This window comes from Bradyrhizobium sp. SPXBL-04 (assembly GCF_051853035.1).
Classification (GTDB): domain Bacteria; phylum Pseudomonadota; class Alphaproteobacteria; order Rhizobiales; family Xanthobacteraceae; genus Bradyrhizobium; species Bradyrhizobium zhanjiangense.
The window spans coordinates 8,512,037-8,626,588 of sequence record NZ_CP182472.1 but is presented as its reverse complement, the minus strand read 5'-3'; the positions used below and the strand labels follow the sequence as shown (position 1 = coordinate 8,626,588).

At 63.4% G+C, this 114,552-nt stretch carries 94 protein-coding genes, 2 tRNA genes and 2 pseudogenes (2 of these 98 only partly in view); 46 read left to right on the top strand and 52 right to left on the bottom strand.

The genetic code is table 11. The annotated features are described in order from the left end of the window. A protein-coding gene (locus ACNJX8_RS41015; RefSeq protein WP_439359163.1) for a LysR substrate-binding domain-containing protein crosses the window boundary here: on the top strand, positions 1-638 show its 3' portion. It extends 253 nt beyond the left edge of the window; the window shows 638 of its 891 coding nt (coding positions 254-891); its start codon lies off the left edge, out of view; it ends in the stop codon at positions 636-638. Between the two features lie 227 nt (positions 639-865). Here ACNJX8_RS41015 and ACNJX8_RS41010 read toward each other — a convergent pair whose 3' ends face one another. After that, complete coding sequence (locus ACNJX8_RS41010) at positions 866-1,105, bottom strand: hypothetical protein (protein WP_439359162.1); 240 nt, start codon at positions 1,103-1,105, stop codon at positions 866-868. A gap of 1,692 nt (positions 1,106-2,797) precedes the next feature. On the opposite strand from ACNJX8_RS41010, the gene ACNJX8_RS41005 reads away from it, so the two are divergent. Beyond that, positions 2,798-4,432, top strand: coding sequence for a recombinase family protein (locus ACNJX8_RS41005; RefSeq protein ID WP_439359161.1), 1,635 nt, complete (start codon positions 2,798-2,800; stop codon positions 4,430-4,432). On the opposite strand, the gene ACNJX8_RS41000 is transcribed toward ACNJX8_RS41005, so the two are convergent. From ACNJX8_RS41000 to ACNJX8_RS40940, 13 genes are all read right to left on the bottom strand, one after another. Beyond that, positions 4,403-4,479: transfer RNA gene (locus ACNJX8_RS41000), tRNA-Arg, on the bottom strand. The two genes, ACNJX8_RS41005 and ACNJX8_RS41000, sit on opposite strands and share 30 nt — an antisense overlap. A 162-nt stretch (positions 4,480-4,641) precedes the next feature. Next, positions 4,642-5,736 carry a sensor domain-containing diguanylate cyclase gene (locus ACNJX8_RS40995; RefSeq protein ID WP_439410307.1) on the bottom strand — a complete coding sequence of 365 codons (1,095 nt, stop codon included), beginning with the start codon at positions 5,734-5,736 and terminating at the stop codon, positions 4,642-4,644. Then, on the bottom strand, positions 5,696-8,785 hold the full coding sequence (locus ACNJX8_RS40990) for a bifunctional diguanylate cyclase/phosphodiesterase (protein WP_439359159.1): 3,090 nt from the start codon (positions 8,783-8,785) through the stop codon (positions 5,696-5,698). Before ACNJX8_RS40990 ends, ACNJX8_RS40995 begins: the two co-directional genes overlap by 41 nt. A 169-nt stretch (positions 8,786-8,954) precedes the next feature. Next, positions 8,955-10,040 (bottom strand): branched-chain amino acid ABC transporter permease, encoded by a 1,086-nt coding sequence (locus tag ACNJX8_RS40985; RefSeq protein WP_206734399.1) that lies wholly within the window; start codon positions 10,038-10,040, stop codon positions 8,955-8,957. Then, complete coding sequence (locus ACNJX8_RS40980) at positions 10,037-11,047, bottom strand: branched-chain amino acid ABC transporter permease (protein WP_128940641.1); 1,011 nt, start codon at positions 11,045-11,047, stop codon at positions 10,037-10,039. Before ACNJX8_RS40980 ends, ACNJX8_RS40985 begins: the two co-directional genes overlap by 4 nt. Beyond that, complete coding sequence (locus ACNJX8_RS40975; RefSeq protein ID WP_438103920.1) at positions 11,044-11,766, bottom strand: branched-chain amino acid ABC transporter ATP-binding protein; 723 nt, start codon at positions 11,764-11,766, stop codon at positions 11,044-11,046. The genes ACNJX8_RS40980 and ACNJX8_RS40975 overlap by 4 nt, the downstream gene beginning before the upstream one ends. Beyond that, positions 11,763-12,539, bottom strand: a complete 777-nt coding sequence (locus tag ACNJX8_RS40970; protein WP_439359158.1) for an ABC transporter ATP-binding protein — start codon at positions 12,537-12,539, stop codon at positions 11,763-11,765. The genes ACNJX8_RS40975 and ACNJX8_RS40970 overlap by 4 nt, the downstream gene beginning before the upstream one ends. Positions 12,540-12,720: 181 nt before the next feature. Beyond that, the gene (locus tag ACNJX8_RS40965) at positions 12,721-13,905 is read right to left on the bottom strand and encodes a substrate-binding domain-containing protein (protein ID WP_128947883.1); all 1,185 of its coding nucleotides are present in this window, start codon (positions 13,903-13,905) and stop codon (positions 12,721-12,723) included. Positions 13,906-14,011: 106 nt separating this feature from the next. Next, complete coding sequence (locus ACNJX8_RS40960; protein WP_439359157.1) at positions 14,012-16,048, bottom strand: acyl CoA:acetate/3-ketoacid CoA transferase; 2,037 nt, start codon at positions 16,046-16,048, stop codon at positions 14,012-14,014. Positions 16,049-16,155: 107 nt separating this feature from the next. Further along, on the bottom strand, positions 16,156-17,466 hold the full coding sequence (locus ACNJX8_RS40955) for an MFS transporter (RefSeq protein ID WP_439359156.1): 1,311 nt from the start codon (positions 17,464-17,466) through the stop codon (positions 16,156-16,158). 195 nt (positions 17,467-17,661) lie between these two features. Next, positions 17,662-19,098: a sigma-54 interaction domain-containing protein gene (locus ACNJX8_RS40950; protein ID WP_439359155.1), complete on the bottom strand. Its 1,437-nt coding sequence runs from the start codon at positions 19,096-19,098 to the stop codon at positions 17,662-17,664. A gap of 255 nt (positions 19,099-19,353) precedes the next feature. Further along, a complete protein-coding gene (locus ACNJX8_RS40945; RefSeq protein ID WP_439362041.1) occupies positions 19,354-21,087 on the bottom strand; it encodes a putative bifunctional diguanylate cyclase/phosphodiesterase in 1,734 nt (577 codons plus the stop codon). A 269-nt stretch (positions 21,088-21,356) separates the two neighbouring features. Then, positions 21,357-22,322 carry a sensor histidine kinase gene (locus tag ACNJX8_RS40940; RefSeq protein WP_128947888.1) on the bottom strand — a complete coding sequence of 322 codons (966 nt, stop codon included), beginning with the start codon at positions 22,320-22,322 and terminating at the stop codon, positions 21,357-21,359. Positions 22,323-22,502: 180 nt separating this feature from the next. Between ACNJX8_RS40940 and ACNJX8_RS40935 the strand changes: the two genes are divergently transcribed. Next, positions 22,503-23,342 (top strand): SDR family NAD(P)-dependent oxidoreductase, encoded by an 840-nt coding sequence (locus ACNJX8_RS40935; protein ID WP_128947889.1) that lies wholly within the window; start codon positions 22,503-22,505, stop codon positions 23,340-23,342. A gap of 287 nt (positions 23,343-23,629) precedes the next feature. Here the strand turns inward: ACNJX8_RS40935 and ACNJX8_RS40930 are convergent, their stop codons facing one another. Both ACNJX8_RS40930 and ACNJX8_RS40925 read right to left on the bottom strand, forming a co-directional pair. Beyond that, complete coding sequence (locus tag ACNJX8_RS40930; RefSeq protein WP_439359154.1) at positions 23,630-25,006, bottom strand: cytochrome P450; 1,377 nt, start codon at positions 25,004-25,006, stop codon at positions 23,630-23,632. A 222-nt stretch (positions 25,007-25,228) separates the two neighbouring features. After that, positions 25,229-26,464, bottom strand: a complete 1,236-nt coding sequence (locus ACNJX8_RS40925) for an LLM class flavin-dependent oxidoreductase (RefSeq protein ID WP_128930323.1) — start codon at positions 26,462-26,464, stop codon at positions 25,229-25,231. 378 nt (positions 26,465-26,842) lie between these two features. Here ACNJX8_RS40925 and ACNJX8_RS40920 point away from each other — a divergent pair, with 378 nt between their 5' ends. Together ACNJX8_RS40920 and ACNJX8_RS40915 are read left to right on the top strand one after the other, a co-directional pair. Further along, positions 26,843-28,255, top strand: a complete 1,413-nt coding sequence (locus ACNJX8_RS40920; RefSeq protein ID WP_439359153.1) for an MFS transporter — start codon at positions 26,843-26,845, stop codon at positions 28,253-28,255. A gap of 141 nt (positions 28,256-28,396) precedes the next feature. After that, the gene (locus tag ACNJX8_RS40915; protein ID WP_439359152.1) at positions 28,397-29,572 is read left to right on the top strand and encodes an extracellular catalytic domain type 1 short-chain-length polyhydroxyalkanoate depolymerase; all 1,176 of its coding nucleotides are present in this window, start codon (positions 28,397-28,399) and stop codon (positions 29,570-29,572) included. Between the two features lie 72 nt (positions 29,573-29,644). On the opposite strand, the gene ACNJX8_RS40910 is transcribed toward ACNJX8_RS40915, so the two are convergent. Beyond that, positions 29,645-29,947 carry a hypothetical protein gene (locus ACNJX8_RS40910; RefSeq protein WP_128940630.1) on the bottom strand — a complete coding sequence of 101 codons (303 nt, stop codon included), beginning with the start codon at positions 29,945-29,947 and terminating at the stop codon, positions 29,645-29,647. A 196-nt stretch (positions 29,948-30,143) separates the two neighbouring features. Here ACNJX8_RS40910 and ACNJX8_RS40905 point away from each other — a divergent pair, with 196 nt between their 5' ends. Continuing rightward, the gene (locus ACNJX8_RS40905; protein WP_439359151.1) at positions 30,144-30,530 is read left to right on the top strand and encodes a winged helix-turn-helix transcriptional regulator; all 387 of its coding nucleotides are present in this window, start codon (positions 30,144-30,146) and stop codon (positions 30,528-30,530) included. A 3-nt stretch (positions 30,531-30,533) separates the two neighbouring features. Here ACNJX8_RS40905 and ACNJX8_RS40900 read toward each other — a convergent pair whose 3' ends face one another. Beyond that, the gene (locus ACNJX8_RS40900) at positions 30,534-31,202 is read right to left on the bottom strand and encodes an MBL fold metallo-hydrolase (protein ID WP_128940629.1); all 669 of its coding nucleotides are present in this window, start codon (positions 31,200-31,202) and stop codon (positions 30,534-30,536) included. 173 nt (positions 31,203-31,375) lie between these two features. Here ACNJX8_RS40900 and ACNJX8_RS40895 point away from each other — a divergent pair, with 173 nt between their 5' ends. Further along, positions 31,376-32,977, top strand: a complete 1,602-nt coding sequence (locus ACNJX8_RS40895) for an alpha-amylase family glycosyl hydrolase (RefSeq protein WP_439359150.1) — start codon at positions 31,376-31,378, stop codon at positions 32,975-32,977. A gap of 35 nt (positions 32,978-33,012) precedes the next feature. Here ACNJX8_RS40895 and ACNJX8_RS40890 read toward each other — a convergent pair whose 3' ends face one another. Next, the gene (locus tag ACNJX8_RS40890; RefSeq protein WP_439359149.1) at positions 33,013-34,713 is read right to left on the bottom strand and encodes an alpha-amylase family protein; all 1,701 of its coding nucleotides are present in this window, start codon (positions 34,711-34,713) and stop codon (positions 33,013-33,015) included. Positions 34,714-34,993: 280 nt separating this feature from the next. Between ACNJX8_RS40890 and ACNJX8_RS40885 the strand changes: the two genes are divergently transcribed. Beyond that, a complete protein-coding gene (locus tag ACNJX8_RS40885; RefSeq protein ID WP_439359148.1) occupies positions 34,994-35,485 on the top strand; it encodes an MmcB family DNA repair protein in 492 nt (163 codons plus the stop codon). A 183-nt stretch (positions 35,486-35,668) separates the two neighbouring features. Here the strand turns inward: ACNJX8_RS40885 and ACNJX8_RS40880 are convergent, their stop codons facing one another. Then, positions 35,669-36,223: an ActR/PrrA/RegA family redox response regulator transcription factor gene (locus ACNJX8_RS40880; RefSeq protein WP_164934823.1), complete on the bottom strand. Its 555-nt coding sequence runs from the start codon at positions 36,221-36,223 to the stop codon at positions 35,669-35,671. 103 nt (positions 36,224-36,326) lie between these two features. Continuing rightward, a complete protein-coding gene (locus ACNJX8_RS40875; RefSeq protein WP_439362040.1) occupies positions 36,327-37,646 on the bottom strand; it encodes an ActS/PrrB/RegB family redox-sensitive histidine kinase in 1,320 nt (439 codons plus the stop codon). 109 nt (positions 37,647-37,755) lie between these two features. Between ACNJX8_RS40875 and ACNJX8_RS40870 the strand changes: the two genes are divergently transcribed. From ACNJX8_RS40870 to ACNJX8_RS40855, 4 genes are all read left to right on the top strand, one after another. Continuing rightward, positions 37,756-38,559, top strand: coding sequence for an ABC transporter ATP-binding protein (locus ACNJX8_RS40870; protein ID WP_249758822.1), 804 nt, complete (start codon positions 37,756-37,758; stop codon positions 38,557-38,559). 124 nt (positions 38,560-38,683) lie between these two features. Continuing rightward, entirely contained in the window at positions 38,684-39,502 is an 819-nt protein-coding gene (locus ACNJX8_RS40865) for an ABC transporter permease (protein ID WP_128930315.1), read from the top strand. A 121-nt stretch (positions 39,503-39,623) separates the two neighbouring features. After that, on the top strand, positions 39,624-40,952 hold the full coding sequence (locus ACNJX8_RS40860) for a polyhydroxyalkanoate depolymerase (protein WP_439359147.1): 1,329 nt from the start codon (positions 39,624-39,626) through the stop codon (positions 40,950-40,952). Positions 40,953-41,264: 312 nt separating this feature from the next. Next, positions 41,265-42,104 carry a M48 family metallopeptidase gene (locus tag ACNJX8_RS40855; protein WP_128930313.1) on the top strand — a complete coding sequence of 280 codons (840 nt, stop codon included), beginning with the start codon at positions 41,265-41,267 and terminating at the stop codon, positions 42,102-42,104. 345 nt (positions 42,105-42,449) lie between these two features. Here ACNJX8_RS40855 and ACNJX8_RS40850 read toward each other — a convergent pair whose 3' ends face one another. Further along, positions 42,450-44,663 (bottom strand): transglycosylase domain-containing protein, encoded by a 2,214-nt coding sequence (locus ACNJX8_RS40850; RefSeq protein ID WP_439359146.1) that lies wholly within the window; start codon positions 44,661-44,663, stop codon positions 42,450-42,452. 168 nt (positions 44,664-44,831) lie between these two features. Here ACNJX8_RS40850 and ACNJX8_RS40845 point away from each other — a divergent pair, with 168 nt between their 5' ends. Then, the gene (locus ACNJX8_RS40845; RefSeq protein ID WP_128930311.1) at positions 44,832-45,257 is read left to right on the top strand and encodes a DUF1330 domain-containing protein; all 426 of its coding nucleotides are present in this window, start codon (positions 44,832-44,834) and stop codon (positions 45,255-45,257) included. A 134-nt stretch (positions 45,258-45,391) separates the two neighbouring features. On the opposite strand, the gene ACNJX8_RS40840 is transcribed toward ACNJX8_RS40845, so the two are convergent. Together ACNJX8_RS40840 and ACNJX8_RS40835 are read right to left on the bottom strand one after the other, a co-directional pair. Beyond that, a complete protein-coding gene (locus tag ACNJX8_RS40840; RefSeq protein ID WP_128930310.1) occupies positions 45,392-46,618 on the bottom strand; it encodes an ABC transporter substrate-binding protein in 1,227 nt (408 codons plus the stop codon). Positions 46,619-46,764: 146 nt separating this feature from the next. Then, positions 46,765-47,181: a DUF1304 domain-containing protein gene (locus ACNJX8_RS40835; RefSeq protein WP_206734833.1), complete on the bottom strand. Its 417-nt coding sequence runs from the start codon at positions 47,179-47,181 to the stop codon at positions 46,765-46,767. A gap of 40 nt (positions 47,182-47,221) precedes the next feature. Here ACNJX8_RS40835 and ACNJX8_RS40830 point away from each other — a divergent pair, with 40 nt between their 5' ends. Then, a complete protein-coding gene (locus ACNJX8_RS40830; protein ID WP_439359145.1) occupies positions 47,222-47,752 on the top strand; it encodes a methylated-DNA--[protein]-cysteine S-methyltransferase in 531 nt (176 codons plus the stop codon). Positions 47,753-47,888: 136 nt separating this feature from the next. Here the strand turns inward: ACNJX8_RS40830 and ACNJX8_RS40825 are convergent, their stop codons facing one another. After that, positions 47,889-50,678, bottom strand: coding sequence for a [protein-PII] uridylyltransferase (locus ACNJX8_RS40825; protein ID WP_439359144.1), 2,790 nt, complete (start codon positions 50,676-50,678; stop codon positions 47,889-47,891). A gap of 208 nt (positions 50,679-50,886) precedes the next feature. Between ACNJX8_RS40825 and ACNJX8_RS40820 the strand changes: the two are divergent. The 4 genes and pseudogenes from ACNJX8_RS40820 (at position 50,887) to ACNJX8_RS40805 (ending at position 53,989) form a co-directional block, all read left to right on the top strand. Then, positions 50,887-51,722, top strand: a pseudogene (locus ACNJX8_RS40820) (aliphatic sulfonate ABC transporter substrate-binding protein). A gap of 306 nt (positions 51,723-52,028) precedes the next feature. Further along, positions 52,029-52,446: pseudogene (locus ACNJX8_RS40815) on the top strand (ATP-binding cassette domain-containing protein). Positions 52,447-52,501: 55 nt separating this feature from the next. Next, entirely contained in the window at positions 52,502-53,011 is a 510-nt protein-coding gene (locus tag ACNJX8_RS40810; RefSeq protein WP_164934821.1) for an OsmC family protein, read from the top strand. Between the two features lie 177 nt (positions 53,012-53,188). After that, positions 53,189-53,989: a hypothetical protein gene (locus tag ACNJX8_RS40805; protein WP_128930306.1), complete on the top strand. Its 801-nt coding sequence runs from the start codon at positions 53,189-53,191 to the stop codon at positions 53,987-53,989. A 112-nt stretch (positions 53,990-54,101) separates the two neighbouring features. Here the strand turns inward: ACNJX8_RS40805 and mutS are convergent, their stop codons facing one another. Next, entirely contained in the window at positions 54,102-56,843 is a 2,742-nt protein-coding gene (mutS, locus tag ACNJX8_RS40800; RefSeq protein ID WP_439359143.1) for a DNA mismatch repair protein MutS, read from the bottom strand. A gap of 215 nt (positions 56,844-57,058) precedes the next feature. On the opposite strand from mutS, the gene pcaF reads away from it, so the two are divergent. Then, complete coding sequence (pcaF, locus tag ACNJX8_RS40795; RefSeq protein ID WP_128940398.1) at positions 57,059-58,267, top strand: 3-oxoadipyl-CoA thiolase; 1,209 nt, start codon at positions 57,059-57,061, stop codon at positions 58,265-58,267. 59 nt (positions 58,268-58,326) lie between these two features. Here the strand turns inward: pcaF and ACNJX8_RS40790 are convergent, their stop codons facing one another. Next, complete coding sequence (locus ACNJX8_RS40790; protein ID WP_128940397.1) at positions 58,327-58,668, bottom strand: hypothetical protein; 342 nt, start codon at positions 58,666-58,668, stop codon at positions 58,327-58,329. Positions 58,669-58,862: 194 nt separating this feature from the next. On the opposite strand from ACNJX8_RS40790, the gene ACNJX8_RS40785 reads away from it, so the two are divergent. Next, positions 58,863-58,952: transfer RNA gene (locus ACNJX8_RS40785), tRNA-Ser, on the top strand. Positions 58,953-58,985: 33 nt separating this feature from the next. Here the strand turns inward: ACNJX8_RS40785 and ACNJX8_RS40780 are convergent. Together ACNJX8_RS40780 and ACNJX8_RS40775 are read right to left on the bottom strand one after the other, a co-directional pair. After that, positions 58,986-59,237 (bottom strand): hypothetical protein, encoded by a 252-nt coding sequence (locus ACNJX8_RS40780; RefSeq protein WP_439359142.1) that lies wholly within the window; start codon positions 59,235-59,237, stop codon positions 58,986-58,988. Positions 59,238-59,373: 136 nt separating this feature from the next. Next, positions 59,374-60,276: a LysR family transcriptional regulator gene (locus tag ACNJX8_RS40775; RefSeq protein WP_164939670.1), complete on the bottom strand. Its 903-nt coding sequence runs from the start codon at positions 60,274-60,276 to the stop codon at positions 59,374-59,376. 106 nt (positions 60,277-60,382) lie between these two features. On the opposite strand from ACNJX8_RS40775, the gene ACNJX8_RS40770 reads away from it, so the two are divergent. From ACNJX8_RS40770 to ACNJX8_RS40755, 4 genes are read left to right on the top strand one after another with little or no spacing between them, the layout of a single operon-like run. Beyond that, positions 60,383-62,005, top strand: a complete 1,623-nt coding sequence (locus ACNJX8_RS40770) for an FAD-dependent monooxygenase (RefSeq protein WP_439359141.1) — start codon at positions 60,383-60,385, stop codon at positions 62,003-62,005. A gap of 17 nt (positions 62,006-62,022) precedes the next feature. Continuing rightward, positions 62,023-62,874, top strand: a complete 852-nt coding sequence (locus tag ACNJX8_RS40765) for an alpha/beta fold hydrolase (protein WP_439359140.1) — start codon at positions 62,023-62,025, stop codon at positions 62,872-62,874. Then, a complete protein-coding gene (locus ACNJX8_RS40760) occupies positions 62,837-64,282 on the top strand; it encodes an MFS transporter (protein ID WP_439359139.1) in 1,446 nt (481 codons plus the stop codon). Before ACNJX8_RS40765 ends, ACNJX8_RS40760 begins: the two co-directional genes overlap by 38 nt. Before the next feature lie 13 nt (positions 64,283-64,295). Beyond that, positions 64,296-65,483: a M24 family metallopeptidase gene (locus ACNJX8_RS40755; protein WP_439359138.1), complete on the top strand. Its 1,188-nt coding sequence runs from the start codon at positions 64,296-64,298 to the stop codon at positions 65,481-65,483. 608 nt (positions 65,484-66,091) lie between these two features. On the opposite strand, the gene ACNJX8_RS40750 is transcribed toward ACNJX8_RS40755, so the two are convergent. After that, entirely contained in the window at positions 66,092-67,057 is a 966-nt protein-coding gene (locus ACNJX8_RS40750) for a LysR family transcriptional regulator (RefSeq protein WP_439359137.1), read from the bottom strand. 57 nt (positions 67,058-67,114) lie between these two features. On the opposite strand from ACNJX8_RS40750, the gene ACNJX8_RS40745 reads away from it, so the two are divergent. The 4 genes from ACNJX8_RS40745 (at position 67,115) to atzF (ending at position 73,181) form a co-directional block, all read left to right on the top strand. Beyond that, positions 67,115-68,785 carry an MFS transporter gene (locus ACNJX8_RS40745; RefSeq protein ID WP_439359136.1) on the top strand — a complete coding sequence of 557 codons (1,671 nt, stop codon included), beginning with the start codon at positions 67,115-67,117 and terminating at the stop codon, positions 68,783-68,785. Between the two features lie 43 nt (positions 68,786-68,828). Then, positions 68,829-69,701, top strand: coding sequence for an MBL fold metallo-hydrolase (locus ACNJX8_RS40740; protein ID WP_439359135.1), 873 nt, complete (start codon positions 68,829-68,831; stop codon positions 69,699-69,701). A gap of 18 nt (positions 69,702-69,719) precedes the next feature. Then, positions 69,720-70,691 carry an alpha/beta hydrolase gene (locus ACNJX8_RS40735; RefSeq protein WP_439359134.1) on the top strand — a complete coding sequence of 324 codons (972 nt, stop codon included), beginning with the start codon at positions 69,720-69,722 and terminating at the stop codon, positions 70,689-70,691. A gap of 1,107 nt (positions 70,692-71,798) precedes the next feature. Further along, entirely contained in the window at positions 71,799-73,181 is a 1,383-nt protein-coding gene (gene atzF / locus ACNJX8_RS40730) for an allophanate hydrolase (RefSeq protein ID WP_439359133.1), read from the top strand. Here the strand turns inward: atzF and ACNJX8_RS40725 are convergent. The 6 genes from ACNJX8_RS40725 to ACNJX8_RS40700 all read right to left on the bottom strand — a co-directional run bounded on the left by ACNJX8_RS40725 (position 73,178) and on the right by ACNJX8_RS40700 (position 79,222). After that, the gene (locus ACNJX8_RS40725) at positions 73,178-73,867 is read right to left on the bottom strand and encodes a Crp/Fnr family transcriptional regulator (RefSeq protein ID WP_244551260.1); all 690 of its coding nucleotides are present in this window, start codon (positions 73,865-73,867) and stop codon (positions 73,178-73,180) included. The genes atzF and ACNJX8_RS40725 overlap by 4 nt on opposite strands. Before the next feature lie 103 nt (positions 73,868-73,970). Then, complete coding sequence (locus ACNJX8_RS40720; protein ID WP_439359132.1) at positions 73,971-74,846, bottom strand: ABC transporter ATP-binding protein; 876 nt, start codon at positions 74,844-74,846, stop codon at positions 73,971-73,973. Next, complete coding sequence (locus ACNJX8_RS40715; protein ID WP_245473570.1) at positions 74,834-75,496, bottom strand: ABC transporter permease; 663 nt, start codon at positions 75,494-75,496, stop codon at positions 74,834-74,836. The genes ACNJX8_RS40720 and ACNJX8_RS40715 overlap by 13 nt, the downstream gene beginning before the upstream one ends. Positions 75,497-75,609: 113 nt before the next feature. Beyond that, on the bottom strand, positions 75,610-76,608 hold the full coding sequence (locus ACNJX8_RS40710) for an NrtA/SsuA/CpmA family ABC transporter substrate-binding protein (protein WP_245473569.1): 999 nt from the start codon (positions 76,606-76,608) through the stop codon (positions 75,610-75,612). 237 nt (positions 76,609-76,845) lie between these two features. Then, positions 76,846-77,805 carry a fatty acid desaturase gene (locus tag ACNJX8_RS40705; protein ID WP_439359131.1) on the bottom strand — a complete coding sequence of 320 codons (960 nt, stop codon included), beginning with the start codon at positions 77,803-77,805 and terminating at the stop codon, positions 76,846-76,848. A 727-nt stretch (positions 77,806-78,532) separates the two neighbouring features. Then, on the bottom strand, positions 78,533-79,222 hold the full coding sequence (locus ACNJX8_RS40700) for a uracil-DNA glycosylase (RefSeq protein WP_439359130.1): 690 nt from the start codon (positions 79,220-79,222) through the stop codon (positions 78,533-78,535). Positions 79,223-79,453: 231 nt separating this feature from the next. Between ACNJX8_RS40700 and ligD the strand changes: the two genes are divergently transcribed. Together ligD and ACNJX8_RS40690 are read left to right on the top strand one after the other, a co-directional pair. Further along, complete coding sequence (gene ligD, locus ACNJX8_RS40695; RefSeq protein ID WP_439359129.1) at positions 79,454-80,347, top strand: non-homologous end-joining DNA ligase; 894 nt, start codon at positions 79,454-79,456, stop codon at positions 80,345-80,347. After that, positions 80,344-80,553: a non-homologous end-joining DNA ligase LigD gene (locus ACNJX8_RS40690; RefSeq protein ID WP_249758798.1), complete on the top strand. Its 210-nt coding sequence runs from the start codon at positions 80,344-80,346 to the stop codon at positions 80,551-80,553. The genes ligD and ACNJX8_RS40690 overlap by 4 nt, the downstream gene beginning before the upstream one ends. Before the next feature lie 29 nt (positions 80,554-80,582). Here ACNJX8_RS40690 and ACNJX8_RS40685 read toward each other — a convergent pair whose 3' ends face one another. From ACNJX8_RS40685 to ACNJX8_RS40670, 4 genes are all read right to left on the bottom strand, one after another. Beyond that, positions 80,583-81,809 (bottom strand): CBS domain-containing protein, encoded by a 1,227-nt coding sequence (locus ACNJX8_RS40685; protein WP_439359128.1) that lies wholly within the window; start codon positions 81,807-81,809, stop codon positions 80,583-80,585. Between the two features lie 101 nt (positions 81,810-81,910). Next, on the bottom strand, positions 81,911-82,279 hold the full coding sequence (locus ACNJX8_RS40680) for an HIT family protein (protein ID WP_439359127.1): 369 nt from the start codon (positions 82,277-82,279) through the stop codon (positions 81,911-81,913). Then, a complete protein-coding gene (locus ACNJX8_RS40675) occupies positions 82,276-82,956 on the bottom strand; it encodes a phosphoribosyltransferase (RefSeq protein WP_439359126.1) in 681 nt (226 codons plus the stop codon). The genes ACNJX8_RS40680 and ACNJX8_RS40675 overlap by 4 nt, the downstream gene beginning before the upstream one ends. A 4-nt stretch (positions 82,957-82,960) precedes the next feature. Beyond that, on the bottom strand, positions 82,961-83,446 hold the full coding sequence (locus tag ACNJX8_RS40670; protein ID WP_439359125.1) for a dienelactone hydrolase family protein: 486 nt from the start codon (positions 83,444-83,446) through the stop codon (positions 82,961-82,963). Between the two features lie 449 nt (positions 83,447-83,895). Here ACNJX8_RS40670 and ACNJX8_RS40665 point away from each other — a divergent pair, with 449 nt between their 5' ends. Continuing rightward, entirely contained in the window at positions 83,896-85,026 is a 1,131-nt protein-coding gene (locus ACNJX8_RS40665; protein ID WP_439359124.1) for a hypothetical protein, read from the top strand. Here the strand turns inward: ACNJX8_RS40665 and ACNJX8_RS40660 are convergent. The 4 genes from ACNJX8_RS40660 to ACNJX8_RS40645 form a co-directional block, all read right to left on the bottom strand. Beyond that, positions 84,938-85,930, bottom strand: coding sequence for a ribose-phosphate diphosphokinase (locus tag ACNJX8_RS40660; protein WP_439359123.1), 993 nt, complete (start codon positions 85,928-85,930; stop codon positions 84,938-84,940). The genes ACNJX8_RS40665 and ACNJX8_RS40660 overlap by 89 nt on opposite strands. A gap of 183 nt (positions 85,931-86,113) precedes the next feature. Further along, entirely contained in the window at positions 86,114-87,622 is a 1,509-nt protein-coding gene (locus ACNJX8_RS40655; protein WP_439359122.1) for an outer membrane protein assembly factor BamB family protein, read from the bottom strand. Between the two features lie 90 nt (positions 87,623-87,712). Then, on the bottom strand, positions 87,713-88,039 hold the full coding sequence (locus ACNJX8_RS40650) for an antibiotic biosynthesis monooxygenase family protein (protein ID WP_128930284.1): 327 nt from the start codon (positions 88,037-88,039) through the stop codon (positions 87,713-87,715). A 20-nt stretch (positions 88,040-88,059) separates the two neighbouring features. Further along, positions 88,060-89,250 carry an NADH-quinone oxidoreductase subunit D gene (locus ACNJX8_RS40645; protein WP_091893905.1) on the bottom strand — a complete coding sequence of 397 codons (1,191 nt, stop codon included), beginning with the start codon at positions 89,248-89,250 and terminating at the stop codon, positions 88,060-88,062. A 214-nt stretch (positions 89,251-89,464) separates the two neighbouring features. On the opposite strand from ACNJX8_RS40645, the gene ACNJX8_RS40640 reads away from it, so the two are divergent. Together ACNJX8_RS40640 and ACNJX8_RS40635 are read left to right on the top strand one after the other, a co-directional pair. Beyond that, complete coding sequence (locus tag ACNJX8_RS40640) at positions 89,465-90,250, top strand: hypothetical protein (protein WP_128940377.1); 786 nt, start codon at positions 89,465-89,467, stop codon at positions 90,248-90,250. 49 nt (positions 90,251-90,299) lie between these two features. After that, a complete protein-coding gene (locus ACNJX8_RS40635) occupies positions 90,300-93,245 on the top strand; it encodes a transketolase (RefSeq protein WP_439359121.1) in 2,946 nt (981 codons plus the stop codon). A gap of 259 nt (positions 93,246-93,504) precedes the next feature. Here the strand turns inward: ACNJX8_RS40635 and ACNJX8_RS40630 are convergent, their stop codons facing one another. From ACNJX8_RS40630 to ACNJX8_RS40620, 3 genes are all read right to left on the bottom strand, one after another. After that, positions 93,505-93,945 (bottom strand): CBS domain-containing protein, encoded by a 441-nt coding sequence (locus ACNJX8_RS40630; RefSeq protein ID WP_128930281.1) that lies wholly within the window; start codon positions 93,943-93,945, stop codon positions 93,505-93,507. A gap of 142 nt (positions 93,946-94,087) precedes the next feature. Then, the gene (locus ACNJX8_RS40625) at positions 94,088-94,546 is read right to left on the bottom strand and encodes a VOC family protein (protein ID WP_439359120.1); all 459 of its coding nucleotides are present in this window, start codon (positions 94,544-94,546) and stop codon (positions 94,088-94,090) included. A 245-nt stretch (positions 94,547-94,791) separates the two neighbouring features. Then, the gene (locus tag ACNJX8_RS40620) at positions 94,792-95,745 is read right to left on the bottom strand and encodes a LysR family transcriptional regulator (RefSeq protein ID WP_128940374.1); all 954 of its coding nucleotides are present in this window, start codon (positions 95,743-95,745) and stop codon (positions 94,792-94,794) included. A 98-nt stretch (positions 95,746-95,843) separates the two neighbouring features. Between ACNJX8_RS40620 and ACNJX8_RS40615 the strand changes: the two genes are divergently transcribed. From ACNJX8_RS40615 to recQ, 6 genes are all read left to right on the top strand, one after another. Continuing rightward, positions 95,844-97,025, top strand: a complete 1,182-nt coding sequence (locus ACNJX8_RS40615; RefSeq protein ID WP_439359119.1) for an MFS transporter — start codon at positions 95,844-95,846, stop codon at positions 97,023-97,025. Positions 97,026-97,144: 119 nt separating this feature from the next. Continuing rightward, a complete protein-coding gene (locus tag ACNJX8_RS40610) occupies positions 97,145-98,710 on the top strand; it encodes an amidase family protein (RefSeq protein ID WP_439359118.1) in 1,566 nt (521 codons plus the stop codon). 269 nt (positions 98,711-98,979) lie between these two features. Continuing rightward, entirely contained in the window at positions 98,980-100,281 is a 1,302-nt protein-coding gene (locus ACNJX8_RS40605; protein ID WP_439359117.1) for an O-acetylhomoserine aminocarboxypropyltransferase/cysteine synthase family protein, read from the top strand. A gap of 13 nt (positions 100,282-100,294) precedes the next feature. Next, positions 100,295-101,296, top strand: a complete 1,002-nt coding sequence (gene metA / locus ACNJX8_RS40600) for a homoserine O-succinyltransferase MetA (protein WP_439359116.1) — start codon at positions 100,295-100,297, stop codon at positions 101,294-101,296. 104 nt (positions 101,297-101,400) lie between these two features. After that, positions 101,401-102,144: a polysaccharide deacetylase family protein gene (locus tag ACNJX8_RS40595; RefSeq protein ID WP_128930274.1), complete on the top strand. Its 744-nt coding sequence runs from the start codon at positions 101,401-101,403 to the stop codon at positions 102,142-102,144. Positions 102,145-102,384: 240 nt separating this feature from the next. Continuing rightward, positions 102,385-104,250, top strand: coding sequence for a DNA helicase RecQ (recQ, locus tag ACNJX8_RS40590; RefSeq protein ID WP_439359115.1), 1,866 nt, complete (start codon positions 102,385-102,387; stop codon positions 104,248-104,250). Between the two features lie 199 nt (positions 104,251-104,449). Here recQ and ACNJX8_RS40585 read toward each other — a convergent pair whose 3' ends face one another. Further along, entirely contained in the window at positions 104,450-105,466 is a 1,017-nt protein-coding gene (locus ACNJX8_RS40585; RefSeq protein WP_439359114.1) for a 1-aminocyclopropane-1-carboxylate deaminase, read from the bottom strand. A 157-nt stretch (positions 105,467-105,623) separates the two neighbouring features. On the opposite strand from ACNJX8_RS40585, the gene ACNJX8_RS40580 reads away from it, so the two are divergent. Further along, positions 105,624-106,088: an Lrp/AsnC family transcriptional regulator gene (locus ACNJX8_RS40580; protein WP_439359113.1), complete on the top strand. Its 465-nt coding sequence runs from the start codon at positions 105,624-105,626 to the stop codon at positions 106,086-106,088. 25 nt (positions 106,089-106,113) lie between these two features. Here the strand turns inward: ACNJX8_RS40580 and ACNJX8_RS40575 are convergent, their stop codons facing one another. After that, positions 106,114-106,689: a hypothetical protein gene (locus tag ACNJX8_RS40575; RefSeq protein WP_439359112.1), complete on the bottom strand. Its 576-nt coding sequence runs from the start codon at positions 106,687-106,689 to the stop codon at positions 106,114-106,116. 154 nt (positions 106,690-106,843) lie between these two features. On the opposite strand from ACNJX8_RS40575, the gene ACNJX8_RS40570 reads away from it, so the two are divergent. Then, positions 106,844-107,404: a carboxymuconolactone decarboxylase family protein gene (locus ACNJX8_RS40570; protein WP_439359111.1), complete on the top strand. Its 561-nt coding sequence runs from the start codon at positions 106,844-106,846 to the stop codon at positions 107,402-107,404. 118 nt (positions 107,405-107,522) lie between these two features. Next, complete coding sequence (locus ACNJX8_RS40565) at positions 107,523-107,771, top strand: hypothetical protein (protein WP_249758781.1); 249 nt, start codon at positions 107,523-107,525, stop codon at positions 107,769-107,771. Between the two features lie 40 nt (positions 107,772-107,811). Here ACNJX8_RS40565 and ACNJX8_RS40560 read toward each other — a convergent pair whose 3' ends face one another. Next, positions 107,812-108,747: an alpha/beta hydrolase gene (locus ACNJX8_RS40560; protein ID WP_128930270.1), complete on the bottom strand. Its 936-nt coding sequence runs from the start codon at positions 108,745-108,747 to the stop codon at positions 107,812-107,814. 120 nt (positions 108,748-108,867) lie between these two features. Here ACNJX8_RS40560 and ACNJX8_RS40555 point away from each other — a divergent pair, with 120 nt between their 5' ends. Together ACNJX8_RS40555 and ACNJX8_RS40550 are read left to right on the top strand one after the other, a co-directional pair. Further along, positions 108,868-109,755: a branched-chain amino acid aminotransferase gene (locus ACNJX8_RS40555; protein ID WP_439359110.1), complete on the top strand. Its 888-nt coding sequence runs from the start codon at positions 108,868-108,870 to the stop codon at positions 109,753-109,755. A 99-nt stretch (positions 109,756-109,854) separates the two neighbouring features. Continuing rightward, positions 109,855-111,029 (top strand): IS3 family transposase gene (locus ACNJX8_RS40550; protein ID WP_439357590.1). Its coding sequence is split into 2 segments (ribosomal slippage): positions 109,855-110,149 and positions 110,149-111,029, totalling 1,176 coding nucleotides; the frame shifts between segments, so codons are not numbered across the junction. A gap of 130 nt (positions 111,030-111,159) precedes the next feature. Here ACNJX8_RS40550 and ACNJX8_RS40545 read toward each other — a convergent pair. Further along, positions 111,160-111,780, bottom strand: a complete 621-nt coding sequence (locus tag ACNJX8_RS40545) for a class I SAM-dependent methyltransferase (protein WP_439359109.1) — start codon at positions 111,778-111,780, stop codon at positions 111,160-111,162. Between the two features lie 40 nt (positions 111,781-111,820). Then, positions 111,821-112,411, bottom strand: coding sequence for a polyhydroxyalkanoate synthesis repressor PhaR (phaR, locus tag ACNJX8_RS40540; protein ID WP_128930267.1), 591 nt, complete (start codon positions 112,409-112,411; stop codon positions 111,821-111,823). A gap of 304 nt (positions 112,412-112,715) precedes the next feature. Between phaR and ACNJX8_RS40535 the strand changes: the two genes are divergently transcribed. Together ACNJX8_RS40535 and phbB are read left to right on the top strand one after the other, a co-directional pair. Next, positions 112,716-113,894, top strand: a complete 1,179-nt coding sequence (locus ACNJX8_RS40535; RefSeq protein WP_249758778.1) for an acetyl-CoA C-acetyltransferase — start codon at positions 112,716-112,718, stop codon at positions 113,892-113,894. A 243-nt stretch (positions 113,895-114,137) separates the two neighbouring features. Further along, positions 114,138-114,552, top strand: the 5' portion of a protein-coding gene (gene phbB, locus ACNJX8_RS40530) for an acetoacetyl-CoA reductase (protein ID WP_091893769.1). 311 nt of this gene lie beyond the right edge of the window; the window shows 415 of its 726 coding nt (coding positions 1-415); its start codon is at positions 114,138-114,140; its stop codon lies off the right edge, out of view.

Here is a 114,552-nt window from a genome sequence, read left to right as displayed (position 1 = left end):
CGCGCCCGCGCGGCGTGTTTCGCCTTGGCGCCATGGATAGTACGGCGGCCGTCAGGCTTCCCGGACCTCTCGCCGAATATCACAGGCTTTATCCCAACGTCGTCTTGGAGTTGCGCACGGGAAACCCGACGCAACTCGGTGCTGCAATCCTTGCTGGCGAGCTCGATGCCGCATTCGTTGCCGAGCCCATCCCCGACGAGCCGTTCGAGAAGATTTTCGCATTCGAGGAAGAGCCGGTCATCGTTGCGGCTGCCGATCATCCACCCATCGGTAAGAAGGGTGCGATCCCACGTACAATCATCGCCTTCGAACATGGTTGCCCGCATCGCAAGCGGCTGGAGGATTGGTACGCCAGGCGCGGCGAGATGCCGGAGCGCACGATCGAGCTTGGCTCATATCCTGCCTTGCTGGGCTGCGTCGTCGCCGGCACGGGCGTGGCACTGTTGCCGCGCAGCGTCCTGAGTACGTTTCCCCTTAGCAAGCGACTTTCGGTCCATGCGCTGCCGCCAGGCGAGAACCGGGCTGAGACCGTTCTCATCTGGCGCAAGGGTGCGGGCTCACCTAACATCCGGGCTTTGCAACTGCTCGTGAGCGGCAACAACCGGACGGGCAGGGCTAAGGCTGAACGTAAAGTCTGAGAGCGCCAATCCCCGCACCCCGACCGACGCGTGCGGGCGAAAGTCGGCAGCGTAGAAGCAGCAAGGCCCGCGCAGGATCGGCGCTTTTTTGTCGGCGATAGCGTGCTTTGGCGTAGCTGGCGCGCCGCGGCCGATGAAGATGGGCACTACTGCTTCGCCGTGGCGCTATGATGCGACGTCGCCCACGCGATTCAATCGCCCAATCCGCGAAGGTTTGCGATCCTGCCCTACGCCTCACGGGCGCCGTCTCCCCCGGTTTCGCCGGTTCGTCCGGCAAAGCGGCCTTCTTGACCAATCCCAAGATCGACGCGATGGGCCAAATGCCGAGATTGCGTAATCGCCGTGAAGTTGCGCGATTCCGCGTTGCCATCTAAATTAAACGGATGCTTCCCAACGCTGAGCCCAATCTCACCGATGAGTTCGATTTGCTTTACGTCCGTGGCGCTCACGGTTGGAGCGATTTGCATGTGGTCACCCGTGGCACTCAAATCGCAGTTAGAATTACACACATTTTTTCTGATCCGATGGACCAGCTATCTGCACTGTGTTGCGAACTCTTGCGAGGTGAACCTCAGTGCGTTGCACGATTGCACGATGAGCCTGGAATGACGGTAGTCACGGCATCAATTTATGCCCAACAGAGACATGTGGCCCACGTTGAGTTCTGGGACTGCCCCGGCTGGGGGGATTACACGCGCTCAGATGGAAGACTGACGTTGAGCGTCGACATCAAGATCCGGCATTTCGTTGGCTTGATATACCGCCAATTTGAAAAGGTGCGGTGGCTATACGAGGAAAAGAGCTATCAAAAGGATCGTAGCTCATTCCCACATGCCTCGTTTGAAGCGCTCCGACAGTCGTGGTTGAACTCAGCGAGTTAGCGGTTCAATGCGTCGAAGTTGCGCAATGGGGCGCAGGCTGACATTAGCCCGCGATGCGCATCGGATGCCTTGGGTTGCGGCGTATGAAGTCATCAACGTCCCGCAATCGTTCTGGCAATGGTTCAGCGTCGGGGTGGCTCCGGTAGCTCCAGAAGCGGAAACCTGCTGACCAGAGGGCTTGCACCTTCTGCCATTGTTCGGCATCGGACCGCTTCGGAGCTTTGAACGAGCGGCCCATCTCATGGAGACAAGAGCCGCACTGCGGACAAGCCGCGCCCGTGTCCGCCCGCACCTTCCATGATTTCCGACACTCGAAGCAGGCATGGGCTATGAGGTAGTCAGGTCCGCGCACCACTTTAGGCGGACGCGCGTCAGCACGCGTGCCTGTGGAGCGCCGCAAATCCATCCGTCGAGCTTTTTCCCAGCCGCCTACCATCCGGAGAGAATGACAGCGGACCCCAATGTCTGCAATGGGGTCATTCGCTCGATATTGCCAAGTCCGCCCGCTCGTCTGCTATCGACAATACCCGACCTTCCCAACCAAGAGTTGGGCGCGAATCTCGACGGATTAGGACGACAAGATAAAAACGACGGTGTCGCTCCGTGCTGTCGGGGGTCGTAAGTGTTTGTCTGCACATTGTTTTGGATGGCACTGCAGCGGCACCGTATGAAGTGGCCTGGTGCCGCTCGAACCGCGAAAGCATTCAAAATCAACGTTCCGAACGCCATCATTCGCAGCCTAGCGTCTTGTTGCGCGTGCTCGGCGTTATGTCCGGCCATGATCGCATGGGACGCCGCTGCCGGACCAACGGTGCGCCGTCAAGGCTCGCGCTGCGCGCGACCGGCTCCGCCGGCTTGCGGCCTTGACCGCGCTCCGCTGGCTCGGCTCTATTGCTTCCACGCGTTCACGGCCTGCTCTGCGCGATCGCGCTCATGCTGCAGAGAAAGTGCGAGTTCGCAGGGCTGCAGCGTGACTTGGCGTAGACATCGGCCGTTCTGTGGATCGGTCAGGCTTGCCACAGTGGCGCCATGGCTCCCCCTCACAAATCGCAGCTACGGCGTCCGCCGGACCGCGCCTCACTTGACGATCTCTACGACTATGCGCGTGCGCCCGCGCGTCCTGGCCGACGACGAGCGAAGCGCGCTTCGGTGACATGGGCGGTGACGGACGACTGGCCGAAGGATGTGCCGGTGACCGAAACGGAGATGGATGTCTTCGAAGCTTGGTTCGGTGATCTGTTCGACGAGTTGCTTGGAAAGGATTGAGGGGACATCAACATGGCTGCAACGGTTCGGGCGGCTCTTTACCTGCGAGTCTCGACGGGGCGGCAGGCCGACAGCGATCTCTCCATCCCAGATCAGCGCCGCCAGGCGAAGGATTATTGCGCATCGCGTGGGTGGGAGATCGTCGCCGACTATGTCGAGCCCGGCGCGTCCGCCACGGACGATCGGCGGCCGGAGTTCCAGCGCATGATCGACGCGGCGACGGTCAAGCCGCCGGCGTTCGACGTGATCCTCGTGCACAGCTTCAGCCGGTTCTTCCGCGACCAGTTCCAGCTTGAGTTTTATGTCCGCCGACTTGCCAAGAGCGGTGTGCGTCTGGTGTCGATCACCCAGGAGCTCGGCGACGATCCGATGAGCAACATGATCCGCCAGATCATGGCGCTGTTCGACGAATACCAGTCCAAGGAGAACGCCAAACACACGCTCCGGGCGATGAAGGAGAACGCACGGCAAGGCTTCTGGAATGGCGCGCTGCCGCCGATCGGCTACCGCGTTGTTGAAGCCGCCGAGCAGCGCGGCCACCGCACCAAGAAGATACTGGAGATCGATCCTATCCAGGCCGAGACCGTGCGGCTGATTTATCGCTTGGCGCGCGAAGGAAACGGCTCATCCGGATCGATGGGCGTCAAATCGATTGCCAAGCATCTGAACGAATCCGGCATCCGAACGCGCGATGGCGGGCGCTGGGGCGTCGATGCCGTGCACAAGGTACTGACGCGCACGACGTATATCGGCCGCCACCGGTTCAACACCAAGCATTGGAAGACCCGCGAGCGCAAACCGGAGGCCGAGGTGGTCGAAATGGCGGTGCCCCCGATCATCGACTTGGCCGAGTTCGAGGCGGTACAGACGCTGCTCAAAGCGCGCAGCCCTGCACTGAGCGCGCCGCGTGTCGTCAGCGGCCCGACCCTCCTTACCGGCATTTGCTTTTGCGCCACCTGCGGCGGCGCGATGACACTGAGGACCGGGAAGAGCGGGAGATACAGGTACTACACCTGCTCGACCAAGGCCCGGCAGGGCGAGACCGGCTGCAAGGGCCGCACCGTTCCGATGGAAAAGCTTGACGGCATCGTGGCCGAGCACATCGAGCAGCGCCTTTTGCAGCCAAAACGCCTCGAGGAAGTTCTGTCGGCCGTCCTGCACCGCCGGAAGGAGCGTGCCGAGCGCCGAACGACGCATATCGCCGAATTGCGCAAGCGTGCGGCCGAAGCAGAGGCCAAACTCAAGCGGCTGTACGACGCGATCGAAAACGGGATCGCTGACGTCTTCGATCGGCTGCTCAAGGAGCGCGTGTCCGAGCTGAAGTCCATCCGCGACCAGGCCCGCGCCGACGCAGAGCGGGCCGAGGGCGCGCTTGATCGAGCCGGACCGAGCATCACACCCCAGGGGCTCAAAACCTTCGCCAGCCAAGCCCGCAAGCGGATGCGGACCGAGTCTGGCGGTTATCGCCGCGACCACCTCCGTGCACTGGCCCAGCGCATCGAGGTGGACGCGAAAGAGGTTCGCATCATGGGATCGAAAAGCGTGCTCTTGCGCACTCTCGTCGCCGCATCCGGCGCAAAATCGGTAGGTTTTGGAGTGCCCAGTTTTGTACCGAAGTGGCGCACCCGACACGATTCGAACGTGTGACCTTTGCCTTCGGAGGGCAACGCTCTATCCAGCTGAGCTACGGGTGCTAGTCGAGGCTTCATGTAGCCGATTGGTGAGGGGCGGGCAACCGGTTCTCACCGGCTCGCGCTGGAAGCGTTTTCGAGCGAAATGGATCCGGTTCGCGTGAAGAAAACGCGCCAAAACAAGAATCTAGAGCCCGTTACGATTCCATCGGAACGGAAATGGCATTAGGCCGATTTGCGTCGGACAGGGGCCGGAACCGCTGCGGCCTCCCGGCCGAGGGCGGCGAACTCGGCCAGCACCCGTTCGGCGCAGATGACGCGGTTGCGGCCGAGGCGTTTGGCGGCATAGAGCGCCTCGTCGGCCGCGCCCAGCAGCCGGTCTGGGCCGCCATCCGCGCCACTGGGAATCTGGCTTGCCACGCCGACGCTGAGGCTGACGTGGTCGCCGGCGCCCGCGGCACCGTGGGCGATCTGCAGGGCCATGACGGCGCGGCGGATCTCCTCGGCGACGGTGCAGGCGGTGTCGCAATCCATGTCCGGCAGGATCAGCGCGAACTCCTCGCCGCCATAGCGGCCGGCGAGGTCGAGCGGGCGCATGGCGTGGCGGCTGACGGCAGCGGCGACCGCGCGCAGGCATTCGTCGCCGCTCTGGTGGCCGTGCCGGTCGTTGAACAGCTTGAAATGGTCGACGTCGACGAACAACAGCGCCAGCGGCTTCTGCGTGCGCTGGGCGCGGGCCCATTCGCTCATCAGCATCTGGTCGAAGGCGCGGCGGTTCGACAGGCCGGTCAACCCGTCCTTGGTGGCGAGCTCCTTCAGCGCCATCTCGGCGCGCTTCTGGTCGGTGAGGTCGCGCAGCGTCTCCACCACGGCGATCAGCTGGCCGGCCTCGTCGTGGATCGGGCCGGCGTCGATGGCGAGATAGAGCTGGCTGCCGAGCTTCGGCATCACGCACCAGTTCTCGGCGCTGAAGCCGAGGCCGTTATGGCCGCGCGCGGCATATTCCGAATAGTACTCCGGAAGCTGCTCTGGGCGGTCCAGTGCAACCAGGTCGGCGAGGCAGGGGCGCTTGGTCTCGTAGAAGGCCTGCCAATGCTTATTGGTGCCGATCACCTCCGAGGCGGTGACGCCGGTCAGCCGCTCGCAGGCTCTGTTCCAGATCACGACGCGGCGCTTCGGGTCGATCACGAAGGTCGGCACCACCAGATGCTGCATCAGCCGCACGGCATAGGAATCGGCGACATCGACGGTCTTGGCCGGCGTCTTCCCTGCTTCGCCATCAGGCCACCGCCGCCACCGGCAAGACTCCGGGCAAGCCATCGCCGGTGCCGAACAGCTTTCGCACTTCGGTGGCCGGCTTCGGCGCGCTGAACAGATAACCCTGCATCTCCGTGCAGCCGAGGTTGCGCAGCATCTCGCGCTGGGCCTCGGTCTCGACGCCCTCGGCGACCGTAGTCATGCTGCTGGCGGCGGCGATGTTGACCACGGCCTGCACGATGACAGGCGCGCCGTCCGCCTCCGCAATGTCGGCGACGAAGCAGCGATCGATCTTGATCTTGTCGAACGGGAAGCGCTTCAGATAGCTGAGCGAGGAGTAGCCGGTGCCGAAATCGTCGAGCGCGATGCGCACGCCGATGGCGCGAAGCTGGTGCAGGATCGAGAGCGCCGCATCGTCGTCGCGGATCAGCACGGCCTCGGTGATCTCGAGCTCGAGCCGGCGCGGGTCGAGCCCGGAGGCGGCGAGCGCGCCGGCGATCCGCAAGGCCAGCGTGTCACATTTGAGCTGCACCGGCGAGACATTGACCGCAACGCGGACATGCGTAGGCCAGGTCGCGGCCTCGTTGCAGGCCATGCGCAGCACCCAGTCGCCAAGCTCGTTGATCAGGCCGGTGTCTTCGGCGACCGGAATGAACTCCGCCGGCGACACCATGCCGCGCTCGGGATGGCGCCAGCGCAGCAACGCCTCGCAGCCGGAGACCTCGCCCGAGCGCAGATCGACCAGCGGTTGGTAGTGAATCTCGAAGCCGCCGTTGACGAGGGCCTGGCGCAGATCCTGCTCCATGGCCAGGCGCGCCTTGGCGCAGGCGTCCATTGCCGGCTCGAAGAAGCGGTGGGTGCGGCGTCCTTCGGCCTTGGCGCCGTACATCGCGAGGTCGGCATTCTTGATGAGCTGATCGAGATCGGAGCCGTCCTGCGGCGCCAGCGCGATCCCGATGCTCGCGTCGGTGGAGAGCTGATGGCCGAGACAGTGATAGGGCTGCCGGATCGCTTCGTAGATCCGCGTCACGAACGACACCACGTCGGCGGAGGACTGGATCCCGGTCTGGATGACCGCGAATTCGTCGCCGCCGAGCCGCGCAATCAGGTCGTCCTGCTTGAGGCAGCCGCGCAGACGGCCCGCGATCGCTTTCAACAGCTCGTCGCCGACATGGTGGCCGAGCGAATCGTTGATGCCCTTGAATTCGTCGACGTCGATGTAAAGCAGCGCGAACTGCCCGCCGCTGGCAACCTTCGCCAGCTCGCGTTCGATCTGCTCGCGGAACAGGGTGCGGTTCGGCAGGTCGGTCAGCGCATCGTAGTGCGCCATATGCGCGATCTTCTCGTGGGCGCGCCGCCGCTCGGTGACGTCATCGACGACGTGGATGAGATAGCGCGGCTCGCCGGCCTTGTCGCGGAGGCCGATCCGGGTCGAGGTGATGTAGCGCAGCCCCATGGCCTGGGTCTGCCAGGGATGCTCGTCCTTGAAGAGCCCCTTGAGAGATTGCAGTGCCTTGTTGTCGTCCTCGGTCACCACCTTCGCTGACGGCGTCGGGAAGATGTCGAAGGCGGTCTTGCCGACGACGTCCTCGCGTGACTGGCCGAATTGCTGCTCGGCGACGCCGTTGATCAGCAGATACTGCCGCGTGCGCGCGTCCTTCACCGTGATCTGCGAGGGGATGTGGTCGATGATCTCGCGCAGGAAAGTGTGGTTGCGGTCGCGCTCCTGCTCCAGGTTGCGGCGCTCGGTGATGTCTTCAATCGTGGCGACCCAGCCGCCCTGCGCGAGCGGGGTGTTGATGACGTGGAAGGCGCGGCCGTTGGCGAGCTGATGAATTCTCGTGGAGACCGTGCCTTCGGCGACGATCCGCATGACGTCGGCGCAAAATTCCTCGACATTGCCGTCGAACGCGCCACGCTCCTTGCGATGATACATCGCCTCGCGGATGTGACAGCCGGGCTTGATGACATCGTGGGAGAGGCCGAACATGTCAGCGTAGCGGCGGTTGCAAATGACGATGTATCCGGCGGCATCGTACAGGATCAGCCCCTGCGACATGTTGTTGAGGGCGGTGTCCAGCCTCTGCCGCTCCAATTCGATTCGCTCCTGGGCCTCGCGGTTCTGCCGGTGGATCTGTCGGATGATCAGATAGAGGATCAGCGCAATCACGGCTGCCGAGAGCGTCGCCGTCGTGACCATGAAGCCGGTCTGCTGCCGCCAGTCCGCGAGCGCAGCCGACATGGTATTGGTCGCGACGATGACCAGGGGAAAATGATTCAGGGACGCGGCCGAGCCGAGCCGCTCCTCGCCGTCGACCGGACTCCTGACGCGGAGCGTGTGCTGACCGCCTTTGGCCAGCACCTTCTGCATCAGCGGCGCATTCTTGAAGCTTCGTCCGATCATCTCTTCGAGATGCGGATAGCGCGCCAGCATCTTGCCTTCGCGATCGAACAGCGAGATCGCCGTGCCCTCGGCAAGCGCGACGGATGCGAAGTACTGCTGGTAGCTGTCCGGATCGATTCGCCGCACCATCGCGCCGAGGAAGGCTCCGTCGGCGCCGTTCAGCCGGCGCGCGACGATCGTGGTCCATTTGTCGATGATGAAGCTGCGGACGGATTCCAGGATGACCGGCTCGGCCGTCGGATCGGATTTGAACGTCTGGAAGTAAGCGCGCGAGGAGACGTTGATCTTGGGCAGCGGCTGGGCGCGCGACCAGTTGATCAGCTCGCCGTCGGCGTCGTAGATCGCGATGTCGCCGAGATAGGACGCCGAACTGATCTTGCTGCGCAGCATCTGGTTCGTCGCGAGCCCGGACATGCGCTCCTGAAACATCGCGGGCGAGGTGATCTCCGGCAGGTTCATCTGCGCGATCACATCGGCGGCGACCACGTCGGAATCTTCAAATTGCTGATCGAAGTGCCGCGCGATCAGCTGCACCGTGTTTTCCAGCTCGCGCTCGCGGTTGGCGAGGGTCCGCTCGCGGAATTCGCCGATGGCCATGGCGGTCACGGTGAAAATGCCCGCGACCAGCAACACGCCGCACAGGGTCAACCACAGCACCGGCCCGCGCCGAAGCGCTGCCTCCCAGCCGTTCTTCGCGGCTAGGGACATTCCGGCTGCGATCCCTGACAAGACGTGGCGCATTCCCCCTCCCTGGAAGGGCAGGAATACACCACACAAATGGCCTAAACCTTAGGAAAGCCAGTTACCTAGGCATTAATCCCATTGCGAGATCGCATCCCCATGCAACGACCCGCCGCGCTGCACCATTAATCTTCGCTTAATGCGAGGCGCCGGCGCTCTTGTCGCCGCCGGCCTTGCGCAGCCGTCCGACCACGCCGGTCGGAAAGAAGTAGACGCTGGCGATGAACAGCAGCCCGAGCCACAGCAGCCAGCGGTCGGGATGCAACAGGCCCGGCAGCAGCGGCAGACCGGCTTCCGACGCCGCCGTGGACGCGACGCCCATCAGCGACTGCAAATAGTTCTGGGCGAGGATGAAGATGGTGGCGCCGATGATCGCGCCGTAGATCGTGCCCATGCCGCCGATCACGACCATCAGCAGGATATCCAGCATGATCGAGAAGCTGAGCGAGGTGTCGGGCCCGGCATAACGCAACCACAGCGCATTCAGGATGCCGGCGCTCGCGGCGACCAGCGCCGCGAGGCAGTTGGCGTAGGTCAAATGGAAGACGGTGCGGAAGCCGAGCGCCTCGGCGCGGAAACGATTCTCGCGGATCGCCTGAAGCACGCGCCCGAACGGCGAGTTCACCACCCGCAGCAGAGCCAGGATCATCAAGGCGGAGATGGCGAGCACCAGGTAGAAGGTCAGGATGCGGCCGTTGATCTCGAAGCCGAACAGGCTCTTGGAGACCAGCACCGTGCCGGGCCGGAGTAGCTCGGGCAGCTGAAAGCTGCGCCCGTCCTCGCCGCCAGTCAGCCAGGAGAGCTGCGAGGCCAGCACCTGGAAGGCGGAGGCGACCGCGAGCGTGATCATGGCAAAGAAGATCGCGGCGACCCGCAGCGAGAACAGCCCGATCGCGAGCGCGAGCAGAGCTGCGAGCGGCAGGCCAATGACGATGCCGGTTGCGACCGCCGCCCAGTTCGGGCCCATCCCATACAGCGCGATCGCGATCGCGTAGCTGCCGATGCCGTAGAACATGGTGTGGGCGAATGACACCGAGCCGGTGTAACCGAGCAACAGGTCGTAGGACGCGACCAGGGCGGCGAAGACGCAGATCTTGGCCGCGACGTTCAGCGCCTTGGCGCCTGGGAACAGGAACGGCGTCGCCGCCAGCGCCAGGATGATGAGCACGAGAACGAGCGTGAGGACACGGCTGCGCGGTGGGTCACCGGAGAGAATCATCATCGGCTGGTCACCGCATAGAGGCCGCGCGGCCGCCACATCAGAATGGCGACCATCAGCAGGATGTTGGAGACGAGAGCGAGCTTCGGCACCAGGAAGCCGCCGTAATTGGCAACCATGGCCACGAGGATGGCGCCGATGAAGCAGCCGCCGATCGACCCGAGCCCGCCGATGATGACGACGATGAAGATCAGCACGGTGAGGTCGTCGCTCATGGAGGCGTGAACCTGCTCGCGATAGAGCGCCCACATCACGCCGCCGAGGCCCGCGAGCGCCGATCCCGTCATGAATACGCCGAGGAACAGGCGGCGGATGCGATAGCCGAGCGCCTCGACCATCTCGCGGTTCTCGACGCCGGCGCGGATCAGGAGGCCAAGCTTGGTGCGATTAAGCACGAGCTGGATCGCGATGAAGACGGCGAGGCCGATCAGCATCGCCAGCACGCGGTACTTTGCAATTGCGACGTCGCCGAGGATGAAGGACCCGCGCAGCGAAGTGGGCAGCGGCATCGGGATGATCTGCGGTCCCCACAGCGCATACAGCGTCTGCTCGGCGACGATCAGGCCGCCCGTCGTCATCAGGATCTGCTTCAGATGCTGGCCGTAAACGGGCAGGATCAGCACGCGCTCGACGATTAGGCCGAGCGCGCCTGATACTGCCATCGACAGCAGCGCTGCCGGTGCCAGCACCGCGAGGTTCACCCACAGCGAATCGGCTTGGATCGAGGCCGCAAACGGCGCCAGCACCAGGGTCGCGACATAGGCCCCGACCGCGATGAAGGCGCCGTGGCCGAAATTGAGCACGTCCATCAGGCCGAACACCAATGTAAGTCCGGATGCCATGATGAAGATCATCATGCCCATGGCGAGGCTCGCGGCCGTCAGCGTCAGCCACGAGCTGGTCGAGCCGATCAGCGGGATCATGAGAAGCGCGAGCGCGACCGGCAGCAGGATCGGCGCGATGTCGCGCTTCGGCTTCGGCAGCGGATCATTTGCGGCGAGTTCAGTCACTGATGCGCCTCCAGGCTCAGGCCGAGCAGTCGCTCTTGCAGCGGCACGTCGGCGGCCAGCGCCGCCATCTCGCCGCGATGGACGATGGTGCCGTTGTCCATCACCAGCACGTTGTCGCCGAGCTCGCGGGCGGCAAAGAAATTCTGCTCGACCAGAAGGATGGTCGCGCCCTTGCGCTTGATCTCCTTCAGGCACTCGATCAGCGCCATCACGATGGCGGGCGCGAGGCCCTTGGTCGGCTCGTCGATCAAAAGCAGCTTGCGCGGCTCGATGATGGCGCGCGCGATGGACAACATCTGCTTCTGCCCGCCCGAGAGGCTTCCCGCCCGCGACAGCCAGAATCGGCGCAGCGCCGGGAAGAAGCCAAAGATCCAGTCGAGCTGGGCATCGTCCAGCGGACCGTCGCGCGCCGCCAGCACCAAATTCTCTTTCACCGTGAGATCGGAGAACACGGCCATGCTCTCCGGCACGTAGCCGACGCCGAGCCGCGCGATGTCGGGCGTGGCGCGACTCTCGATGCGCTCGCCGGCGAGGCTGATCTCGCCGTGCGAGGCCTGCCAGAGGCCCATGATGGTGCGCAGCGTCGTGGTCTTGCCGGCGCCGTTGCGGCCGAGCAGCATCGTGGTCTGCCCCTGCGGAACTGCGAGATCGATGCCCTGGAGAATGTGATAGCGGCCGATATGGGTGTGCACGCCGGAGAGTTTCAAGAGGTCGGTCATGCTGCACTCCCTGCAGCCGTCTTGGGCGCTACGCCGAGATAGGCCTCCTGCACGATTGGCGAGGCGATCACTTCGGCAGGCGGGCCGTCCGCAACCAGCTGGCCGTTATGCAGCACGATGATGCGGTCGGCGAGCGAGCGCACCACGTCCATCTTGTGCTCGACGAGCAGGATGATCTTGCTCCGGTCCTGCTTGAGCTGGGCGATCAGGTTGAGGACGACAGGCACCTCGTCGATGCTCATGCCGGCGGTTGGCTCGTCGAACATGAAGACATCAGGCTCCAGCGCGATCATCAGCGCTACCTCGAGTTTGCGCTGGTCGCCATGCGACAGCGCGGTCGCGGCGACGCCGCGCCGGCTGCCGAGCGCGACCTGGTCGAGGATGGCGTCGGCACGCGCGATCAGGTCGCGGCGGACCATCCAGGGCCGCAGCATGTCGTAATGGGTGCCGTTCGCCGCTTGCACCGCGAGGCGGACGTTCTCCTCCACGGTGAGGTTCGGGAAAAGATTCGTGAGCTGGAATGCGCGCCCGAGGCCTGCGCGCGTGCGCATCGGCGCGGAATGCTGGGTGATGTCGGTGCCGTCGAACAGGATGCTGCCGCTGGATGCGCGCAGCTGACCCGAGATCAAATTGAAATAGGTGGTCTTGCCGGCGCCGTTCGGCCCGACGATGGCCGTGAGCTCGCCCGGGCGGAACGTGCAGGTGACGTTGTTGACCGCGACATGGCCGCCAAAGCGGATGGTGAGGTCGCGGGTTTCGAGGGTTAGCGGCATTGGAGTCCGGCGAATGATGGGAACGGAGATATATCCGCGATCACGCTGCGCTCCCTCCCCCGCTTGCGGGGGAGGGTAGGGGAGAGGGTGTCGCCGCAGGCGAGAACCCCCAAGAGGAGAAAGCCCTCACCCGGCGCTACGCGCCGACCTCTCCCGCAAGCGGGAGAGGTGAGCACCACACTCACCGCTTGTTGCGAACCGGCACGTCCATGTCCTCGATCTTCAGCTCACGCACCGGCTCCAGCACGGCCCAGGCGACGTTCGGATCGACCTTGACCTTGAAGTGATACATGCTTTGCAGCGCCTGATGGTCCTCTTTGCGGAACACCATCTTGCCCTTCGGCGTGTCGAACTCCAGGCCCTCCATGGCCGTGATCAGCTTCTCGGTGTCGGTCGACTTCGCCTTGGTGACGGCGGCGACGACGGACATCGCGGCGGCAAAGCCGCCCGCGGTGAAGAAGTCCGGCGGCGAGTTGAAGCGCTTCTGGTGCTCGGCGACCAACCAGTCGTTCACCGGGTTCTTCGGGATCGCATAGAAATAGTACGTCGCGCCTTCCATGCCGGGCAGGCCCTTATAGGCCGCGAGCGCCGGCAGGATGTTGCCGCCGGTGGATAGCTCGATGCCGTAGCGTTTCGGATCCATGTCCTGGAGCTTGGCCAGCGGATTCCCGGCGCCGGCCCAGATCACCCAGATCACCTTGCGGCCCGGCTTGTCCTTCAGCGCGTCGAACAGGCGTTGGCCGACGGCGGTGAAGTCCGTTGTGTTGGTCGGAGCATATTCCTCGGCGGCGAGGGTCGCGCCGGTCTTGGCAAGCGCCTCCTTGAAGGCGGCGACGCCGTCGCGGCCGAAGGCGTAGTCCTGCGCCAGCGTCGCCACGGTGACGCCCTGCTTGCCGATCGCGACCGCGTTGGAGATCGCGTCCTGCGAGGAGTTGCGCGCCGTGCGGAAGATGTAGCGATTCCACTTCTCGCCGGTAATCTGATCCGCGACCGCGGGCTCGACGATCAGGATCTTCTTGTTCTCCTCGGCGACGGGGAGAATGGCGAGCGCGGCGGCCGACGAGGTCGTGCCGATCGCGATGTCGGCCTTGTCGTCCTGATAGGCTTCCGCGAGCGCCGCCTTCGCAAGGTCCGGCTTGCCCTGGTCGTCCTTGGTGATGACGACGATCTTGCGGCCGTCGAGCGTCATGGTGCCCTTGGTGGCGTATTCAAAGCCCATTTTCAGGCCGGTCTCAGTCTGCTTGGCATAGGCCTCGAGCGGACCGGTCTTGCCGTAGATCAGCGCGATCTTGAGATCGTCGGCCCGTGCGGATGCGCCCGCGGCGAGCGCGAGGATGGTTGTTGTTATGATGAGTGATCGACGCACGATGGTCCCTCCTGATTTAAAGCTTCTGGCAACAGCGATTTGCACAACACTACGAACATTGCAATTGAACCTTCCGGCGAAGCGGATTTGGCTTTGCCAGCATGCATCATTTTTGGGCCTGCTGCATGGCGCGCGCAACGTCGGCGCCTTCGACCTGCCGCCGATCGGACTGCGCTTCGTCCGCACTCTCGAAGATATGCGGCGCAACGCCGCGCTTCTCCAGGGCTTCGCCGAGCTTGATGCGCAGGAAGCCCGACGTGGTGTAGCGCGATACGCCGGAATAGAAGCGATCGACGAGACTGCGGACCATGGCCGAATAATCGTCCATCAGCTCCGGCAGGATGGAAAAATTGTCATAATTGACGATGGCGTAGACGCGGCGCCCGAGCGGGGCGAGCCTCGCCTCGACGATGGAGGCGATGGTGTCGATCTCGGCCTTGCTGCGCAGCGGGTAGCGCTCCAGATTGACGAAGAACAGGTTCTGCTGCTCGTCCAGCGTGAAGCGCTGGTCGAGCGGGATGGTGAGCAGGCGCTCGCGTAGATCCATGAGATCTTCGCGGAAGATGCGGTCGTCCATCAGAACAGGATCGCGCGGGATCAGCGGCTTGAAATCCATCAGGCGCAGGATGTCGCGCTCGATGTCGATGCCGGGCGCAACTTCCGTCAGCTCGAGCCCGTCGGGCCTGAGCTCGAACACGCAGCGCTCGGTGACGTACAGCGTGCGCTGCTTGCGCGCCGCGGCAAACGGGCCGCTGAAGGTGACGTGCTCGACGCTATCGACGAACTTGCGCGACTTGGCCTCGTCGAGGATGACGAGCTTGCCGTCGTTCACCGCGATGCGCTGCTTGCCCGCGCCGAACGTGCCGACGAAGATGACCTCCTTGGCGTTCTGGCTGATGTTGATGAAGCCGCCGGCACCCGCGAGTTTCGGCCCGAACTTGCTGACATTGAGGTTGCCGGCACTGTCGACCTGGGCGAGGCCGAGGAAGGCGGCATCCAAGCCGCCGCCGTCGTAGAAATCGAACTGATAGGGCTGGTCGATCACCGCTTGCGTGTTGATCGCCGCGCCGAAATCGATGCCGCTCGCCGGGATGCCGCCGATCACGCCCGGCTCCGCCGTCAGCGTGATCAGGTCGATGATCCGCTCCTCGTTGGCGACCGAGGCGATCCCCTCGGGCATGCCGATGCCGAGATTGACGACGCTGTTGGCCTTCAATTCGAGAGCGGCGCGGCGGGCGATGATCTTGCGCTCGCTGACCGGCATCACCGGCAGCGAGGCGGCACGGACGCGGATCTCGCTCGAGAACGCCGGATTGTATGGCGTGCCGAAGGTCTGCCAATGGTTCTCCGGCTTTGCCACGACGACGCAGTCAACGAGAATGCCGGGAATCTTCACTTGGCGCGGATTGAGGCTGCCGGCTTCGGCGACGCGCTCGACCTGGGCGATGACGATGCCGCCCGAATTATGCGCGGCCATAGCGATGGCCAGCGCCTCCAGCGTCAGCGCCTCCTTCTCCATCGTGAGGTTGCCGTCGGGATCGCCGGTGGTGGCGCGGATGATTCCGACATTGATCGGAAACGTCCTGTAGAGCAGGCACTCCTCGCCGCGCAGCGTGATCAGCTCCACCATGTCCTCGGTGGTGCGCGCATTCAGCTTGCCGCCGCCGTGCCGGGGATCGACGAAGGTGCCCATGCCGACGCGGGTGATGTGGCCGGGCCGCCGCGCCGCGATGTCGCGGAACAGATGGGTGATGACGCCCTGCGGCAGGTTATAGGCCTCGATCTGGCCCGCGATCGCAAGCTGCTGCAATTTCGGCGCAAGACCCCAATGCCCGCCGATCACGCGGCGGACCAGGCCCTCATGCGCGAAATGATTGAGGCCGCGCTGCTTGCCGTCGCCTTGGCCGGCCGCATAGACCAGCGTCAAATTGCGCGGCTTGCCCTGCGTATAGGGCGCATCGCCCTCGTTGGAGAGATAGAGCTCCTCCAGTGCGATCGCGATCTCCTCGGCAAAGCCGATGCCGACGAAGCCGCCGGTCGCCACCGTATCGCCGTCGCGGATCAGCATGACCGCCTCGGCCGCGGTGACGACCTTGCCCTTCTCGGAATTGCGCAGGTAAGGCAGAGCTGGGTGCTGGCTCACGGCGTTCCTCCCGATCGTTTCGACCGCATGCCGTTGGTGCCTGATCCTATCGCGAGAAGCCGCCCTGGAACAGGCTGCTCCTCGCGCCGGAAGGCCTGATGGGACAATCAGCCCTGAACTATCTTGCGCGTTTCGGTGGCAAAGTAGACCGACACGACAGTGATGAGCGCCAGCGCGATCATGTAGAGCGAGATCGGCCAGGTCGCCGGCGCGTAGGCCGTCATCAATCCCGTCGCGATCAGCGGCGACAGCGCGCCGGCGAAGATCGAGGCGAGGTTGTAGCCGAGCGAGACGCCGCTATAGCGCACCTTGGTGCCGAACAACTCCGACAGGAAGCTTGCCTGCGGGCCGTACATCGCGGCGTGCCCGACGGCGAGGCCCAGCACGATCGCGATCCAGGCATATTGCGGGTTCTTGGTCGCCAGCAGCATGAACAGCGGGAACGACATCAGCGCAGAAAAGATCGCGCCGAAGATGTAGATCGGCCGCCGTCCGACGCGGTCGGAGAGCGCACCGAAGGCCGGAATGGTGACGGTCTCGATCGCCGCGCCGATCAAGGCGCCGTTGAGCATGTCCTGCTTGTTCATGCCGAGCGATTGCGTGGCATAAGCGAGCACGAAAGTCGCGTAGATATAGAAGAAGCCGTTCTCGGCAAAGCGCGCGCCCATCGCGAGCAGGATGTTCTTGGGATACATCCGGATCGCGTCGACGATCGGCATCTTCACTTCTTGCTTGGTATCCTTGACCTTCTGGAACTCCGGCGATTCCGCGATGGTGAAGCGGATCCACAGGCCGACCAGCACCAGCGCGATCGAGAACAGGAACGGGATGCGCCAGCCCCAGGCATAGAGCTGCGCGTCGGTCAGCATCGAAGACACCACCGAGAATACCAGCGTGCCGAGCACGAGGCCGAGCGGTGCGCCGAGTTGCGGCCAGCTGCCGTAGAAGCCCTTTTTGTCGGCGGGCGCATGCTCGACTGCCATCAGCACCGCGCCGCCCCATTCACCCCCTAAGCCAAAGCCCTGGATCAGGCGGCAGGTGACGAGCAGGATCGCAGCCCAGATGCCGGCGGTCTCATAGGTCGGCAGAAAGCCGATCGCCGCGGTGGCGGCGCCCATGATCAACAGCGTCAGATAAAGCATGGTCTTGCGGCCGATCTTGTCGCCGTAATGGCCGAATACGACGCCGCCGAGCGGGCGCGCGATGAAGCCGAGCGCGTAGGTCGCGAACGCCAGCAGCGTTCCCATCATCGGATCGAAGGTCGGAAAGAACAGCTTGTTGAAGATCAGCGCCGCGGCAGTGCCGTAGAGGAAGAAGTCGTACCACTCGATGGCCGTGCCGATCAGGCTCGCGGTGGCGACGGTGACGTGCGAGGGCTGTTTCGCCTGAAGCTGATGGACCGAGATCGCTTCACTCATCTTGCATCCTCCCTGGTTGCGAATGCGCGTGTGCAGCACGCGTCATTGTGCAAGAGCGAAGAGCAAGGTCCGCGCCAGATGGCGTCAATTGGTGCAAATGGGCGAAAACACAGCAATTTCAGTGTGGTCTTCGCGACAGAGCGGCAAGCGGCGCTGTCCGGAATCCGAGACTCCGGACAGTCCGTGTCTCGAAACTCAGACGGAAGCCGGCCCCGCGGCGAGGCCGAACTTGGCGAGCTTCTTGTAGAAGGTGGCGCGTGAGATCCGCAGCATCCTGGCGGCCTCGGAGATCTGGCCGTTGCTGGCGGCGAGCGCCTGTTCGAGCGTGTGCTTCTCGAACTCGGCCTCGGCTTCGGCATAGGGGACGACCGTTCCGGCCGGGCGCTCGGGCGCTGTGGGCCTGACCTCGGCACCGACGGGAAGGATGCGAACGAAATCCTCGCCGGTCAGCCGCCCGGAATCGCTGAGGATCAGCGCTCGCTCCAGGATGTTGCGCAGCTCGCGCACGTTGCCCGGCCAGTCATAGCGCGCCAGTGCGGCGAGCGCGCTCGGCGTGATCCGGGCGCTGACATAGTCGCCGGACGCGCTGATGTCCTCGAGCAGGCGGGTGCAGATATCGGGAAGATCATCCAGGCACCGGCGCAGCGGCGGCAGGTCGATCGAGAGCACGTTGAGGCGATAGTAAAGATCGGGGCGGAACGTGCCCTCGCTGACGCGCTTGCGCAGGTCCACATTGGTCGCGGCGACCACGCGCACGTCGACCCTGGAAATCTTGTCCGAGCCGAGCGGCTCGATCTCGCGCTCCTGCAGCACGCGGAGCAGCTTGGCCTGCAATTGCAGCGGCATCTCCCCGATCTCGTCGAGGAACAGCGTGCCGCCGTCGGCAATCCGGAATTTGCCCTCGCGTCCCCTGCGGTCGGCGCCGGTATAGGCGCCCGGCGCGGTGCCGAAGAATTCCGACTCGATCAGCGTGTCGGGAATCGCGGCGACATTGACGCTGACGAACGGCTTCTCGGCCCGCGACGAGGCGTTGTGAATCGCCTGCGCCAGCATCTCCTTGCCCGTTCCGGTCTCGCCGGTGAGCAGCACCGTGACGCTCTGCCGCGCGGCGCGGCTTGCCAGCTCCTTGGCCTGTGCAATGGCCGGCGTCGTGCCGACGAAGTCGGCGAAGGTGAAGCGCGCCGCGCGGGCGTTGGACAATTGCCGCCGCGCCAGCCGCAGATCGCTCTCGAGCTGGGCGACGCGGGCGAGCAGGGGTTTCAGACTTTCGAGGTGATCATAAAGCACGAAGCCGATCGCGCCGATCACCTTGCCGTTCTCGTCCTCGATCGGCATGCGGGTGACGACCAGTTGCTCGCCGCCGAGCTCCATGATGTCGAGCAGGATCGGCTCGCCGGTCTCGGCCACCTTCCGCATCAGGCTGTTCGGAATGACCTCCTCGATCGGACGGCCGATCGCCTCAGAGGTCCGCTTGAGGCCGAGTGCTGTGAGGTATTTCTCGTTGACGTAGACGACCCGCCCACCCCGGTCGATCGCGATCGCGCCCTCGCAGAGCTTTTCCAGCCGCTCGAACAGCGTCTCCATCGCGCGCGCACGAAGATAGGCGGGGTCGCTGATGGAGGAGGCGGGCATGACGTACCTCGCGGGAAGTCTGGCTGTGTATTATCAAAAGGCCAGTAATTTCAAAGCGGGAATTGGGTTGCTTGCCGGGTCGTCCATCCCCGGCGTCGTCCTGGACAAGCGCAGCGAAGCGGAGTGCAGATCCAGGACCCATTACCCCAAAAGGTGGCTTGGCTTCGTGGTTACCAGCTCGCGCCACAACCCTTCCCGGGGTAATGGGTTCTGGCTTTCGCCAGGACGACATTGAGGGGTGTTGCCGTCGCACCCCTACCGGCGATACCCGCTCGCCCGCGAATAGCCCTGGCGGTTCTGCTGCATCGGGCGGCTTGCCACGTTGACCCGCGCTTCGCTGGCCACCGTCGTTGCGAACTTCAGCTCCTCCAGGAAGATCGGCCGGGAGAAGTAATAGCCCTGCGCGTAGCGGATCTTGGTTGCGGCCTGGAGATAGGCGAGCTCCTCGTAGGATTCGAGGCCCTCGGCAATCACGGTCATGCCGAGCGCTTCGCTCAAGGATTCGATCGCGCGCAGAATGCCCTGGCTGCGCGGACGCTTATGGATGTCGGTGATGAAGGAGCGGTCGATCTTGATCTCGTCGGCGGTGATGTCGGCGAGCGCCGAGAGCGAGGAATAGCCGGTACCGAAATCGTCGATCGAGATGCCGACGCCGAGCTTGCGGAACATCGGCAGGATCTCGTCCTGGAAATGATTCTTGGCGACGAAGGCGTCTTCCGTCAGCTCGATCATGAAACGCTGCGGAAAACCGGTGTCGTCCAGCGCCTGCGCGAAGCTGCGCATGAATTCGGGATTGCCGGCCTGCTTGGCGGCGACGTTGATGCTGATGGTCGCTTCCGCGCCGAACGTCTCGTTGATCAGGTCGATCGACTTGACGATCTCGGCCAGCACGAGATGGGTCAGCTCGTCGATCAGCCCGAGCTCGCTGGCGAGGTTGATGAACGAGCCGGGCGCCTGGATCACGCCTTCGTCGTCGCGCAGGCGCACCAGGGCCTCGATGCCCTTCACCGCTTGCGTTCTGATGTCGACCTTGGATTGGAAGGCGCAGCAGAAGCGCTTCTCGAGGATCGCGAGCCGCAGCGACTGCTCGACCTTCATCCGCGCCAGCGCCTCGCGCTCCATGCTGGAATCGAAGAAGGCCGCCGACCCCTTGCCGTCGTTCTTGATGCGGTACATCGCGATGTCGGCGTTCTGGCGCAGGGTCTCGAAGCTGCTGCCGTGATCGGGGTAGAGGCTGATGCCGACCGAGGTGGAGGCAAAGATTTCCGAATGGTCGATGAAGAACGGCGCGGTCAGCCGCTGCAGCGTCGATTGCATGAATTCGGCGACTTCTTCCTGGCTCTGGATCGGCGACAGCAGCAGCAGGAATTCGTCGCCGGAGATGCGCGAGAGCATGTCGGAATCGCGCAAGTCGCGTCCGAGTCGCTTCGACAGCTCGACCAGCAGCGCATCGCCGACGGCGTGGCCGTAATAGTCGTTGATGTGCTTGAAATTGTCGACGTCGAGAAAGGCCAGCGCGAAACGCTCGCCGCCATCGCGTGCGAGCAGGCCGTTGGCGCGATGCTCGATCACGCGCCGCGAGGGCAGCCCGGTCAGCTCGTCGAAATAAGCCGAGCGGAACAGCTGGTCCTCGAAGTTCTTCTGCTCGGTGATGTCGGAGGATGCCGAGATCAGGAGCTGGCGTCCGGCGAGGCGGACGGGACGATGGGTCGTGAGCAGCACCTGCCGCGCGGCGCCGTTGTGAAGGGCTTCCTCGGTGACGACCGCCTGGCCGGCGCTCAGCGCCTGTCGGCAGGCTTCGCGACGCGGCGCGAGATCGGGCGAGGGACGGCTGCCGTCCATGCCGAGCTGGGAAGCCGCGGCATCGTTAACCAGCAAAAGCTCGCCGTGCGCGTCCTGCACGGTGAGGCCGGCCGGCAGCATTCTAACGATTTCTTTGAGAAATCCGAGCTCGGCTTCGCTCGCGCCAAAATATTCGTTGTCGTTCATAGAAGCCATGAATCTTGTTGTTTCAGCGCGCTTTTGCAATGGGCGCGATCTAGCGCGGTTCCCTCTTAAGTTTGGTTAAGAGGTCCGAAGAAATACGGGGGTGTTTTGGACGAAACTTGCGACGATGCGACGCGCGACGTCGATCGTCATTAACAGAGGGTCAATGCGCCCCGCCAAACTGCGAGCGGAGCGCGCGGTTCTCTTTCGCTTGTATCGAACCTGATCGCGCGATGAGCTTGGGTTGAAACGTGCGAGCCGTTTGCTGTCCGTCAGCCGCCCTTGGGGATACGGCATTGCATGATGCAATGGAGGCCGGTCTTCAAGAATGAGAGCTCGGTCTTGCCGTCGAAGGCGGTTAGCGCCGACTTCAGCAATTTGGTGCCGAAGCCCGGTGCCGACACCTCGCCGATGCTTGGTCCCTCGGTCTCGTCCCAGGTGATGGTCAGGCGATCGCCGGTGACTGTCCATGACACCTGCAACAATCCGCGCGGCGCGGAGAACGCGCCATATTTGCCCGCGTTGGTGGCGAGCTCGTGAAACATCAGTGACAGCGTGACCGCGAGCTTCGGCGGGAGGAACAGCCGGTCGCCATTGAGCGTGAAGCGGACGTGGCCGTAAGGCCCGAGCTCCGCGATCAGGAGATCGCGGATGTCGCAGCCCGCCTTGTCGATCCGCGAGATCAAATCGTCGGTCGTGGCCAGCGACCGCAGCCTCGGATCGATGCGGGCCCAGACTTGCGGCTGGTCGTGCAGCACCTGGTGCAGCACGGCGTGCACCGTCGACAGCTTGTTCTTCAGCCGGTGTTGGAGCTCATCGACCAGCAGCTTGCGATAGTCTTCTTCCTCGATCAGGCGCTTGGAAATCCGGCGCTGCTCGATCAGCAGCGAGCGATAATGCTCGACACCCCAGATCGTCAGCGCGCTCACGGCCCAGTAAAGCGCCAGCAAGGCAAATCGCGCGTGATCGGCAAAGGCATCGCTGAAATTGACGACGACGCCGAGCACGCCGCCGACGAGTGCCGTCACGACGCCGATCCGGAAGCCGCCGAACGCGGCGGCAAAGAACACGGCCGGGAAATACGGGGTGAAGTAGACGTCGGGCCGGACCTGCGCGAGACCCCAGCGCGCCGCCGTCGCAATCAGCAAGCAGGCGGCCGCGAAGGCGATGCTCAGAGCGAGCGATGGCGGTGCCACGCCCTGCCAGCCTTTGCGGAACTCGTCGATCAGCTTCCCCATGCCCCGCCCGGTCGCGATGCCCGTTCGAAAGTCGAGCCATGGTTGCGAATGTTACGCATGTCGGACGCGCAAGCAAAGCTTGCCTTGCCGCGGGCCGGCGGGAATAGTGACCGTCGCGGCGCCGTCATCTGTCAGTGTCCGCCATCTGAAAATCAAATCATTCAAAAACGGGAACATTCCATGGGCAGGCTAGACGGCAAGGTTGCGGTCATCACCGGCGCGACGAGCGGGATCGGATTGCGTACCGCGGAAGTCTTCGTTGCCGAAGGTGCCAAAATTGTGATCGCGGGTCGGCGCGTGCCGGAAGGCGAGGCGCTGGCGAAGCAGCTCGGGGCGACTTGCATCTTCCGCCAGACCGACGTCACCGTCGAAGCGCAGATGCAGGCGCTGATCACGCTCGCGGTCGACAGATTCGGCCGGATCGACTGCCTGTTCAACAATGCGGGCGGCCCGGCGCAGACCGGCGGCATCGAGGGCCTCGAGGCCGAGCGGTTCGATGCGGCGATGGCGACGCTGGTGCGCAGCGTCATGCTCGGCATGAAGCACGCCGCGCCCCACATGAAGAAGCAGGGTTTTGGCAGCATCATCAACAATGGCAGCATCGCCGGCCGTCTCGCCGGGTTCTCGTCCTCGATGGTCTATAGCGCGGCCAAGGCGGCGGTGATCCATCTCACCAAATGCGTAGCGATGGAGCTCGGCGAGTCCAATGTGCGCGTCAACTCGATCTCGCCCGGCGCGATCGCAACCGGCATCTTCGGCAAGGCGCTGGGGCTGTCGACCGACGCGGCCGAGAAGACGCCGGCGGTGATGCGCGAGGTCTACAAGACCGCGCAGCCAATCCCGCGCGCCGGTCTCCCTGATGACATTGCCCACGCCGCGGTGTTCCTGGCGAGCGACGAATCCAGCTTCATCAACGGCCACGACCTCGTCATCGACGGTGCCATGACCGGTGGCCGCAACTGGAGCCAGCAGCAGCAGGGTTATGTGGCCTTGCGCAAGGCGTTCGATCAGGGGGCGTAGTTGCTGAGGGCAACGCTGCCGTAGGGTGGGCAAAGGCGCGCTCTTTCGCGCGCCGTGCCCACCGTCGGTGTTCAAACCGGGAGAGACATGGTGGGCTGTCGTCGTACGCGCGACCCGGTGGCTTTGCCCACCCTAGGATATCTCGCCAGGGAGTTCTCGTGCCCCGGACGCAGCGCAGCGCTCCTTCAGCGGTGCGCTGCAGAGCCGGGGCCCATCTCTCCGCGCTGAACTTATCGCAAGATTCTGGGTCCCGGCTCGCGCTTTTGCGCGTCCGGGACACGGGAGGCTCAAACCGCCTTCACCCGCACCCGCAAACCATCCCGCGGCTTCGGGATCGGCCACATCTGCCAGTCCGGCTTGTAGCCCGGCGCCAGCGATACCTCGACGTTCTGCAGGAAATGCCGCGCGAAGCATTTCGCCTGCATGTAGGCGAAGTGCAGGCCGAGGCACATATGTGCGCCGCCGCCGAAGGGCACAAAGGCGAAGCGGTGGCGGCCACGCTGAGCCTCCTCGGTGAAGCGCATTGGATCAAACCGGTCCGGCTCCGGCCAGATGTCCTTCATGTGATGGGTGTAGAGCGGATTGACACCGACCGCGGTGCCGGCCGGAACCGTAAAGCCCTTGAAGCTGAAATCGCGCATCGCGCGGCGCGGCATCGAGGGCACCGGCGGCTTGATCCGCAGCGCCTCCTTGAACGCCATCTCCGTCAGCGGCATTTTTTCGAGATCGTCGAAGCTGCTCGGCGCATCCGGGGCGAGGCCGAGCGCGAGGACCTCCGCCCGCAGCCTGTTCTGCCAGTCCGGATTTGCGGCGAGTTCGCCAATGAAGGAGGTCAGCGACGAGGTCAGCGTGTCATGCGCCGCCATCATCAGGAAGCTCATATGGTCGATGATGTCCTGCTCCGAGAGCAGCGCGCCGTCCTCATGGGTGGCGCGGCAGAGCTGCGAGAACAGGTCATCGCCGCCGTGATTGCCGCGTCGCAGCGGAATCTGCTCGCGGAAATAGGCGACGATGCGCTTGCGTCCCTTCACCCCTCGCGCCATCTGGGTGCCGGGCAGGGGGCGGCGGACCGGGGCGACGGCGGCCGCGACCATGTCGACGAAGGCACGGTTGATCTCGTCGACCTCGGGGCCGATGTCGGCGCCGAGGAACGAGGCCGCAGCGAGATCGAGCGTGAGCTGCTTCATCGCCGGATAGAGCTGCATCTCGCCGGGCTTGGCCTTCCACTGCGCGACGCGCGCGGAAATGCCGCGATCGAGATCGCTGAGATATGACTTCATCGGCCCGGCCTTGAATGCAACCGACAGCGCCTTGCGATGCAGGCGGTGCTCGTCGAAATCGAGCAGCATCAGCCCGCGCGGAAACAACAGGCCGAGCACCTTGTTCCAGCCGTGCGTGGACGAGAACAGTTTCTGCTGGTCGAACAGCACGAGCTCGTTGGCCTCGGGCCCGAGCAGCACGACATTGGTCTCGCCGAAAATGTGCGTGCGGTAGACCGGACCGTATTTGGCGCCGTTCGCCTCGATGTGCCCCTTGGGGTCGGCGAGCACCTGCAAGGTCTTGCCGATGATCGGCCAGCCTTCGTCGCCGGGGATGTGGGTCAGCTCATTGCGCCTGGGCGGGGTGAAGCCAAGCGCAGGGGCGGCCACATTCTGCATCGACATGACGATTGCTCCGGTTGGCAAGCTCCGCGAGCATAGCACGATCCGGTGGTCTTGCGCGCAAGCACGAACCATCGTCGTCCCGGCCTAGTGCGCAATTGCGCACGGGGGCCGGGACCCATAACCCCAGGAAGTAGTTTGTTGCGAGCTGGCAATTACCAATCATCGCCAAACTCAAATCGGTGGCTATGGGTCCCGGCTTTCGCCGGGACGACGGAGATAGACCTACCGCTTCGCCGCTTCTTTCTGCAAATCCGGGGCGTTGACGGCGGGGATGGCGACGCGGCCGGGGCCGGTCACCTTCAGCGCCTCGGCGGCCTTCTCGTTCTCCATGATCTTGGCCATCACGGCCTGGCCCGCACGCTCGAAGATCGCACGATTCTCGATCACGAATTTTTGCGACTTGCGAAGACCGTCGATGTAGCCGTTGATCTCCGGGACGACGTAGCGCGCCACCATGTCCCAGCTGCGGCGGGTGTTTTCCGGATTGGCCCAGTCGTGCACGAAGCCGATGATGGCGCCGACCCCGCCGGACACCTGCATCACGTTCTTGATGGTTTTGACGAGATCGTCGGGTGTGCCGATGGTGGAGGCTGCGCCCTCGACGAAGGCGGTCTTGTCCACGGCTTCGTCGGGCGAGGAGAAAGCGGTGAGGCCCGGCCGCTGCAGCGTGCCGACATTATATTCGTTGTGCCAGCGCATCAGCCCGGCGCCGGCCTCGCGGCGCGCCTGCTCGCGGGTCTCGGCGATATGCCAGGTCAGGAGCACCCGCCAGTCGGCGCGGCTCACCGTGGTGCCGTGCTTTTTCGCGGCGTCCTCGGCGAATTGCCATTGCTGCTGCAGCGACATCAGCCCCTGCGTCGTCATCGAGCCCAGCGAGATGATGCCGATGCCGTATTTGCCGGCCAGCGTCATGCCGGACGGAGAGATCTGCGAGGCCACCACGAACGGCATCTCCTCCTGCAGCGGCAGGATCTGCAGCGCGGCGTCGTTCATGGTGAACCAGTCGCTCTTCGCGGTGACGCGCTCGCCGTTGAAGAGGCGGCGGATCACACCGATCGCCTCGTCCTGGCGGTCGCGCTGCGTCATCGGGTCGATGCCGAGCGTATGCGCGTCGGAGGCGAGCGCGCCGGGACCGGAGCCGAAGATGGCGCGGCCGCCGGTCATGTGATCGAGCTGCACCATGCGCTGGGCGACGTTGAAAGGGTGGTGGTAGGGCAGCGACACCACGCCGGTGCCGAGCTTGATTCGCTTGGTGCGCTCGCCGGCCGCGGCCAGGAACATCTCGGGCGATGCGATCATCTCCCAGCCGGATGAGTGATGCTCGCCGCACCAGAACTCGTCATAGCCGAGGCTATCGAGCTGCTCGACCAGGTCGAGATCGCGCCGGAACTGGAGCATCGGATGCTCCCCGATCGGGTGATGCGGGGCAAGAAAGGCTCCGAATTTCAGGCGCGCCATGGCGTTCTCTCCGGCTTCGATTTTATGTTTGTTGAGGCGGCGAGGCTACGTGCTCGCGGAAGCGAACGCAATCGCACGATGTCCCGCGCGGCGGAATGCAGGCATGCGCGGAGGCGCGATGAGATGTCTCGTCTCCCTCTCCCCGTTCTTACTGGGAGAGGGCGGGGTGAGGGGCTGCTTCCGCAAATTCAGTGGCAGTGCGACTCGCGGAAGCTCCCCCTCACCCGGAATTCAAACTGCGTTTGAATTCCGGCCTCTCCCCGAACGCGGGGAGAGGCGAAGCAACCGCGGAAGCGCGGGAATCCTACCTGCGAGGTAATCGCGACACCACGCGCGATCTGAAATCATCGGGCAACGATAGTCCGGGGTCATGCGCCGATGCACCAAACCGTCACACGACAGCTCGATTCCTCGCGCCGCTGGTGGGTGCTGGCGATCGTGGTGGCCGCCCAGTTCATGTTCGGCGTCGACGCCTTCGTGGTCAACGTCGCCATTCCCACCATCGCGGTCGATCTGAAAGCGTCGCCGGCGCAGATCGAATCTGTCATTGCGATCTACCTGATCGCCTATGCCACGCTGGTCGTCACCGGTGGCCGGCTCGGCGACATCCACGGCACGAAGAGCGTCTTCCTCGCCGGCGTGCTGGGCTTCACGCTGACCTCGCTGTGGTGCGGGCTCGCGCAATCCGGCGCGGAGCTGATCATCGCTCGGCTGGCGCAGGGCGCGACCGCGGCGCTGATGGTGCCGCAGGTGCTGGCGACGTTGCATCTGCTCTTCACCGACGAGACGCGCAGCCGCGCCTTCGCCATCTATGGCATCGTGCTCGGGCTTGCGGGCGCGGCGGGCTTCCTGCTCGGCGGTCTCCTCGTCACGCTCGATCTCGCCGGCACCGGCTGGCGCTCAGTGTTCTTCGTCAACGTGCCCAGCGGCCTCGCCATCGCCACTGCCGCCTGGCGCATCATGCCGTCGGTGCCGCGGCGATCAGGTACGAAGCTCGACGTCAAGGGCAGCGTGGTGCTGTTCGCAGGCTTGTTGTGCCTGATCGGTCCGCTGCTGTTCGGTCACGATGTCGGCTGGGCGCCGTGGTTGTGGGCGGTGATGGCAATCGGCGGCGCGATCCTCGCCGCGTTCCTGAAGCTGGAGCGCGCGGTCGCGCGCGACGGCGGCATGCCGCTGGTCGATCTCACGCTGCTGTCGGATGCAGCCTTCCTGCGCGGGCTCGGCGCGGCGTTGTTCTTTTTCATCGCCAACCTCTCGTTCTACCTGGTGATGACGCTGTACATGCAGCGCGGCCTGAAAATTCCACCGCTCGCCGCCGGCATCGCCTTCATCCCGCTCGCACTTGCCTTCGTCGTGGCCTCGCGGCACAGCGGCGCGCGGGCGCGGCATCGCGGCACCAAGGTGTTGCTCGAGGGCTGCGCGCTCCAGATCGCAGGCCTCGCCGCGCTCGCGCTCGTCGCGTTCTATGTCGATGCACCGACGCCGCTTGCGCTGGCGCTCACGATGATCGTCTTCGGCTACGGTCAGGGATTGGTGATGGCGCCGTTGTCGGGCGCGGTGCTCGCGAGCGTAAAACCTGTCGCCGCAGGCTCGGCCTCCGGCATGTACGGCACCACGGCGCAGATCGGAAATGCGGCCGGAGTGGCCGCAATCGGCGCATTGTTCTTCGCCGCCGAATCGTTGCAATCAGCGCGCGCAGGATTTCTCGTCTCGCTTGCGCTGTTTGTGACATTAGTCATGATCTGCGCCGCATTTCTGGCCTGGATGCGCCGCGCCTCTGCACCAAGTTGAGGCATTGCGGTTAATAGATGCGGATTCCGCGGGAAATTCCGGCGTTTTTCGCGCGATTGACAGCGCACGGTCTTTTTATTTTGCAACGCAGCAGCTATCTGGTTTGGCTGAACGTTGGAAGTTGCCCACCAGGAAGTTGCCGTGTCACTAGCCCGAAATGTCGATCTGTTGAGACGTCTGCCCAAGCTGGACGGTCTGCGCTTTGCCGAGCTCGGCCGCAGCGCGGATTCATCCAGCCCGTTGCAAGAGGTCACGAATTTCGGTGACAATCCCGGCGCGTTGCGCATGCTCGCCTTCGTGCCAGCGCAGCTGCAGAAGCCGCGCGCGCTCGTCGTCGTGTTGCACGGCTGCGGCCAGACCGCTTCCGGCTACGATCTCGGCGCCGGCTGGTCGACGCTGGCGAAGCATTACGGCTTCGCGCTGCTGATGCCCGAGCAGCAGCGCATCAACAACGGCAACACCTGCTTCAACTGGTTCAATCCGGAAGACACCGCGCGGGACAGCGGCGAGGCGCGGTCGATTCGCGAGATGATCGCTCACATGGTGCAAGCGCACCGCATCGATCAGAGGCGCATCTTCATCACCGGCCTGTCCGCCGGCGGCGGCATGACATCGGTGATGCTCGCGACCTATCCGGAAGTTTTTGCAGCCGGCGCGGTGATCGCGGGCTTGCCCTATGGCATCGCCTCGAATCTGCGCGAGGCGCTGGACGGCATGTTCCATTCACCCGTGCGTCCCGCGCGCGAGCTCGGCGATCTCGTGCGCAACGCCACCCACCATCGTGGTCCCTGGCCGAAGGTGTCGGTGTGGCACGGCAGCGCCGACCGCACCGTCAATCCCGGCAACGCCAATGAGATCGTGAAGCAGTGGCTCGATCTGCATGATCTGCCCGAGGTGCCGATGGCCGAGACCAATGTCGACGGCTATCCGCGCCAGGCCTGGTGGAACCATGACGGCGAGACGCTGGTCGAATCCTACGCCATCACCGACATGGCGCACGGCACGCCGCTCGGCCTTGCCGACAACGACCAGCGTTACGGCATGGAAGGCGCGTTCCTGATCGAGGCCGGCATCTCCTCGTCCTATCACATCGCAAAATTCTTCGGCCTCACCGGCTGGATTGCGGAGGCGGCGCCGAAGGCGGAGGCAAAGCCTGCGACGCCGAAGCCGGCGCTGACGCCCGCGCCGCATCTCGCCCGCTCGATCCGCGCCGCGGTCGCCGCACAGCCGGCCGAGGCGAAACCCGAGCGGACACGCAGCTTCGATCTCGGCCAGATCATCACGCGCGCGCTGACGGCGGCGGGGTTGATGAAGTAAGCGCTGTCGTCCCGGCCTTCGCCGGGACAACAACGGAGTTTGTGGCGACGCCGTTGGTTCAGCTTAGCGAAGCTAGCCCGTCTGATCGATCCACTCGATCGGTGTCACCGTGACCTCGCCGCCGGCCACCTTCCGCGTCATCTCCTGATAGGCCCTAAAGAACTCGCGCGATTGCAGGGTTTTTTGCGCGGCATCGTCGGTGACGCTGGCGAGATGGATATAGCTACCGTCATCGCGGTGCTTCAGGACACGATAGCCGATCCGCCCTTTCAGCTCCGGATCGCCGTCGATCGCCTTGATGAAGCGGCTGATCTCCTGATGCCAGGCCTCCGTCGTGCCGTTCCTGAATTCGTATGTGATCATGAAGTGCTTCATGTGACGCTCCTTACTTCGTCGTGTGCGTCATCATCTGCGGCTTGCGCGCGATCCTGCAAGTATGGACAAAATTGATAGTATGGACTTTTTCGCCGTCGCTTCTATCCTCGGGCCAAAGCGTTTTCGAGCGAAGTGGAGACCGGTTCGCGTAAAGAAAACGCGTCAAAACAGGAACTCCGCGCATGGAGGAGACGACATGGCCAAGGCAATGGCGAAGGCAAGAGCGAACCCCGCGCGCACCTGTCCGGTCGCGGCGTTTCAGAAGATGATCAGCGGCAAGTATAAGCTGCGCATCGTCTGGGACCTCAAGGACGGTCCGCGCCGCTATGGCGAGATCAGGAGCGGCCTGCTGCGCGGCACGGAAGGCAGCGCCGAGATCACCCCGCGCGTGCTCAGCCGCGAATTGAAGGCGCTGACGGCGAGCGGTCTGATCGACCGCAAGGATTTCGGCGAGGTGCCGCCCAAGGTCGAATATCGCCTGACCCGCAAGGGCAGGAGTTTTGTGCCGGTCGTCGCCGCGATCCGCGAATGGGGCGAGCGTAACCTCGGCGAACCCGCGGCGCTGGCGGACGCCGCCGAGTAAAACCTACATTTCGCCGGTGATGAACGGATTGGTCATCCGCTCCTGGCCGATGCTGGAGCCGGCGCCATGGCCGCAGATGAAGCCGACGTCGTCGCCGAGCGGCAGCAGCTTGGTCTTTATCGAGTTGATCAGCGTGGCATGACTGCCGCCGGGCAGGTCGGTGCGTCCGACTGAACCTGCGAACAGCACGTCGCCGACATGGGCAAAACGCAAGTCCTTGTTGAAGAACACCACGCTGCCGGGCGAGTGGCCGGGGCAGTGATAGATGTCAAACTGCAAGCCGCCGATCGAGACGCTGTCGCCTTCGTCGAGCCAGCGGTCCGGTGCAAAGTTGCGCACCCCGGTCATGCCGAAGCGCGCGCCGCTCTCGACCACGTTGTCGAGCAGGAACTTGTCCGCTTCATGCGGGCCCTCGATCGGCACCTTCAGCGCGTCGCGCAAGTCGGCCGCGCCGCCGACATGGTCGATATGACCATGGGTCAGCCAGATCTTTTCCACGCTGACGCCGGTCTGCTTGATCGCGTCCAGAATCTTCGGCACGTCGCCACCGGGATCGATCACCACGGCCTTCTTGGAAGGCTCGTCCCAGATGATGGTGCAGTTCTGCTCGAACAACGTCACGGGAACGATGATCGCGCCGGCTTTGGCTTTGGTGTCATTTTGTTCGGTCATGGCCGCACAATGCCGATTTTTGCCAGGCCGCCAAGCAAAAGATTCGGGCCAAACAGTCGGAACGAGCTCGGGAACAACCGTCACACGGCCGTCCCAATTGACCTGCCAATTTGAACCGGGGCGTCGCTGTCGCGTTCTCCCGCGCGAGGCGCAGATTTGGGTGGTCTTTCGGCATGGCTCAAGGCAACGAGAATTGGTGGCGCGACGGCATCTTCTATCAGATCTATCCGCGCTCCTTTCAGGACTCGGATGGCGATGGCGTCGGCGATCTCGCTGGCATCCTCAGACGGCTGCCTCACGTCAAATCGCTCGGCGTCGACGCGATCTGGCTGTCGCCGATCTTTCCCTCGCCGATGGCGGATTTTGGCTACGACATTTCGGACTATACCGCCATCGAGCCGCTGTTCGGCACGATGGCCGATTTCGATGCTCTGCTCGCCGCCGCCCATGACAACGGCCTGAAGCTGATCCTCGATCTCGTGCCGAACCACACCTCGGACCAGCATCCCTGGTTCATCGAGAGCCGGTCCTCACGCGACAATCCCAAGCGCGATTGGTACATCTGGCGTGATCCGGCGCCCGATGGCGGCGTGCCGAACAACTGGCTGTCCGAGTTCGGTGGCAGCGCCTGGCAATTCGACGAGACCACGGGGCAATATTACTACCACGCCTTCCTCGCGCAGCAGCCGGACCTCAACTGGCGCAATCCTGATGTTCGCGCGGCGATCTATGAGGTGATGCGGTTCTGGCTGGAGAAGGGCGTCGACGGCTTCCGCGTCGACGTGATCTGGCACCTGATCAAGGACGTCGAATTCCGCGACAATCCGCCGAACCCACATTACGTCGAGGGCCGGCCGCCGAACGAGAAGATCCTGACGCAATACTCGACCGATCAGCCGGAGGTGCATGCCGTGATCGCGCAGATGCGGCGTCTCACCGATGGCTTTGGCGCGCGCGTCTTGATCGGCGAGATCTATCTGCCGCTGCATCGCTTGATGGCCTACTATGGCAACGATCTCACCGGCGCGCAGATGCCGTTCAACTTCGCGCTGCTCTCGACCTTCTGGAGCGCGCGCTCGATCGAGAAGATCATCGAGGATTACGAGAAGGCGCTGCCGCGCGGCGCTTGGCCGAACTGGGTGCTCGGCAATCACGACCGTCCGCGCGTGGCAAGCCGGGTCGGTCCCGAACAGGCCCGCGTCGCCGCCATGCTGCTGCTGACGCTACGCGGCACGCCGACGCTCTACTACGGCGACGAGATCGGCATGCATCAGCTCGCGATCGCGCCGGAGGACGTGCGCGATCCCTTCGAGAAGAACGTGCCCGGCATCGGTGTCGGCCGCGATGGCTGCCGCACGCCGATGCAGTGGGATTCCTCGAACTTCGCCGGCTTCTCGGAGGTCCGGCCGTGGCTGCCGTTGCCGGAGGATCACATCCGCGAGAACGTCGTCGATCTCGAAGCCGATCCGCGCTCGATCCTGAACCTGTACAAGCGCCTGATCGCCTTGCGGAAGGCCTCGCCGCCGCTGATGGCAGGCGACTATCATCCGATCTCGGCGCAAGGCGATCTCCTGCTCTATCGCCGCGAGGCTGGCGGCAGAGCGGTGGTCGTGGCGCTCAATCTCGGCCCCGACCCGATCGCCGTGACCACCAGCGCCATCCGCTTCGGCAGCGAGATCCTGCTGTCGACGTTTCTCGATCGGGAAGGTGAGCGGCTGGAGGGCGTGCTGGATTTGCGGGGGAATGAGGGCGTGGTGGTGGCGGCGCCATCCTAGCCTTCGCCGGGACGCCGGCGGAGGGTTTAACGAGGCTACCCCGGATGTTTCCTCCCCCGCACCGTATTCGCGTCGATGTCGCTCCGCTTCAACAGATAATCCAGCCCGCCGACGCGATACCAGCGATAGCCGTAGGGCTCCAGCACGACGCGGTGCTGGCCGCGCTTGTCGGCGTGGCTGTGATCTTCCGCGAGCAGGTTGATGAGGTGCGCGCCGGCCCCATCAGGCAGCCCCGCCGAGAACGCGATCTCGCGTGGCTTCTCGTCGAGATTGTGCATGAACAGCACCGAATTGTTGCGCCAGTCATAGCGCATGATGAACACGGCGGGATCGCGCACAGGAATGATGGTGAAATCGCCCCAACCGACTTCCGGCACCTCCTTGCGCATGCGCACGATGCGTTCGGTCCAGTTCAGCATCGAATTGGGATCGCGTCGCTGTTTTGCGACGTTGACATGCGGATAGCCGGACGGCCCCTTGTCGATGACGGGGCATGCCGGCTTGTCGCTCTTGGTGAAGCCGCCATGCGGCTCGGTCGACCATTGCATCGGCGTGCGCGCGCAATCGCGTTCGGGCAGCGACAGGTCATCACCCATCGCGATCTCGTCGCCATAGCGGATCACGGGCGTTCCCGGCAATGTGCATACCAGGCTGTAGGCGAGCTCGAGCCGCCGGCGGTCGCCGCCCAGCATCGGTGCGAGGCGACGGCGGATGCCGCGATCGTAGAGCTGCATCTCCTTGTGGGGTCCGAAGCATTTGAACACGACCTCGCGCTGCGCCTTGGTCAACCGTCCGAGATCGAGCTCGTCGTGATTGCGCAGGAACAGGCCCCATTGCGCCGTCGCCGGCCGCGGCTTGGTCGCCTTCAGCGCCTTCGCCAGCGGACGCGAATCGGCCGAGGCCAGCGCATAGAACAGATGCTGGTTGACCTGGAAGTTGAACATCATGTGCATGCGGTCGGCGTCGCGGCCGAAATATTCCATGTCCGTCTTCGGCAGCACATTGGCTTCGGCGAGGATGATGGCGTCGCCCTGCCGCCATTGCAGGAATTCGCGGAACGCGCGCAGCATGTCGTACTGTTCGACCGGTTTCTTCACCTTGGCGCCCTTGGTCGCGATCACGAATGGCACCGCATCCATGCGAAAGCCGGAGACGCCGAGCTGGATCCAGAAGCCCATGATCTTCAGGATCTCGGCCTGCACGTGCGGGTTCGAGGTGTTGAGATCGGGCTGGAAATCGTAGAAGCGATGAAAATACCAGGCGCCGGCTTCCTTGTCGCGCGTCCAGGTCGATTTCTGCACGCCGGGAAACACCATGCCCTCGTGGGCGTTGGCCGGCTTCTTGTCGGACCAGACATACCAGTCGCGATAGGGCGAGTTCTTGTCGCGCCGCGCCTCCTTGAACCAGTGATGCTGGTCCGAGGTGTGGTTGACGACGAGATCGATGATGACGCGGATGCCACGTTGCTTGCAGCCATGGGTGAACTCGACGAAATCGCCGAGCGTGCCGTAGCGGGAATCGACGCTGTAATAGTCCGCAATGTCGTAGCCGTCGTCGCGCTGCGGCGAAATCTGGAACGGCATCAGCCAGATCGTGGTGATGCCGAGGCCATGCAGATAATCGAGCCGGCGCAAGAGGCCCTTGAAGTCGCCGACGCCGTCGCCATTGGCATCCATATAGGAGCCGACGGAGAGGCAGTAGATCACGCCGTTCTTGTACCAGAGATCGTCGATCATGCGCGCGCGGCCTCGTGAGCCGCCGAGGTGCGGCGGCTGCGTGATAAGTTTTAAAGGCAAAAGCGGTTCCGCAATGTCGTCCTGGACAAGCGAAGCGCAGATCCAGGGCCCATTACCACAGGAAGTCGTTTGGCGAAGATTGGTGGTTATCAGCTCGCGCTACAACAAACCCTTGGGGTAATGGGTCCTGGCTTTCGCCAGGACGACATTTGAGAATGAGCAACGGCTCGACCATTCTCGGCAGTGTGCATCCCAACGGAATCGGCTATCCTTTCCCCCCATGGACAACACCGCCCGCAATATCGCCCTCGTACCGCCGCCGGACCGCCGCCAGTCGGAGACCGCACTGGCAGTCGCGCGCGGCACCGCGCGACTGCTGCGCTCGCTCGGTTTCTCCTGCATTAGCGAATTGCCGCTGCCCTCGGGCCGCCGTGCCGATCTCGTCGCGTTGAACGAGCGCGGCGAGATCTGGATTATCGAGATCAAATCGTCGGTCGAGGATCTGCGCGCTGATCAGAAATGGCACGAATACCGCGCCCATTGCGACCGGCTGTTCTTCGCCTTCACGCAGGATCTGCCGTGCGAGATCTTTCCTGAAGATACCGGCCTGATCGTCGCCGACGCCTATGGCGCGCACATGCATTGCGAGGCGCCCGAGCACAAGCTTGCTGCCGCCACGCGCAAGCAGATGACGGTGCGCTTTGCGATGGCGGCTGCCCTGCGGATCAACCGTTTGATCGATCCGCAGGGGCATGCGGATTTTTGGGAGTAGCCAAAAGAACGAAACTGTATCCCCGTCATCCTGAGGCGCGAGTGACGGGGGCGCGGAGCGTCCCGTCGGGAGCCTCGAAGGATGCACGGCCGCGATGCAGCCGGGCCGTCGCCCTTCGAGGCTCGCCTTGCTTTGCAAGGCGAGCGCCTCAGGATGACGGGGATAGAGGATTGAGCGTAGTAACTACCGCGGCGCGCGCTTGGCCAGAATGCGCTGCAACGTGCGGCGGTGCATGTTGAGCCGGCGCGCCGTCTCCGAGACGTTGCGGTTGCACATTTCGTAGATACGCTGGATGTGCTCCCAGCGCACACGGTCGGCGGACATCGGGTTGGTCGGCAGCTCGGATTTCTCCGCGCTGGTCGAGAGCAGCGCGGCGACGACGTCGTCGGCGTCGGCCGGCTTCGACAGATAATCGATCGCGCCCATCTTCACTGCGGTCACGGCGGTGGCGATGTTGCCATAGCCGGTCAGCACGATCGCGCGCGCATCGGGGCGCTTCTTCTTCAGCGCCGAGACCACGTCGAGACCGTTGCCGTCGCCGAGCCGCAGATCCACCACCGCAAAGGCCGGTGCCGATTTGCCGATCTGCGCAAGACCGTCGGAGACGGTGTCGCACGATGTTACGGCAAAGCCCCGTGTCTCCATTGCGCGCGACAGCCGCTCCAGAAACGGCTTGTCGTCCTCAACGATGAGAAGCGAGCGGTCGGTCTGTTCGTTCAGTTCGGCGATGGCGTTCAAGGTGTTGTCCTCTCTCCAGCGCATTGACATATGGCGTCGCAATCGATCGGTGCCAAGGCGGCAAATGGTCGATCGGCCCCGTTGTGCGACGCAAGGTCGCGGCCTATCCTATTGTTTCTTCAAGCGTCTCGATAGCCTCAAAACGCTCTCGCGGCCAATTGATCTGAACCACCGCGCCGTGGTCCGGAAAGGTCCGGTTGGTGAACGAGACCTTGGCGCCGGTGCGTTCGAGCAGCGTGCGCGCGATGAACACGCCGAGGCCGAGGCCGCGCCGCTCGCCGCCTTCATCCTGGCTCCGCCGCCGCGACAGATAGGGCTCGCCGATCCGTTTGAGGATGTCGGGCGGGATGCCGGGGCCGTCGTCGGAGATCACGAGCTCGATATCGTCCTTGTTCCACCAGGCATTCACCTCGACGGTGGTGTGGGCGAAATCGACCGCGTTCTCGACGATGTTGCCGATGCCGTAGAGGATCGCCGGATTGCGCGAGCCGACCGGCTCGGCCGCGACCGCCACCGCGATCCGCACCTTGATGTCGACACCGAAATCGCGGTGTGGCGCCACCACCTCCTCGATCAGCTCCGACAGCTTCATGCGGTCAAACGGTGCGCCGGTGGAGGAGAGCTGGGTGATCTTGCTCAGGATGTCGCGGCAGCGCTGGGTCTGCTCGCGCAGGGTTTTCAGATCGGCGGCAAAGCTCGGGTCCTTCACCGTTTTTTCCAGCTCACGCGAGATCAGGAAGATGGTCGCGAGCGGCGTGCCGAGCTCGTGCGCGGCTGCGGCAGCCAATCCGTCGAGTTGGGTCAGATGCTGCTCGCGCGTCAACACCAGCTCGGTTGCGGCCAGCGCGTCCGCGAGCTTGCGCGCCTCCTCGGTGACCTGGAAGGAGTAGAGGCTGGTGACACCGATCGCGAGCGCGATCGAGAGCCAGACACCGACGAGGTAGATCGGTGGCAGCACCAGCGGATCATCGGAATCCCACGGCAGCGGCGAATGGAAGAAGAACAGGATCGAGGCGCAGGCCACAGCGAGGAGGCCGAGGCCGAAGGTGAAGCGGGCCGGCAGCGCCGTGGCCGAGATCAGCACGGGCGCGAGGAACAGGAACGAGAACGGGTTCTGGAGGCCGCCGGTAAAGAATAACAGACCAGCCAATTCCACGATGTTCAGCGCCAGCAGTCCGGCCGCCTGCATCGGCTCCAGCCGCTGCATCGGATTTGCCGCGGTCTGGAGCGCCAGATTGAGCGCCGCGGACAGGGCGATGATGCTGACGCAGGGGACGATCTCGACATTGAACTCCAGCCCCTGCGCCACGATGAAGATCGCGGCGAGCTGCCCCAGCACCGCGAGCCAGCGCAGCCGCAGGATCGTGTCCAGCCGGATATGCCGCTGCGCGTGGCGAAAGTCGGAATCGGCAATTTCGGTCATATCGGCCAATGTGGCGGTGCCTTCTAAGGTCACAAACGCGCGGCTCACGGAACCAGCCAGGAATTACAAGCCTTGCGCTATCGGCTGCAATAGCAGAAGAACGGCCAGCATGACCGAGAATGACAAGGCTTCAAGCTGGCCGACTGTCGCGGATCGCAGCGCACCCGCGGCGATTGCGGTCGATCATCTCGTCAAGGTCTACAAGCAGACCCGCGCCGTCGACGATATCTCCTTTTCGCTTTCGCGCGGCAGCATCACCGGGCTGCTCGGCGGCAACGGCGCCGGCAAAACCACGACCATTGCGATGATCATGGGCCTGGTGCTGCCGACCTCCGGCCGTGTGCAGGTGCTCGGTCATCGCATGCCCGAGGAGAGCGCGTCCGTGCTGGGGCGGATGAATTTCGAGAGCCCCTATGTCGACATGCCGATGCGGCTCACGGTGCGGCAGAACCTCACCGTGTTCGGCAAGCTCTATGCGGTGAAGAACCTCGCTGGCCGCATCGCCGGGCTCACCGACGATCTCGACCTCGGCGATTTCATCGACCGCGCCAACGGCAAGCTCTCCGCCGGGCAGAAGACCCGTGTTGCGCTCGCGAAGGCGCTGATCAACCAGCCCGAGCTGCTCTTGCTGGACGAGCCGACCGCCTCGCTCGATCCTGATACCGCCGATTGGGTGCGGGCGCATCTGGAGCGCTATCGCAAGCAGCACAACGCCACCATCCTGCTGGCGTCGCACAACATGCTCGAGGTCGAGCGGCTCTGCGACCGCGTCATCATCATGAAGCGCGGCCGCATCGAGGACGACGACACGCCGGAAGCCATCATGGCACGCTACAACCGCACCACGCTGGAGGAGGTGTTTTTGGACGTCGCGCGCGGCCGGGTGAACGGCGCGAAGGAGGCGGCACGGTGAGAAGGAGTCGTAGCCCGGATGGAGCGCAGCGTAATCCGGGGTTCTCGTGTCTGGATAGGCTGATCCCGGATTGCGCTGCGCTCCATCCGGGCTACTGGTTGCGGCCGGGCTACCAGAGGCCGCCATGACCGAGCTGTCCCTCCACCGCGGCATCTCCGTCCATCGCATCGGCGCGATGATCCTGCGCTATTGGTATCTCTTGATGTCTTCCTGGCCGCGGCTGCTCGAGCTCTTGTACTGGCCGGCGCTGCAAGTCATCACCTGGGGCTTTCTCCAGCTCTACATCGCCGAAAATGCCAATTTCTTCGCGCGCGCCGGCGGCACGCTGATCGGCGCCGTCATCCTCTGGGACATCCTGTTCCGCGGGCAGCTCGGCTTCTCCATCTCGTTCCTGGAGGAGATGTGGGCGCGCAACATCGGCAATCTCATGATGAGCCCGCTCAAGCCGATCGAGTTTCTGCTGTCGCTGATGGTCATGAGCCTGATCCGGCTCGCCATCGGCATCATCCCGATGACCCTGCTCGCGCTGTTCCTGTTTCACTTCAACGTCTATGCCCTCGGCCTGCCGCTGATCGCCTTCTTCTGCAATTTGATCTTCACGAGCTGGTCAGTCGGCATCTTCGTCTCGGGCCTGGTGCTGCGAAACGGCCTCGGCGCCGAGAGCATCGTCTGGACCTTGATGTTCGCCATCCTGCCGCTGGCCTGCGTCTACTATCCCGTCAGCGTGCTGCCGGCCTGGTTGCAATACGTCGCCTGGGCGTTGCCGCCGACCTACGCCTTCGAGGGCATGCGCGCGCTCCTGATCGAGCAAACCTTTCGGACCGATCTGATGCTGGAGGCATTGGCCATCAACGCAGTACTGCTGGTTGCATCTTTTGGGGCATTCCTTGCCCTGTTGCGAAGCGCCAGGAAGCACGGCTCGCTGCTCTCGGCGGGCGAATAACGTCACTTTCCCGTGGATTCAGGCTAGTTTTGGCTTTCCCAACACGTAGATGTACGGAACCATGCATTGACGCAATATTGCGCATTCGGCAGTATGCTGCGATGCGAAGAGGAATATAGCGATGCCTATTGGTGAGTTTGGCGGCGCGCCGCCCCTGGCGGCTGAAGGCAGTCCGGTCCTGACGACGCCGATGTACTGGATGTACGAGATGGCGCATGCCTCTCTCAATCCGGCCCGCGCGGTCACCGATGCGACCAAGCTCCTGTTTCAGAATCCCCTCAATCCCTTGGCGCGCACCGAGGTCGGCAAGTCGGTCGCCGCGGCCTGCGAATTGTTCGAGCGCACCACGCGCCGCTACGGCAAGCCGGAATGGGGCCTCAACGGCACCGAGGTCAACGGCATCCGCGTGCCCGTCGAGATCCGCTCGGTCTGGGAAAAGCCGTTCTGCCAGCTGCTCTACTTCGATCGCAAGTTCGCTCGTCCCTTGCGCAGCCCGCAGCCGCGCGTGCTGATCGTCGCGCCGATGTCCGGCCATTATGCCACGCTGCTGCGCGGCACGGTGGAAGCCCTCCTGCCCGCGCATGAGGTCTACATCACCGATTGGGCCGATGCCCGCATGGTGCCGCTCAGCGAAGGCCGCTTCGACCTCGACGACTACATCGACTATGTCATCGAGATGCTGCACGTCCTCGGCGGCAACACCCATGTCATGGCGGTGTGCCAGCCCTCCGTGCCCGTCGTCGCGGCCGTCTCGATCATGGAAGCGCGGCGCGATCCCTTCGTGCCCACCTCGATGACGCTGATGGGCGGTCCGATCGATACCCGCCGCAATCCGACCGCGGTGAACAACCTCGCTCAGGAGCGCGGCATCGACTGGTTCCGCAACCATGTCATCACCAAGGTGCCGTTCCCGCATCCGGGCATGATGCGCGACGTCTATCCGGGATTCCTGCAGCTCAACGGCTTCATCAGCATGAATCTCGACCGGCACATGGATGCGCACAAGCAGCTCTTCGCCAATCTGGTGAAGGGCGACGGTGACCTCGTCGACAAGCATCGCGAGTTCTACGATGAATATCTCGCGGTCATGGACCTCTCCGCCGAGTATTATCTGCAAACCGTCGACACCGTGTTCGTGAAGCACGCGCTGCCCAAGGGCGAGATGACCCATCGTGGAACACGCGTCGATCCCTCCAAGATCACGCGTGTGGCGTTGATGACGGTCGAAGGCGAGAAGGACGACATCTCCGGTCTCGGTCAGACCGAAGCAACGCACACATTGTGCAGCTCGATTCCCGATCATCGCCGCGTTCATTACGTCCAGAAGGGCGTCGGACATTACGGCGTCTTCAACGGTTCGCGTTTCAAGTCGGAAATCTTGCCGCGGATTCATGATTTCATGGTCTCGGCGGCGAATCCGAGCTCATTGCAGGCGCTCGCGGCCGAATAGAGCGTTTTTCGAGCGAAGTGGCGACCGGTTCGCGTAGAGAAAACGCGTCAAAACAGGAAACAAGAGCCGCTCCGATTTCATCGGTGCGGCTCTGGTCGCGTATTTCGGCTTTCCCGTCGAAAATTCAGGCCCTGTCGGAGGCTCCGACAGGGGTCGCTTCCCTCCAGATTCGCGGTATTTAGGTAGCCTTATAGGAGTGAGTCGACACTCAGCCCTTGGGGGTGCCGCATGCATCCAGCGGGGGCGAAAAAAACGGGTTCCAACCCCAGTCTGTAGGGTCTCCCGGACGCTTGACCGCTGTATATTGGGCAAATGATTTGTTTTTGCGCCGAGCGCTTTCCATGGCGGCGGTTATGGCAGAATCCGGGCGCCCTCCTGCCCCCCGGACTGACAGACATGGCCACTCGCGCGCTCCTTTATCGGCGGCCCCACGAACCGAAGACCCTCGTCATCACCCACGGATCGCAGTTTTTCGCGATCAGGTTGCGCCGACACAGACGCGCGCGCCGCTACACGCTCAGAATTCATCCGAGCGACCGCGAAGCCATCCTCACCATGCCGCCGCGTGGCACGCTGGTCGAGGCCAAGGACTTCGCGCAGCGTCACGGTGCGTGGATCGCTGCACGTCTCGGTCGCTTGCCGAAGGCCGCTCCGTTCCAGTCGGGAACGGTGATACCGCTACGCGGCGTTCCCCATCGCATCGTTCACCGCGCCGGTGAGCGTGGCACGGTGTGGACCGAGATGCGCGACAGCGGTGAACGCATTCTCTGCGTTGCCGGCGGCTTCGACTATGTCGACCGCCGCGTCAGCGACTTCCTCAAGCGCGAGGCGCGCCGGGACCTTCAGCGCTCGGCGGAAGCCTACGCGGCCGAGCTCGGCGTCAGGGTCAAGCGGCTCTCGATCCGCGACCAGTCCAGCCGTTGGGGTTCCTGCACCTCGGCCGGCTCGCTGTCGTTCTCCTGGCGCCTGATCCTCGCGCCGCCCTTCGTGCTCGACTACCTCGCCGCCCACGAGGTCGCCCATCTCGTCGAGATGAACCACTCGGCGCGGTTCTGGCGTGTGTGCGGAAAAGTCTGCCCGTCAATGGAGCGCGCCAAGAAGTGGCTCGACACGTACGGCAACGACCTGCACCGGTATGGGGCCGAGGATTAGGCCTCGTTGCGGGTTAAGCGCCACTACCAGCACAGCATTCGATGTCGTCGCCCGGCTTGACCGGGCGACGACAGTATTCCAGAGACGGTTGTTGTCGGCCGAGACGCCACGGCGAACGGGATTCCCCGCCCTCGCGGGAATGACAGGGCAGGGTGGAGCAACACCCAAGCCTCTCGCTCGATTTTCGCCACACTTCGCGACGATTGCGCGTCTCGCTCGTTTAGTCCCGCCGCATCAAACGCTTCGCATCATCAGCCGCGCATCGCGCCGGCGATTGCCGTCTACTGTGCATGGGGTTGTTTTCGCAGTTTTTGTTTCAAGGGGCCCAAGGCCCTCGGCCCGAACCTATCGGTTTCCGCCAAACAGGCGGTCCATCAGCCAGCCATCGAGCCCTGCCGCCGCCTCGGGGCGCACATTGGCGCGCGTGGGGGGCGGCGGGCGATAGCCGCCATTGTTCGCCGGTGCCGGCCCAGGCGCTGTCGGCGGAGACACCTGCGAAGCCGCCTGCGCGAGGTTCGACAGGCCCCAGCTGGCTTGTGAATTCGGCAAGGCGGCCACGGGCACGCCCTCGTGCGCCGTGCGCATGAAGCGCGTCCAGACTTCGACCGGCAGGCCGCCGCCGGTCGCCTTCTTGGTCGGCGAGTTGTCGTCATTGCCGAGCCAGACGCCGGTGACGAGGTTGGCGGTGTAGCCGATGAACCAGGCGTCGCGGTAATCCTGGCTGGTGCCGGTCTTGCCGGCCGCCGGCCAGCCGGGGATTTCGGCCTTCTTGGCGGTGCCGTTGATCAGCGTCTCCCGCATCATCGTGTTCATCATGCCGACATAGCGGGGGTCGATCACCTGGTTGCGCTCGTCCGGCTGGCGCATGTAGAGCAGCTTGCCACTGAGCGTCCTGATCCGCGTCACGACATGCGGCGTCACCGCGAGGCCGCCATTGGCGAAGGGGGCATAGGCGCCGACCAGCTCGACCATGGAGACTTCCGAGGTGCCTAGCGCGATCGAGGCATTGGGCTCGAGTTTCGAGGAGATGCCGAGCCGGTGCGCGGTGCGCACCACGTTCTTCGGCCCGACCTCGAGGCCGAGGCGTATGGCAACCGTGTTGAGCGACATCGCCAGCGCCTGCGTCAGCGTCACCGCGCCGAAATATTCGTGGGTGTAGTTCTCAGGCCGCCAACCCTTCACCTCGATCGGGGCGTCCTGGCGGACGGTATCCGGCGTCAGCCCCTGCTCGAGCGCGGTGAGGTACACGAACGGCTTGAACGAGGAGCCCGGCTGGCGTTTTGCCGTGACCGCGCGGTTGTACTGGCTCTCGGAATAGTTCCGCCCGCCCACCATGGCGCGCACGGCGCCATCGGGCGCCATCGCCACCAGTGCGCCCTGGCTGACGTTGAACTTAACGCTCTTGGCCGCGAGCTCGTCGATGATGGCGGCTTCCGCCACGCTCTGGAGCCTTGGATCGATCGTGGTTTCGACCTTGATGCTCTCATCGATCTGGCCGATCAGGTCGTCCAGCACCTCGCCGATCCAATCGGCGACGTAATTGACCGTGCCGGCGCCGACCGGCTTCACCTCGTAGGAGGGATGGCCGATCGAGGCCTTGGCCTGCGCGTCGGTGATGAACTTTGCATCCGCCATCGCCGCCAGCACGATTTGCGCGCGCGCTTCTGCGCCCTCGGGATTGCGGTTCGGCGCAAGGCGCGAGGGCGATTTGACGAGGCCCGCCAGCATGGCCGCTTCAGCGATCGTCACGTTCTTCGCCGACTTGCCGAAATACTTCTGCGCCGCGGCCTCGACGCCATAGGCGCCGGAGCCGAAATAGACGCGGTTCAGATAGAGCTCCAGAATCTCGTTCTTGGAATGCTTGCGCTCCAGCCAGATCGCGAGCTCCGCCTCCTGCAGCTTGCGCTGCATGGTGCGCTCCTGGGTCAGGAACAGGTTTTTCGCGAGCTGCTGGGTTAGCGTCGAGCCGCCCTGCGAGACGCCGCGATGGAGCACATTGGTGACGAGGGCGCGCAGGATGCCGACCGGGTCAATGCCGAAATGCGAATAGAAGCGGCGGTCCTCGATGGCGATGAACGCCTTGGGGAGATAGGGCGGCAAATCCTTCAGCGCGATATTGGCGCCGGCCATCTCGCCGCGCTGCGCCAGCATGCTGCCGTCGATGCCGACGATCTGGATCGTCGGCGGGCGCTTAGGGATCTCCAGCGACTGGATCGGCGGCAGATGGGCGCCGACATAGATCACGATGCCGATCACGGCGATGACGCCCCACAGGCCGAGCACCGCGCCCCAATAGACTAGGCGGCCGAGGCTGAAGCCTCCGCGCGATTTCGATCGGCGTTTGGCGCCGCTGCGACCGGCCGGAGCCTTGCGCTCGCGCGGCGGCGGCTCGTCGCCAGCATCCTCACTCTTGCGCTTGGCGGATGCTTTCGCTGACTTCTTGGGCTTGTCCTCGCCGCCGGGAATGCGGTCCGCAGCCGTCAGGCGCAGATCGGCGAGCGCCGCGGGCAAGCCGAACAACGGCTCCTTCCGCCCACCCTTTTTCTTTCCCCACGCCATACGCAAAACGCCCGGTCAGCCCGCCCCGCCGCACGCTAGCGGTCGCTGTTTAAGGCCCGGTTACACAAAGCTTAACGCGCGATTAGGAGGTGCGGCATTCGCCGGTCGCAGTTCCGCTTCTGAGGCGCCGGAGCTAGGATCGCCCGCATCAAGAAAGAGGGAACTCGCATGGGCCACATCGATCCGACCAAGGAGATCTTTGCGCAATTCCGGGACAACGACCGCCCGGGCCCGATCCACATGCTCAACCTGGTGCGCCTGCGCAAGGAGGCGGCCTACCCGGACGGCCGCAAGGCGAGCGGCGCGGAAGCCTATGCGGCCTATGGTCGCGAGAGCGGCCCAGTGTTCGAGCGCCTCGGCGGCCGCATCATCTGGCAGGGCAGGTTCGAGCTGATGCTGATCGGTCCGCAAGACGAGCGCTGGGACCATTGCTTCATCGCCGAATATCCCAGCGTTGCTGCCTTCGTCGAGATGATCCGCGATCCCGTCTATCGCGAAGCGGTCAAGCATAGGCAGGCAGCGGTGGAGGATTCGCGGCTGATTCGGCATGCAGTGCTGCCGGTGGGGAAGAACTTTGGCGAGATACCGACGTAGTCCGTAGCGTGGGCAAAGCGCCGGAGTGCGCGAATGCGCATTCCGGCGCGTGCCCACCACGTCTCATGCGATCGTGGAGAGATGGTGGGCACGGCGCTGCGCGCCTATGCCCACCCCACCCTACGAGGCCAACACTAACCCGACGGCCCGGTGTCTGCGATGATCGGTCCGAACAGCTCCCAGCGCTCGCCGTTGAACTTCATCATCTGCATCTGCTTGTTGATGCGATAGTCGTTCGGGCCCGTGGTGATCTTGATGCCGGGCAGCGCCAGGCTCGGCGTATAGCCCTTGATGCCGGCGACCTGCTTCATGACGTTCTCACGCGTCAGGTTGTCGCCGCATTGCTTCAGAACCTGCACCAGCAGCTCGGCCACCGAATAGGCGTAGGTGTTGACGGTGTTGAGCTTGTCGCCTTCCGGAAAATACTTGTCCATGAAGGCGAAGAAGGCCTTCACGCCCGGATCGTCCTTCCACTGGGGATCGCCGGGGTCCTTGCCGTAATTGGTGGAGATGATGCCCTTGGAGATGTCGAGGCCTGCTGGCTTCAACGTCGCCGACACCGGGCTCGCATTGATGTCGAGGATATGCACCGGGCTCCAGCCGAGGTCGGCAAGCTTCTTGATCGCCTGAGCCGCGAATTTCGGCGTCGACGCGTCATAGAACAGGTCGGCGCCCATCGATTTCAGCTTGACCACCTGCGAGTCGACGGTCGGGTCGGTGACCTCATAGGAGACCTCGCCGACGATCATGCTGGCGGCCTTGTCGCCGAGACCGCTCTTGAGGCCCGCGAGATAGTCGCGGCCCATATCGTCGTTCTGATAGAGCACGCCGATCTTGGCGTTGGGATGATTGGCGAGGATGTATTTTGCGTAGATGCGCCCCTCGGACACGTAGTTCGGATTATAGGCGATGGTCCAGGGATAGTTCTGCGGGTCGTTGAACCGCGCCGCGCCGGTCGAGGCGAGGAGCTGCGGGATCTTCTTGCCGTTGAGATATTTCTGCACGGCGGCGTTCGCAGCGGTGCCGATCAGCTGGAAAGTGAACAGCACCTCGTCGCCTTCGACCAGCTTGCGCACCTGCTCGACAGTCTTCGGCGGCGAATAGGCGTCGTCATACTGGATCAAATTGATCTTGCGACCGTTGATGCCGCCCTGATCGTTGATCATCTTGAAATAGGCGGCCTGGGTCTTGCCGATATTGGCGTAGACGGAATAGGCGCCGGAGAACGGGACGGTCTGGCCGATCTTGATCTCGGTGTCGCTCGCGCCGGTGTCGTATTTCTTCTGGGCGAGGGCTTGGCTCGCGGAGAACGCGAAGGCGAGCGCCGTCGTGGCAGCTAGGAAGGCTCTGCGATTGGTCATATTGGGTCGTTCCTCCTGACGGAATTTTCGATCGATGGTCTTTGTCCGTTGATTGCAACGGTCGCCATCGCTGCCGAAGATTGTGGAGGAACGTTCGCCGCCGCGCAAGGATCACGGCGCTGCGCCGTAGCGCCTCAGGCCAAAAGCTAGGCCAGGAACAATGCCACCAGCGCAATCGCCGCCGGCAGCGCCTGCACCATCAGGATGCGTGAGCTGACGGTCGCGGCGCCATAAGCGCCAGCCACGATCACGCAAAGCAGGAAGAACGCCTTGATCTGGAACGCGAAGGCAGGATTGCCGTGAACGAGACCCCAGATCAGGCCGGCGGCGAGGAAGCCGTTATAGAGGCCCTGATTGGCGGCCAGCACCTTCGTCATCTCGGCCTTGTCAGGCGTGTTGCGAAACACCTTCAAGCCCAGCGGCTTGTCCCAGAGAAACATCTCCAGGATCAGGAAGAAGACATGCAGGATGGCGACCAGCGCCACCAGAAGATTGGCGATCAAAATCAAGTTGAGCTCCCCCAAAAGCGTCAGCTTTCGGGTGGACGTTAGCACGGCCGGCATGGCAAGTGCGACGGACGTATTTCGATGCAACGGTGCCGCAATGCCCGCTCGATCAACCAAAACGCCTGAACGCTTCGGTCTCGATCGCCTGGCAACGCCGATCGGCATCGCGCTGCTCGTCACCGACGCCGAGGGCGTGTTGCGCGCACTCGATTGGGAAGACTACGAGCACCGTATGCGGGAGCTGTTGCGGCTGCATTATGGTGCGGTGGACCTCCGCGATCAGCCTGCACCGACGCAGATGCGGACTGCGCTGTCGGGCTATTTTGAAGGCGACCTCGGCCAGCTCTCGGCCATCGCATGGCGCATCGCCGGCACGTCGTTCCAGCAAAAGGTCTGGACCGCGCTCGCACAAATCCCCACTGGGACCACGATGAGCTATGGCGCGCTCGCCGCAAGGATCGACATGCCCAAAGCGATTCGCGCCGTCGGCCACGCCAACGGCTCCAATCCGATCAGCGTGGTGCTGCCCTGCCACCGCCTGATCGGCGCGGATGGCTCACTGGTGAAATACGGCGGTGGCCTCGAGCGCAAGCGCTGGCTGCTGCGGCATGAAGGGGTGGAGGTGTAGTCCGGCCGTCATTCCGGGGCGCCGCGGAGCGGCGAGCTATGGTGCGCAATTGCGCACCTGAGAATCTATGGCGACACCGAGTCTGCGGATGAATGGATTCCGGGCTCGCGCTACGCGCGCCCCGGAACGACGAGGGTCACGCCGCCGGCTGCACCGCCTTGTCGCCGGCCATCACATGGGTTAGCGCGCTCTTGATTGCGGCCTGCCGTGTCGGCGCGTTGATCTGCGCGCCCAGGAGGTCGGTGACGTAGAACACGTCGCGCGCGCGCTCGCCGAAGGTCGCGACATGGGCCGAGGCGATGTTGAGGTTGAGCTTCGAGATCGCGGTGGTCAGCTCGTAGAGCAGGCCGGGGCGGTCGAGGCCGGAGACCTCGATCACGGTGTAACGGTCGGACCATTGGTTGTTGATGGTCACTTCCGGCTCGATCACGAAGGGCTTCGCCTTGCTGCGCACGGTGCGCCGCGCCACCACTTCCGGCAGGCGCAGCTTGCCTTCCAGCACGTCCTCGATCATCTCGCCGATCCGCGTGGCGCGCCGTCCCTCGTCCTCGTCGCGGTCGTATTCTCGGGAGATCGAGATCGTGTCGAGGGCGCGGCCGTCGGTGGTGGTGTAGATCTGGGCGTCGACGATGTTGGCGCCGGCCGAGGCGCAGGCGCCGGCGATGATCGAGAGCAGCCAGGGATGGTCGGCCGCGAAGATCGTGAGCTCGGTGACGCCGCGCACCTCGTCGAAGCCGACATTGATCGCGAGCTTGTGGCCGGCCTGCTCGCTGGAGCGGACGAAGCGGGCATGGCGAATTTTGCGCGGCAGCTCGACCTTGAGCCAATAGGCCGGATAGTGCCGGCCGATATAGGCATCGAGCTCATCCTCCGGCCATTCGGCGAAGGCCATGCGGAATTCGGCGTAGGCGGCCGCGAGGCGCTTGCCGCGATCGACTTCCGAGAAGCCGCCGGTCAGCACCGGCTCGGTCTCGTAATAGAGCGAGCGCAGCAGCTGCGCCTTCCAGCCGTTCCACACGCCCGGGCCGACGCCGCGGATATCGGCGGTGGTGAGAATCGTCAGCAGCTTCATCTGCTCGACCGACTGCACCACGGCGGCGAAATTCTCGATGGTCTTGCGATCCGACAGGTCGCGCGACTGTGCGACCGTCGACATCGTCAGGTGTTCCTCGATCAGCCAGGCCACAAGCTCGGTATCGGCCGGACTGAAGCCGAGCCGCGGGCACAGCCGCCGCGCCACCTTGGCGCCGGCGATGGAGTGATCCTCCAGCCGGCCCTTGGCGACGTCGTGCAGCAGCGTCGCGATGTAGATCACCGCGCGGTGCTCGGGCCTCGTCTTGCGCATGAGGTCGCTGGCGAGCGCGAACTCCTCGATGCCGCCGCGCTCGATGTCCTGGAGGAAGCCGATGCAGCGGATCAGATGCTCGTCAACGGTGTAGTGATGATACATGTTGAACTGCATCATCGAGACGATCTTGCCGAAGGCGCGGATGAAGTGACCGAGCACGCCGGTCTCGTTCATCCGTCGCAGCACGGTCTCGGCGTCGTTGGAGGTCAGGATCTCCATGAACAGCCGATTGGCCTCGGGATTCTCGCGAAGCTGCCCGTTGATCAGGCCGAGCGAGCGCGTCACGTCGCGCATCGCATCCGGATGAAAGGCGAGGTTGTTCTTCTGCGCCAGGCGGAAGATCCGGATCAAATTGACCGGATCGTGCTTGAAGACATCGGGCGCAGCGATGTTGATGCGGTTGTTGTCGACGATGAAGTCGTCGCTATCAGGCACGCGCCGCTTCACGGTGCTGGGCCGCAGCCGCGCCATCATCCGGCTCAGCACCGGCGCCGGCTTGGCCTGCTGGTCCTCGAGCTTGGCGCAGAGGATGGCGGTGAGGTTGCCGACTTCCTTGGCGACCAGAAAGTAGTGCTTCATGAAGCGCTCGACGTCCTGCATGCCGGGATGCGAGGTGTAGCCGAGCCGGACCGCGATCTCGCGCTGCAGGTCGAAGGAGAGGCGCTCCTCGGCGCGATTGCAGTAGAAATGCAGATTGCAGCGCACCGACCAGAGGAAATCGGCGCAGCGGCGGAAGCTGCGATATTCCTGCGCGTCGAACACGCCGCGCTCGACCAGTTCATCGGTGTCGCGGACGCGATAGACGTACTTGGCGATCCAGAACAGCGTGTGCAGGTCGCGCAGGGCGCCCTTGCCGTCCTTGACGTTGGGTTCGACCAGATAGCGCGACTGGCCGCCGCGGCGATGCCGCTCCTCGCGCTCGGCGAGTTTTGCGGTAACGAATTCGGACGCGGTGCCCTGCACCACCTCCTTGTCGAAGCGCTCGACCAATTCGTCATAGAGTGGCTTGTCGCCGGTCAGGAAGCGCGTCTCCAGGATCGCGGTGCGGATCGTCATGTCGCCGCGCGCCTGGCGGATCGATTCGTCGACCGAGCGGGTGGCGTGGCCGACCTTCAGCCCCATGTCCCACAGGCAGTAGAGGATGGCTTCGGCGACCTGCTCGCCCCAGGCGGTCTGCTTGTAGGGCAGGATAAACAAGAGATCGATGTCGGATTCGGGCGCCATCAGGCCGCGGCCATAGCCGCCGGTCGCCACCACCGCCATGCGCTCGGCGCCGCTCGGGATCGGCGAGCGGTAGAGATGCCGCGTTGCCGCTGAATAGAGGATGCGGATGATCTCGTCCTGGACATGGCACAGCCGCTCGGCGCAGCGCCTTCCGTGACGGTCCTTCAAAAGGATCGCCTGTGCCGCGGCGCGCGAGGCGATCAGCTCAGCCTTGAGCAATTGCGCCATGGCCGTGCGGAACGTGTCCTCTCGGCCCTCGTGCTTTTCGGCGAGCGCATCGACCGCGGCGGTGATCCGCGCGGTGTCGAAGCGGTCATCCGTCTCTGGCTTCTTTTCAATCGCGACGCTGTCCATATCTCACCGGATATAAGAGGCGGCAGGCGCTGTCACCCGCCATTCTCTGGCAATAGCCGTTCCATGCTGGAAAGCTGCGGCTTTGGGCAAATCTCTTCTCGGGCCGCGCGCTCGCAAGGGACGGATTTTCTCGTTGACCTCTAGATGTAACTCATTGAAAAACAATGGAGTTTTTCAGGAGACCGAGCATGGCTGGGATCGTATTCTTCTGGCGGGAGCTGTGACGCTCGCATTGACCCCCGCGGCCTAGGCGGCGGACCCGCTCAAGGAAATCCGCATCGACTGGGCGACCTACAATCCGGTGTCGCTGGTGCTGAAGCTCCTGGAGAAAGAGTTCGCCAAGGACGGTATCACGGTCACCTGGGTGCAGTCGGCCGGCTCCAACAAGTCGCTTGAATCCCTCAACGCCGGCTCGATCGACTTCGGCTCGACCGCGGGCTCGGCCGCGCTGGTCGCCCACATCAACGGCAACCCGATCAAGTCGATCTATGTCTACTCGCGTCCTTCTTCCTGATCCGCGCGCTGTTAGGTGCGGGCCTGACGGAAAAAGACATCACCCCGGTGCTGCTCCAGCATGCCGACGGCAAGACTGCGCTGATCCGCGGCGACGTCGATGCCTGGGCCGGACTCGATCCGATGATGGCGCAGGCCGAGGTCGAGGAGGGCGCAAAGCTGTTCTATCGCAAGGCCGATGCCAACACCTGGGGCATCCTCAATGTGCGCGAGCAGTTCTTGACGGACTATCCCGACATTGCGCGCCGCGTCCTCGCGGTCTAGGAGGAGGCGCGCAAATATTCGCTGACGAATTACGACGAGCTGAAGAAGATCTTCATCGCGGTCACGAAACTGCCTGAGGCTGTCGTCGACAAGCAGCTCAAGGAGCGCACCGAGCTCACCCACAGCCGCATCGGCGCGCCGCAACGCGAATCGCTTCTCGCCGCCGGCCTTGCCCTGCAACAGGCCGGTGTCGTCGATGCCAAGATCGACGTGAAGGCGACGCTGGACGCCCTGATCGACGACCAGGTCCCGCTGCCGACGAATTAGTTCGCAGGGAAGAGGCACGCGCGCAGCAAATTCCGCCGTCGTCCCGGGCAAGCGTAAGCGCAGACCTGGGACCCATAATCACAGGGAGTGGTTGTGGCGTGAAGACGGTCACTCCGAGTCCTCGCAACCACGTCTTCCTGTGGCTAGGGTCCCGGATCGGCGCGCGCTGGAGGCGCGCTTGTCCGGGACGACAATGGAGATTGCCTCGCGCCCTTGCATTCCCCGACCAGACGCGGTCCTACCGGCCATGATCTCCCACGCGCCAGTGCTGCAACGATCATCGGAACCAACCGAGAGCGCGGCCGCCTGGCGCTCGACCGGATCAGCAAGACCTATCCCAACGGCGTCGAGGCGCTGGCGCGTTTCTCCGCCGAGATCAGGCAGGGCGAGATCATCGCCATCATCGGCGGCTGCGGCTGCGGCAAGTCAGCATTGCTCCGCGCCATCGCCGGCCTCGATCGGGCCAGCTCGGGCACGGTGACGCTCGACGACGAGGCGATCAGTTCGCCGCATGCCAATGCTCGACGAGCCGTTCTCCGCGCTCGATGCCTTCACCCGCAGGGATCTGGAGGATCATCTGTTCGACCTCTGGGCCGACACGCAGCCGACCTTGATCCTCGTCACGCATGTGCTGACGTTGCTGACGTCACTCGATCGTTCCCTCGACCGTAGCGTACCCGACCGTGACGCAACCCAGGGTCCCGGTCAGGCCCTGTGGTGGTGACAATCCGCCTTCAAGCCGGTACATCGAGGAGCAATCTTTCCGGGAGAGAACGAACATGGACGCTGCCCAATTGCGCCAGATGCAGGCCCCGCTCAAGGAGCGCTACAAGACCGATCCGAAGGCTGCGCTGATCACGCTGAAGGCCAAGGGCTCCACCGACAGCGATGGCATCGCCTGCAAGGTCGAAACCGGCCGCGCCATCGCGATGGCTGGTCTGCATCCCGCCACCGGCGGCTCCGGCCTCGAGCTCTGCTCCGGCGACATGTTGCTGGAAGCGCTGGTCGCCTGTGCCGGCGTCACGCTGAAATCGGTTGCGACCGCGATCGAGGTGCCGCTTAGGACCGGCAATGTCTATGCCGAGGGCGACCTCGACTTCCGCGGCACGCTCGGCGTTGACAAGGAGACCCCGGTCGGCTTCGCCGAGATCCGCCTACGCTTCGAGGTCGACACTGATGCGCCGCAAGACAAGCTCGATCTGTTGCTGAAACTCACCGAGCGCTATTGCGTGGTCTATCAGACCATCAAGAACGGCCCGAAGGTGTCGGTGTCGATGCAGCGGATGTGACTCTCTTACCCTCCCCTGGAGGGGGAGGGTCGATCGCGCGCAGCGCGAGCGGGGTGGGGTGATCTCTCCACTCGGGCACCGTCTCCGTCGAGAGACTGTCACCCCACCCCGCCGCATATTTCGCTGCGCTCAATATGAGCCGACCCTCCCCCTCCAGGGGAGGGTAAGAAGCCAAAAATGTCCCCCGACATCCACTTCATCTTCTTCCTTCTCCTGCGCATGGCGATCGCGGCGGCGTTCGTCGTGACGGCGTCGATCATCACTGAACGCTCGGGGCCGGTGATCGGGGCGCTGGTGGCGACGCTGCCGATCTCGGCGGGACCTTCCTACGTCTTCCTCGCGCTCGACCATGACGCCGCCTTCATCGCGCAAGGCGCGCTGTCGAGCCTTCCGGTGAACGCCGCGACGATCGTGCTTGGCCTCTGCTATGTCGTGCTGGCGCAGCGGAACAATCTGCTGGTGAGTGCAGGCAGCGCGATAGCGGTGTGGATCGTGCTGGCCTCCCTCATCCGCCTGTTCGACTGGACCTTGACGGCCGGGCTCGCCGTGAACCTGATTGCCTTCGGCATCTGCATTCCGCTGCTCGCTAGGTACCGCCACGTGAAGATGCCGTTGGTCACGCGTCGCTGGTACGACATTCCGTTCCGCGCCGCGCTGGTGGCGACACTGGTCGCGATCGTGGTTTCGACGTCGGGCTGGGTCGGCCCGCGGGTGTCCGGCATCATCGCGCTCTACCCGATCGTCTTCACCAGCATGATGGTGATCCTGCACCCGCGCATCGGCGGCCCGCCGACCGCCGCGGTGCTCGCCAACTCCGCCTGGGGCCTGCTCGGGTTTGGTATGGCGATCGCAGTGATGCATCTCGGCGCCGCAAACTTCGGCTCCGCGATCGGCCTCAGCATGGGTCTCGCCACCTGCATCGTGTGGAATCTGACGCTTTGGTGGAACGGGCGAAGGAAGCGGCTGGCGGTGGCGTGAGCTTCGTACCGTAGGGTGGGCAAAGGCGCGCATTTCGCGCGCCGTGCCCACCATCTGCCTGCGGATTCGCCGTTGCATGGTGGGCACGCTTCGCTTTGCCCACCCTACGGCACTATGACTGCTTCGGCAGTTTCGCCTTCAACGCATACAGCGCATCCAGCGCCTCGCGAGGCGACATCTCGTCGGGATGTAACGCCTTCACCGCTTCCATCAAAAGCTCCGCTTCGCTCGGCGGCGCGGCTTCCGCGGCGGCGCGCGAAGGCACGGCGAACAGCGGCAGATCGTCGGCGAGCGCGCGCGCGGTCTGGCCGCGGTCCTGGGCCTCCAGCTTCGCCAACACCGACTTGGCCCGCGTGATCACGGCCGGCGGCAGGCCGGCGAGCTTGGCGACCTGGATGCCGTAGGAGCGGTCGGCCGAGCCCGGCAGCACCTCGTGCAGGAACACGACATTGCCCTGCCACTCCTTCACCCGCACGGTGGCGTTGAACATGCGCGGCAGTTTTGCCGAGAGCGCGGTCAGCTCGTGATAGTGCGTCGCGAACAGCGTGCGGCAGCGATTGCTCTCGTGCAGATGCTCGATCGCGGCCCAGGCGATCGAGAGTCCGTCGAAGGTCGCGGTGCCGCGGCCGATCTCGTCGAGGATCACGAGTGCGCGCTCGCCGGCCTGGTTCAGGATCGCCGCGGTCTCGACCATCTCGACCATGAAGGTGGAGCGGCCGCGGGCGAGATCGTCGGCGGCGCCGACGCGCGAGAACAGGCGATCGACGATACCGATCCGCGCCCGCGTCGCCGGCACGAAGCTGCCGATCTGCGCCATCAGGGCAATCAGCGCGTTCTGGCGCAGAAAAGTCGATTTACCGGCCATGTTGGGACCGGTGAGCAGCCAGAGCTGGCCGGACTTCTGTCCGGGCGCCGGCGACAGATCGCAGGCATTGGCGATGAACGGCTCGCCATTGCGCTTGAGCGCCTGCTCCACCACGGGATGGCGGCCGGCCTCGATGGCGAAGCCGAGCGAGGTATCGACCTCGGGCCGCACATAGCTCTCGTCGACCGCCAGCTTGGCGAGGGACGTCGCGACATCGAGCAGCGCAAAGCCGTGCGCGGCGGCGCGCAAGTCTTCACTGATCTCGAGCGCCTTGGCGGACAGCCGCTCGAAGATTTCGAGCTCGAGCCCGAGCGCGCGGTCGCCGGCATTGGCGATCTTGGCCTCGATTTCCCCGAGTTCGGAGGTCGTGAAGCGCACCTGGCCCGCCAGCGTCTGGCGATGAATGAAAGTCGCATTCAGCGGCGGCGACATCAGCTTGTCGCCGTGCTGCGCGGTCACCTCGACGAAGTAGCCGAGCACGTTGTTGTGCCGGATCTTCAGGGCCTTCACGCCGGTTTGGTCGGCGTAGCGGGCCTGCATCGAGGCCACCACCAGGCGCGAGGCATCGCGCAGATTGCGGGCTTCGTCCAGCGCGGGCTCAAAGCCTTGACGCACGAAGCCACCGTCGCGCTTGATCAATGGCAGTTGCTCGTCGAGCGCGCTGGCAAACTCGGATGCGAGCTGGCGCGACGGCTTTTGCAGCGCCGCCATCACCGCCACGATCTCGTGCGGCGGCTGGTCGAGCTCGCCTAGCCGCGCCAGCGCCTGGTCGGCTGCGATGATGCCGTCGCGGATGCCGGCGAGATCGCGTGGGCCGCCACGTCCGACCGACAGCCGCGCCAAGGCGCGCGACATGTCGGGGGCGCCGCGCAGGATGCTGCGGATGTCTTCGCGCGTTGCCGAATCGGCAACGAAGGTGCTGACGGCGTCGAGCCGCCGCGCGATCGCCGGCGCATCGGTCAGCGGCGCCGCTAGACGCTGCGCCAGCAGGCGCGAGCCGGCCGAGGTCACGGTGCAGTCGATGGCGTCGAGCAGCGAGCCACGGCGTTCGCCGGCGAGCGTGCGCGTCAATTCGAGATTGGCGCGGGTGGCGGGATCGATCGCCATGGTCGCGCCCGAGGCCTCGCGCGCTGGCGGCGACAGCGGCGGATGCTTGCCGACCTGGGTGCGGTCGACATAGGTGACGGCGGCGGCCGCAGCCGTGGCTTCCAGCCGCGTGAGCTGCGCCAGCCCGTCCATGGTCGCGACCGCGAAATAATCGCACAGCCGCTTTTCGGCGGTGGCGCCGTCGAAGACGTCGCGGGTCAGCGGCGTCACCGCCGGCAGCTCGCGCAGGGTCTGTCCGAGCTCGCTGTCGTTGTAGAGTGCGTCGGTGACGATCGCCTCGTTCGGGTTGATGCGCGCCAGCGTCGCGGCGAGCTCGCCGCTAGAGCATTCGGTCACCATGAATTCGGCGGTCGAGATGTCGATCCAGGCAAGGCCAAAGCGGTCGCCGCCGGTGGAGGAGCGGGCGCGCGCGATCGCCAACAGGTAGTTGTTGGCACGCGCGTCGAGCAGCGTGTCCTCGGTCAGCGTGCCCGGCGTGACCAGCCGCACCACGCCGCGGCGCACCACGCTCTTGTTGCCGCGCGCTTTCGCTGCCGCAGGATCCTCGGTCTGCTCGCAGACCGCGACCCGGTGGCCGGCCGAGATCAGGCGGTGCAGGTAATCCTCGGAACGCTCGACCGGCACGCCGCACATCGGGATGTCGTTGCCCTGATGCTTGCCGCGCTTGGTCAAGACGATGCCGAGGGTCTTGGAGGCAATCTCGGCGTCCTCGAAGAACAATTCGTAGAAGTCGCCCATCCGGTAGAACAGCAGCAAGCCCTGATGCGCCGCCTTGATTTCAAGGTACTGTTCCATCATCGGCGTCACGCGCGCGGCGGCTTCCGCTGGCGGAGCGGGCGTGGATTCGGGCTCTGGCGCGGGAATGGGCTGTTGCATTGTCATGGGCGGCGCAACCTACAAAATTTCGCCCCTTGCTCCTATCGCTTTGGCCGGAGAGGCGAGGTTTTCCACGTTGTCCGCACGGCGGCATGCGTGGCGGACGGCAGGCCCTGCAAAACGCACGCGAAACCGTCAATTGACCTGCCGCGGGCGCCCTCCTAAAACTCCGCGGACATTGAAGAATTTGGGCCGGATCGCGGCATTCAGGGAGAACAACGATGCGTGACGTCTTTATCTGCGATGCCGTGCGGACCCCGATCGGCCGTTTCGGCGGCTCACTCGCCAAGGTGCGCGCCGATGACCTCGCCGCTACCCCGATCAAGGCGCTGATGGCCAAGCATCCCAATCTCGACTGGGCCCAGGTCGACGAAGTGTTCTTCGGCTGCGCCAATCAGGCCGGCGAGGACAATCGCAACGTCGCACGCATGGCGCTTCTGCTTGCGGGCTTGCCGGATTCGGTTCCCGGTCAGACCCTGAACAGGCTCTGCGCCTCCGGCCTGGATGCGGTCGGCGCCGCGGGGCGCGCGATCCGCTCCGGCGAGATCGAGCTTGCGATTGCCGGCGGCGTCGAGTCGATGACCCGCGCGCCCTTCGTGATGGGCAAGGCACAGGAGGCGTTCTCGCGCTCTGCCGAGATCTTCGACACCACGATCGGCTGGCGCTTCATCAATCCGCTGCTCAAGGCGCAGTACGGCGTCGATGCGATGCCCGAGACCGGCGAGAACGTCGCCGAGGAATTCCAGGTCTCGCGCGCCGACCAGGATGCCTTCGCCATCCGCTCGCAGCAGCGTGCGGGCGCGGCGATTGCCGCCGGCTATTTTGCGGAAGAGATCACGCCGATCACGATTCCCGGCGGCAAGGCCGGCCCCATCACAGTCGACAAGGACGAGCATCCGCGGCCCGAGACGACGCTGGAGGGCCTCGCCAAGCTGAAGCCGATCGTGCGCAATCCGGGCACGGTCACCGCCGGCAACGCCTCCGGCGTCAATGACGGCGCCGCCGCGATGATCCTCGCATCCGAAGCCGCAGTGAAGAGGCACGGCCTGACGCCCCGCGCACGCATTCTCGGCCTCGCCTCGGCCGGCGTGCCACCGCGCATCATGGGCATTGGACCTGTGCCGGCGACCCGCAAGCTGATGGAGCGGCTCGGCAAGAAGATCAGCGATTTCGATTTGATCGAGCTGAACGAAGCTTTCGCCTCGCAGGGCATCGCCTGCATGCGTCAGCTCGGCGTGCCTGATGATGCCGACTTCGTCAATCCGCATGGTGGCGCCATCGCGCTCGGCCATCCCCTCGGCATGAGCGGCGCCCGTCTCGCGCTCACCGCCGTGCATGGCATGGAAAAGCGCGGCGGCAAGCTCGCGCTGGCCACCATGTGCGTCGGCGTCGGCCAGGGTGTCGCGGTTGCGATCGAGAAGCTGAATTGAGGTCTCCCCCTCTCTCTCCCCGTTCTTACGGGGGGAGAGAGAGAGAGAGAACGACTGCCTCAATAGCAATACGACACGCCGTCCAGAATCGCGCACTGCCGCTTGTTCGGTGCATTGGGATCGTCCAGCGGCACGATGCCCTTGCCCTGGCCGACGAACACGCCGGGCCCGACATGCACCGAGCTCTTGTTGCCGATGATCACGCTCGGATGCGGCGTCGAGCTCGAGCGGGTGCCGTCCGGCCAGATGATGGCATCGCCCGAAAGCACCCCGCGCCGCCCGTCGTCGCAGTTCACGTCAACGCCCTGCCGGGTGCAGACCTGCGCCATCGCCGGCGTGGCGAGGGCGATACCCAGGGCCGAAATCAGGCTCAGCGCAGTGATGGTCTTGCAGACGGTCATGGCATCCCCCTGGCGGTTTGGCGTCCTCACGTGAATCGTCGCCCCAAACCCGCCGCAGGTTCAGCTGACGGGCGGATCGGGCGTCGATCGGCATCAGATATTCTCTCGTAAATACAATATGTTGCGGAAAATTCGCCCGATTTACCCGCGATCCCTTGCAAAATCGTCGGCGCCCCTTCAAGAGAGGGCGCTCCGGAGAGATGGCCGAGTGGCTTAAGGCGCACGCTTGGAAAGCGTGTGTGCGGGAAACCGTACCGTGGGTTCGAATCCCACTCTCTCCGCCATTTGCGCGATTTTTTACGCTAGCTCACGATTTTCTACGATTTCGTACGATCGATGGGGGCGGCTCGCCGGGCGATGTGCGCTATCTCACGGCCAGTCTTTCTCCAACAGATAAAGCGGTCCGTGAAGCCAAACTCGCCCATCATGCTGCGAACGCTCAACAAGGAGCTGCGTCCGCGGTCGTCTCGGCCGATCAGCATCGGCAGCAACACGACGTCTAGGTCGACGATCCCCGGCTCGATCGAGACGCACTGCCAGGTGACGTGACTGGTAGCGGTCACTGTCATGAAGGGCATCAGGTTAGCCGGCAATCATCTACATTGTTCACATCTTGCTTTCGGGTTCGTCATTCGCCTCATTGAAGCTGAGGCCCGAATACGCGTAGGGCGCCTATCCGAACTGGCATGAAGGAATAGGTTTGGTTTAGCGGGATCTCGCGCGCGTCGGCATCGTCAGGATCTTGCCGTCGTCGATAAGATTGCTGCAGACCTCCTTTAAAGCTGCAACGACTTCGCGGGTGGCGCGGCTAACGGGCCGGCCCCGCGGCAGGGCGAGGACGCGGTCGGCGCGCATCCATGGCAAGAGCGCCGCCGACAGGGTGCCGGCCGCCACTTCCTGGTGAATCCCCGAGAACGGCAACAGCCCGTAGCCAAGTCCCGAGCCCACGATCTGTTTCATCGGCGTGGTGCTCTCGACCCGCAAGGAGAACGGCACGTCTGGCGGGAACGGGTTGCGGCTGAGCGGTACGACGGCGGTCGGCAGATCATTGACCTCCTTGCGCGTCAGCCGGCCGCGCTTGAGCCTGGGATCGCGCGGCGGACCGATCAGGAAGACCGGCTCGACCACCAGCGTTTCGTAGTCGAGATGGTCGTTGGGTTGTGGCGTGGTGACGATGGCGAGGTCGAGCTCGGCGCGCAGCAGATGATCGCACATCGTCTCGGTCAGGCCCTCGCTCAACTCCAGCCGGACGCGCGGAAAGCGCGTGGTGAATATCTTTGCCAGCGGCGCGTAGAAGTTGTCGGCGAGGCTCGAGGGCGCTCCCAGCCGCACCGTGCCGCTGGGCTCGCGGTTTTCCGTGCGTACCTCCGCCTTGACGTCATCGATGGCGCCGAGCAGCCAGCGCCCGCGCGCCAACAGCACCTTGCCGGACTCGGTTACCGAGACGCCGCGCGCGCCGCGCTCGAGCAAGGCGCCTCCCAATTCGTGCTCGAGTTCCTTGACGTGGCGGCTGAGCGCCGACTGCGCGACGTTGAGGGCGCTGGCCGCGGCGCCGAAGCCGCCGCGCTCGGCCACCGCCACGAAATAGCGAAGCTGCCGCAGGTCCATTCCATCCTCCATCTCGGTCTGAGATGGAGATCATATCAAACATATTCTTGTGAGATACTAAAAACCGGGCAGTCTGCTGCCAAAAGTAGATCGAGAGGAAACGAGCATGGACATCGCCGCGGAAGCGCCCCGCCGCACGTCGGTACTTATTGTTGGCGGCGGACCGGTTGGCCTCGCCATGGGGCTGTTGCTCGACCGCTTCGGGATCGACGCCGTCATCGTCGAGAAGAGCCCGACCACGACAGATCATCCGAAATCGCGCGGCTGCTGGGTCCGCACCATGGAGATCTTCCGGCAATGGGGGATCGAGCAGGCGATCCGCGACCGCGGGCTGCAGGATGATTCCGACATGTTCGTGCAGGTCGAAAGCATCGCCGGCCGCGAGATCAGCCGGTCGCGCCCGGAGCCCAATCTCGGGCAGACGCCCGCGTGGAAATGCCTGGTGGCGCAGGATGCGGTGGAAGAGGAGATCTACCGGGTCATCGAGCATTCCAACCTGGTGCAGGTGCAATTCTCGACCGAATTCGTCGGCTTCGAGGAAGTCGAGGACGGTGTCATCTGCGAGATCCGCTCGATTGAAACCGGCCGCAGCGAACATTGGCACGCCAGGTATCTGCTGGCCTGCGACGGCGCCGGCAGCCAGACGCGCCGGGCCGCCGGCATCGACATGGTGGGGCCGGCCTGCCTGTCGGTGCTGCAGAACGAATACTGGCGCGCCGATCTTTCGCGCTTTCCATTGGCGCGCGAGGCCGCCGGCTATCAGGTCTACTCAAAAACGCCGGGCGTGCCGCCGCGCGCCGGCATTCTCAACACCAACGGCCGCGACCGCTGGCTGTCCATCATCCAGATCGGCGAGCAGAAGGACGATCGGCCGCGGCCCTGGACCGATGCCGAGATGATCGAGATCATCCGCGCCCATGTCGGCGTTCCCGATCTCGAAGTGACGTTGCTCAACCGCTCGGTCTGGCGCATGAGCAAGCAGGTCGCGGCGAGTTTTCGCAAGAGCCGCGTGTTTCTCGTCGGCGATGCCGCGCATCGCTTTCCGCCGACCGGCGGTTTTGGCCTCAACTCGGGCGTTCAGGACGCGCACAACCTGGCCTGGAAGCTCGTCTATGTGCTGCGCGGCTGGGCGTCGGAGAAGCTGCTCAACAGCTACGACCTCGAACGCCGGCCGGTGGGGCAATCGAACGCGGATTTCAGTTTTGGCAACATGATCCGCTTCCGGCGGATCGACGAAGCCGTCCGCTCCGGCAACGAGGATCACATCCGCTTCTGGGTGAACGACCTCGACAACCATTTGCACAGCATCGGCCAGGCGCTCGGCTTCACCTATGAAGAGGGCGCGGTCATTCCCGACGGCACGCCGCATGGCGGGCATCTGACCCGCGTCTACCGGCCGTCCGACCGGCCGGGCGGACGCTTTCCCCACATGTGGCTCGACATGCCGCGCAAGCGCTCGACGCTCGACTGGTTCGACAAGGAGTTTACAGTCGTTGCCGGTCCGCAAGGCGAGGCGTGGCTCGAGGCCGGCCGCAACGTGTCGGCGAAAACCGGGCTGCGGCTCAATTTGCAGCAACTGCCCCACGCCCATCCCGCCGATGGCATTCAGATGGGACCGCGCGGCGCGGTGCTGGTGCGTCCCGACGGCCACGTCGCCTGGCGCATGCCCTACATCCCCTCCGATCCCGCGCGCGAATTGGCCGGCGCGCTCGAAACCGTGCTGCATTAGTCATGGATACGATAGCCATGGATACAATCGAAGCCAACGGCACCACGATTGCCTTCAAGCGCAGCGGGGAGGGACCGCCGCTATTGCTTCTGCATGGCGCCGAAGCCGACCACTCGATGTTCGATGCCTTCGGCGCACTACTGGCGCCGCATTTCACCGTGATCGCCTACGACCAGCGCGATTCCGGCGCGACCCGTAATCCGCCGCAGTCCTACGGTCTCGAGGAACTCGCCGACGATGCTGCCGCGCTGATCGCAGCGCTTGGCTATCGGTGCGCCCATGTGTTCGGCACCTCGCTCGGCGGGGTCATCGCGCAGGTGCTGGCCGCACGTCACGCCGGGCGCATCGATCGCCTAGTGCTGTCGAGCACCTTCCGGCCCGGTGCGTCGGTGATGTCGATCAATCCGGAAGGCTTCCCGGCGTTTGCGGCGCTGCGCAACCGCATGCCGGAATCGGTCTGCGAGTTCGCCGAGTATTTTGTGCCGCCCGACTACATCGCGGCGCATCCGGAGGTGCTGGCGATCTTCACCAGCAGCACGCGCGATGCCGAACAGAAGCAGCGCCGCGGCGCCATCCTGACGCAGCCGATCGCGTTCGAGCCCGGCGCGATCACGGCGCCAACGCTGGTGCTGGCTGGTGGTGCCGACCGCCTGATCCCGCCGGCGCATACGCTGTCGCTGGCGCGCGAGATCGCGGGCGCGAAGACCGCGACCATCGCCGGCATCGGCCACATCGGGACCATTCAAGATCCTGCCGCTGTCGCGGCGGAGGTACGGGCATTTTTGCGAGGCGACCAGACAAAACAACGACAAAACACGGAGGAGGATGACCATGGAGACCAAAGGGGAGGATCTCGTCACGCTCTATGACGAGGCGCCGCTCAATGCCCGTTACTGGGTCAGCATGGCGCTAGCCGTCACGACAAGCATCTTTGATTTTTTCGACTTCTTCATCGTGGGCTTCCTGGTGGCGGTGCTGGCCCCGCAATGGCACCTGACGTTCGGCCAGACCTCGGTCATGCTGCTCAGCGCCGGCGTCGGCGCGATCGTCGGATCACTGGCCTGGGGCGCGCTGGCGGATCATTTCGGCCGCAAGACGTTGACGGTCGCAGGCGTCGTTCTTTGCGCGCTGGGCGCAGGCTCCATCTCGATCATCCCGGACGGCGCGTGGATCCTGTTCGCGTGCCTGCGCTTCGTCGTCGGCTTCGGCATCGGCGCGGTTGCCGCGGTCGCGCTGCCACTGATCGTCGAATATACGCCGACACGGCACCGCACGATCCTGACCAGCGTCACGGTGATCCCGGTCTCGCTCGGAATCCTCGCGGCGTCGCTCACGGCCGCGACGCTGTTGCAGCTGATCGGTTGGCGCGGCCTCGCGGCGCTGGGCTTCTCGCCGCTGGCGCCGGCGATCCTGATCGCACTCGTTATGCCGGAGTCCGTGCGCTGGCTGGTATCGCGCGGGCGTCACGCCGAGGCGCGCCGCATCGTCGGCCGGGCATTAAACGTGCCGCCGGATAATTTGCCGCAGCCGGCTATCGCGCCGGCAGGCCATGTGCGGTCGCCGGCCTCGAGCTTCGCCGATCTGTTGGCCAAGCCAAAACTGTTCTGGCTCACGGTGATCGTCTGGTTCGGCGCGAGCACGGCCAATTACGGCGTGTTCCTGTGGGGGCCCACGATCGTCGCGCTGCTGATGGGCGTGTCGCCGATGCAGGCCGCCCATCTCTTCGTCTTCGTCAGCCTGACCGGCATGCTCGGCCGTACCGCGTTCTCGTTCCTGCCGCAATGGCTTGGGCGGCGGCGCTGCGGTGAGATCATGGGCTATGGCATCGCGCTTTCGCTCGGCGCGGCGGCGCTGTTCTTCGACCGCATCATCTTTGGCTATCCGGCGTTCGTCGTGCTGTTGATTCCGGCCGCGCTGTTCTTCGATGGCGGCTTTTCCAACATCGCGCCGTATTCCGCCGAGATCTTTCCGGTGCGGCTAAGCGCGCGCGGCGTGGGACTGGCGCAGGCCGCCAACGGTGTCGGAAAGATTTCGGGACCGCTCTGCCTCGCGCTGATCGCCGGCGCGTCGAATCTGATCACGCCCAAGGCCACCATCGAGGCCGTCACTCCGGCGTTTCTGTTCCTGGCCGCCTGCGGCCTCGCGATCGGGCTCGCCTTCAGCCTGCTTGGTATCGAAACCCATGGCAAGCCGCTGGCGCTAGAGAGCGGCGATCCGGCCGTAGCACCGCGCGAAACGGTGCCGGTGCGCGAGCACGCCACGACCCAGCGAGCATAATTGGAGCAAGGGCATGAATGTAGCGGACAGGAAGATCACAGCGCGCGCGCCGTTCGATACCGAAAAGCTCGACCGGCTGATGCACGAGGCGGGGCTCGACGCGCTGGTCGTCACGTCCCGCCACAACGTTCAGTATCTGCTCGGCGGCTATCGCTTTTTCTTCTTCGACGCGATGGAGGCGATTGGCGTCAGCCGCTATTTGCCGGTGTACGTCTATCAGCGCGGGCGTCCGGAGAATGCGCTCTATATCGGCAACCGCATGGAAGGGTTCGAGAAGGAACTCGGCCGCATTGCGGCGCCCGCGGTCAAGACCGCTTCCTGGGGTAGCACGGACGCGATCCGTCTCGCCATCGATCACATCAAGGCGCTGGGCGCCGACGTGAAACGCGTCGGGTTCGAGCCGAGTTTCCTGCCGTCCGATGCCAAGGATCTCCTGAGCAAAGAGCTCGGCGGCGCGTCGCTGGCGGACGCGCAATTCGTGCTGGAACGGCTGCGCGCGGTCAAGACCGCGGCAGAGCTTGACCTGGTGCGTGAAGCTTCCGAGCGCGTGGTGGACGCGATGACGGCGACCTTCGACATCTGCGCGCCGGGCATGAGCAAGCACGATATCGTCGATCGGCTGCGGCGCGAGGAACACGACAGGGACCTTGTGTTCGAGTACTGCCTGATCGCTGCCGGCAACAGCCACAACCGCGCACCCTCCGATCAGCGCCTGAAGGCGGGCGACGTGATCTCGCTCGATTCCGGCGGCAACTATAAAGGCTATATCGGCGACCTCAGCCGCATGGGCGTGGTGGGCGAGCCCGACGCGGAATTGCACGACCTGCTGCACGAGATCGAGGAGATCCAGCAGGTAGCGCGCGGCGCGATCAGCCCCGGTGCGCGTGGCGGCGACATCATCGCCGCCGGCGAAGAGGCGGTGCGCCGGGCGCCGCATGGCAATGTGCTGGACTACACGGCGCACGGCATCGGCCTTGTCAGTCACGAGGCGCCGCGGCTCACCGGACGTGGGCCGGTGCCTTATGCGCCTTACGATGCCGATCGGCCGCTGCAGCCCGGGATGGTGATCTCGGTCGAGACCGCGATGCTCCATCCTTCGCGCGGCTACATCAAGCTTGAGGATACGCTGATCGTCACTGAGGATGGCTGGGAAGCCCCCGGCGACATCGCACGCGGATGGAACATCGCGGGCAAAGCCTGAGTTTTCGAAATGGTGGGCATGGTGCTCAAACGGATGTTGCTGACCAGGGATTTCTGGTCGGGAATGCTGTTTGCCGCGTTCGGGATCGCCGCTCTCGCGTTTCGGCCATGACCTGCGGATCGGTTCTGCGGCACGCACGGGGCTGGGATTTGTGCCCCATGCGCGCGACGGCAATTTGCCTTTCGCTTGTCGCTCGATGGGGTTGTTGTCGATGATGGGCCATCGGCTGAACAGGCTTTTGCCGGCGGCGAAATCCCATTTCGGGCCGTAGCTCGAATGGTGGGTTTTGGTCTATGAAGGTCGAAAATGCTTTATTGTTCAATGGGAGTTGACTGACACTCTCTCCGCCATTTGCGCGATTTCGTGCGCCAAACTACGATTTGGCGCGTTTGAATTCGTTAGCTTGGCCGAATGTACGAAATGGCTGGCCTGACGGAGTCCAATATCATCGTCGCCATCAACAAGGACGAGGGCCTCTCTTCCAGCTCGTCGGCCAGACCGCGACACACAGGCGGCCCGGAGTTGGCTGAAATGTCGAAGAAATCTTGAGTCTTCTTCGGCCGGGGCGCTGCGTCAAATGAGCAAGTGGTTCACTTCAGCTCGCGTTGCTAGCCTGCGGCGCAGTCCTTGAGTTGCTGCCGAAGCCATTGATGCCCGCGATCGTTATCGAATCTGGCGTGCCAGGTGGCGTGCAGCGTGAAGGGCCTCGTATCGAAGGGCAGGGGCAGGGGTTGCAGGACATCACGGTAGCGGTTGAGAAAACGCTGCGGAAGAGTGCAAACGAGGTCGGTCGACTGTAGCAAGAGCGGCACGACGCTGTAGTGCTGAACTGACACGGCGACGCGACGCGTCAGCCCGTCCTTCGCCAGGACATCGTCGATGAAGCCGCGAAAGCCGCCGCCTTCTCCCGAAACGATGACATGCTCCAGGCGCGAATACTCTCTCATCGTGGGCCGCCGCAATCCGCGCGGATGATCCTTGCGCTGGGCCATCATGAACCGTTCTTCGAGCAGCGGCTGGGACGGCATTCCGCTTGGGACCGCATCTTTCGAAACCAGCGCAACGTCGAGATCTCCCGCCTCGAGCTGGCCGGCCAATTTCGTCACATCGATCGAGCGGAAAGCGAACCGGATGCCCGATAAGCCATCCCGTCGCGAGAACGCAACCAGCCGCGATCCAACGATAGCGGTTGCGTTGTCGTTCGCGCCGATCGTGAAAGTTCGATCCGATTTCTTTGGGTCGAAGCCAGATGGTGGGCCGATAACATCTTGCAGATTCTGCAGAGCAAGTCGCAGGGGTTCCTTGAGCTCATTTCCCCGCGGAGTTAGGACCATGCCTTTTCCCGAGGCGGCAGGCGTCAGCAACTGATCCTTGAAGATATCGCGAAGCCTGGCCAGTTGGGCCGAAAGTGCCGGTTGGCTGATGCCAAGCCGTGCGGCCGCGCGGGTGACGTTCCTCTCATCGAGCATCACCTTGAGCGATACGAGTAGAGGCATGTCGTGTGCCCTGACATCCACCTGGATTATACCTCCTATCTCATCTATCGATTTCAAATATCCCACGACGGAGGACATCAACGCAAGCCGGATCGTATGAGCCGCGAACGCGGACAACACAGTTGGGGGTTACAGATGAGGAAGCTGCCAAACGCCGGTCCTGTCGCGGCGGAGCCCACCATCGAGTTGCAGCGAAAGGTCATGATCGCAGCGACTGTCGGTACGGTCATCGAGTGGTACGATTTCTTCATGTACATCTCGGTGGCTTCGGCCATCTCGGTCAATTTCTTCTCGGGCGACAATCCGGTCTGGGCCAATGTCTTCGCGCTTCTCACCTTCGGCACGGGCTATCTCGTTCGTCCGTTCGGAGCGCTGGTGTTCGGTCGCATCGGCGACATGATCGGACGCAAGCAAACATTTCTCACCACGATCCTGATGATGGGATTTTCGACCGTTGCCGTCGGTCTGGTGCCGAGCTATGCGTCGATCGGCCTGTGGGCGCCTTCGATCTTGATCCTGCTGCGAATGATCCAGGGATTGGCTCTTGGCGGCGAGTATGGCGGCGCTGCGACCTACATCGCAGAGCATGCCCCGCAGGGGCGCCGCGGCTGGCTGACGTCCTGGCTGCAAACGTCTGCACCGATCGGCTTCGTTCTTTCGATGCTATCCGTGTATCTCATGCGCGCCAGCATGACGCCCGAGGCATTCAATGACTGGGGCTGGCGCATCCTGTTCATCAGTTCGGTGTTGCCGCTCGCGATCTCGGTCTGGATTCGGTTGAAGCTGCAGGAATCGCCGCTCTTCCTCAAGATGAAGAACGAGGGAACGCTCTCGAAGTCTCCGATCTACGACACCCTCCGGGTGCTGCCGAATCTGAAACGCGTGTTGATCGCGATGTTTGCGATGGTCGTCCCCCAGAGCGTGCTGCTGGTCGGTGCTCAGATCTATTCTCTGGTGTTTCTCACCGGCACGGCCAAGGTCGATCCGCAGATCGCGAGTCTCCTGGTCGGTGCGGCCCTGATGCTGACGCTGCCGGTGATGATCTTCTTCGGTTGGTTGAGCGACCGCTACGGCACCAAGATATTTATCCTGGCCGCCTGCGTCATCGGCACGTTCACCTACCTCCCGCTCTACAAGGCGCTTATCTTCTATGCCAACCCTGCGCTGTATACGGCGCAAGCCGTCGTCCCGGTCACCGTTGCAGCGGATGCATCGGAGTGTTCCTTCCAATTCAATCCGGTCGGAACGGCGAAGTTCGCCACGGGGTGCGACATCGCCAAGAACGCCTTGATACGATTCGGAGCACCTTATTCCACAAGGTCCGAAGCAAAAGGCGCGGTCGCGACGGTTTTCGTCGGAGCCAGGGCAATTCCGGTTGCCACGACAGGGCAGGCTCCGGACGTTGCGGCGTTCACCGGCAAGCTGAAGCATGCGCTGGAGGAGGCTGGATATCCGAGCCGTGCCGATCCAAGTGCGATGAATTTCGCCATGATCATCCTGGTGCTGGCGGCGCTGAGCACGGTTGCCGGCATGATCTTCGGTCCGTTGGCGTCGGCGATGACCGATCTGTTTCCGCCCCAGGTGCGCTACACGTCGGTCTCGTTCAGCTATCATGTGGGTAACGGCTATTTCGGTGGCCTCTTGCCGGCGATCGCCGCGGCACTCCAGATCTCGAGCGGCGACATATACGCCGGTCTTTACTACATGATGGTCGTTTCGGCGATCTCGTTCTTCCTCGGCTTGTTCTGGCTTCAATCGGTGCCGGCAGCGGTCAAGGTCGAGTCAGTCGCGACCGTCACGGCCTAGCGGTCACGCTTCAATCTGCACAAAGCACGAAAGCCTGTTTCAAATGACCGCAGTGCACGCGATCGGCAACGTTGCCATTCGTCAGGTTATCGAAATCCGAGGTCCGGGTTTCACCCCGGACTTCCTCTTCCCGGATTGGGATCAGTCGGTTCTGGAGAAGCACCGAGCATTGATGATCCCGGATTGCTTCGACGAGGCGGAGGGGCGCTTCATCGCGAGCATCCACACCTGGGTTCTGAAGACGCAGCACCACACGATCCTGATCGACAGTTGCGCGGGCAACGACAAGAACCGTCCGATGCTGCCGCGCTTTCATCAGTTGAATCTGCCGTTCCTCGACCGGCTGGCGGAAGCCGGCGTCTCACCCGAACAGGTCGATTATGTCTGCTGTACTCACCTGCACGCGGATCATTGCGGTTGGAACACGCGACTCCTCAACGGCCGCTGGGTGCCGACGTTCCCGAATGCCAAGTACGTCTTCTCCAAGGCCGAGTACGATCATTGGTCCGGCCCGGCTGGCAAGGAAGGCTTCAGCGCCGGCGTATTCGAGGACAGCGTTCTTCCTGTCATCCAGAGCGGACAGGCCGAGATCGTCGATGGCGAGGCTGCGATCGGGGACGGTCTTACGTTCCATCCAACCCCGGGGCATAGCCCTGGTCACGTCGCGATCCAGCTCTGTGACCAGGGGCAGAAGGCACTCTTCAGCGGCGACATCATGCATCAGCCCCTTCAGATCTTTCGTCCGGACTGGAACAGCGCGTTTTGTGAGCACGAGGAGCACGCCCGCGCATCGCGCCGCTGGCTTCTCGAACAGGCAGCGGAAGATCGCTCGACCGTTTTCACGGCTCATTTCGCCAACACGTCAGCCGGACTCGTCACGCGTAGCGGCGACAGGTTCGACTGGCGGTTCGTGTAAACCTGAGAGGACACCGAGATGCACAAATCGATCGCCGACGCCATCATCAGCGAAGAGATGATGATCCCGAGCGATACCGCAGGGATCGAACTTTTCGTTCGCAACAAGCGACGGTCCGACCTGGTCCAGTTCTCGGCCGACAAGACGGTCTTATTCGTCGCGGGATCGACCTATCCGGCGTCGGCTTCGTTCGACCTTCGTTTGGATGGCTTGTCCTGGATGGATCATCTGGCCCAGCAGGGCTATGACGTCTATCTCGTCGATGTCCGCGGCTATGGCAGGTCGACCCGTCCGCCCGAAATGGAAGCACCGGCGTCTGACAATCAGCCGATCGTGCGCACGCCTGTCGCCGTGCGCGACGTCACCAGCGCTGCTGCGTTCATCCGGTCGCGGCGAGGTGTCGACAAGATCAACCTGATCGGGTGGTCGTGGGGTACGACGCTGATGTCACGCTACGCCTCGGAGAACCTGGCGCACGTCAATAAGCTTGTTCTGATCGCTCCGCAGTGGCTACGGACGACCCCGAGCGCGGCTGATTCCGGCGGCCCCCTCGGAGCCTACCGTATCGTCGAACGCTCGGCGACCAAGAGCCGCTGGCTCAACGGTGTTCCCGATGAGAAGAAGGATGCGATACTGCCGGCAGCCTGGTTCGGTGCGTGGGCAGAGGCGACCTTTGCCAAAACCGGGTTAGGGCCGGACAAGCTGCGTGCGCCGAACGGAACGGTTCAGGACAGCCGGGAATATTGGGCGTCCGGCAAGCCGCTCTATGATCCTGCCCTGCTCACGATGCCGGTCTTGATCGTTCACGCCGAATGGGATCACGACTGCCCGATGGATATGGCCCGGACGGTATTCAGCAAACTCTCGGCGGCACCCTATCGTCGATGGATCGAGATCGGCGAGGGCACCCATTCGGTGTTCATGGAGAAGAATCGCTGGCAGGTCTTTGGTGCGGTTGACGGCTTCCTTGGTGAACGGGCGGCAGCCTGAAGAGGGCACGCCGAGCTTGCCGAGCTCCCGAAATGGCAAGACTAACGGCGTGGCCCCTGACGCGAAGCCCGATCTCTTGTTCTCCCCGAGGCGCCGGCGTCACGGCTGCTGGTCTTACCACATTGAATGAAGCTTCGGACACGAACTCCTAAGGTTCGGATCCGGCGCCTGCCACAAGTCCTGGTTACAGAACTGACTGGAAGCGAACCCGTGCTGGCAGTAGCTCAAACGGTAGGTTTCTGGCCCATGAAGGTCAAAACTGCTTTATCTTTCAATGGAGATTGACTGACACTCTCTCCGCCATTCGCGCGGTTCTGTTCGCCAGACTGCGATCTAGGATACTTACGAACCGCGCAATTCCCGACGTGAATGCCGGGTATATTGCGCGACACAAGCTCCTCGAGGACCATCTCCGCAGTCAGCTGCAAGCGATTGGCCGCGCCCTGTTTGCGGCTTTCGGGCCGTCGCTTACCGACAGCACTGCAAGATTACTGGGACGCGGTACATGCCGACGAGCGACTCAGGATATTGCGATGCGGCCGGTCAAATCTGGATGCGGAACAACGGATACGGCAGGCCGCCTAGCATTCCTGCTCTCCAAAGGTGAAGGCCACACGTTCGAATCGTGTCGAGTCCCGACAACATCGATGCGTGATTTCGACTGGCTGCTGACAAAGCGAGGCTTATCAAAGACCTACCAAGATTCGGACAACGCAGCCGCGAGGCCGGCGGTTTAGATCGCCCCCGCGTGGTCTGCGCTCCATGACGAGATCGGCAGTCGAAGGGATCAGCTGCGCAACCCGATCTAATTGGTAGGTTCAATTCGTGGATAGTGTTTTGAACCTATGACCTTCAGGTTAGGTGTCTGAACGTCTCGCCTCATCCGCACCGGTTTCGCACCAGAAACAGCCCGAAACGAACCGTGACGACCGCGATCGAACCCGAACGAAAACGCAGGGAAATCAACAAGGCCGGTCGATAGCATGCCGCTCATAATGGTTTGGTTGCAAGTTCGAGTTCTGCCGGTGCGGCCGAGGCGCTTAGTTGCTTTCATTACAGGGCAGCGGCTTCATATTTATGGGGTCATGCCCCTCAGGAGTTTATTCCGTGCCGCAAGCTATCTTATCCGCGGAGAGTCGACCTCTACGTTCGCATGCCGAGTTAGCCTCCATCATCACAACCGTCTATGAGCGCATCGAACGGGACCGGCGCCGCAACTGCTGGATCTATGTGCGGCCCATAGAAGAAGCGCTGGCCGAGGCTGATGCCCTTGTGCAGCGAGCGGAGGAGGGTGAAGTCCTGCCGCTCCTTGGCGTGCCATTCGGCGTCAAGGACAACATTGATGTTGAGGACATGCCAACGACAGCTGCCTGTCCGTCATTCGAATATGTGGCTGCGCAATCGGCCAGATGCGTCGAGAGATTGACGGCCGCGGGTGCGATCTGTCTTGGCAAAACCAACCTAGATCAATTCGCAACCGGACTGTCCGGCACCCGCTCCCCCTATGGTGCCTGTTCCAGCGCTGCTAACGATCTGTATATTTCCGGCGGTTCGAGCTCCGGTTCGGCTGCTGCCGTAGCATCCGGCCATGTTGCCTTCGCTCTCGGCACAGATACCGGCGGCTCGGGCAGGATTCCCGCAGGCTTCAATGGGATCATCGGGATCAAGCCAACCGTCGGCCTCGTCTCATCCCGGGGGCTTGTGCCGAACTGTCCGACGCTCGATTGCCCCTCGATTTTCTGCAATTCCATTGCCGAGGGTCGAATTCTGCTCGGGTTGATCGAAGGATTCGACGACAGCGATCCTTATAGCCGCCAACGGATTGCCTCGTCCTTTCCATCTCCTCGCAAATTCCGGTTCGGCCAGGTCTCTGCCGGTCATCTGAATTCATTCGGAATGCCGGAATGCAATGATCTTTACAGGCAGGCCTGCACGAGGCTTTCGGGACTGGGAGGCCAAGCCAGGCAAATTGACTTCGCGCCTTTCGCCGAAGCCGGTGAAATGCTCTTTTCAGGGCCTTGGATTGCCGAACGTCATGCGGCGATCAGCGCGCTCCTGGACATCAACCATGGAAACCTGCTTGACGTCATCCGCAACGTGCTGAGCGCAGCTGTCCGGTTTTCCGCAACAGATGCTTTCGCCGCGCAACATCGACTCTTGAAGCTGCGACGCCAGATCCAATCGCTTTTCGAGGAGATCGATGTCTTGGTAGTACCTACCGCGCCACGCCCCTTTACGATCTCGGAGATGATGGAAGATCCGATCACGCTCAATAGTCGCCTCGGTTATTACTCTTATTTTGCCAATCTCGTGGACTTGTGCGCGGTGGCAGTTCCCAACGCAACGCTCGGCAACGGCATGCCGATGGGCATCACTTTGCTAGCGCCTGCGTGGTACGACTATGCTCTTCTCGACCTTGCCGAGCGATGGCTGCCCGATGCGAAGGCTGCACTGTTCGATCCAAGAGTATATCCGAAGGCCGCGTCCTAGACGACTTCGAGATCGAGAGCGCGCGGATTGAGGATTACAATCAGGCCTCGGTGATAACGGATGACACCCCTTGCCTGCATGCGGGAAAGCTGCACCGTAACCCATTGGCGTGTTGAACCGATCAGATTGGCGAGATCACCATGTGTGAACGGGATCCCGATCACGATCTCACGGCCCTGCTGCGAGCCGTAGATCTTCGAGAGGAAGACCAACAGACGATGCAACCGCTCGGTCACCGAGCGGGTCCCCAGCATTTGCGCCATGGCCGAATAGCACCGTGCCTTGAAGGCGAGTGCATCCAGCAGCGCGACCGCGATACTAGCCGATTGAAGCGCGAGCGCGCGGAGGGCTGGGCCGGGCAAGAACGTAACCTGGCTCCGTTCCACCGCGACCGAAGACCATACGTGGGCACCAGTACCGAACAGATCCGGGCCGCCGACGAAATTGCCGGCGAACCAGTAGGCCAGCGTCACCTCGCGTCCGGAAGGAGCCGCGTAGTAGCTGCGAATACGCCCCTCTTCGATCAGATAAATGCCGTTCTGCAGATCGCCCTGGCGCCAGACATGCTTGCCTGCCTGCAGGACCTCCTCGCGGCCGATGGCGAGGACACGACGCCGGTCAGCCTCACACAACGGATCCAACAAGCTGGGCAGCGACCCGACCAGAGCATCCGATCCCGCCAGCATGATGCCGGTCGTATTCCTGAGACTTGCCGCTGACATCTGCTCGCTCCCTTGCCCGCCGCAAGGAAAGCCATTCAAGAGCCATGCCAGAGCTGTCGTCAGGCGCCTACGCCTTGACTTCCATTTGCTCGAAGGCCCGGCGGCCTTCCGAGCGGATCAGGTCAAGGCAATCCCGCTTGAGGGCGAGATAGGCAGCCTCCGCAACGATGGCGCTGGAGCGCGGTCGCGGCAGACTCACCTGAAGATCCTTGAGGATGCGGCCTGGTCCCGCGCTCATGATCAGCACACGGTCAGAGAGAAGGATCGCTTCATCGATGTCGTGTGTGACGAAGACGATTGTTGCGTTGATCCGCTCGCGGAGCTCGAGCAGATTGTCCTGCATGACCGCCCGGGTCTGCGCATCCAGCGCTCCGAACGGCTCGTCCATCAACAGCACGCGCGGCTGGTTGGCGAGGGCACGGGCAATCGCAACCCGCTGCTGCATGCCTCCAGATAGCGTGTGCGGATATGCCGACGCAAATTTGGTCAGCCCGATCATCTCGATGAGGTCGTCGGCAATCCGCAGCGCCTCCGCTTTCGGCTTGCCGAGGGCGCGCGGCCCGTGCGCGATGTTCCGGCGTACCGATTTCCACGGAAACAGATGTGGCTGCTGGAAGACCATCCCGATCTCGGGTCGTGGTGCGCGCATTGCTTTGCCGGCCATGAGCACTTGGCCCTCGAACGGCCGTTCGAGGCCGGCCATCGCATTCAGGAGCGTGGACTTGCCGCAGCCGGATGGACCGACGATCGAGACGAATTCTCCCTGGGCTACCGCCAGGGATACGCGATCGACCGCGATGACCTGTCCGCTCGGCGCATCGAAGACGATGCTCAAATCCTCGACCCGGATGATCACCTGACGCGCCGGGGCGGACGGCGAATACGTATCCACGAGCCTCAGCGACTGGTCTGGACGAAGCAGGCTCGGGGTCATCGCCACCACACGGCACGTTCGGCAAGAGTCGCGAAGGAACGGTCGGCGACGAAGGAAAGCAGCCCGAGAGCCGCCAACCCGCCCATGACCTGACCCGTTTGCATGTTCTGTTGCGCAATTTCGATACGGTAGACGATGCCGGCGAACGCTCCCGCCAATTCGGCGGCGACCAGCGTGTAGAAGGAGATGCTTACCGCGGTCCGAAGACCGACCGTGATATAGGGCAGTGCGCCAAGAAGGACGATCTCCCACAGCATCTGTGGCTGCGGCGTGCCGAGCATCTGGGCGGCACGGATAAGTCCGCGGTCGACTTTCTGCACCCCGATGTGGGTCGCGAGCCATACCGTGAAGAACACTCCCCAAACGACCAGGAAAAGCTTGCCTGTCTCCGAGAGGCCAAACCAAAGGATGACGATCGGCACGAAGGCGACGGGAGGAATTGGACGAAGGATGTGAAACAAGGGTGAAAGCAGGCTGGACACCAGCCGAAACCGGCCAGTCAGGACGCCGAGCACGATCCCGCCCGCGGCCCCGATCGCAAATCCCGCGGCCACGCGCGAGAGGCTCGCCATCAGGTCGGCGAAGAATTGTCCGCTGCGAATCCATTCGAGAATGGCGACAGCGACGGTCGATGGCGGCGGAAACAGCACGGCGTTCACGATGCCGGAGCGCGCAACCAGTTCCCACACGCCTGTGAAGGCGGGCACGGAGAGGACGGCGAACAGTACGCTCAGCCGTGCGGTCGCGCTCGCGCTGCTGCGTCTTCCGACACTCACGGGCGCGCCTCCAACGTGACGCGAGCTGGATCGAGCGTCTTCAGCGGCGCCGTCACCAGGACTTTCGAGAAATCGGGCATGCTCGCTCCAGGGGGATGATTGCCGGTCTCGAGCCGCCAGGCAGCATGGGTTTTCAGAGTCGTGAGAATCCTGTCGTCGAGGCGCACACGGTAGACATAGTCCGGCCAGATCGAAGCCAATTCGTCGCGTTTCATCCCGGTCGCTGTGGCGATGACGTCGATCGCATCATCCGGATGCGCCTTGAGCCAGCCCTCGGCTTCGATAAGGGACGCCAGGAACTTGCTCACGATCGCCGGGTTGGCCGCGAGGTAAGACTGCGTCACGACAATGTTGAAGGTCTCCGAGTAGAGACCTTTGGTCTCAAGCGGGATCGCGCCTTCGCCAAGAGCCTTCTTCGCATTCGCGACGTGCGGCTCCCAGGTATCGAACGCGTCGATGCTGCCGGCCGCCATGGCGGGGAGCATCTCCTGAGGTCGCAGGTTGACGAGCGTCACGTCCTTCGAAGTCAGGCCCGCCGCTTTCAACAGAACCGACGTGTAAACTTCGCTGCCGGTTCCGGCCGTAAAGGCGATTCGCTTTCCACGCAGATCGGCCTTCGTCTTGATCCCGGCAGAAGCCGCGGTCATGGTCTTGAGATCCGAATATTCCATCCCCGCCACGAAGGCGATCGGCTGTTGCGCCATCGCGGCCGCCGTGACCGGCGCCTCGGCGGTTGTCGCGATATCCGCCCCTCCTCCAAGCACCGTATCGAGGCATTGCTTCCCGCTGGTGAAATTGGAGACCGAGATGTCGAGCCCCTGCCTGGCGAAAATGCCCTTCGCATTGGCGACAATCGCCAGTCCCGAGATCGGCCCAAGATTCTGGGCGAGCCGCGCCTTCAGCAATTCTTCGGCGGTCGCGCGCTGAGGCGTCGCAAACAGGAAGGACGCAGTAAGCACGAACACGGCAGAGCGAAGAGCGGTTGTTGATCGCATGCCAAACCCCTGTGATGCCGGCGACCGGAGTGATCGACCGTGACGAGAGGGTCGTCTCAAGACGGGAGACCGTGAAGCAATTAATCGACAAGGCTCGATGCTGTCCAATTTTTGCGCAAGCAGGCCAGCTTCCGACTGTGACTGGTGCAATAAATTCATCAAGCTGCTCACACCTTGGGCGCTTCGTAGCCTGCGACAACGGCACCCTGCTGGCCTTCGCCAAGCCCTAATCCCGATTCAATCAGAACCGATCGAGCTTTCGATGCCGTTGCGTGCGCGGCGAAACCAGGCCCACGTCTGCCGCGTCACTGCGATGTAGCCCGGGCCCCTGTAGACGATCTGATCGGCGACGATCCCGTTCAGTTTCGGCAGCGCATGGAACGGAATCGAAGGATAGGCATGGTGCTCGACATGATAGGGCATGTTCCATGCAAACCAGCGCACGAACATGGCGGTATAGGTGGTGCGGGTATTCTGGAAGGCGCTGCGCGTACGATCGCAACCGGTGTGTTCGGCAAGGAGATACGGACGCAGAAACAATTGACCGACGAGCACGGGGACGACCCAGACCCACAACAGGAACAAGGTGTGCAGCGCGACCGATGCCAGCAGCAGCGCGACGTAGCCTGCCAGATAGAGGCGTGCTTCCCTCACGACAACGCAGCGCTTGCTTTCCGGAATCCAGGGTGACGTGGCGTTGCCGGTCAACGCATGGCGAAGCATCAGCCACGCCCGGAAGGCAACTTGCCGCAGACCGCTGTAGACGATCACCAGTTGCGCGTCCGAGGTCGGGATCGGAACCGACAGCAGTTCTGGGTCCCTCTTTGGATCCTGCGTATACCGATGATGATCCCAGTGGAACAGGCAGTAATATTCGTAAGGCAAGCCGACCGCGAACGAGGAGAGATGACCGAAGGCGAGATTAAGAGCGCGGCTCCGAAACGCCGTCTTGTGGGCGGTCTCGTGTACCACCATGAACAGGAATGCGACAAAGTAACCTTGGACGACGACCAGCGGCAATGTCCAGACGATTCCGTATCGCGACGAGACCAGCCAGATCAGCGCGCCGACAACGATGATGACGCCGTAGTGGCTGGCCGCACGGACCAGACCTCGCCAATTGCACCGCATCGACAACTCGCGCAGCATGGCCGGAGTTAGCGGCTTCTCTCCGGTGGCAGTGATGGCATTGCTCATGATCGTAGTCGCCTCTTTCCGGGATCACGCACTTGACCGTGCTCGTGCGGACGTTGGAATTCGTCAAGCACAGGCCGACCCTAGGGAGCGACGTCGCAATGCAGAAGCAATTAATTTCGCGGGCATTGGCCGCCCGGCATCACGAGATTTGCGGCCCTCGCTTCACCGCATCGACCCGGCGACGGATTGGCCGCTAGTGCCGTTATGGGCGGTCAGGTCTAAATCCTATTCCGCTGGCGCTGCGCGCGGCAGATCGACGTGCGCGGTAAAGGAACGCTGACGCCGGTTTTCCCAGCGCGCGGTGCGTGAATACGAGTCGCGCGGCGTTGCGGGGATTACATCGAGGACCAGTTGGCGCCGAAGCGAGAGTTCGTCGCGGCGCTCATGCTGCCGGTGAAAAATTGATGGATCGGGCCAGTCGCTTCGATGTGCCACGAGAGTTTCGATGAAAAGATCGGGCGCCGGTTTTCGGCGGTAGCTCTAGCCTAGGAAGAACAAAAATGCTTGATCTTTCAAAGCGGATTGACTGACACTCTCTTCGCCATTTGGTCGATTTCATGCGCCAAACTACGATTTCGCGCGCTTGGGGTTCGGTAGCCCATTGCTATGCGTCGACTGCGCCCGCCGCAGATTGGGATATTGGTGCGAGCAGATCGGACATCCGCGCGACCAGAGTACGTTGACGGCCGAGGGCTCAAGGCGTCGGCAGTACGCCCTGTCGAGATCCTCAAGCACGATTTGGATCCAAATGAACCGCCGAGTCGTTCCAGGCCCGGCGTAGATCGGCGACCGCGTGACGCCAGGCGTCGCCGTTCCGTCCGCCGAAGCGGCGGACGTAAGCTGGATGGAAAGTGATGCGGAGCGGGTGACCTTCAAATTGGAGCTTTGCCTTGCGCGTCACGCGGATCGATTGCGACTCGCCGAACAGGCGAGCCGCTGTGCTGCCAAGAGCAACGATCACGCCTGGCCTGGAACGCCGAATGTCGATCAGCACTGCTGCGCCAAAGCGATCGACTTCCTCGATCGTTGGGCTGCGATTACGTGGCTTCCGATCTTTGGAATGCGCGATTGGCCGGAAAGGAATGGCGTTTGCCAAACGCACCTGTTGGGGATCGATCCCAGCTTCATTCAGCATCTCGCGCAACGCCCTGCCGGCCGGACCGACAAAAGGCCTGCCCTGCGCAGCTTCCTCTGCGCCGGGTGCCTCGCCAACCACGTAGAGCCGCGGTCGTCGGAACGGGCCTTCAGGCGCGACACGACGGTGATCGAGATGTGTATTGGCGACGCGTGCCTTGGCCATCGGTTCCGGCGCCAAGCCTGGCAATGCAAATGCTCTGGCTCTATCAACTGTCGTCGCGCCGCTGATTTCCAACAGCGCCAAGACCGGCCGCCGATTCGCCTTGGAACCGACGGTCACCGACGCGAGTTTTCGACGCGCAGGGCTCGTGGGACGGCGGCACTTACGAAGCCGAGGGCGCGACCAGCGCAGCAGAGAGCGAGCGAACCATGCGAACAGGCTTGCGGCGAGGACGCATGAGCTTCGTTCTCAAGGGAAGCAAGCTTCGCGGGGCATATTCGCTCGTGCGCCTGAAGAGCCCGAAGCAATGGCTGTTGATCAAGACGCATGCGAAAAAGTGACCTCAGGCCAATGCTGGCGACCCTCATCGACGCGCCATTCGATGACAAGGAGTGGATCTTCGAGACGAAATGGGACGGCTTCCGGCTTGTCGCAAAAACCGGAGGCAGAAATGGCTCCCTCTACTCGCGCAATGGCAACGACGTGACCAAGCGTTATGCCCCAGTCGCCGAAGCGCTCGATATCATCAAGCGCAATGCCGTGATTGACGGCGAACTGGTGGCGCTCGACGCGGAGGGTCGATCCCGATTCCAGCTGCTGCAGAATGCGCTGAAAGGCAAGGCGCGTCTCCGCTATTATGTGTTCGATCTGCTCTTCCTCGATGGCCGCGACCTGCGTGGCAAGCCGTTGCTTGAGCGCAAGGGCCGTTTGCACGCCATCCTTACCCGGCACCCACTCGTCCACTACAGCGGACACAGAAAGCGGCATGGCAAGGCGGCGTTCAACAAAGCGCGACGAGCGGGGGAGGAGGGCATTATCGCGAAGCGTGCCGCAAGTCTCTACCACTCGGGCAGGCGCACGAAAGATTGGCTCAAGATCAAGGCCGACCAAGAACAGGAAGCCATTGTCGTCGGCTTCACCGAGCCGCGCGGGAGCCGCCAGCACTTTGGCTCGCTGGTGCTTGGCGTGTACGACAAGGGCAAGCTTGTCTATGTTGGTCACAGCGGTGGGGGATTCTCCCGAGAGACGCTCGCGACGCTGCACGCGCGCATGATGAAGTTGAGGACAGACAAGAAGCCGTTTACGGACGTTCCGCACGAGGACCGGACCACGTGGATCAGGCCGCGGCTCGTGTGCCAGGTCAAGTTCACGGAATGGACCCGCGAGGGGGAGATGCGCCATCCGGTCTTTCTCGGCATGCGCAGCGACAAGCCCGCGCGGCAAGTCAGACGGGAGCGCGCATGATCGTGAAGCTTACCCACCTCGACAAGACATTCTGGCCCAAGGAGCGATACACCAAGGGTGACGTGATCGCCTACTATGAAAAGATCGCGCCTTACCTGCTTCCTTATCTCAAGAACCGAGCCGAAGTCCTCAATCGCTTCCCCAACGGGATCAAAGGCAATTGCGGACAATGCGTTCCCTGTTGCCATCCGCTAAACGCAATCTGAGCGAATTTGCTTGGATACTGGCTCGCGCGTTAGCGGGCGGGATGCACGTAGTGGGCAGATCCCGCATCACGGGTCTTGGCAGCGCTCCATGGCAGATCCTGCATGTTTTGGTCGAGCTCCTGCTTGAGCGAGAGGTATTGAAGCATATCGGACAAGGCCAAGACGCCGATAAGCCGTCCCTGTTCAACCACGAGCAGACGACTGTGCCGACCGCCCTGCATCCTTGCAAGCGCCTCCAGTGCATCCAGATGCGGAGGGACAATGATCTCCGGCGAGCAGGGGCGCATGACATCAGCGACGCGGCGCTGGGTGGTGTCGGAGGGACCAAGATCGCGGACATCCTTCGCCATGATGCAGCCAATGAGTTCGCCGTCGCGCAGCACGGGGAAAGCCTTGAAGTAATACTTGTAAAAGTAATCCTCGACCAATTCCGCAATGGAAATATCCGGGGCGACGCCGATCGGGTTGCGTTGCATGAGCGTGGAAACGGGAAGCCCGCCGAAGGTGTGGCGTAGCGTCAACTCGTGCCGTGCCGCGCCGGCGGCGCCGTGCAGGAACAAGCCAATAAAGAACAGCCAGACGCCACTGATTGTGCTGCCGGTGATGAATTCCAGGATCCCGTACAGGATCATGGCAAGGCCGAAGAACTCGCCACTGCCGGCGGCAATGCGCGTGGCCCGTCCAAAATCGTTCATCCAGCCCCAAAGGCCAGCGCGCAGCACCCGTCCGCCGTCCAGCGGGAAGGCGGGAATGAGATTGAACAGTGCCAAGATCCAATTGAGGCCGCCAAGGTAGTCGAGCACCCCGAATGCGGCGGGCGAAACGGTCTTCTCGCTTGCGGCAGCGACTAGGAGCAGGATGGTGCCAAGCACCATGCTGGCGATCGGCCCACCGATCGCCATAAGGAATTCTGCCTTGGCGCTGCTCGGCTCCTTGTTCAGTTCGGCGACCCCGCCGAAAATGAATAGCGTAATGCCAGCAATCGGCATGTCGTAACGCCGCGCAATCAGCGCATGGCTCAGCTCATGCAGGATAATCGAGATGAACAGGCCGATCGTGCCTGCGAATCCCATCCACCAGTATGTGGCGGCGGACAAATTCGGAACTGTGCGAGGGAACTCGCCGAGTGCCAGCGTCCAGATCAACAGCGCTGCCAGGATGAGCCACGAGATGTCGATCCATATCGTGAACCCGGCGAGCGTGAGAATTTTGATCCGGTGCAGGAACATCGCTGCCTCGCGAGCAGTGGCGCTCATGGGAAAACATCGCGTCGAGGGCGCTTGTTCCTAAGGCTGAACACGGCGCGTCAGGCCGCTGCACGATGAATGTCGGCGAACGTGATGCCCAGGACTCCGGATCATTGCGGCTCAAGTGCGTCGCGAATTGCCTTCGCATTCCGCTCAAAATCTCTCGGGTCGCCTTTCGCCCTGCCTGGAGCGGGATACAGCCAAATGTGCGCATGCGGCACCTCTTCGCCCATGATGCGGGAATGTATTTCCTCGCAGAACGCCTTCTGCATTGCGCGCGCAATCGTCCGCACGACTTCGAAATACGCGCCAACGTTCGGTACGTCCCAGACCCAGCGCTGGTGTTTCTTTGGGATGATGAGAGTGTGCCCGGGGGATTGCGGGCGAATGTCGAGAAAGGCGAGATGTTCCTCGTCTTCATACACTTTCGCTGACGTAATCTCGCCGCTGACGATTTTGCAGAAAGGACAGTCGCTCATGGCTTGGCTCTTTCCCGCGACTGGCGCAGATCGGACGAAATCGGAAAGCGTCGTAACATGTCGAGCACCTCGCCGTCGGAGACCTGCCCGAAATCCCGATAGTAGTAGCCGATGGCGGCGAACGCGGTATGTTCCTCAAGACATACGAAATCATCACATTCTGCGCGCATTTGCGGGACAATCTCGGTCGGTGCAACGGGAACCGCGAGGACGAGCCGGCTTGGATTTCGTTTTCGCGTCGCCTGCAAGGCGGCCCGCGTGGTGGCGCCGGTCGCAATGCCATCGTCGATAACGATTGCCGTCCGACCGGAAATCTCAAGACGTTGACGATCTCCCAAATAGCGCTGACGCCGCCTCTCTATCTCGGCAATCTCCTTGCGGCACTCGGCTTGGAAATCGGCTTCGCTGACGCCTCCGAGCCGAATGACATCATCATTGCGCACCACGATCGGTGCGCCACCATCTACGACGGCACCCATTGCCAACTCGTTTTGGAACGGGACGCCGACCTTGCGAACGATGATGAGATCGAGCGGCGCATGCAGCGCGGCTGCGACCTCAGCTGCCACGGGCACGCCACCCCGAGGGAGCGCCAGAATGGCTGGGTGCTGGTTCCCGTACGTGGCGAGGGACGCCGCCAACTTTCGACCCGCTTCTATTCTATCTCTGAACGGCATGTCGCTATCCTGCCTTCGAACCTGCTCCTGGAGCCATAGGAGTGAGGTAACGGGCGAACCATCGTGCTGCGTGGTCTGTCACTTGTTCGAGGGCTCCCGGTTCCGAAAAGAGATGACTGGCTCCCGGAACGATCTCGATTGCCTTGGGTTCTCGAAGCCGCGCAAATGCATCTTGATTGAGTTCGATCACCCCGAAGTCATTGCCGCCGATCACGAAGAGGGTTGGAGCATTGACTTGATCGATTGCATCGCCGGCGAGATCGGGACGGCCGCCGCGTGAGACGATAGCGCCGATTCGGCTGCGGAGCCGGGCTGCTGCCATGAGCGCTGCTGCTGCTCCCGTGCTCGAGCCAAGCAGACCCACCGCAAACCGAGCCATGGTCCGGTCCTGATCCAGCCAGCGCACCGCATCAAGCAAACGGTCGGCCAGCAACTCAATGTTGAATACATTCGCGCGGTTCGCTTCTTCATCGAAGGTCAAGAGGTCCAACAGCAGGGTCGCTAGCGCATGATCATTGAGAGCGGCGGCAACCGCCGTATTGCGCGGGCTGAAGCGACTCGATCCGCTTCCATGGGCAAAGACGACTACGGCACGGCTGCCTTCGGGAATGTGTAATATACCGGCAAGCCCCCTAGGTGGAATGGAAACGTCCCGGACCTCACTGCTCCGTCCCGGTCGAGCACGAGCAACCATTTTCGCTCTCACTTCTTATTTCCTTTGCTACCAACGGGCGCTGCCAGCTTTGGTTTCGCAGCTCCGGAAGGCCTTCGCGTCGGCTTCGACAAGCCGCCCGGCGACGGGGCGGGAACCGCTCCTGTGGTATCGCTCGCCCAGATTGGGCGGCCCAGATTGGGATGAAGGCCTCTAAGGTGCAGGCGATCCATGTAACTCGGCAAGCGGGGGCTGCGCCGTTCCTGCAGCGTTGATGGACGCCAGCAATGGAAGCGCGAGAGCAGATCGAGAGCGAAATCCGCGAGCTGCGGCTGCGTGACAAAGTACACTTTCTGAGCCGGCGAAATGTGTATCCGGAAGGCGCAGCCACCATCACCACTCGCGAGACCCATATGTCATGGGTCTTTCTCGTCGGGGATAAAGTCTACAAGCTGAAGAAGCCGGTCCGCTTTCCATATCTTGACTTTTCCAGCGTGGCCAAACGTGAGGCTGCATGCCGGGCTGAGCTGCGCCTCAATCGCCGCCTCGCCCAGGACGTATATCTCGACGTCCTGCCGCTGGTCTGGTCTCCCAAGGGGCTTGCCATCGGTGGCCCAGGGGAGGCGGTAGATTGGCTCGTCATGATGCGTCGCCTCGACGAGCGGAATATGCTGGACAACGGCATTGTTGATGGGGATGTCAAAACTTGGGAGCTTGATCGGCTGGCCGCTGTCCTTGCCCAATTCTATCGGCGTGCACAGCCTACCTTCATTTCGTCGGCCGTCCGACTAGCCGAATGGTACCGAAGCCTCGACTATAATCGGCGCGTGCTTCTTGACAGGCGGCTCGCGATGCCGGCAGGGCTGATACAGTGGATCGACCAGATGCAGCGCCGTTTCCTCGATCGCCGATCAGACCTCCTCGCCGATCGCATCCGTCGCCGAAAGATCATCGATGGTCACGGCGACCTGCGGCCCGAGCACATCTGGCTTGGCGATCCAGTTCGCATCATTGACTGCATCGAATTCAATCCGCGCCTGCGTGCGGTCGATCCATTTGACGAGATCGCTTTCCTTGACCTTGAATGCGAGCGCCTTGGGGCAGGATGGATCGGCGAGTACATTACACGACGGATACGGCAAGAACTCAAGGACAGTCCGGGCGACGAGCTAATGACGTTCTATCGGTGTCATCGTGCAACATTGCGCGCCCGTCTTGCGATCGCCCATCTCCTCGAGCCCGAGCCGCGCAGTCCCGAGAAGTGGCCGCGGGTCGCGCGCCAATATCTTCGCCTGGCGGCATCGGACGCAATCAAGCTGGTTGGATTGCTCAGAAGACCAGGAGGTCGGCGAGATCGCGGTTCTCGTGCAGCCGGCGTATCGTCTCGGCGAGTAGTGGGGCGACAGGGAGGACTTTGACCTTGGCGCGCGCAGCAGCATCGTCAATTCGAACGGGCACAGCATCGGTCACGACAAACTGCTCAATGTCAGGATTCGCAACGACCTCGGCGGATCCAGGCATGAATAGCCCATGTGTCACGAAAGCCAATACGCGACGGGCGCCGGCGCGCCGGGCCGCCTGCGCGGCACGCAGCAGCGTGGTTCCGGTACTGATCAGATCGTCTATGATGAGCACTGTCGCATCGGCTGCATCGCCGACGAAGAGATCGCCCGAAACCACGCCGGCGCTGCGGTGCTTGTCGACGTACCCCTTGCCGATCGGACGATGCAGCGTGGCTTCCAACGCTTCTCGCAAGAGTTGTGCGCGCTTCACGCCACCGGGATCCGGAGACACCACGCTGAAGCTTTCATCCATTAATTGCGCGGCAAACTTAACGAATAGCGTTGTCGACGTCAGGGCGACGGTCCGGCAGCGGAAGGCATTTTCGAACGCAACCGGATTGTGCACCTCGAGGGCGACGACGGCGTCGGTACCAACAGCCTCAAAGAGGCTGCCAATGTAGCGCGTCGTTACCGGGTCGTTGAGCTTGGTGCGGCGATCCTTTCGCGCATAGCAAAGATACGGCACCACCGCGGTGACGCGAGCGGCGCCGCAGTCTTTGAGAGCGCCGATGAAGAAGAGCAATCGGCAGAGCTTATCGTTTACGCTCTGGTTTGGCCCGTTATGCAGGGTTTGTATCACGTATGCGTCTGTGCCACGGACCGAATCGAGGGGGCGCGCCTTGTGCTCGCCATCCTCGAACTCACGCTCCTCGTGTGCAGCAAGCGACCAACCCAACGCCTGAGCCGTGGCTTTGCCAAGATCGGCCGTCGCGTTCAGCGCGAACAGCCGCATCTCGGAGTGACAGGCCAATTCCGCCATCTATAGCTCCGTTCGCGAGATGACCGGCCCCGAGCGGGATGGGATCACTTCCGCGTTGGCAGGGCTGCAAGCGCGAGACCCCAGCTTCAAGGGGATCTCACCATTGAACAAATGAGGCCAATGCTGAGTTCCCGGTATGGGAGAGGTGCCATCCGGTCTCGTGAAGCTGCATATGCGTGCCTTTCAAAAATGAAAGGCGTAAATGCGCCCGTCGGCGCCCACATAGAGGCGGTCCTGCGTCGCGATCAGCGTCTGGAAGCGTCGGAGGCCGCTCAAGGCCTCGCTTACAAAAATCGGTTCGCCGGTATCGCCGCGGAACGCGTGCAGCCGATTGTCGCCTTCGGCGCCAACAATCCAAACAATCGGGTTGGAATGGCCGTCCGTGGTGGTCGCAACGGGGGAGCCGCGGCCGCGGAGCGCACCGCACCAGGCAGTGGCCATCGCCGGCGGGGAGCCTGCTGCGATCTTCAAGACCGTCAAATCGCGACCTCGGCCGGGCTGCGGGCAATGCGCTCCGGATGCCTGGAAGGCAACAAAGACATCATCGTCGACGCGATAGGCGGCCGGCGAGGTGACGATCGACGACTGGGCTACTGTTTCGACAGCCAGCTGGCCACCAACGCCGCCGAGACTATTTCGATCGAGAAGATAAGCCTTGCCATCCTTCCCCAGCGCCAGGATCAGAGCGCGGTCCCCGCCCGCTCCGGATATGTTGAAAGTAAGCGGATTGCTGCCCCCGAGATCCGCATCGGCGGCATCGAGTGTTTTCCAATCCGATGGCGCAAAATAGTCCCTCTTGTCGTCTCTGCGGCGCAGGTCGGGTCCAAAGTGAAACACGGCTTCACCGTCGCTCCAGGTCGGCGCGCCGAGCGTATTCCCAGTCGCAAAGTAGATGTCCTGCTCCGAGACGCTCAGACCGCCCGGCGCCCAGATCCCGCCCCCTCGCCCACGCGTTTCGAAGCTGACATGCTTGCCGGGCTCGCGCAGGGAAAGTCCGACCACCCAGCCGTGATAGTTCCCGCAATCACCAAAATGGCCACTGAAGGCGACATAGACAGTGTCGTCGAGAAGCGTGAGCGCCGCGCGCTGGTTGTGGACGCTCGGGTCGAAATGTCGTCCTGCCTTTTGCAGAAGGTCGGCCACATCGATCGGCCAGCCGGGGAGAACGCTGCCATCCTTTGTCGAAAGCGCGAACACTTCATGGCGCGGGCCGTTTCCTCGCTCCACGGCAGCATCGAAATAGATGGCTTGGGTTGCAGGGTCGATCACCGGCGTCCCGGTAATACCAAGCGGATCGATATTTCCGCACGGCAGCGACGAACGGCGCACTGGACGCCCGACCACGCGCCTCCACAATTCCTTACCGGTCGTCGCGTCGAGGGCCTGGACAACGTCGTCCTCGGTGGCCACGAATAGCATCCCGGCGTTCGCTCCAGGAGGACGCCAGTACAGCGGCTGAGCGTACATCGAGCCCGCGACACGGGCGTTGAACGTGCGATCCAGCTGAACCGATCTGGCTTTATCCCAGGATAGCGCGGGAACGACGTACTGGCCGCTTCGGCTGTTGTCGCCATGATAGGTCAGAACGGAGCCGTCTTGAGCAAGGGCGGATAGCGGCGATAGCGCAAGTGCAAATAGTCCCACCCTCCAGGCAGGACGGGCTGTCCTCGAAAAAGCGCGTCGGATGTTCATGTGCGCCTAACAGCCCCGTGCTGCTCCGGTTCCATCATCGTGGGCACATGAGCTGAGGCGTTTCGCTCTCGCGCTCATCGAGCGCCGGTTTCACTCGCTCTTCGCGAGGACGTCGGCGACCTCGTACAAATGAGGATCGATATCGTCGGTGAGACTTCCGAATTGACTCCAGGCTTTGCGAAATTCAGGTGACTGGTGCGCCGCCCGTAGGAGATCACGGCTTTCCCATTGAATGTAATTCACGATACGACGCCCATCGAGGCTGCGATGCAGGCTGACGGAAATGAACCCCGGCTGACGCTGCATGAAGCGAGCTCGCTCCCTCATGAGCGATAGGGCCTCGGCCTGCTTCTCCGGTTCGGCTTCGATGATCGTAATTTGCGTGACCGGCTGCTGGCCGATCTGGATCTGTGGCATGGCGATCTCCTTTCACGGTATTATCGATCGATCTCCCCAAACACGATGTCCAGCGACCCGATGATCGCCGAGACGTCGGCGAGCAAGTGGCCGCGGCAGAGTAGGTCCATCGCCTGCAGATGCGCGAACGATGGAGCGCGGATCTTGCACCTGTAGGGTTGGTTGGTCCCATCGGAAACCAGATACACGCCGAACTCGCCCTTGGGGGCTTCCACTGCCGCATAGATCTCCCCGGCAGGCACGTGAAAGCCTTCTGTGTAAAGCTTGAAATGATGGATCAGGGCTTCCATCGAGCGCTTCATCTCGCCGCGGCGCGGAGGAAAGATCTTGTTGTCCTGCACTGCGACCGGACCTTGCCCGTCAGGAGCGCGGAGTTTGGCGATGCACTGTCGCATGATGCGCACCGACTGGCGCATTTCTTCCATGCGGACCAGATAGCGGTCATAACAGTCACCGTTCTTGCCGATCGGAATGTCGAAATCCATCTCCGGATAGCATTCATAGGGCTGCGCCTTGCGAAGGTCCCAGGCGGCGCCCGAGCCACGCACCATGACGCCCGAAAATCCCCACTCCCAGGCTTGCTTCAATGTCACCCTGCCGATATCGACGTTGCGCTGCTTGAAGATACGAAGTCCCGTCAGCAGCCGATCCAGATCGTCCACCACGCGCAGGAACGGATCGCAAAAGGCTTCGATGTCATCGATCAGCTTCGGTGGCAGGTCTTGATGCACGCCTCCGACACGGAAGTAATTTGCGTGCATGCGCGCACCGGACGCGCGTTCGTAGAATACCATCAGCTTCTCACGCTCTTCGAACCCCCACAGCGGTGGGGTGAGCGCCCCGACGTCCATCGCCTGGGTTGTGATGTTGAGCAGATGCGAGAGCAGGCGTCCGATTTCACAGAACAGCACGCGAATCAACTGGCCGCGGCGCGGCACCTCCAGGCCAAGCAGCCGCTCCGCTGCGAGGCAGAACGCATGCTCCTGGTTCATCGGTGCGACATAGTCGAGCCGGTCGAAATACCCGATCGATTGCTGATAGGTCTTGTTTTCGATCAGTTTTTCGGTTCCGCGATGGAGCAGGCCGATGTGAGGATCGACGCGACGGACCACCTCGCCATCAAGCTCCAGCACCAGGCGCAGCACGCCGTGGGCCGCAGGATGCTGCGGCCCAAAATTGATGGTGAAATTGCGGAGGCCTTCTTCCTCCATGGCGAACTCACGGCTGCGGCTGCGGGTCCGCGCCCGGCGTAGCAGCAACGCGGCCCAAGCCTTGGTCGTTCCTAAAGCCCCCGCAGCCTCCTCCAGCCCCGTTGCCAGGAACTACACGGCCGCACCGCGTCCCGGCCCGAACCTAGGAACACGTGCGTTTGCATTCCGTTGAGCAGGGTGCAGGGCAGAAGAGTTGAGCACGATTGGCTGCGACATGGTTTCTGTGCGACGGAGGCGCGGCGACCCGGAGGCGGAGGTCTCGGAGGAGATCGTCGAAAAAGGCGACATCTATTTTGCCTACCGACCCCGGATCGAGGAAGATAAGGCCGAAGACCTCGGCGACATCCAGCGCTTTTACATGGTGATGAAGCCGGAACGACAGGCCCGGCTTCGTGTGGCGGTGCTTGGGCGCAAGCGGCTGCCCGAGGCGCGCGATCATGAACGCATCTGGGGGTTCATCGAAGCGATCAAGTCCGGCCCGGCCGTCGAGGACGAATTCCGTGAGCATCATTATGCGACCAGGACGCGCGGTGAACGCACGCTGCCGCCGGTCCGGCCCGCCGGCGAAGGCGTCTATGCGCTAATCAAGCGCGGTCGCAATCTCCACTTGAGCTATGAACTCGAACTGCCACGGCGGCCCGGCGAAGTCCAGGAGGAGCTGAATATCGAGCGCCAGGCGGCGTACATTCTGTCTATCAAGAACCCCGAGGCCGGGTCTCCGCCCGGCGCAGGACTGTCAGAGCGGGAAGAGGCGCATTACCCCAAACCGGTCGAGCGGCAATTCCGCGGCCGGCGCTTCGCATCCGAAGACCCGCATCTGCTCGACTATGAAGGCGCCGAGTTCATCCTGATCGGCGCGCGCGTCGATCCCGAGCGCGCCTATGGGGTCGATATCGAGACCGAACACGAGACGGCCCGCAATGCCGACATTTTCCGCCAGCTCAAGATGTCGCCGCGCGAGCATCCCATCGGTCCGCTGATCAAGGGCGAATGGCAATAAAGGCAGTGCGTGGTCGGCTTTCCAGGTGCTTGAACCAAGGAGACCGCATATGAACCGGACGATCGAACTGTTGGCGCAAGGCCAGAGCTGCTGGATGGATGATCTCACCCGGCGAATGATCGATAGCGGCGATCTGGCACGGCGGGTTGGCGAGGAAGGCTTGCGTGGTATCACGTCGAATCCGGCCATCTTCGAGAAGGCGGTCGCGGAAGGCGCGGATTACGACGACGACATCGTTCGCGCAGCCGTGGCGGGCCGATCCCCAGCCGGCATCTATGAAGAACTCATTACCAGCGACGTACGGAACGCCTGTGATATCCTGCGCCCGGTGTACGAGGAGACCGCGGGTGTCGACGGTTTTGTGAGCCTCGAAGTATCGCCCCACCTCGCGCACGACACAGAGGCCTCGATCGAGGAGGCGCGGAGGCTGTGGACACTGGTCGACCGGCCCAACCTGTTCATCAAGATTCCCGGCACTCCGGCAGGGGTTCCGGCCATCGAGCAGCTGCTGTTCGAAGGCATCAACGTCAACATCACGCTGCTGTTCTCGATCGCCCGCTACGAGGCGGTGGCCGAGGCCTACCTGCGAGCGCTTGAACGGCGGCTGGACGCAGGCCAGCCGATCGAACGCATCGCTTCGGTCGCAAGTTTTTTCCTCAGTCGCATCGATGTGCTCGTCGATCGACTGTTGCGGCAGCGCATCGTGCCCGACCGCCTGCCTCCCGATCCTGATCCACGCAGCCTTCTGGGCAAGGTCGCGACCGCGAACGCCAAGCTCGCCTATCAGGCATTTAGCCATATCCGGTCGAGTAACCGCTGGATGGCGCTCGCCGAGAAAGGCGCGCGCGTACAGCGGATGCTATGGGCAAGCACCAGCACCAAGAACCCGGACTATCCGGATCTCATGTATGTCGAACCGTTGATCGGTCCAATGACCATCAACACGATGACGCGCAAGACCATCGCAGGGTTCCGCGACCACGGCACTGTGCAGGCCACGGTCACGCACGATGTGCAGCGCGCGCGGCGCGTCATGGAAGATCTGGGTCGGCTTGGGGTGTCGTTCGATCTGGTCACGGCCCAGCTCGAGAACGACGCGGTCCAGAAGTTCATCGATCCGTTCGACTCGCTGCTCAAGCTGTTCGCCGCCAAGGGTGAGCGCGCTGTGGCGTTCCGTGATGCGGCCGATCTGCGCGCAGAGGCCCGCCGGCTGCGGCGACTGGTGATCCGCATGACGACGGAAGCGGGCTCGGGTCATCCCACCTCTTGCATGTCGTGCGCCGATATCGTGGCAGCGCTGTTCTTCCGCGAGATGCGCTGGGATCCGCTCGATGCGGCCGCGCGCAATGTCGATACGTTCGTTCTGTCGAAGGGCCATGCGGCGCCAATCCTGTGGGCGGCCTTGCACGAAGCCGGCGCCATCAGCGAGGATCCGCTGTCACTGCGGCGGATCGATAGCACGTTGGAAGGCCATCCGACGCCGCTCAATCCATGGGTCAGGGTCGCGACCGGATCGCTCGGACAGGGGCTTGCGGCGGCCAACGGGCTCGCAGCGGCGAACCGCCTGGACCGCATCGATGCCCGCGTGTTCTGCCTGCTTGGCGACGGCGAATGCTCGGAAGGCTCAGTGTGGGAGGCCGCGCAGTTTGCTTCGCTCAATGGCCTTGCGAACGTGACGGCGATCGTTGACATCAACGGTCTCGGCCAGAGCGAGGCGGCGCCCTATCACCACGATACCGCGGTGTTCGCGCGTCGGTTCGCGAGCTTCGGCTGGCGCACCATCGAGATCGACGGTCACGATATGACAGCGATCCTTGCGGCATTTCGGACCGCGCATGACGGTGGCCCGACCGCCATCCTCGCGCGTACCATCAAGGGCAAAGGGGTCTCGTTCCTGGAAGGAGCGGACGGATGGCACGGCAAACCGCTCGACCGCAAGCAGATGTCACAGGCACTCGACGAACTGGGCGATGAGACGCAGGCGCCGCCCGTCGTCGAGCCACGTCGGGTCGGCCAGATGGCGCGCCCGCAGCGTGTGGCCGCGACACACTCCCCTCCTGCCTATCGGCTGGGTGATAAGGTCGCCACCCGCGAGGCGTTCGGGCACGCGCTGGAGAAGCTCGCTGGCGAGGAGCCAGCGCTGGTAGCGCTTGACGGCGACGTGAAGAACTCCACCGGAACAGAGCCGTTCGCGGCCCGATACCCGGAACGGTTCTTCGAGAGTTTCATCGCCGAGCAGAACATGGTCGGCGTCGCCCTCGGACTCGCAGCGGCGGGCAAGATCCCATGTGCAGCGACGTTCGCCTGCTTCCTCACGCGCGCTTATGATTTTATCCGCATGGCGCAGTATTCGCGGCCCGCCCATCTCGTCCTGTGCGGCAGCCATTGCGGCGTGTCGATTGGCGAGGACGGCCCGTCACAGATGGGCCTTGAGGATCTCGCCATGTTCCGCGCCCTGATCGAAAGTACGGTTTTGTATCCGGCAGATGCGGTGAGCGCCGAGCAGCTGACCGCGATGGCGACGCGTACCAATGGCATCGTCTACATCCGGACGACACGGCCCAAGACGCCGGTGATCTACTCCAATGCGGAGGAGTTTCCGATCGGCGGCAGCAAGGTGCTGCGCTCGTCGCTGCAAGATCGGCTTACTGTCGTTGCGGCTGGTATTACGGTGCATGAGGCGTTGGCCGCTTCCGACATGCTCGATGCACGTGGGATTTCGATCCGCGTGATTGATGCCTACTCGGTGAAGCCTATCGATATCGTCACGCTATCGGCAGCCGCTCGTGACACCGAGGGGCTGATTGTCGTCGAGGACCACGCGATCGATGGCGGGCTGGGCGATGCCGTGTCGACCGCGGTTGGCTCGACGGCGCCGGTGCATCGGCTGGGGATTGCACGACTGCCGCGCTCCGGCACGAAAGACGAATTGCTCGACAGGTACGGCATTTCGCGCCGCTCGATTGAAGAGAAGGTCCTGCAGTTGGCTGCCTGAAACAAAAATAAACCCCGCCATCCAATGATTGGAATGACGGGGCTCGAGCTTTCACTTTTTCAAGGATTCCACCTTTCAAAAGTTACTTGCTCTGACTGGATAACTGCCACACGGCGCAGTCGTTCCCGGAAATTTTCGTCCGCGGCCTGTGTTAATGCAGCTCAGTTCCCCGGCATCCAAATAAGAAGTTCCCGGAGCACCGTGCTGAACCTGCCCCTTGAATCAGAGGAACACGCCCCGCTACAGGTCGGTGTTGGACTCAGGCGGTGGCAGAACTCTGGTTGTGCTGCTGGCTCGGCCGCGCGATTCCATGCAGCGCCTTGGCAGTTCCTGCCGACTGGCGCACCAAATCGCTAAGCGACACGATCCCGACCAGGCGCTTGTTCCGGTCTACCACGGGCAATCGTCGTACCTGGATCTCACTCATGTTCGTGCAGACGTGAGATATGTCCTCGTCTTCGAAGCAGTATTTCACCTCTTGGGTCATCGCGTCACGGACCTTGCTGTTCGGTCCTTTGCCGTCCGCGATGCAGCGCACCGCAATGTCGCGGTCTGTGATCATGCCCACGAGGCGGTCACCTTCGCCCACGGGCAATACGCCACAATCGCACTCTTTCATCAGCTTTGCTGCATTCTGTATCGTGTCGTTAGGATTTACGACTTTCGCGTCGCGCGTCATCACCTCGCTGATCTTCTTCATGGTCAACTCCTATGCCGATCTGCCCCAACAGATTTCGGGGGCTTCTTCGATTGATATGTCAACACAACGGAGGCGACCATCACGCGTTCCAAAGACGACACTGGTTCTGATCCGTGCAGAGATAAGAGCGTCACGGCCTGTTTCAGCCTGGCCCCACCGCCATGCCCTTCTCGGCGAGTTCCTTCTTCGCATGCTCGTTCTTGCCGAGGTGTGTCAGGCGCATCCCGCGCAGCACGTTCGGAGCCTTGGTGAACTGGACGTTGTCATAACCAACGATCTCGATGCGGTTGCCCCACGGATCGCGAAAATCGAGGAAGGGTCCATCGATCACGGCGACACCTGCGGCATCCAGTGCCTTGCGCGCAGCTTCCTTGTCGTCGACCACGAGCCCGAAATGGCGGCCGTCGTCCGCTGCTTGCCGGCGGCCTTTCTGCAGCGCGATGAACTGGTCGCCCAGATCGATGAAGGCCATGGTGTCGGTCTTGCCACGTAGCTCGAAGCTGAACAGACGGCCGTAGAATGCCAGTGCTTCTTCGATCTCTCCGACCTCCAAAGCTATGTGGTTGAAGCCAATGGCGCGCGGCCTTGCGAACTCAGTCATTGGATTCTCCTCTTTTGCCTACCTATCGATCAGGTGGGTAGACTCAGCCCAGGCCGCAATCGGGTATGAGTCCCCGCGCCACGGCGGACCTCGAGCGATCAGAAAGCGAATCCATGTCACTGCGCGTTGCTCCTCATTACGTTGCCTTGGGAACAGCGCTGACACGGCTGCATTTTGTCAGGGAAGAGATAGGTTCCTTGCGATGGCGGCGCCCGGTTGACTGACATTCTGTTAGCCATCGGGCCTCATCCCACCAATTTCCACCTTCCATCCCCCGCGCGCTTCAGGGCCGGGTCGCTCACCCGCACATGCTCGGCGAGGAAATCGATGAACGCGCGGACGCGTGCGGGGAGCGGCGCGGTGTGGCCGACATAGACGGCGTGGATGTCTTCGCGGTCGCCGGGATTGTAGCTTTGCAGCACCGGCACGAGGCGGCCCGTTTCAATGTCGGGGCCGATGTGGAAGAGGGCGAGGCGCGCGAGCCCGACGCCGCCGAGCGCAAGGCGGCGCGCGGCTTCGCCGTCGCTGGCGCGCGCGACGGGCGGCGGCACCGCTTCCTCGGTGTGGTCGCCGCGCTTGAATGGCCAGCCGCGGATACTGCGCGGAAAGGTCCAGCCGATGCCACGGTGATCGGCGAGATCCGCCGGCGTCTTCGGCGTGCCGCAGCGTGCGAGATAGTCCGGCGCGCCGACCACGACCATGCGGCTGGTGCCGAGTTTCCGTGCGACGAGGCGCGACGCACGCAATGGACCGACACGGATCGCGACATCGGCGCGTTCCTGCATCAGGTCGATCAGCGTGTCCGTGAGCACGAGATCGAGCGTGACTTCGGGATGCGCTTCCAGGAAGCGCGGGATTAGCGGCATCACATGCAGCATGCCGAACGGAATGTTGCTGTTCACCGTGAGGCGGCCGCGCGGGGCCGCACCGGAGGCCGCCTCGCGTTCGGCTTCCTCCATCTCTGCGAGGATCCGCACGGCCCGCTGGTAGAACGCCTGGCCTTCTTCGGTCAGGGTCAGCTTGCGCGTGGTGCGGTTGACCAGGCGCGAGCCGAGCCGTGCCTCGAGCCGCGAGATCAACTTGCTCACGCCCGACGGCGTCAGGCGCAGCTTTCGTGCGGCCTGCGTGAAGCCGCCTAAGTCGACGACGCGGACGAAAACCTCCATCTCGGCGGAGCGGTTGGTGTCGAAGCGGGCCATGTTGAATTCACGTCACAAATGATTGGATTGCGGACATTCTAATGGTTTTGCTGCGGTGCGGCTATCTGCGTGGCTCGTCTCATCCATCGGAGCCACGCATGCCTCCCGCCGTCCTTGCGCTCACCGCTGGTGCCTTCGGCATCGGCACCACCGAATTCATCATCATGGGCCTCTTGCTCCAGGTCGCCGCCGAGATGCATGTCTCGGTGCCGGTCGCGGGCCTGCTCATCTCCGGCTATGCGCTCGGCGTGTTCGTCGGCGCGCCGGTGCTGACGCTCGCCACACGGCGCATGCCGCGGAAGTCCGTGCTGCTGGCGCTGATGGCGACCTTCACGCTGGGCAATGCCGCCTGCGCACTGGCGCCGAACTACGAGCTGCTGATGGCCGCCCGCGTGCTGACATCGCTCGCCCACGGGACCTTCTTCGGCGTCGGGTCGGTGGTGGCGACGAGCCTCGTCGCCGAGGACAAGCGGGCCTCGGCGATTGCCACCATGTTCATCGGCCTCACGGTCGCGACACTGCTGGGTGTGCCCTTCGGCGCCTGGTTCGGCCTGATGCTCGGCTGGCGCGCGGCGTTCTGGGCCGTGACGGTCATCGGCGTGATCGCCTTTGCTGTGGTCGCCGCGCTCGTGCCCGGCCATGTCGGCAACGGCGACAAGCCGGTCTCGCTTGCCGAGGAAGTCTCGGTGCTCGGCCGCCCGCAGGTGCTGCTCGGCCTTGCCATGACCGTGTTCGGCTTTGCCGGCCTGTTCGTCGTCTTCACCTATATCCAGCCGATCCTGACGCGTTTCACCGGCTTTTCGGAGGCCGCAGTCTCGCCGATCCTGCTGGTGTTCGGCGTCGGGCTCGCGATCGGCAACGTCGCCGGCGGCAAGCTCGCCGACCGTGGCCTCGCCGGCGCGCTGATCGGAACGCTCGCCGCGCTCGCCATGGTGCTTCTTGGCCTTGCCGCCGTGCTGTCGGTCAAGATCCCGGCGGTCGTGCTGATCCTGCTGCTGGGCATCGCCGCTTTTGCGACCGTCGCCCCGCTCCAGCTTCGCGTGCTGGAAGCGGCAGGCCCCAATGGCCGCACGCTCGCCTCCAGCCTCAACATCGCCGCGTTCAATCTTGGCAACGCCCTCGGTGCCTGGGCCGGCGGTGTCACCATCGATCGCGGGCTCGGCCTTTCGGCGCTCCCTCTAGTCGCAGCCGGCATCACCGCTGTCGGTCTCGTGCTGGCGCTGTGGAGCCTCCGGCTGGACCGCGCGCAAGCCGCCGTTGCGGCTTGTCCGGCGGAATAGCGCAGCGGCGCGTTCGCGGACAATTCGCCGCGCCGCGCCATCGCGCCATGCAGAAAACGCACCTGTACACGTCCTTTCGCCATCCGTAACGTCTGCGACGCAATTTCAGGAGATGCGACGTGGCGAGGACGACGACCAAGAAGAAAGCGGCTTCGAGGAAACCGGCTAAGACCTCGAACAAGAAAGGCGCAAGCCGCAAGGGCATCGTTGCGAAGAAGGCGAAGGCAAAGAAAGCCACGCGGCTCGAGCCGGCCTCATCGCGCCGTCCCAAGGGGCCGGCCTGGCAATGGTCGGCGGTCGAGACCGCGGCTGCCATCCGCTCCGGTGCAATCTCCGCTGTCGAGACGGTCGAAGCGCATCTCGAACGGATGCACGCCATCAATCCGAGGCTGAACGCCGTCGTCGTCGATCTCTCGGAAGAGGCGTTGAAGGCTGCGCATGCGGCCGACAGGCAGCGCGCCAAGGGCGGCGAGCTCGGCCTCCTGCATGGCGTGCCTGTAACCATCAAGGAGAATGTCGACTACGAAGGCCGACCAAATTTCAACGGCGTTCCTGCCAACGAGGACCTCATCGCGCCGTCGGATTCCCCCGTGGTGCGCAACTTGAAAAAGGCCGGCGCAATCGTCATCGGGCTCACCAATACGCCGGAATTCTCCTTCCGCGGCTTCACCGACAATCCTCTGCACGGGCTGACGCTGAACCCATGGGATCCGAACATCACCTGCGGCGGCTCCTCCGGCGGCGCAGGCTCGGCGGTCGCCGCCGGCATTGGCACCATCGCCCATGGCAACGATATCGGCGGCTCCTTGCGCTGGCCAGCGCATTGCAATGGCATTGCCACCATCAAGCCGACGCAGGGACGCATCCCCGCTTTTAACGGAAGCGCCACCGCCGAGCGGCCGATGCTGGCCCATCTGATGTCGGCGCAGGGGCCGCTCGCCCGTCACGTTGCCGACGTTCGCCTCGCACTGGAGGTGATGAGCCAACGCGATCCCCGCGATCCCTGGTGGGTGCCGGCGCCGCTGGCCGGACCAAGGCCGAAGGGGCCGATCAAGGTCGCGCTGGCAAAGATCCCCGATGACATGGACGTCGATCCGCAGGTCACCGCGGCGCTGCGCCAGGCCGCGGATCATCTCGAGCGTTCCGGCTATCGCGTCAGCGAGGTCGAGGTGCCCGACATCAACGGCGTCTGGCAGACCTGGTGCGACATCATCACCAACGAGACCGTGGTGATGCAGGAAGCCAGCATGCTGAAGGTCACCTCCGAGGATTTTCACAAGGCCTGGGGCGGCATGAAGACCAAGGCCAACGTGCTCGATCTCAAAGCCTGGATGCAGGCGACGGCCGCGCGCAATGGCCACATCCGCGCCTGGCAATTGTTCTTCGAGGAGTATCCGGTCGTGCTGGCGCCGACCACGGTGAAGCCGACGCCGGGCCCGCGCGAGGACACGGTCAGTCCCGAGCGCGTGCGCGAGATCTTCTGGGGCGAGATCCGCTTCATTTCCGCGATCAACGTGCTGGGCCTGCCCGGCGCGGTGGTGCCGGTGGCCCTCCACGACGGCAAGCCGATCGGCGTCCAGCTCATTGCCGGACGCTATCGCGAGGATCTTGCGCTCGATGCTGCGGCCGCGATCGAGAAGCGCGCCGGCGTGCTCGCCCACAGGCTGTGGGAGCAGATGGCTTAGGTGTAGCCTGGCTATTACCGCGTTGACCTGCCTTCTCCCCCAAAGGGGGAGAAGGCAAAAGTAACGCCGCTGTCGCAGCAAACCTCGTCAATTCGTTAATCCAGTTTAACCCGAATTCTGGCCACCTCGGCAACGAGCGTTAGGGTTACTTCCTCGATCTCTAGGCGAATTATTGTCCGCTTTACCACTCGCCTCTAACAGGAGGACGGCGGACAACGCACATGCCGTGAGGCCAATAAGTGCGGCCCGCCCCACGCGGAGGTGGCACGATGCGCAACGAGACGATCGCTATTCACGCCGGCTACGAACCGGAAGCCACCACGCACGCCGTCGCCGTGCCGATCTACCAGACCGCGGCCTACGCCTTCGACAGCGCCGATCATGGCGCGGCGCTCTTTAATCTGGAGGCCGAGGGCTTTCGTTACAGCCGCATCGCCAATCCGACCAGCGCGGTGCTGGAGAAGCGCATCGCGCAGCTCGAAGGCGGCGTCGGCGCGCTCGCGGTTGCGACCGGCCAGGCGGCGCTGCACTTCGCCTTTGTCAATGTCGCCGATCACGGCGGCAACATCGTTTCCGTGCCGCAGCTCTACGGCACCACGCACACGCTGCTCTCGCACATCCTGCCGCGGCAGGGCATCACCGGCCGCTTCGCCGAGAGCGACAAGCTAGATGCGATCGAGAAGCTGATCGACGAGAATACCCGCGCCGTGTTCGCCGAGACCATCGGCAATCCCGCCGGCAATGTCTGCGACATCGAGGCGCTGGCGAAAATCGCGCACGCGCATGGCGTGCCGCTGATCGTCGACAACACCGTGGCCACCCCGATCCTGCTCAAGCCGTTCGACTACGGCGCCGATATCGCCTTGCACTCGCTGACCAAGTTTTTGGGCGGCCACGGCACTACGCTCGGCGGCGCGATCGTCGATTCCGGCAACTTCCCGTGGGCGAATTACGCCGACCGCTTCCCGGCTTACAACAAGCCGGACGCGTCCTATCATGGCCTCGTTTATGCCGAGCGCTTTGGTAGGACCGCTTATATCGAGCGCGCGCGCAGCGTCTATCAGCGCACAATGGGCTCGGTGCTCTCGCCGTTCAACGCCTTCCTGCTGCTCCAGGGCATCGAGACCGTGGCGCTGCGCATGGAGCGCCACGTCGAGAACGCCCGCAAGGTCGCCGAATTCCTCCGCGGTGACCCGCGCGTCGCCTGGGTCAATTACACGGGCTTCCCGGACAGCCCCTATTATCCGCTGGTGCAGAAATATCTGAACGGTAACGCCTCCTCGCTGTTCACCTTCGGCATCAAGGGCGGCATGGAAGCCGGCAAGACCTTCTACGATGCGCTGAAGCTGATCACGCGCCTCGTCAATATCGGCGATGCCAAGTCGCTCGCCTGTCATCCGGCCTCGACCACGCACCGGCAGATGTCGGCGGAGCAGCAGCGTGTCGCTGGTGTTTTGCCGGAGACGATCCGCCTGTCGATCGGCATCGAGCATTCCGCCGACATCATCGAGGACATCGACCAGGCGCTGGAAAAGGCCTGTCCGTCGTCGCGTCTCCAGGCCGCGGAGTAGGCGGGCGGCGTCGATGACGATCTTGATCGACAGGGATCAACTCATGTCGAGCCCGGCACTGGTGCCGGCCGGGGGTGATCTCGCGCTTGATCGGAGCGGTGCCGAGCTGACCATCGGGCTGATCAACAACATGCCGGACCCGGCGCTGAAGGCGACCGAGCGACAGTTCATGAGGCTGCTTCAGGCCGCCGCGGGCCCGCGCCGCATCCGCTTTCACTGCTTCTCGCTTCCCAGCGTGAAACGCTCACCGGAAGCCAAGTGGCATGTCGAGAGTGAATATTCCGACCTTGCGGATCTCAAGCGCCAGAGATTCGACGGGCTGATCGTGACCGGCGCCGAGCCGGTCGCGCCCGAGCTCGACCAGGAGCCGTACTGGCGCGACCTGACCGACCTCGTCGACTGGGCCAAGGTCAACACGCGCTCGACGATCTGGTCGTGCCTCGCCGCGCATGCGGCGGTGCTGCATCTCGACCGTATCGAACGACGGCGACTGCCGGCCAAATGTCACGGCATCTTCGACTGCGAAGCTGTGACGCATGATGCCCTGACGCGCGGTGCGCCTACGCCGCTCAAGGTCTCGCATTCGCGCCTGAACGAGATCGCCGAGGGCGACCTCGTTCAGGCCGGATACCAGGTGCTGACACGTTCGGAGAAGGCCGGCGTCGATGTCTTCGTCCGCCAATACGCCAGCCGTTTCGTGTTCTTCCAGGGCCACCCGGAATACGATGCCTTATCGCTCCAGCGCGAATATCTGCGCGACATCGGCCGCTATCTCGCGCGTGAGCGCGAGACTTATCCGAACCCGCCCGTGAGTTATTTTGATGCAGCGACGGAAGAGAAGCTGGCCCGCTTCGAGAAGCAGGCGCGGCACCAGCGCCATCCGGCGCTCACCAACGAATTGCCTGCGCTGAATTTGCGCGCCGATATCGCCGCCGGCAGCGCCGCGGCAGCATTGTTCCGGAACTGGCTGCAATATCTCGGCGCGGATGCCGACGCGCCGGTCTCGGCGCGCTAGCCAAAGGATGTTGGTTTCGCGTTAGGATTACTTGAGCGTTAGGCTTGCCTCAACCAGCGCACGAATGTTTCAGTAGAGAAATACGAAATCGCAGGAAACGCAGTGTGTGGTCGGAACTCCAGGGACGCGTGAGCAATCGGCTGGCCCGGCATTTCCGCGCCGCGCCGCACCGTTTGCCTGCGCGCGCGCCGATGGTGAGCTTCACCTTCGACGATGCCCCCGATAGCGCCGCAGGCGAGGGTGCCGAACTCCTGGAACAGCATGACGGCCGCGGCACGTTCTACCTCTCCGGCAGCTTGATCGATCAGCCGTCGGACCATTGGCATGGGCTGTCGAATGACGCGATCGTGCGGCTTCACCGGACCGGTCACGAGATTGCCTGCCACACCTTCTCGCACCAGTGCGCGGTCGATCTTGACGCGGCCGCCATGGCCCGCGAGATCGAGCGAAACCGCAACTATTTCCGCAGCATCGATTCCTCGATCGTGCTGCAGAACTTCGCCTATCCGTATGGCCTCGCCTCGGTCTGGCGCAAGCCGCAGCTCACAAGGGCCTACCGTTCTGCGCGCGGCATCCTTCCCGGCGTTAACAGCGACGTCATCGACCTCCAGTTCCTGCGCGCGTCGCCTTTGATCGATTGCGAGATCGATCTGGCTGGCATCGATCGCTATTTCGATGAGGCGGTCGAAAGCGGTGGGTGGCTGATCTTCTACGGCCACGACGTCGCCAACGCGCCGAGCCCCTTTGGCTGCACGCCGCAATTGATGCGCCATGCGCTGAAGGCGGCCCGGAAACGCAACATGCCGATCGTGACGGTCGCGGAAGCGTTGCGACGGATCGGGGTGTAGCGGCTCTCTTCCTTCTCCCGTTGCGGGAGAAGGTGGCGCGAAGCGCCGGATGAGGGGTTGTCTCGGCATAGTAGTCTCTATCGAGTTCGCGGATAGAACCCCTCACCCGCCGAGCTTCGCTCGGCACCCTCTCCCGCAGGGGAGGGAAGACTGCCTTTGCCCCGCAAACGGCCTTGCCACGCCCGCGTCAGCATGCGACTGGCCTTGTGACGAATCCACGGCCTTGTTCCAGACACGCCCATGTCCTCCCCTTCCACCGCTCCACTGCCAGCGCCGGCCAACGGCCGCGATGCGTTGTCGGTGCTGCATTCGGTGTTCGGACTGCCGGGGTTCCGCGGCGCGCAGGGCGAGATCATCCGGCACGTGACGGATGGCGGCAATTGTCTGGTGCTGATGCCGACGGGCGGCGGCAAGTCGCTCTGCTATCAGCTCCCCTCACTGCTGCGCGAGGGCTGCGGCATCGTGGTCTCGCCGCTGATCGCGCTGATGCGCGACCAGGTCGCCGGCCTGATCGAAGCCGGCGTCAACGCGGCCGCGCTGAACTCGTCGCTGACCCCGCAGGAGGCCTCGGAGGTGGAGCGGCGCCTGATCGCGGGCGATCTCGACCTGCTCTATGTTGCGCCGGAACGGCTGGTGACGCCGCGCTGCCTGTCGATGCTGGCGCAGGCGAAGGTGGCGCTGTTCGCGATCGACGAAGCCCATTGCGTCTCGCAATGGGGCCACGATTTCCGGCCCGAATATGTCGGTCTCTCCATCATCGCCGAGCGCTTTCCCGACGTCCCCCGCATCGCGCTGACCGCGACCGCCGACGAGCTGACGCGCAAGGAGATCGTGGCGCGGCTTCAGCTAACAGGCGCCCCGCAATTCGTCTCCAGCTTCGACCGGCCCAACATCCGATACGAGATCGTCGACAAGCGCAATGCGGTCTCGCAGCTGAAGGAATTCATCCGCGAGCGTCACATGGGCGATGCCGGCGTGGTCTATTGCCTGTCCCGCAACCGCGTCGAGGAGGTCGCCGCCGCCCTTCAAGACGCCGGCATTGCCGCGCTGCCCTATCATGCCGGTCTCGACAGCAGCGTGCGCTCCCGAAACCAGGACCGCTTCCTCAACGAAGACGGCATCGTCATCGTTGCGACCATCGCGTTCGGCATGGGCATCGACAAGCCCGACGTGCGCTTCGTCGCCCATCTCGATCTGCCCAAGAGCATCGAGGCCTATTATCAGGAGACGGGACGCGCCGGCCGCGACGGCAAGCCGTCGGCCGCCTGGATGGCCTATGGCCTCTCGGACATCGTGCAGCAGCGTCGCATGATCGACGAATCCAACGCCTCCGACGATTTCAAGCGGGTCTCGATCGGCAAGCTCGACGCGCTGGTCGGTCTTGCCGAGACGCCGCACTGCCGGCGCCGGCGGCTGCTCGCCTATTTCGGCGAGATCGTGATGGGTGAGAGTTGCGGCAATTGCGATAATTGCCTGACGCCGCCGAAGATGCGCGACGGCAAGGTGCTGGCGCAGAAGCTTTTGTCCTGCGTCTACCGCACCGGTCAACGCTTCGGCGCGATGCACCTGATCGACGTGCTGGTCGGGCGCCTGACCGAGAAGGTGACGCAGTTCGGCCACGACAAGCTGTCGGTGTTCGGCATCGGCCGCGAGCTCAACGAAAAGCAGTGGCGCACGGTGCTGCGGCAATTGGTGGCAATGGGGCATTTGCAGAGCGACAGCGAAGCATTCGGCGCGCTGAAGCTGACGGACTCTTCGCGCGGTGTGCTGCGCGGTGAAACGGAGGTGTGGCTGCGCGAGGAAGCGCCCGGCACCCGCATCCGCTCGAGCCGGGCCAAATCGCGCCGCGGCGACCTCGCGCCCGCGGCGAGCGCGCCGCAAGGCGATGTCGATCCCGAATTGCGCGTGCGGCTGCGCTCCTGGCGTTCCGACATCGCCCGCGAGCGTGGCGTGCCCGCCTATGTCGTGCTGCACGATGCCACCATCGACGGCATCGTCCGGGCCTGGCCGACGACGCTGGACGAACTCCGTAACGTGCCGGGTATCGGCGACAAGAAGCTCGAGCATTACGGCGACGAGCTGCTGCAGATCATCAGGACGAGGTAGGGCGCGCGTCCTATCCCCGATCGTCATCCCGGACAAGCGCGTCTAAAGCGCGCGCAGATCCGGGATCCATACCGCGTGATTTGTCGATTGCCTTCGGTAGCAGTACCGAACTTCGAGTGTTCGCCAAACGAGGCGCGGTGGTTATGGGTCCCGGCCTTCGCCGGGACGACAACTGTGTATGAGGGGAGAGCTGAGCGCCTCACCCATTCCGGAACGCATACGCATACCCGTTCAGCGCAGGCGCGCCGCCGAGATGGGCGTAGAGGATCTTCGCGCCCTTCTCGAAATAGCCTTTCTTCGCAAGATCGATCAGGCCCTGCATCGACTTGCCCTCGTAGACGGGGTCGGTGATCATGCCTTCGAGACGTGCGGTAATGCGGATCGCTTCCTTGGTCTCTTCCGACGGCACGCCATAGGCGGGATAGGCGTAGTCCTCGATCAGCACGACGTCATCGGCGACGAGCTCCTTGCCGAGCTCGACGAGCTTGGCCGTGTTCTGCGCGATCTCGAGCACCTGCGCCTTGGTCTGCGCCGGCGTAAAGGACGCGTCGATGCCGATGACCTTTCGCGCACGGCCGTCCGCCGCAAAGCCGACCAGCATGCCGGCATGGGTCGAGCCGGTGACGGTGCAGACGACGATGTAATCGAACTTGAAGCCGAGCTCTTTCTCCTGCTTGCGGACTTCCTCGGCGAAGCCGACATAGCCGAGGCCGCCGAATTTGTGCACGGAGGCGCCGGCGGGAATCGCGTAAGGCTTGCCGCCGGCCGCCTTCACCTCTTCGATCGCCTGCTCCCAGCTCTTGCGGATGCCAATGTCGAAGCCGTCATCGACCAGGCGCACGTCGGCGCCCATGATGCGCGAGAGCATGATGTTGCCGACGCGGTCATAGACCGCGTCCTCGTGCGGCACCCAGGCTTCCTGCACCAGACGGCACTTCATGCCGAGCTTGGCGGCGACCGCCGCGATCATGCGGGTGTGGTTGGATTGCACGCCGCCGATCGACACCAGCGTGTCGGCGTTGGACGCGATCGCGTCCGGAATGATGTATTCGAGCTTGCGCAGCTTGTTGCCGCCATAGGCAAGGCCCGAATTGCAGTCCTCACGCTTGGCATAGATCTCGACATTGCCGCCGAGATGTTTTGACAGCCGCTCCAGCTTCTCGATCGGGGTCGGGCCGAAGGTGAGCGGATAGCGCGGAAATTTGTCGAGCTTCATGGGACATCCCGATTGGCGTTGGTGTTCGCGGCTGCCTAGCATCGCCCGAGGAAAATGTGCTCTCGATATTGCGGCCATATCGCGCCTATCCTTGCGCAATGGGCGGCCAATGCTAATAATTCTTCCAAGATATCGCTGTATCATGGAAGCTTCTTTCATGGCCGCTCGGCTCGATCGCACCGACCTTAAGATCTTGAGATTGCTGCAAAATAACGGACGGCTCAGTAACGCCGAGCTGGCCGAAACCGTCGCGATCAGCCCCGCCACTTGCCATCGCCGTACCCACCGCCTGTTCGAGGACGGTTTCATTGCGACTGTGCGCGCCATGGTTGCGCCGAAGAAGGTGGCGAAGGGCACGCTGGTGATGGTCGGCGTCGTGCTCGACCGCTCCACCCCGGAGAGTTTTGCCACTTTCGAGCAGGCGATCGCAAAACTGAAGTTCGTGCTCGACTGCCATCTCGTCGCTGGCGATTTCGACTATTTCCTCAAGATCCGCGTCGGTGACATGGAGGATTTCAACCGCATCCATGGCGAGCAGCTGATCGCGCTGCCCGGCGTGCGCCAGACCCGCACCTTCTTCGTGATGAAGGAAGTCGTCGACAACGCGCCGCTGGAGTTTTGAGCGGTCAGACCTCGCAATGCGTCGATCAGGGACGGCTCCTGCTCTGGGCTGCGCGCGGCCCACCTAGACGCGTACAGTGGAGCAGATAAGGGCCTTGTTCGCGCCATGCATCGGTCTTGGCGACCTCTTTCCATCCGCATTTCTCGGGATCTCGTTCAAAGTGCTTTGGCTTCGTTTCGATGAAAGGGCCTGTCTCCATTTCGATCTTGTCGATGTGCCAATCGTAGACCAGGGCGGGCGCGCCTGGCTGGTGCGCATGACTTTCGAAGTAAAAGAATGGATCTACTCCGATGAAGATTAGTCCTTCCAACCAGGCGTCCAGGCAGGCATTGTCAGGAGGCTTTCCGTCGCAATACATGAGAATGCCGGCGTCCAGTACCCACCAATCATCTTGTGCGTGCACAACTTGGCCAACAACTTGGTAAGAACGCTCCACGATTTGCTTGAGTGACGGAGCTTTTTGGTCAAATCGACCGCACTTCGGAAGCGGGACTACCGGACAGAATTCGAGCGCGAACGAGGCGCTTGTCGCTTGAGCGAAATCACCGTAGTTGCCATCCTGAATAATCCAACCATCAATTCCGACAACTAGATCGGCCATTCGATGCCTCGTCAATGACAGATACTGGGACATAGCATGGTTGTGCGGACACCTCTACACTACTTGTAAAATTGCACGGTCGTCACAGCAACTTCACTTGCCTCGCACACGCTTGCAGGTGACGGTTGCGTCTTCTCAACGAGGAGACCTCACCGTGCGCGTTCCCATTCTCGATCCGAAAGACCTGAGTGCCGAACAGAAGCCGCTCTATGACGACATGCGAGCCGGCATCAAGGACCACTTCAAGGGTTTTGTGAACATGCGCGAGGACGGCGCGCTGCTCGGCCCCTGGAATCCCTGGATCCGCGAGCCGCGCTTCGGCAAGCCGGTGTGGGAGCTGGTCAAGGCGATCGCGTCGAACCCGCTGCTGCCGGCGCCGGTGCGCGAGGTCGCCATCCTCGTCACCGGCTCGCATTTCCGTTCCGGCTACGAGCTCTACGCCCATGTGCTGGTCGCCGAGCAGCGCGGCCTGTCGGACGAGAAGCTCGCGACCATCGTCGCCGGACAGCGGCCGGTCGATCTCACCAGGCAGGAGGCCGTCGCCTATGACGTGGCGTCCGCGCTGGTCGGCGGCGGCGTTCTGCCGGAATTGACCTGGCGCGCCGCCGTGAAGGAGTTTGGCGAGCACGGCGCGGCCGAACTCTCCTACCTCGTCGGCGTTTACTGCATGGTCTCGGTCACGCTCAACACGTTCGACGTGCCGGTGCCGGACTAGCTTGCCACATTTGCGCTTCTGGACCGGGCGGAAGCGGAGCGCTACCTTGTCGCACGCATTCGCCGCTCATGATTGCAAGCGCAAGAGAAACAAGACAGGGCAACAGGAAATGACAGCCATGAAAACGTCACGCCGCATCTTGCTCACTGGACTGGCGGGGCTCGTCGTCGCCCCGACCGCAGCGGTAGCCGCCGCGCCGCAGCTTGCCACGGACGACGCCACCGTTGCCGAAGAGCGCTTTGCGCGCATGATTGCAGCAGCCCATGCGCCTGACGTTGCTGGTGCGCGCCAGGCCGAGCGTTATGCGAACGCGCATTGGCCTGAGTACGTGACCGCGGCGCGTGCGGTGATCGGCGCAAGGGCGTGATGCTGCTTTCTTCGTCCACAACGGGATGAGGGGAAAGACCTCACCTCGCAACCGCGCGCCTGACCTGCTCGCCGATCTGCGATAGCACGAGCTGCGCCTGCGGCAGGATCGCGCCCATGGCGTGGAAATTGTGGACCATGCCGTCGTGGCAGACATGCTCGACGACGACGCCTGCGGCGAGCAGCTTGCGGGCATAGGCATTGCCTTCGTCGCGCATCGGATCGAACTCGGCGGTGTGGATGATCGCCGTCGGCAGGCCTGTGAGCCGCGTCGCGCGCAGGGGTGAGATGCGGGGACTGGCGGCATCCAGGCCGCCCGGCAGATAGTCGGCGAGATCGGCTTCGATGGTGGCGCGGTCGATCAGATGACCCTCGGCGAATTCCTCGCGCGAAGGCGAGGTCTCTTCGAAATCCAGCACAGGGCAAATCAGGCATTGCGCGACGATGGAGAGGCCTGCGTTCTGAACCGCCTCCTGGCAAACGATCGCAGCCAGCGTGGCGCCGGCAGAATCGCCGCCGACTACCAGCCGTTCGGCATCGATGCCGAGTGTTGGTGCTTCGCGCGCGACCCACTCGGTGGCGGCAACCGCGTCGTCGACGGCGGCGGGAAATTTGTGCTCGGGCGCGAGCCGGTAGTCGACCGAGACGAGGCGGCAGCCGGTCGCATGCGCCAGCGCTGCCGCGATGCGGTCATGCGTGGCAATGCTGCCGGCGACGAGGCCGCCGCCGTGAAAGAACACGAAGCCCGGCGCGCGTTCACCGGCGCTTGCGGGCGAATAGAGGCGATAGGGCAGCTCGCCGCCAGGGCCGGACAGCATGCCGTCGGACGTCGTCACATCCGGCGCATCAGCTCGCGCGAACTGCATCAGCTTGGTCAGTGACTGCCGCCGTGCATTCACGCTCGGCCGGCTTCGTGCCTGCGGCGCGGCGGCAGCCATCATGGTCAACAAGCGCTTTGCGAGTGGATCGAGCGGCATGGATCTCTCGTTCTCCCACAAGGGAAGAGGGTAACTCACCATCTTCCCGCAGGGAATCATTTAGAAATTATGACCAATAGTGCCGCTATAATGCGGCATCACGCCAAGGAGAGGCCGGTCATGGCCGAGATCAAGAAGCCCATCGAATATTCGCCGAGCTGGACCTTCTTCGAGGGCAAATGGCACGACGGCAATGTGCCGATCATGGGCCCGCGCACGCATGCGGCCTGGCTCGGCTCGATCGTATTCGACGGCGCGCGCGCGTTCGAGGGTGTGGCGCCCGATCTCGACCGCCACGTCGCCCGCGCCAATCAATCGGCGGTCAATTTTGGCCTGAAGCCGGTGGTCGATACCGACACCTGGCTCACGCTCGCGCGCGAGGGCATTGCGCGCTTTGCGGCCAATGCCGAGCTCTATGTCCGTCCGATGTATTGGGCGCAGAACGGCTCGGGCGGCGGCGTGCTGTTCGACCCCGAGACCACCAATTGGTGCCTGTGCATCTACGAGGCGCCGATGCCAAAACCCGTCGGCAACGCCATCACGCTGTCGCCGTTCCGCAGGCCCACCGCCGAATGCGCCCCGGTCGAGGCCAAGGCCGCGTGCCTCTATCCGAACAATTCGCGCGCGTTGGCGGAAGCCGCCTCGCGCGGCTTTCAGAACGCGTTGATGCTCGACATGCTCGGCAACGTCGCCGAGTTCGGCAATTCCAACGTGTTCATGGCCAAGGACGGTGTGGTCTACACGCCGGTGCCCAACGGCACGTTCCTCAACGGCATCACGCGCCAGCGCGTCATCAGCCTGCTTCGCGGCGACGGCATCACCGTGGTCGAGAAGACGCTGCGCTATGCCGATTTCCTCGCCGCCGACGAGATCTTTTCATCCGGCAATTTCGCCAAGGTCGCGCCGGTTGTCCGCATCGACGAGCGTGAGCTGAAGCCGGGTCCGTTCTACGCCCGGGCGCGAAAACTCTATTGGGATTTTGCGCATGCGGTGAAGCTGGCGGCTTGAGCTGCGAGCTCCGTCATTGCGAGCGCAGCGAAGCAATCCAGAATCTGAGCCTCCCCTAAATCGGTGGACACCTATAGCTTAGGCAGCGAGAGGTGTCAGATGGCGAAACGGCAGCGACGCTCGTATTCGGACGAGTACAAGCGGCAGGCAGTTGATCTGGTTTTGTCGAGCGGCCGTTCGGCGAAGTCGGTATCGAAGGAGCTCGGGCTGGACGGCTCCGTGCTCAGCCGATGGGTGAAGGAGCGGAGCACGGTAGCAGCCGGCGGCAGCGCCGCGGCGCCCACGTCGCAAGCGGCGGTGCCGTCGGCGGCCCAAGCTGACGTGATCGCCCGGTTGCAGCGGGAAAACGAACAGTTGCGTATGGAGCGCGACATTTTAAAAAAGTCGATCGCGATCTTTGCTGGACCCAGGACATGAAGTTCCGCTTCATCGAAGATCGCCGCGCCGACTATCCGGTTAAGATCATGTGCCGTGTCCTCGGCGTCTCGCCTGCGGGCTACTATGCTTGGCGGTCGCGCCCGGAAAGCCCCCGGGCCGCTGCCAATCGAGAGTTGCTGCAGGACATCAAGCGGGTTCATCGCGACAGTCATGGTCGCTATGGCAGCCCGCGCATTCATGTCGAACTCAAGGCCCAGGGACACCATGCAAGCCGTGGCCGAATCGAGCGGCAGATGCGCTGCCATGGCGTTCGAGCCATCTCGGCCGGGCCGCGACGATGCCGCACCACCGATAGCGGGCATGGCTTCCCGATCGCGCCCAACTTGCTCGGCCGGAACTTCTCGGCCGCCATGCGCAATCAGGTCTGGCTCGCCGACATCACCTATGTCTGGACCGGCCAAGGATGGTTGTACCTGGCCGCCATCATGGATCTGTACAGTCGCCGTATCGTGGGCTGGGCGATGGACGACCATCTGCGCGCCGAATTGCCGCTCGCCGCATTAAGGATGGCGATCAAGGGGCAAAAGCCCGGCGCCGGCCTGATCCATCACTCCGATCGCGGCATCCAATATGCTTCAACCGAGTACCGCCAAGCGCTGCAAGCCGCCGGCGTCCGGCCTTCGATGAGCCGCAGAGCCGACTGCTACGACAACGCCCCGATGGAAAGCTTCTTCCACACGCTCAAGTCCGAACTGATCCATCACCGTCAATATCCGACCCGCGATGAAGCTGAGCGCGACATCTTCGCCTACGTCGAGGGCTTCTACAATCAACACCGCAGACACTCGGCCATCGGCTATATCAGCCCAGTCGAGATGGAGCTAAAATCGGCTTGAACGCTGTCCACTTTTTTGGGGGAAGATCAAATCTTACCGCGGACGCAGTCTGGATTGCTTCGCTGCGCTCGCAATGACGAATTGCGGAAGCACCGCGAAGCTACGGCCGGAGCGTGCGCGGGGCCACACCTTAAGCAGCCCGCCGCCGAAACCGGCTGAACTGAAACGCCTGCGTCGAATCCCACGGCGTGTGATGCGTCTCGCGGCGCGTTTCGATCAGCTCGAACTCCGCCCCCAACTCCGCCAAAAGGCTCGCGCTGTCATGGCGCTGCACTGGCAGACCGCTGCATTTCTCCGGGCCGTCGGGCGCGAACGTCGCGATGATGACGTGGCCGCCAGGCGCAAGTGCTGACCGCAGGCGCTCGACATAGGCGGCTCTGTCGCGGGATTCGGTCAGGAAGTGAAATGCCGCACGATCGTGCCATAGATCGTATGTCTTTGCCGGGCGCCATGTCGTGGCGTCGGCAACGATCCACTCGGCCGCTGACGCGGCGGCGCCGAGTCGCTTCTTCGCTACGTCAAGCGCGTTGGCAGAGAGATCCAGCACGGCGATATCGCGATATCCGTCCTGCAACAGAGCATCGACGAGCCGCGATGCGCCGCCGCCAATGTCGATGGTGGCGGCCTCGGGGTCTAGGTTGGCTGCTCTGATCATCGCGAGCGAGGTCGTCGGGCTGCTCTGAAACCAGCTGACCTCGGCCTCGCCCTTGGTGGCGTAGACGTTGTCCCAATGCGCGCTTCGGTCGGACATGGTGCGTCCTCCGGCTTGCGGAAGGCCGGGAAGGAAAGACCTACTCGTCCTTCTTCGACATCCGCTCGAGGCGTTCCTGCATTTCCTTCATCTGCTGGCGCAGATCGTCGATGTTGCTGTCCTTCGGCGCCTCGGCATTTGCATCGGGCTCTGGCTCCGCGCTGGCCGCGGGGCGAGGCGCGGCGAACGGCTTGAACATCGAGAAGGTCTGCTGGAATAGCTCCATGTTGCGGCGGACCTGCTCCTCGAGCGGAGCAAAGGGTGTGCCGGACAGCGTGTTGGCGATCTGCTTACGGAACTTCTCCTGCTCCTGGGTCAGGGTCGCGATCGACTGTTCCAGATATTTCGGCACCACCATCTGCATGCTGTCGCCGTAGAAGCGGATGAGCTGGCGCAGGAAGGTGGTCGGGAGCAGGTTCTGGCCGGCCTTGTTCTCCTGCTCGAAGATGATCTGGGCGAGCACGGAGCGGGTGATGTCGTCGCCGGTCTTGGCGTCGTAGACCAGGAAATCTTCGCCGTCCTTGACCATGGCGGCGAGGTCCTCGAGCGTCACATAAGTGCTCGTTCCGGTATTATAGAGCCGGCGGTTCGCGTATTTCTTGATGGTGGTGGGTTGGTCTGATTTCGCCATGGGCTCTCACTTGCAAGCGCGGAGAACAGGAACCCGACGGGCAATGCCGCAGGGCGGGAAGAGTACGCAACGCAACAAAATAAGCATTTTCAAAGGGGTCACGCTACCGTTTTGTGCGCCACGGTTAATCGGGCAGCAAAAACGTGCTTGCGAAAGCGCCAAGAACACTATTTTGAATGCGCTGCGGCATGAATTCGGTCTCCGGCCGATTGACATGCCGCAACGACGTTAACAGGATGCCGTCCGAGACTGGCGAGCCGTTTTCCCAGCCCCGCCTGCCCCCAAACAACCTCAGGAGATGCCCATGTCAGACGATGTCGTCATCGTCAGCGCCGCCCGCACCCCGGTCGGAAGCTTCAACGGAGCGTTCGCGACCCTTCCCGCCCATGATCTCGGCGCCATCGCCATCAAGGCGGCGCTGGAGCGCGGTGGCATCGAGCCCGGCCGCGTCTCGGAAGTCATCATGGGTCAGATTCTGACCGCTGCTCAGGGCCAGAACCCGGCCCGCCAAGCCTCGATCGGCGCCGGCATTCCGGTGGAGAGCCCGGCCTGGGGCGTCAACCAGCTCTGCGGCTCCGGCCTGCGTACGGTCGCACTCGGCTACCAGGCGCTGCTCAACGGCGATTCGGAGATCGTGGTCGCCGGCGGACAGGAGTCCATGAGCATGGCCCCGCACGCCCAGCATCTGCGCGGCGGCGTCAAGATGGGCGGTCTCGAATTGGTCGACACCATGATCAAGGACGGCCTATGGGATGCCTTCAACGGCTATCACATGGGCAACACCGCTGAGAACGTCGCGCGGCAGTGGCAGATCACCCGCGCCCAGCAGGACGAGTTCGCGGTCGCCTCGCAGCAGAAGGCCGAGGCCGCGCAGAAGGCCGGCAGGTTCAACGACGAGATCGTTCCCGTCACCATCAAGACCCGCAAGGGCGACGTCGTCGTCAGCGCCGACGAATATCCGCGCCATGGCGCGACGCTCGACGGGATGGCCAAGCTCAAGCCGGCCTTCGAGAAGGACGGCACGGTTACCGCGGGTTCGGCTTCCGGTATCAATGACGGCGCTGCCGCCGTGGTGCTCATGACCGCGAAGCAGGCCGCCAAGGAAGGCAAGAAGCCGCTTGCGCGCATCGCGTCGTGGGCGCAGGCCGGCGTCGATCCGAAGATCATGGGCTCGGGCCCGATCCCGGCTTCGCGCGCCGCGCTGAAGAAGGCCGGCTGGAGTGTCGGCGATCTCGACCTGATCGAGGCCAACGAAGCTTTTGCGGCGCAGGCCTGCGCCGTCAACAAGGACCTCGGCTGGGACACGTCCAAGGTCAACGTCAATGGCGGCGCGATAGCAATCGGCCATCCGATCGGTGCATCCGGCGCGCGTGTGCTGGTGACGCTGCTGCATGAAATGCAGAAGCGCGATTCGAAGAAGGGCCTCGCCACGCTGTGCATCGGCGGCGGCATGGGCATCGCGATGTGTCTGGCGCGCGACTGAGGAAAGCCTGACATGTAACTGACGCGTGCGCTGCACACATCAGTGAGTGCGTTGCACGCGACTAAAAAGGCGGCGGTTGCAAATCAAATATTCTTCGCAACTGCGCACGCCTCGACTAAAGAGAAACGCCCGGCTCAATGCCGGGCGTTTTGTTCTTGATGTCCGTCAAACGTCCCGCATAATCCGCAGTTAAAAAACGATCGCGTCAGAAACGTCCGAAGAGTCCAAGGGAAGGAATACGATATGGCACGTGTTGCATTGGTCACGGGTGGTACGCGGGGCATCGGTGCTGCGATCAGCAAGGCGCTGAAGGCGGCCGGCTACAAGGTTGCGGCGAGTTATGCCGGCAATGATGCTGCGGCGGAGAAGTTCAAGGCCGAGACCGGCATCGCGGTCTACAAATGGGACGTCAGCAGTTTCGACGCCTGCGCCGAGGGCGTGAAGAAGGTCGAGGCCGAGGTCGGCCCGATCGACGTGCTCGTCAACAACGCCGGCATCACCAAGGACGGCGCCTTCCACAAGATGAGCCTCGAGCAGTGGAATGCTGTGATCGGCACCAATCTCGGCTCGCTGTTCAACATGTCGCGCCAGGTCATCGAAGGCATGCGCGGGCGCAAGTTCGGCCGCATCATCAACATCTCCTCGATCAACGGACAGA

Excerpts from the sequence above, each read along its gene's own strand:
- ACNJX8_RS40585 (WP_439359114.1), bottom strand. The coding sequence starts at position 105,466 with ATGAAGCTCGACAAATTTCCGCGCTATCCGCTCACCTTCGGCCCGACC.
- ACNJX8_RS40940 (WP_128947888.1), bottom strand. The coding sequence starts at position 22,322 with ATGGGGAAGCTGATCGACGAGTTCCGCAAAGGCTGGCAGGGCGTGGCA.
- ACNJX8_RS40855 (WP_128930313.1), top strand. The coding sequence starts at position 41,265 with ATGATTTGTTTTTGCGCCGAGCGCTTTCCATGGCGGCGGTTATGGCAG.
- ACNJX8_RS40535 (WP_249758778.1), top strand. The coding sequence starts at position 112,716 with ATGTCAGACGATGTCGTCATCGTCAGCGCCGCCCGCACCCCGGTCGGA.
- ACNJX8_RS40750 (WP_439359137.1), bottom strand. The coding sequence starts at position 67,057 with ATGTCCTCCGTCGTGGGATATTTGAAATCGATAGATGAGATAGGAGGT.
- ACNJX8_RS40665 (WP_439359124.1), top strand. The coding sequence starts at position 83,896 with ATGGAAGCGCGAGAGCAGATCGAGAGCGAAATCCGCGAGCTGCGGCTG.
- ACNJX8_RS40830 (WP_439359145.1), top strand. The coding sequence starts at position 47,222 with ATGCCCGCTCGATCAACCAAAACGCCTGAACGCTTCGGTCTCGATCGC.
- ACNJX8_RS40925 (WP_128930323.1), bottom strand. The coding sequence starts at position 26,464 with ATGGCGCGCCTGAAATTCGGAGCCTTTCTTGCCCCGCATCACCCGATC.
- ACNJX8_RS40955 (WP_439359156.1), bottom strand. The coding sequence starts at position 17,466 with ATGAGTGAAGCGATCTCGGTCCATCAGCTTCAGGCGAAACAGCCCTCG.
- ACNJX8_RS40690 (WP_249758798.1), top strand. The coding sequence starts at position 80,344 with ATGATCGTGAAGCTTACCCACCTCGACAAGACATTCTGGCCCAAGGAG.
- ACNJX8_RS40620 (WP_128940374.1), bottom strand. The coding sequence starts at position 95,745 with ATGGCCCGCTTCGACACCAACCGCTCCGCCGAGATGGAGGTTTTCGTC.
- ACNJX8_RS40895 (WP_439359150.1), top strand. The coding sequence starts at position 31,376 with ATGGCTCAAGGCAACGAGAATTGGTGGCGCGACGGCATCTTCTATCAG.
- ACNJX8_RS40575 (WP_439359112.1), bottom strand. The coding sequence starts at position 106,689 with ATGGCCGATCTAGTTGTCGGAATTGATGGTTGGATTATTCAGGATGGC.
- ACNJX8_RS40900 (WP_128940629.1), bottom strand. The coding sequence starts at position 31,202 with ATGACCGAACAAAATGACACCAAAGCCAAAGCCGGCGCGATCATCGTT.
- ACNJX8_RS40825 (WP_439359144.1), bottom strand. The coding sequence starts at position 50,678 with ATGGACAGCGTCGCGATTGAAAAGAAGCCAGAGACGGATGACCGCTTC.
- ACNJX8_RS40650 (WP_128930284.1), bottom strand. The coding sequence starts at position 88,039 with ATGCCACAGATCCAGATCGGCCAGCAGCCGGTCACGCAAATTACGATC.
- ACNJX8_RS40725 (WP_244551260.1), bottom strand. The coding sequence starts at position 73,867 with ATGCTGGCGGGATCGGATGCTCTGGTCGGGTCGCTGCCCAGCTTGTTG.
- ACNJX8_RS40545 (WP_439359109.1), bottom strand. The coding sequence starts at position 111,780 with ATGTCCGACCGAAGCGCGCATTGGGACAACGTCTACGCCACCAAGGGC.
- ACNJX8_RS40985 (WP_206734399.1), bottom strand. The coding sequence starts at position 10,040 with ATGATGATTCTCTCCGGTGACCCACCGCGCAGCCGTGTCCTCACGCTC.
- ACNJX8_RS40970 (WP_439359158.1), bottom strand. The coding sequence starts at position 12,539 with ATGCCGCTAACCCTCGAAACCCGCGACCTCACCATCCGCTTTGGCGGC.
- ACNJX8_RS40805 (WP_128930306.1), top strand. The coding sequence starts at position 53,189 with ATGTCCCCCGACATCCACTTCATCTTCTTCCTTCTCCTGCGCATGGCG.
- ACNJX8_RS40685 (WP_439359128.1), bottom strand. The coding sequence starts at position 81,809 with ATGAGCGCCACTGCTCGCGAGGCAGCGATGTTCCTGCACCGGATCAAA.
- ACNJX8_RS40635 (WP_439359121.1), top strand. The coding sequence starts at position 90,300 with ATGAACCGGACGATCGAACTGTTGGCGCAAGGCCAGAGCTGCTGGATG.
- ACNJX8_RS40765 (WP_439359140.1), top strand. The coding sequence starts at position 62,023 with ATGGATACAATCGAAGCCAACGGCACCACGATTGCCTTCAAGCGCAGC.
- ACNJX8_RS40780 (WP_439359142.1), bottom strand. The coding sequence starts at position 59,237 with ATGACAGTGACCGCTACCAGTCACGTCACCTGGCAGTGCGTCTCGATC.
- ACNJX8_RS40870 (WP_249758822.1), top strand. The coding sequence starts at position 37,756 with ATGACCGAGAATGACAAGGCTTCAAGCTGGCCGACTGTCGCGGATCGC.
- ACNJX8_RS40975 (WP_438103920.1), bottom strand. The coding sequence starts at position 11,766 with ATGACCGACCTCTTGAAACTCTCCGGCGTGCACACCCATATCGGCCGC.
- ACNJX8_RS40615 (WP_439359119.1), top strand. The coding sequence starts at position 95,844 with ATGCCTCCCGCCGTCCTTGCGCTCACCGCTGGTGCCTTCGGCATCGGC.
- ACNJX8_RS41005 (WP_439359161.1), top strand. The coding sequence starts at position 2,798 with ATGGCTGCAACGGTTCGGGCGGCTCTTTACCTGCGAGTCTCGACGGGG.
- ACNJX8_RS40630 (WP_128930281.1), bottom strand. The coding sequence starts at position 93,945 with ATGAAGAAGATCAGCGAGGTGATGACGCGCGACGCGAAAGTCGTAAAT.
- ACNJX8_RS40885 (WP_439359148.1), top strand. The coding sequence starts at position 34,994 with ATGGACAACACCGCCCGCAATATCGCCCTCGTACCGCCGCCGGACCGC.
- ACNJX8_RS40740 (WP_439359135.1), top strand. The coding sequence starts at position 68,829 with ATGACCGCAGTGCACGCGATCGGCAACGTTGCCATTCGTCAGGTTATC.
- pcaF (WP_128940398.1), top strand. The coding sequence starts at position 57,059 with ATGCGTGACGTCTTTATCTGCGATGCCGTGCGGACCCCGATCGGCCGT.
- ACNJX8_RS40990 (WP_439359159.1), bottom strand. The coding sequence starts at position 8,785 with ATGTCCCTAGCCGCGAAGAACGGCTGGGAGGCAGCGCTTCGGCGCGGG.
- ACNJX8_RS40935 (WP_128947889.1), top strand. The coding sequence starts at position 22,503 with ATGGGCAGGCTAGACGGCAAGGTTGCGGTCATCACCGGCGCGACGAGC.
- ACNJX8_RS40745 (WP_439359136.1), top strand. The coding sequence starts at position 67,115 with ATGAGGAAGCTGCCAAACGCCGGTCCTGTCGCGGCGGAGCCCACCATC.
- ACNJX8_RS40580 (WP_439359113.1), top strand. The coding sequence starts at position 105,624 with ATGGCCGCTCGGCTCGATCGCACCGACCTTAAGATCTTGAGATTGCTG.
- ACNJX8_RS40755 (WP_439359138.1), top strand. The coding sequence starts at position 64,296 with ATGAATGTAGCGGACAGGAAGATCACAGCGCGCGCGCCGTTCGATACC.
- ACNJX8_RS40760 (WP_439359139.1), top strand. The coding sequence starts at position 62,837 with ATGGAGACCAAAGGGGAGGATCTCGTCACGCTCTATGACGAGGCGCCG.
- ACNJX8_RS40605 (WP_439359117.1), top strand. The coding sequence starts at position 98,980 with ATGCGCAACGAGACGATCGCTATTCACGCCGGCTACGAACCGGAAGCC.
- ACNJX8_RS40555 (WP_439359110.1), top strand. The coding sequence starts at position 108,868 with ATGGCCGAGATCAAGAAGCCCATCGAATATTCGCCGAGCTGGACCTTC.
- ACNJX8_RS40950 (WP_439359155.1), bottom strand. The coding sequence starts at position 19,098 with ATGCCCGCCTCCTCCATCAGCGACCCCGCCTATCTTCGTGCGCGCGCG.
- ACNJX8_RS40910 (WP_128940630.1), bottom strand. The coding sequence starts at position 29,947 with ATGAAGCACTTCATGATCACATACGAATTCAGGAACGGCACGACGGAG.
- ACNJX8_RS41010 (WP_439359162.1), bottom strand. The coding sequence starts at position 1,105 with ATGCAAATCGCTCCAACCGTGAGCGCCACGGACGTAAAGCAAATCGAA.
- ACNJX8_RS40840 (WP_128930310.1), bottom strand. The coding sequence starts at position 46,618 with ATGACCAATCGCAGAGCCTTCCTAGCTGCCACGACGGCGCTCGCCTTC.
- ACNJX8_RS40645 (WP_091893905.1), bottom strand. The coding sequence starts at position 89,250 with ATGGAGGAAGAAGGCCTCCGCAATTTCACCATCAATTTTGGGCCGCAG.
- ACNJX8_RS40890 (WP_439359149.1), bottom strand. The coding sequence starts at position 34,713 with ATGATCGACGATCTCTGGTACAAGAACGGCGTGATCTACTGCCTCTCC.
- ACNJX8_RS40710 (WP_245473569.1), bottom strand. The coding sequence starts at position 76,608 with ATGCGATCAACAACCGCTCTTCGCTCTGCCGTGTTCGTGCTTACTGCG.
- ACNJX8_RS40680 (WP_439359127.1), bottom strand. The coding sequence starts at position 82,279 with ATGAGCGACTGTCCTTTCTGCAAAATCGTCAGCGGCGAGATTACGTCA.
- recQ (WP_439359115.1), top strand. The coding sequence starts at position 102,385 with ATGTCCTCCCCTTCCACCGCTCCACTGCCAGCGCCGGCCAACGGCCGC.
- ACNJX8_RS40565 (WP_249758781.1), top strand. The coding sequence starts at position 107,523 with ATGAAAACGTCACGCCGCATCTTGCTCACTGGACTGGCGGGGCTCGTC.
- ACNJX8_RS40660 (WP_439359123.1), bottom strand. The coding sequence starts at position 85,930 with ATGGCGGAATTGGCCTGTCACTCCGAGATGCGGCTGTTCGCGCTGAAC.
- ACNJX8_RS40945 (WP_439362041.1), bottom strand. The coding sequence starts at position 21,087 with ATGAACGACAACGAATATTTTGGCGCGAGCGAAGCCGAGCTCGGATTT.
- ACNJX8_RS40560 (WP_128930270.1), bottom strand. The coding sequence starts at position 108,747 with ATGCCGCTCGATCCACTCGCAAAGCGCTTGTTGACCATGATGGCTGCC.
- ACNJX8_RS40930 (WP_439359154.1), bottom strand. The coding sequence starts at position 25,006 with ATGTCGATGCAGAATGTGGCCGCCCCTGCGCTTGGCTTCACCCCGCCC.
- ACNJX8_RS40640 (WP_128940377.1), top strand. The coding sequence starts at position 89,465 with ATGGTTTCTGTGCGACGGAGGCGCGGCGACCCGGAGGCGGAGGTCTCG.
- ACNJX8_RS40625 (WP_439359120.1), bottom strand. The coding sequence starts at position 94,546 with ATGACTGAGTTCGCAAGGCCGCGCGCCATTGGCTTCAACCACATAGCT.
- ACNJX8_RS40835 (WP_206734833.1), bottom strand. The coding sequence starts at position 47,181 with ATGCCGGCCGTGCTAACGTCCACCCGAAAGCTGACGCTTTTGGGGGAG.
- ACNJX8_RS40655 (WP_439359122.1), bottom strand. The coding sequence starts at position 87,622 with ATGAACATCCGACGCGCTTTTTCGAGGACAGCCCGTCCTGCCTGGAGG.
- ACNJX8_RS40865 (WP_128930315.1), top strand. The coding sequence starts at position 38,684 with ATGACCGAGCTGTCCCTCCACCGCGGCATCTCCGTCCATCGCATCGGC.
- phaR (WP_128930267.1), bottom strand. The coding sequence starts at position 112,411 with ATGGCGAAATCAGACCAACCCACCACCATCAAGAAATACGCGAACCGC.
- ligD (WP_439359129.1), top strand. The coding sequence starts at position 79,454 with ATGCTGGCGACCCTCATCGACGCGCCATTCGATGACAAGGAGTGGATC.
- mutS (WP_439359143.1), bottom strand. The coding sequence starts at position 56,843 with ATGACAATGCAACAGCCCATTCCCGCGCCAGAGCCCGAATCCACGCCC.
- ACNJX8_RS40675 (WP_439359126.1), bottom strand. The coding sequence starts at position 82,956 with ATGCCGTTCAGAGATAGAATAGAAGCGGGTCGAAAGTTGGCGGCGTCC.
- ACNJX8_RS40770 (WP_439359141.1), top strand. The coding sequence starts at position 60,383 with ATGGACATCGCCGCGGAAGCGCCCCGCCGCACGTCGGTACTTATTGTT.
- metA (WP_439359116.1), top strand. The coding sequence starts at position 100,295 with ATGACGATCTTGATCGACAGGGATCAACTCATGTCGAGCCCGGCACTG.
- ACNJX8_RS40905 (WP_439359151.1), top strand. The coding sequence starts at position 30,144 with ATGGCCAAGGCAATGGCGAAGGCAAGAGCGAACCCCGCGCGCACCTGT.
- ACNJX8_RS40850 (WP_439359146.1), bottom strand. The coding sequence starts at position 44,663 with ATGGCGTGGGGAAAGAAAAAGGGTGGGCGGAAGGAGCCGTTGTTCGGC.
- ACNJX8_RS40845 (WP_128930311.1), top strand. The coding sequence starts at position 44,832 with ATGGGCCACATCGATCCGACCAAGGAGATCTTTGCGCAATTCCGGGAC.
- ACNJX8_RS40790 (WP_128940397.1), bottom strand. The coding sequence starts at position 58,668 with ATGACCGTCTGCAAGACCATCACTGCGCTGAGCCTGATTTCGGCCCTG.
- ACNJX8_RS40705 (WP_439359131.1), bottom strand. The coding sequence starts at position 77,805 with ATGAGCAATGCCATCACTGCCACCGGAGAGAAGCCGCTAACTCCGGCC.
- ACNJX8_RS40810 (WP_164934821.1), top strand. The coding sequence starts at position 52,502 with ATGGACGCTGCCCAATTGCGCCAGATGCAGGCCCCGCTCAAGGAGCGC.
- ACNJX8_RS40875 (WP_439362040.1), bottom strand. The coding sequence starts at position 37,646 with ATGACCGAAATTGCCGATTCCGACTTTCGCCACGCGCAGCGGCATATC.
- ACNJX8_RS40860 (WP_439359147.1), top strand. The coding sequence starts at position 39,624 with ATGCCTATTGGTGAGTTTGGCGGCGCGCCGCCCCTGGCGGCTGAAGGC.
- ACNJX8_RS40775 (WP_164939670.1), bottom strand. The coding sequence starts at position 60,276 with ATGGACCTGCGGCAGCTTCGCTATTTCGTGGCGGTGGCCGAGCGCGGC.
- ACNJX8_RS40735 (WP_439359134.1), top strand. The coding sequence starts at position 69,720 with ATGCACAAATCGATCGCCGACGCCATCATCAGCGAAGAGATGATGATC.
- ACNJX8_RS40920 (WP_439359153.1), top strand. The coding sequence starts at position 26,843 with ATGCACCAAACCGTCACACGACAGCTCGATTCCTCGCGCCGCTGGTGG.
- ACNJX8_RS40995 (WP_439410307.1), bottom strand. The coding sequence starts at position 5,736 with ATGGCTTGCCCGGAGTCTTGCCGGTGGCGGCGGTGGCCTGATGGCGAA.